The 96,740-nt window shown below is 68.9% G+C and carries 55 protein-coding genes and 1 pseudogene (1 of these 56 only partly in view); 37 read left to right on the top strand and 19 right to left on the bottom strand.

Annotated elements, in window-relative coordinates:
• Window positions 1–242 precede the first annotated feature (242 nt).
• The 4 genes from FMQ63_RS05560 to FMQ63_RS05545 all read left to right on the top strand — a co-directional run bounded on the left by FMQ63_RS05560 (window position 243) and on the right by FMQ63_RS05545 (window position 4,159).
• Window positions 243–1,352: a M50 family metallopeptidase gene (locus tag FMQ63_RS05560; RefSeq protein WP_225909349.1), complete on the top strand. Its 1,110-nt coding sequence runs from the start codon at window positions 243–245 to the stop codon at window positions 1,350–1,352.
• A gap of 124 nt (window positions 1,353–1,476) precedes the next feature.
• Window positions 1,477–2,487 (top strand): thiamine pyrophosphate-dependent dehydrogenase E1 component subunit alpha, encoded by a 1,011-nt coding sequence (locus FMQ63_RS05555; protein WP_011554559.1) that lies wholly within the window; start codon window positions 1,477–1,479, stop codon window positions 2,485–2,487.
• Between the two features lie 3 nt (window positions 2,488–2,490).
• Entirely contained in the window at window positions 2,491–3,549 is a 1,059-nt protein-coding gene (locus FMQ63_RS05550; RefSeq protein ID WP_011554560.1) for an alpha-ketoacid dehydrogenase subunit beta, read from the top strand.
• 208 nt (window positions 3,550–3,757) lie between these two features.
• On the top strand, window positions 3,758–4,159 hold the full coding sequence (locus FMQ63_RS05545) for a GNAT family N-acetyltransferase (RefSeq protein WP_225887811.1): 402 nt from the start codon (window positions 3,758–3,760) through the stop codon (window positions 4,157–4,159).
• 45 nt (window positions 4,160–4,204) lie between these two features.
• Here FMQ63_RS05545 and FMQ63_RS05540 read toward each other — a convergent pair whose 3' ends face one another.
• Window positions 4,205–4,570: a TIGR02266 family protein gene (locus FMQ63_RS05540; RefSeq protein WP_216608601.1), complete on the bottom strand. Its 366-nt coding sequence runs from the start codon at window positions 4,568–4,570 to the stop codon at window positions 4,205–4,207.
• Window positions 4,571–4,778: 208 nt separating this feature from the next.
• Between FMQ63_RS05540 and FMQ63_RS05535 the strand changes: the two genes are divergently transcribed.
• Window positions 4,779–5,654: a hypothetical protein gene (locus tag FMQ63_RS05535; RefSeq protein WP_011554563.1), complete on the top strand. Its 876-nt coding sequence runs from the start codon at window positions 4,779–4,781 to the stop codon at window positions 5,652–5,654.
• 123 nt (window positions 5,655–5,777) lie between these two features.
• A complete protein-coding gene (locus FMQ63_RS05530; protein ID WP_020477876.1) occupies window positions 5,778–7,052 on the top strand; it encodes a GDSL-type esterase/lipase family protein in 1,275 nt (424 codons plus the stop codon).
• A 14-nt stretch (window positions 7,053–7,066) separates the two neighbouring features.
• Here the strand turns inward: FMQ63_RS05530 and FMQ63_RS05525 are convergent, their stop codons facing one another.
• Both FMQ63_RS05525 and FMQ63_RS05520 read right to left on the bottom strand, forming a co-directional pair.
• The gene (locus tag FMQ63_RS05525) at window positions 7,067–7,780 is read right to left on the bottom strand and encodes a hypothetical protein (protein WP_171452215.1); all 714 of its coding nucleotides are present in this window, start codon (window positions 7,778–7,780) and stop codon (window positions 7,067–7,069) included.
• A gap of 33 nt (window positions 7,781–7,813) precedes the next feature.
• Window positions 7,814–10,483: a phosphoenolpyruvate carboxylase gene (locus tag FMQ63_RS05520; protein ID WP_011554566.1), complete on the bottom strand. Its 2,670-nt coding sequence runs from the start codon at window positions 10,481–10,483 to the stop codon at window positions 7,814–7,816.
• A 251-nt stretch (window positions 10,484–10,734) separates the two neighbouring features.
• On the opposite strand from FMQ63_RS05520, the gene FMQ63_RS05515 reads away from it, so the two are divergent.
• Complete coding sequence (locus FMQ63_RS05515; RefSeq protein ID WP_011554567.1) at window positions 10,735–11,229, top strand: hypothetical protein; 495 nt, start codon at window positions 10,735–10,737, stop codon at window positions 11,227–11,229.
• Between the two features lie 6 nt (window positions 11,230–11,235).
• Here the strand turns inward: FMQ63_RS05515 and FMQ63_RS05510 are convergent, their stop codons facing one another.
• Window positions 11,236–13,785 (bottom strand): RNA helicase, encoded by a 2,550-nt coding sequence (locus FMQ63_RS05510; protein WP_011554568.1) that lies wholly within the window; start codon window positions 13,783–13,785, stop codon window positions 11,236–11,238.
• Window positions 13,786–14,005: 220 nt separating this feature from the next.
• On the opposite strand from FMQ63_RS05510, the gene FMQ63_RS05505 reads away from it, so the two are divergent.
• From FMQ63_RS05505 to FMQ63_RS05495, 4 genes and pseudogenes are all read left to right on the top strand, one after another.
• Window positions 14,006–14,614, top strand: a complete 609-nt coding sequence (locus FMQ63_RS05505) for a hypothetical protein (RefSeq protein ID WP_141276562.1) — start codon at window positions 14,006–14,008, stop codon at window positions 14,612–14,614.
• A gap of 140 nt (window positions 14,615–14,754) precedes the next feature.
• Window positions 14,755–14,838 (top strand): annotated as a pseudogene (locus FMQ63_RS38540) (hypothetical protein); the annotation flags it as partial.
• Window positions 14,839–14,857: 19 nt separating this feature from the next.
• Window positions 14,858–15,076 (top strand): hypothetical protein, encoded by a 219-nt coding sequence (locus tag FMQ63_RS38535; RefSeq protein WP_011554569.1) that lies wholly within the window; start codon window positions 14,858–14,860, stop codon window positions 15,074–15,076.
• Between the two features lie 223 nt (window positions 15,077–15,299).
• The gene (locus FMQ63_RS05495; RefSeq protein ID WP_225909350.1) at window positions 15,300–15,893 is read left to right on the top strand and encodes a DUF4142 domain-containing protein; all 594 of its coding nucleotides are present in this window, start codon (window positions 15,300–15,302) and stop codon (window positions 15,891–15,893) included.
• Between the two features lie 130 nt (window positions 15,894–16,023).
• Here FMQ63_RS05495 and FMQ63_RS05490 read toward each other — a convergent pair whose 3' ends face one another.
• Complete coding sequence (locus FMQ63_RS05490; RefSeq protein WP_026113986.1) at window positions 16,024–18,762, bottom strand: bifunctional acetate--CoA ligase family protein/GNAT family N-acetyltransferase; 2,739 nt, start codon at window positions 18,760–18,762, stop codon at window positions 16,024–16,026.
• Window positions 18,763–19,044: 282 nt separating this feature from the next.
• Here FMQ63_RS05490 and FMQ63_RS05485 point away from each other — a divergent pair, with 282 nt between their 5' ends.
• The 6 genes from FMQ63_RS05485 (at window position 19,045) to FMQ63_RS05460 (ending at window position 25,833) form a co-directional block, all read left to right on the top strand.
• Window positions 19,045–19,662, top strand: a complete 618-nt coding sequence (locus FMQ63_RS05485) for a DUF2378 family protein (RefSeq protein WP_011554572.1) — start codon at window positions 19,045–19,047, stop codon at window positions 19,660–19,662.
• 193 nt (window positions 19,663–19,855) lie between these two features.
• A complete protein-coding gene (locus tag FMQ63_RS05480; RefSeq protein WP_225909351.1) occupies window positions 19,856–20,650 on the top strand; it encodes a DUF3014 domain-containing protein in 795 nt (264 codons plus the stop codon).
• A 254-nt stretch (window positions 20,651–20,904) separates the two neighbouring features.
• Entirely contained in the window at window positions 20,905–23,019 is a 2,115-nt protein-coding gene (locus FMQ63_RS05475) for a nitrogen regulation protein NR(II) (protein WP_026129731.1), read from the top strand.
• Entirely contained in the window at window positions 23,009–24,382 is a 1,374-nt protein-coding gene (locus FMQ63_RS05470) for a sigma-54 dependent transcriptional regulator (RefSeq protein ID WP_011554575.1), read from the top strand. The genes FMQ63_RS05475 and FMQ63_RS05470 overlap by 11 nt, the downstream gene beginning before the upstream one ends.
• An 89-nt stretch (window positions 24,383–24,471) precedes the next feature.
• Window positions 24,472–24,987 (top strand): OmpA family protein, encoded by a 516-nt coding sequence (locus tag FMQ63_RS05465; protein WP_011554576.1) that lies wholly within the window; start codon window positions 24,472–24,474, stop codon window positions 24,985–24,987.
• A gap of 114 nt (window positions 24,988–25,101) precedes the next feature.
• Complete coding sequence (locus tag FMQ63_RS05460; protein WP_011554577.1) at window positions 25,102–25,833, top strand: type IV toxin-antitoxin system AbiEi family antitoxin domain-containing protein; 732 nt, start codon at window positions 25,102–25,104, stop codon at window positions 25,831–25,833.
• A 250-nt stretch (window positions 25,834–26,083) separates the two neighbouring features.
• On the opposite strand, the gene FMQ63_RS05455 is transcribed toward FMQ63_RS05460, so the two are convergent.
• The 3 genes from FMQ63_RS05455 to tgt form a co-directional block, all read right to left on the bottom strand.
• Window positions 26,084–26,950, bottom strand: a complete 867-nt coding sequence (locus FMQ63_RS05455; protein ID WP_011554578.1) for an alpha/beta fold hydrolase — start codon at window positions 26,948–26,950, stop codon at window positions 26,084–26,086.
• Between the two features lie 153 nt (window positions 26,951–27,103).
• Window positions 27,104–27,955, bottom strand: a complete 852-nt coding sequence (locus FMQ63_RS05450) for a tRNA (5-methylaminomethyl-2-thiouridine)(34)-methyltransferase MnmD (RefSeq protein ID WP_011554579.1) — start codon at window positions 27,953–27,955, stop codon at window positions 27,104–27,106.
• Window positions 27,952–29,121 carry a tRNA guanosine(34) transglycosylase Tgt gene (tgt, locus tag FMQ63_RS05445; RefSeq protein WP_011554580.1) on the bottom strand — a complete coding sequence of 390 codons (1,170 nt, stop codon included), beginning with the start codon at window positions 29,119–29,121 and terminating at the stop codon, window positions 27,952–27,954. The genes FMQ63_RS05450 and tgt overlap by 4 nt, the downstream gene beginning before the upstream one ends.
• Window positions 29,122–29,436: 315 nt before the next feature.
• On the opposite strand from tgt, the gene FMQ63_RS05440 reads away from it, so the two are divergent.
• Window positions 29,437–31,035 (top strand): ABC-F family ATP-binding cassette domain-containing protein, encoded by a 1,599-nt coding sequence (locus tag FMQ63_RS05440; protein WP_011554581.1) that lies wholly within the window; start codon window positions 29,437–29,439, stop codon window positions 31,033–31,035.
• 94 nt (window positions 31,036–31,129) lie between these two features.
• Here the strand turns inward: FMQ63_RS05440 and FMQ63_RS05435 are convergent, their stop codons facing one another.
• Both FMQ63_RS05435 and FMQ63_RS05430 read right to left on the bottom strand, forming a co-directional pair.
• Window positions 31,130–34,159 (bottom strand): chitobiase/beta-hexosaminidase C-terminal domain-containing protein, encoded by a 3,030-nt coding sequence (locus tag FMQ63_RS05435; protein WP_216608602.1) that lies wholly within the window; start codon window positions 34,157–34,159, stop codon window positions 31,130–31,132.
• Window positions 34,160–34,411: 252 nt separating this feature from the next.
• Window positions 34,412–35,491, bottom strand: coding sequence for a YihY/virulence factor BrkB family protein (locus FMQ63_RS05430; RefSeq protein WP_011554583.1), 1,080 nt, complete (start codon window positions 35,489–35,491; stop codon window positions 34,412–34,414).
• 246 nt (window positions 35,492–35,737) lie between these two features.
• Between FMQ63_RS05430 and FMQ63_RS05425 the strand changes: the two genes are divergently transcribed.
• From FMQ63_RS05425 to FMQ63_RS05415, 3 genes are read left to right on the top strand one after another with little or no spacing between them, the layout of a single operon-like run.
• On the top strand, window positions 35,738–37,288 hold the full coding sequence (locus tag FMQ63_RS05425; protein WP_225909352.1) for a PEGA domain-containing protein: 1,551 nt from the start codon (window positions 35,738–35,740) through the stop codon (window positions 37,286–37,288).
• Window positions 37,278–38,270, top strand: coding sequence for a lipopolysaccharide assembly protein LapB (locus FMQ63_RS05420; RefSeq protein ID WP_020477879.1), 993 nt, complete (start codon window positions 37,278–37,280; stop codon window positions 38,268–38,270). Before FMQ63_RS05425 ends, FMQ63_RS05420 begins: the two co-directional genes overlap by 11 nt.
• Window positions 38,271–38,306: 36 nt before the next feature.
• The gene (locus FMQ63_RS05415) at window positions 38,307–40,076 is read left to right on the top strand and encodes a protein kinase (protein ID WP_020477880.1); all 1,770 of its coding nucleotides are present in this window, start codon (window positions 38,307–38,309) and stop codon (window positions 40,074–40,076) included.
• Here FMQ63_RS05415 and FMQ63_RS05410 read toward each other — a convergent pair.
• Complete coding sequence (locus FMQ63_RS05410; protein WP_011554587.1) at window positions 40,073–46,348, bottom strand: non-ribosomal peptide synthetase; 6,276 nt, start codon at window positions 46,346–46,348, stop codon at window positions 40,073–40,075. The two genes, FMQ63_RS05415 and FMQ63_RS05410, sit on opposite strands and share 4 nt — an antisense overlap.
• 274 nt (window positions 46,349–46,622) lie before the next feature.
• Here FMQ63_RS05410 and FMQ63_RS05405 point away from each other — a divergent pair, with 274 nt between their 5' ends.
• The 7 genes from FMQ63_RS05405 (at window position 46,623) to FMQ63_RS05375 (ending at window position 67,390) form a co-directional block, all read left to right on the top strand.
• Complete coding sequence (locus FMQ63_RS05405; protein ID WP_020477882.1) at window positions 46,623–47,933, top strand: hypothetical protein; 1,311 nt, start codon at window positions 46,623–46,625, stop codon at window positions 47,931–47,933.
• A gap of 61 nt (window positions 47,934–47,994) precedes the next feature.
• A complete protein-coding gene (locus tag FMQ63_RS05400; RefSeq protein ID WP_020477883.1) occupies window positions 47,995–49,005 on the top strand; it encodes a GNAT family N-acetyltransferase in 1,011 nt (336 codons plus the stop codon).
• A 107-nt stretch (window positions 49,006–49,112) separates the two neighbouring features.
• The gene (locus FMQ63_RS05395; protein ID WP_011554590.1) at window positions 49,113–52,400 is read left to right on the top strand and encodes a non-ribosomal peptide synthetase; all 3,288 of its coding nucleotides are present in this window, start codon (window positions 49,113–49,115) and stop codon (window positions 52,398–52,400) included.
• Window positions 52,397–58,543 carry a non-ribosomal peptide synthetase gene (locus FMQ63_RS05390; RefSeq protein WP_011554591.1) on the top strand — a complete coding sequence of 2,049 codons (6,147 nt, stop codon included), beginning with the start codon at window positions 52,397–52,399 and terminating at the stop codon, window positions 58,541–58,543. The genes FMQ63_RS05395 and FMQ63_RS05390 overlap by 4 nt, the downstream gene beginning before the upstream one ends.
• A 131-nt stretch (window positions 58,544–58,674) precedes the next feature.
• Complete coding sequence (locus FMQ63_RS05385; RefSeq protein ID WP_011554592.1) at window positions 58,675–60,354, top strand: PhpK family radical SAM P-methyltransferase; 1,680 nt, start codon at window positions 58,675–58,677, stop codon at window positions 60,352–60,354.
• 13 nt (window positions 60,355–60,367) lie between these two features.
• Entirely contained in the window at window positions 60,368–64,915 is a 4,548-nt protein-coding gene (locus FMQ63_RS05380; protein WP_011554593.1) for a non-ribosomal peptide synthetase, read from the top strand.
• Between the two features lie 93 nt (window positions 64,916–65,008).
• Window positions 65,009–67,390, top strand: a complete 2,382-nt coding sequence (locus tag FMQ63_RS05375; RefSeq protein WP_011554594.1) for a M28 family metallopeptidase — start codon at window positions 65,009–65,011, stop codon at window positions 67,388–67,390.
• 10 nt (window positions 67,391–67,400) lie between these two features.
• Here FMQ63_RS05375 and FMQ63_RS05370 read toward each other — a convergent pair whose 3' ends face one another.
• The gene (locus tag FMQ63_RS05370; protein ID WP_011554595.1) at window positions 67,401–69,428 is read right to left on the bottom strand and encodes a RiPP maturation radical SAM C-methyltransferase; all 2,028 of its coding nucleotides are present in this window, start codon (window positions 69,426–69,428) and stop codon (window positions 67,401–67,403) included.
• A gap of 140 nt (window positions 69,429–69,568) precedes the next feature.
• On the opposite strand from FMQ63_RS05370, the gene FMQ63_RS05365 reads away from it, so the two are divergent.
• The 5 genes from FMQ63_RS05365 (at window position 69,569) to FMQ63_RS05345 (ending at window position 84,584) form a co-directional block, all read left to right on the top strand.
• Entirely contained in the window at window positions 69,569–79,447 is a 9,879-nt protein-coding gene (locus tag FMQ63_RS05365; RefSeq protein ID WP_011554596.1) for a non-ribosomal peptide synthetase, read from the top strand.
• Between the two features lie 112 nt (window positions 79,448–79,559).
• A complete protein-coding gene (locus FMQ63_RS05360; protein ID WP_011554597.1) occupies window positions 79,560–80,534 on the top strand; it encodes a hypothetical protein in 975 nt (324 codons plus the stop codon).
• A 41-nt stretch (window positions 80,535–80,575) separates the two neighbouring features.
• Window positions 80,576–82,342 (top strand): radical SAM protein, encoded by a 1,767-nt coding sequence (locus FMQ63_RS05355; protein ID WP_011554598.1) that lies wholly within the window; start codon window positions 80,576–80,578, stop codon window positions 82,340–82,342.
• A gap of 23 nt (window positions 82,343–82,365) precedes the next feature.
• Entirely contained in the window at window positions 82,366–83,268 is a 903-nt protein-coding gene (locus tag FMQ63_RS05350; RefSeq protein WP_225909353.1) for a cupin-like domain-containing protein, read from the top strand.
• Complete coding sequence (locus tag FMQ63_RS05345; protein WP_020480717.1) at window positions 83,265–84,584, top strand: MFS transporter; 1,320 nt, start codon at window positions 83,265–83,267, stop codon at window positions 84,582–84,584. Before FMQ63_RS05350 ends, FMQ63_RS05345 begins: the two co-directional genes overlap by 4 nt.
• 6 nt (window positions 84,585–84,590) lie before the next feature.
• Here the strand turns inward: FMQ63_RS05345 and FMQ63_RS05340 are convergent, their stop codons facing one another.
• Complete coding sequence (locus FMQ63_RS05340) at window positions 84,591–86,552, bottom strand: DUF4185 domain-containing protein (protein ID WP_225909354.1); 1,962 nt, start codon at window positions 86,550–86,552, stop codon at window positions 84,591–84,593.
• 112 nt (window positions 86,553–86,664) lie between these two features.
• Window positions 86,665–87,114 (bottom strand): SRPBCC domain-containing protein, encoded by a 450-nt coding sequence (locus tag FMQ63_RS05335; protein WP_011554602.1) that lies wholly within the window; start codon window positions 87,112–87,114, stop codon window positions 86,665–86,667.
• A gap of 138 nt (window positions 87,115–87,252) precedes the next feature.
• On the opposite strand from FMQ63_RS05335, the gene FMQ63_RS05330 reads away from it, so the two are divergent.
• Window positions 87,253–88,323 (top strand): hypothetical protein, encoded by a 1,071-nt coding sequence (locus FMQ63_RS05330; protein WP_011554603.1) that lies wholly within the window; start codon window positions 87,253–87,255, stop codon window positions 88,321–88,323.
• A 10-nt stretch (window positions 88,324–88,333) separates the two neighbouring features.
• Here FMQ63_RS05330 and FMQ63_RS05325 read toward each other — a convergent pair whose 3' ends face one another.
• The 5 genes from FMQ63_RS05325 to rfbB are packed head-to-tail and all read right to left on the bottom strand — an operon-like array spanning window position 88,334 to window position 93,147.
• On the bottom strand, window positions 88,334–89,767 hold the full coding sequence (locus FMQ63_RS05325) for an MFS transporter (protein ID WP_011554604.1): 1,434 nt from the start codon (window positions 89,765–89,767) through the stop codon (window positions 88,334–88,336).
• Window positions 89,768–89,770: 3 nt separating this feature from the next.
• Window positions 89,771–90,322 carry a dTDP-4-dehydrorhamnose 3,5-epimerase gene (gene rfbC / locus FMQ63_RS05320; RefSeq protein ID WP_011554605.1) on the bottom strand — a complete coding sequence of 184 codons (552 nt, stop codon included), beginning with the start codon at window positions 90,320–90,322 and terminating at the stop codon, window positions 89,771–89,773.
• On the bottom strand, window positions 90,319–91,200 hold the full coding sequence (gene rfbA / locus FMQ63_RS05315) for a glucose-1-phosphate thymidylyltransferase RfbA (RefSeq protein ID WP_026113987.1): 882 nt from the start codon (window positions 91,198–91,200) through the stop codon (window positions 90,319–90,321). The genes rfbC and rfbA overlap by 4 nt, the downstream gene beginning before the upstream one ends.
• Before the next feature lie 15 nt (window positions 91,201–91,215).
• Window positions 91,216–92,118: an SDR family oxidoreductase gene (locus FMQ63_RS05310; RefSeq protein ID WP_011554607.1), complete on the bottom strand. Its 903-nt coding sequence runs from the start codon at window positions 92,116–92,118 to the stop codon at window positions 91,216–91,218.
• A 3-nt stretch (window positions 92,119–92,121) separates the two neighbouring features.
• Window positions 92,122–93,147: a dTDP-glucose 4,6-dehydratase gene (gene rfbB, locus FMQ63_RS05305; protein ID WP_011554608.1), complete on the bottom strand. Its 1,026-nt coding sequence runs from the start codon at window positions 93,145–93,147 to the stop codon at window positions 92,122–92,124.
• Between the two features lie 120 nt (window positions 93,148–93,267).
• Between rfbB and FMQ63_RS05300 the strand changes: the two genes are divergently transcribed.
• The 3 genes from FMQ63_RS05300 to FMQ63_RS05290 all read left to right on the top strand — a co-directional run.
• The gene (locus tag FMQ63_RS05300; RefSeq protein ID WP_011554609.1) at window positions 93,268–94,908 is read left to right on the top strand and encodes a glycosyltransferase; all 1,641 of its coding nucleotides are present in this window, start codon (window positions 93,268–93,270) and stop codon (window positions 94,906–94,908) included.
• Window positions 94,898–95,419 (top strand): hypothetical protein, encoded by a 522-nt coding sequence (locus FMQ63_RS05295; protein ID WP_011554610.1) that lies wholly within the window; start codon window positions 94,898–94,900, stop codon window positions 95,417–95,419. The genes FMQ63_RS05300 and FMQ63_RS05295 overlap by 11 nt, the downstream gene beginning before the upstream one ends.
• Before the next feature lie 133 nt (window positions 95,420–95,552).
• Window positions 95,553–96,740, top strand: partial view of a glycosyltransferase gene (locus FMQ63_RS05290; RefSeq protein WP_225909356.1) — the 5' portion only. 1,044 nt of this gene lie beyond the right edge of the window; 1,188 of the gene's 2,232 nt are visible here — the first part of the coding sequence; it begins with the start codon at window positions 95,553–95,555; its stop codon lies beyond the right edge, outside the window.

Here is a 96,740-nt window from a genome sequence, read left to right as displayed (position 1 = left end):
GCGCGGGGGAGCGCGGGGGGAAACAGGGGTGTTTCGAGACTCTATCTCACTTCTCGTGCTTCGCGAGGCCCTGTCCCCACATCCACGCCGCGCCGGGGAAGACGCCACGGCCGGCATGTCACTGAAGCCATGTCATGCCAATGTCATGGCCTGCTTGGAGCCCCGCGTCATTCACCCGGGTCCGCCGCGCCTCCCCCCTTCGCCGGGCGCGGTGCGGGTGCGCCCGTTACAGTCGGATGTCCATGCGGCCCCACTTCCACGTGGCCGGCTTTCCCGTCCGGCTCCATCCGCTCTTCTTCGTCGTCGCATTGATGACGGGCTGGACGCTCATCTCCGAGCCCGCGCGGCTCGCGTTGTGGGTGGGCATCGTCTTCGTGTCGGTGCTGCTCCATGAACTGGGGCATGCGCTGGCCTTCCGCCGCTACGGCTGTCCCGCTCGAATCGAGCTGCACGGAATGGGCGGCACCACCCAGACCCACGACGCCGCGCACCTCACTCACCAGCAGTCGGCCTTCGTGAGCTTCGCCGGGCCGGGCATCGGCTTCCTGGCGGGAGGGCTCATCTGGGGTCTGTCGCAGCTCGTTCCCCTGGGTGAGCCGGGCGGACTGGCGGACCAGGGCGTGCGGCAGTTCCTGTGGGTCAACATCGGCTGGGGGCTCTTCAACCTGCTGCCCATGCAGCCGCTGGACGGTGGACATCTGCTGGCGGACCTGGTGCGCGCCCGCAGCGGCTACCGCCACGAACGGGGGGTGCTCGGCGTGGGCATCGCCACGGCGGTGGTGGTGCTGGGGCTGGCCATCTGGTCGAAGCAGCTGTGGATGGGGATGCTGGCGATGGTGCTGGGGGTGATGAACCTCGAGCAGCTCCGCCGCACGCCGAAGCGGCGCCCCGCCGAGCGGCGGTTCGCCCTCCCCCGCCTGGTCCGCAAGCCCGAGGCGGCACCGGCGGGCGCCATCTCCATCGAGCAGTTGATGGACGAGCTGCGCGGAACGCCCCGCCCCCCAGGCGCGGCCGATGCAGATGATGACCTGGAGGGCCCTCATGATCCGGCCCTGGTGGGCGAGATGCTCCTGGACAACGGGCTGCCGGAGCTGGCCGTGGGCTCGCTCCAATCCGCCTTCACGCAGGCGCCCCTGGCGCGCACCGGCCATGCCCTGGTGCTGGCGCTGCTGCACACCGGGCGGCTCCAGGAACTGGCCTCGCTGCTGGACAGCTCGCACGCCCGGCAGCTGTCCGAGGACACGCTGGCCCTCATCTCCGAACACGCCGGGACGGCCAGTGAGGCCCCACTCACCGAGCGGATTACCGCGCTGCGGCACGGGCGGACTCCTGCCACGGATGAGCCCCGCTGATTGCCGCGCCGCGCCAGAAGGTGCTCTCCGCCTGACGTCCGGCAGGCGGCCCATCAACTGCCTTGAGCGGGAGGCACGTATCCGGGTTATAGGGGCGTCCCCTCCAGCCAGAGGAAGGTCGCGCGTGTCTCGTCCCCGACTCATCAAAGAATCCTCAGAAGCGTCCGCGCCGCTCGAGCGGGAGCTGCTGGTCCGCATCCATGACCTCATGGTGAAGACGCGCGTCCTCGAGGAGCGCCTCATCCAGATGTACAAGCAAGGCCACGGATACTTCTGGATTGGCGGCCCCGGCGAGGAGGCGTTCAACGTCTCCCTGGGCCTGCTCATGAAGAAGGGCCAGGGCCCCGACTTCGACTATCTGCATGCGCACTACCGGCAGTCCGGCACCCTGCTCGCGCTGGGTGAGGAGCCCATCGGCTCCCTGCGGCAGATGAAGAACACGGCCACGGACCCGTATTCGGGCGGCCGCAACTTCGCGGGCCACTACTCCGCCCGGAAGTACAACGTGGCGCCGGTGTCCTCGCCCATCGAGGTCCAGTACGCCATCGCCCCGGGCACGGCCATGGTGCAGAAGCGCCACGGCGGTGACGGCATCACCATCGTCACCGGTGGCGACGCCGGCACGGCCGAGGGCGATTTCGCCTCGTGCCTGGTGTGGAGCAGCCGCCCCGCCAACCCGCTGCCCATCCTCATCATCGTCACCAACAACAAGTGGGGCATCTCCACGGCGGCGGAGGGCCAGCACGGCGAGCAGCGCATCAGCGACCGCGGCAAGGCCTTTGGCATCCGCAGCAAGACCATCAACGGCAACGACGCCGTGGAGGCCTACACCGAGCTGCGCGAGGCCATGGCCTACGTGCGCACGGAGCGCAAGCCCTTCCTCCTGGAGGCCAACGTGTCGCGCCTGTACGGCCACTCGTCCGCCTCCGGAGCCAACTACGTGAGCAACGAAGTCGACTGCCTCACGGACTTCGAGGCGAAGCTGGAGAAGGACGGCGTCCTGACGCGAGAGCAGATGGACGCGCTGCGCAACAGCTACACCGAGGAGATGGCCGCCGCCGCCCGACAGGTGCGCGACGAGCCACAGCCCGACCCCGAATCCATCTGGAAGCACATCTACGCGGAGGACAAGTAACCCATGGCGAACATGGCACAGGCCATCCGCATGGCCCTGCACTACGCCGAGGAGCACCTGGGCGTCACCGACATCTTCGGCGAGGACGTGGGCGCCCCCCTGGGCGGCGTCTTCACCTGCACGCAGGGCCTGAAGACGACGTGGAACTCTCCCCTGGACGAGCGCGGCATCATCGGCGCGGCCATGGGCATCGCCATGGCCGGCGGACGGCCGGTGGCGGAGATCCAGTTCTGCGACTACGTCTACAACACCATCGACCTGCTGAAGCTGGCGGGCAACACCAGCTGGTCCACCTTCGGTGACTGGAACCTGCCCATGGTGGTGCGCACGCCGGTGGGCAGCGGCATCCGCGGGTCCATCTACCACTCGCACTCGTTCGACGCGACGATGACCCACATCGCCGGGTGGAAGGTGGTCATGCCCTCCACGCCGCTGGACGCGTACGGGCTGCTCATCACCGCGTGCCAGGAGAAGAACCCCGTCATGTTCCTGGAGCCCAAGGCGCTCCTGCGCGTGAAGGGCGAGGAGCGGATTCCGGGCGAGCCGGAGGATGACCGCGCGCTGTCGAAGCTCATCGACGCGCCGCTGGGAGACCGCTCCCAGTGGAAGCCGCAGTGGCCCACGGGCCTGGAGGCGTACGCGGTGCCCTTCGGCAAGGGCAAGATCGTGCGCGAGGGCACGCAGCTCACCGTGGTGAGCTACGGCCGCACCCTGCCCCTGTGCACGAAGGCCGCGGAGACGCTGGCCGCGGACGGAATCAGCGCGGAGGTCATCGACCTGCGCTCGCTGTGGCCGTACGACTGGGAGCTCATCAAGGCCTCCGTCCAGAAGACGGGCCGCGTCCTCTTCGTCAACGAGGACACCGAAGTGACGAACTTCGGCGAGCACCTGGTGCGCCGCACGGTGGAGGAGCTGTTCTACTCGCTGCTGGCCCCGCCGCGGCTGCTGGCCGGCAAGTTCCTGCCGGGCATCGGCCTGGCGGACGCGCTGGAGATGGCGTCGGTGCCGCAACTGGGTGACATCACCACCGCCATCCGGTCGCTCGCGGGCGAGCAGCCGTAAGAGCGGCACCCACAATCCCCTGCTCGTGAGCCCCTTGTCTCACGGGAGAAGCACCCCGGGCCGCCATTCCTCTTTGAAGGGATGGCGGCCCATTCGTTAGACTCCAAAAGCTTTGTCACAGCCAATCTTCCGGACAGCCACTCCCGTCGCTGGCGCTGATGCGCCGGCCTTCCGTATCCGCCGCGCCCGCCGGGGTGACGCCGAAGCCATGGCGTCGCTCCTCAAGGAGCTGGGCTACCCCCAGGGGACGGACCAGCAGACGGTCCACTGGGTCGTCAGCCATCCGGAGATTGAAATCTTCGTGGCCGGCGACCCGCAGGACCGGCCCGTGGGCATGGTGTCCTTCTCCCACCGTCCCCAGCTCCGGCTGCGCGGACGCGTGGGCACCATCGACGAATTGGTGGTGACGGAGACCTGGCGTCGTCGCGGCGTGGGCCGCGCGCTCATCCGGCAGATTCTGGAGCGCTGCAAGGTGCTGAGCGCGAAGCAGCTCCAGCTCGTCTCACCCATGACGACGACGCCGGAGACGCGCAACTTCTACACGGCGTGTGGCTTCACCGAAATCGACTCGGGCGTGTTCCGCCACGTCGATACGGAATCCCAGCGCTGACCGCGGCGAGGCGGCGGGCACCGTCATTCGAGGTGCCCCCGTCCGCTATCGCTTGAAGCTGTCCACCACGCGCTGAAGCCGGGCCCGGTCCTCGTCGCTCATGTCCGTGAAGCGCACGCCAATGGCCTCGGCCTCGTCGCGCACCCAGGCGATGACGCCGGTGAGGTGGAACTCCTCGCCTTCAATGGCCATGGACAGCCGGACGTGGGAGCCCACGTCGTAGGACTTCCGCGTCAGCAGGCACAGGCCGCCCGCGGAGATGTTGATGGAGTACGCACGCAGCGCCCGCGCCGCGTCCTGCGTCTGGTTGAAGCGAACCTCGAACCGCGCCGCCACACGCTCATCCGCCCGCCGGTTCGCGTATGCGGCTGGATCCCCGTTCTCCATGTCATCCGCCGCCTTGGTTGTCATACGCACCCGATAGCCCCCACGTTCGACGCTCCTGGCGAACACCACGCTGCTTCCCACACCCACAGTCCCACAGGGTGACGCGCCAGGCCAACCTCCAGGCCCCGGGCGCCAGCCAAGTGTCCGCTGCTTTCCACGCCTGATTCAAGAGGCCCCCTCTATCGAATTCGGGTGCCTATGTCCTCGGAGACTTCCCCGGGAGAGCTCTGGAATGCGTGTAGACCGCCGCTATGTGTTGACTGGAACCCTGGCTTTGGCCCTCTGGGCCGTGGCCTGCAACGGCGGCAACGGGCCGGGCCCCGGCGCCCCGCGGGACGCGGGCACCGATGGAGGCAGAACGCCCACCGTGGACGGTGGCGGGACGGACGCGGACGGCGGCGCGCGGGACTTCGCCTGCAACGTGGCACGGCAGGAAGGCTGTGCCGACGGCCAGGACTGCTACTTCGCGGACCTGGCGGACGGCGGCACCGGCAGCCGCTGCTTCGAAGCGGAGTGCGACGTGGTGGCCCAGGACTGCGCCCAGGGCCAGCGCTGCACGTATGCGATGGAGAATGACGTCACCCAGCGGCGCTGCGTGGCCCCGGGCACCGCGGACGAAGGCGCGCCCTGCACGCTGGCGCCCAGTGACGGGCGCCTGGCCTACGACACCTGCCGGCAAGGATTGTTCTGCCGCGAGGCGCCTGACGGCGCAGGAAGTGGATTTACTTGCCAGCGCCTGTGCCATGCCACGACCCAATGTGGGAACACGAGCGAGTGCAACACCGTGCTCCGCCTGGATGGCACCAAGGAGCTGCCGCTGGTCTGCGGCCCGCCGTCCACGGCGTGCACCCCCTTTGGCGATGACTGCGAGGCGCCACTGAGCTGCTACCCGTCCACGTCCGGTCCGCTGTGCGCGGGCAGCGGCAATCGGACGGAGGGGCAGTCGTGCGACTTCAGCAATCAATGCGCGCCGGGAAGCGCGTGTGTGAATGCAGGAGGCGGCCTCACCTGCCGCCCGCTCTGTCAGCCCGGTGGCACGCCCGCCTGCTCTACGGGCGGCTGCCGGGCATTGGATGGCAACCCAGGCGTGGGGGCTTGCGTCCCCTAGACAGCAGGCCGGTCGCTGTGGCGGGCGGCCAGGCAGACGAGGCTTCGGAGGCGGAGGGTTCCCAGACGGCCGGCTGGCAGGGCACGGTGTGGTGTGCATCCTGCAAAGCCGGGAGGAATGGGAATGGGAATGAAGCCGGGGTGGCGGAGCGTCGTCGTGTGCGCGAGCAGCGCGCTGCTGGCGTGTACTGGCAGCGTGGTGGAGCCACCCGACGGGGACCTGCCACCCGACGACGACAGCCGCGCTTCCACGATGGAACAGAACGCGCCGGACGCGTCACTGGAAGTCGCGCCCGTGTTGGTGCTGAACGACGGGCGGGAGGTGCAGGCCGTGCCGCCTTTCGCGCCGCCGGCGACTTCGTTCCAACCGGGCTTCCATCAAGCGCTCCGCGCGTCCCACTCAACGGGAAGCGTGACGACCTTCCGCATGCGCGTGCCGGTGGCGCGTGACGGCGGGCGCATCCGCGTGACGTTCCGCGCGGGCAACGGAAGCATGACGCTGGTGCGCGCCACCGTGGCCCAGGCGGGCGCCAATGGAGCGCTGGCGTCCACGCCGGTGAAGCTCTCCTTCGATGGCGCGGAGGGCTTCACCGTGGACGCGCGCTCGCGGAAGACGTCGGACCCGGTGGACTTCCCGGTGGCGTTCCGGGACGAACTGGCCATCACGTTCGAGGCCCGTGGCGCGCTGGCGGCCAGCACCATCAGCGCCTTCCCAGGCAGCTTCGCGCGCGTGGGGAACCATGCGCTGGTGACGGGCGCGCTGGGCGGCACCCTGTTCGACCGCGCCGTCGGAGTGGCCACCGTCGACGTGGAAGGTTCCACGGGCCGTGCCTTCGTGGCCATTGGCGACAGCATCACCGAGGGCTACGTCGACACGAAGAACGACACGCGCAACGCCTGGCCCGCCAAGGTGGAGGCCGCGCTGGGCGTGCCCGTGGTGAACGCGGGCGTGAGTGGCCAGGGCTTCTACGACGCGCTGGCGCACCTCGACGGCGAGGTGCTGGCGCTCCAGGGCATCACCGACTGCATCGTCCTGCTGGGCACCAACGACCTGGGCGACAAGGACTCCCTGTCCCTCATCCAGGCGCGGATGAACACGATGCTGGGCCGGCTCGCGCCTTTCTGCCGCACCTGGGTCAGCACCCTGCTGCCCAAGGAGAAGTCGAACTACGCGCCCTACGAAGTGGTGAAGAGCCAGCGGCCGGAGCTCAACACGTGGCTCCGCAGCGGCGCCGCCGGCCCGGACATCATCGACCTGGAGGCGGTGACGCGCCAGCCAGCGAACGTGCACTTGTTCCTCGACGGGCTGGATGTGGACGGCATCCACCCCAGCGTCGAAGGCCACCGGGTGATGGCGGACGAAGTCACGCGCGTGCTGCGCGAAGAGGGCGGCCTCTAGCCGCGCCCCCGCGCTCAGCCCTTGCGCGAGCCGAGCACGCCGTGGAGCACCAGCAGCTCCGCGAGCCCCGGCGGCGCCAGAATCCAGTCGTCCTCCGTGGGCACCCAGCGCACCGGGGCCCCGGCCCCCTCCAGCAGGCGGTTCACCTGGAGGAGCAGCGGCTCGAAGGTGGAGACGGGGGCCTCCCGGCTCCCCTCCGGCGCCGACACGTCGTGTCCACCGGGCTCCAGGCGGAAGGCGGCGCGGCCTGGCTGGGGCGTCACCTCGAAACCGGGCAGGTACGGCTGCATGGCGGCCTGGAGCCGCTCCAACAGCGCGCCGTCCTCGTAGGGGTGGGACAGCTCCCAATCGAAGAAGGTGGGCAGCTGCGCGAGCAGCTCCAGGTGCAGCGGGTTGGCGCGGCTCTGCCGCCAGTGGTGCTCGGCCAGGTCATAGGCCGTGGCGGGCACGCGCAGCTCGTACTTCTCCAACTTCGCGAGCAGCTCGCCCATCCGCTCCACCAGGTCCGCGGGCGGCTCGGCGCGGGACACCCAGCCCCAGTCCGCCACCGACTGCCCGCGCCGCTGGCCTTCCACCCGGTCCCCTTCACGCAGTTGGAGCTGCGGCTCCGGGGCCTCCTCTTCCGGGTACAGCCCCGCGTGCAGGAGCGGCCCGCCCGATTCGGGCCGCAGCCGCGCGAAGCGGTGCGCCGGGTTGACCTCCACCACGCTGAACGTCTCCCTGGCCATCACCGTCTCCTCGGATGTCCGACGTCGCGGAGCCTACCCGGTGTTGCGCATGCCGGCGGCGATGCCGTTGAGCGTGAGCAACAGTGGACGATCCACCTCCGCCTGGCCCTCGCGCTTGCGCTTGAGCAGCTCCACCTGGAGGAAGGACATGGGGTCCACATAGGGGTTGCGCAGGGAGATGCTGCGCTGGAGCTGCGGGTTGTTGTCGAGCAGCTTCGACTCGCCCGTCAGCCGCTTCACCTGCCTGCGCGTGCGCCGGTGCTCCTGCTGGATGCGCCGCCACAGCGAACGGGTGGCGGGAGGCGCCAGCGACGCGTAACGCCCGGCGATGGCCATGTCCGACTTCGCCAGCACCATGGTGACGTTGTCGATGACGGCGCGGAAGAAGGGCCACTCCTGGTACATGCGCTTGAGCTGCGCCGCCCCACCCTCCTCCTTCGAGAAGGCCTCCAGCGCCGAGCCCACGCCGTACCAGCCCGGGAGGATGGCCCGGTTTTGCGTCCAGGCGAAGACCCACGGAATCGCGCGCAGCGTGTCCAGGCCTCCCGCCCTGCGCTTGCTGGGGCGCGAGCCGATGGGCAGCGACGCAATCTCCTCCACCGGCGTCGCGGCGGTGAAGAACTCCAGGAACCGTGGGTCCTCCCACACCAGGGCGCGATACGCCTTGCGCCCCGTCTCCGCCAGCGTGTCGAACACGGTGCGGAAGGTGCGCTCGGCCTCGGGCTCCGGTCGCGGCTGCGCATCCAGCGTGTGCAGCAGCACGCCGCCCAGGATGAGCTCCACCGTGCGCCGCGCCAGCTCCGGGCGCGCGTACTTGTGGTCCAGCGCCTCGCCCTGCTCCGTCGCCTTGTAGCCACCCGCCACCGCGCCCGGCGGCAGCGCGAGAATCGCCTCCTGCGCGGGACCACCGCCACGCGCCACGGACTCGCCGCGGCCGTGGAAGAGTCGCAGCGGGACGCCCGCCTCACGAGACACCTCCGTGAGCGCCACCTGCGCGCGGTACAGCGCCGCGCTGGCCGCCAGGAGCCCCACCTCCTTGCCGGAGTCGCTGTAGCCCACCATCACTTCCTGGCCACCGCGCACGTCCAGGTGCTTGCGGTACTCCGCGTCCGCGAAGAGCGTGCGCAGCACGTCCGGGCCCGAGTCCAGCGCGCCCAACTGCTCGAACAGCGGCACCACATTCGCCGTGGCGCAGCCCCGCTTCTCGTCCCACAGGCCCGCGTGCTTCAAGCAGCGGAAGGCCGCGAGCACGTCCTCGGCGGTGCTGGCCATGCTGAGGATGAGCGTGCGGCACGCGGACTCACCCGACTCCGACTGGGCCTCCTTCAGCCGCGCCAGCACTTCCAGGAGCCGCGCCCCACCTTCCGTCGGCGCCGGGCCCCCGTTGAACGAGCCCGCCGCGCTCACCGCGTCCTCGGCCGGCGCGCGCACCTCCAGCTCCGCCAACGACAGTCCCAGCGCGAGCACCCGCTCCCGGACCTGCCGCACGTCGCGAAGTCCCGCGTGCGTGCCCTTCGACGCCTCCAGCGCGCGGCCCAGCACGTCCAGGTCCGCCAGCAAGGCCTCCGGCGTGCGGTAGGCGCCCTGCGGCATGGGGACGCTCGTCCCGGCGCGCTGCTGCGTCACGTAGTGGAGCGCACGGTGCAGCCGCTCCTCCATGAAGCGCAGCTTGTGCCGCAGCGGCTCGCCCGGGGTACGGGGACCGTAGCGGCGCTCGGTGTCGGGCAGCTCCTCCGCGTCCTTCGCCACCGAGCTCAGCAGCTCCTCGGACGGCTTCGCGTGACGCGCCGACTGGGACAGCCGCCCGCCCAACCGCTCCAGGTCAAGCAGCAACCGTCGCAGTCCTCGGGCCCGGTGCGCGCGCAGCGTGTCCGCGAACACGTCGGGCGTCACCAGCGGGTTGCCATCCATGTCCCCGCCCACCCATGAGTGGATGCGCACGGGCGTGTCCACCGGCCCCAGCGGCTCGCCGTAGGCGCGCTCGAAGGCCCAGTCCAGCAGCTCGGGGAGCAGGGACAGCTCGTCGGCGAGCACCTCCTCCACGTACCAGAGGACGTTCTTCACCTCGTCACCCACGGTGGGGCGCTCGCGGCGCAGCTCGTCCGTCTGCCACAGGAGGGTGATTTCCTCGCGCAGCAGCGCCAGGTTCACCGAGGACTCGCGCGGCGTCAGCTCGCAGCGGTCCCGCTCCTCCAGCAGGCCCGCCATGCGGTAGAGCTTCTCCAGCAGCGTGCGGCGCACGGCCTGCGTGGGGTGCGCGGTGAGCGTCAGCGTCACGCGCATGGTGCGCATGGCCTCGCGCACGCGCTCCGCGGGGATGCCCGCTTCCTTGAGCACTTGCAGCGTAGCCTCCAGCGAACCACGCTGGGGCTTGGCGGACGCGACCTCCGCGTGGGTGCGGGCGCGGCGGATGCGGTGGTGCTGCTCCGCCAGGTTCACCAACTGGAAGTAGACGGAGAAGGCGCGCAGCACCGGCTCGGCCCGTTCCAGCGGCAGGCGTTGGAGCACCTCCGCCAGCTCGGCCGCCACCGCGCGCCGGCCGGCCACGGGGCCTCGGCGGCGCTGGATGGCGAGGCGGCGCACTTCTTCTTCCAGGTCGAAGAGCGCCTGCCCTTCCTGTTCGACGAGGACTTCTCCCAGGAGCCGGCCAAGCAGGCGGACATCCCGGCGCAGCGGCTGATCCACGGCACGCAGTCGGGCCATATGGTGCGACGGTAGCCGCTGAGCAGCGAACTGGCCCGCATTTCCGCGCGAGAAAGTGACGTGCGCCCGCGAATCACGGCGAGGCGTCTGTCATTCCCGGCCGACTCGGCCCCGAAACGCGCCAGCACGCGCCACCGCCCGAAAGCCACCCGGCCCCGTGGCTCCTGAGCCACACACCCGCCCGGTCCAGGCCTTGCACAACAGGCCTCCCGTGGGCCGCGAACGACACCGCGGCCGAGGAGCTTGTCGCCATGTGGACGATGCGGGGGTGGAAGGTGACGTTGCTGTGTGGCTGGCTGGCCGCGCCGGTGGCCCTGGCCGAGACGGCGATGCTCGACGGGGTGCCGAGGGAGGCGAGGGCCGCGCGTGGCGCGGAGCTGCTCCCCTCCGAGTCGATGTTCCCCGACGCGGGCCCAGGCGAGGTGGACGGCCCCGTCCTTCGCTACGCGGAGCCGCTGTCCTGCCCCGCCGCGCCCGAGGGCCGGGTGTGGGTGGCGGAGACGCAGGCGTGCGACGACGCCGGCTGCGAGTCGCTCACGACGGTGTGGGCGGGCTCGTGGACCGTCGAGGACGCGGGGCTGGAAGTGCGCTGTGAGACGGACCGCGTGGTGCTGGCCGCGGGCGAATGGCGGATGGTGCTCACGCCAGGCGCGGGCGGCGGCCTGGAGGTGAGTGAGCTGACGCCGCCGGAGCCCGAGTCGCTGTCGGCGGCGCGACCCTCGGAGACACCGGCCTCCGAGGACTGAGCCGGGCTACACGCCGATGCGGCGGAGCATCAGGATGGGGCCCTCATCCAGGCGCCTGTCCCGCAGGTCGATCTCGCAGTCAATCATCCAGTCGCCGTGCCCTTCCGGGTCGATGATGCGCTGCTGGGTCTCCCACAGCCGCGTGCCGGACTCCTTCAGGAAGGTGTTGGCGGGCTTGCGCGCCTGGGGCGTGAGCACCACGACCTTGTGCTCCTCGAAGTACGGCGCCATGGCCTGCTCCAGCTTGGGGGCCGTCCATTCGCCCAGCGCGTTGTCCAGCATGGCCAGCGCGTCCATGTAGCGCTTCTGGCCCAGCGCCTTGAGCAGCCGGTGCAGCTCCTCGCGCACGCGCGCGGCGAAGGCCTTCGGGTCGTCGGTGAGCTCCTTCGGCTTGAGCTCCACCACCGGCTTCGCCTCGACGGCGGCGTCCGGGTTGCGCATGCGCTCCCACTCATCCAGCAGGCTGGAGTCCACCTGCCGGAGCGTGGCGCGCAGATGGTCGATGAAGTCCTCCACCTCCTCCGTGCGGAAGCGCTCCGGCACCGTCTGCACCAGCGTCTTGTACGTGTCATTCACGTACCGCAGCAGCACGCCCTCGCTGCGCTGCAGGCCGTACTCACGGATGTAGTCCGGGAAGGACATGAACCGCTCGAACATGTCCCGGACAATGGACTTGGGCCGGATGTTCTCCTCGCCCACCCACGGGTGCTTCTGCGCGAACTTGTTGAAGGTGCCGTAGATGAAGTCGCGGTTGGGCTTGGGCCACTCGAGCTTCTCGAGCTCCGCCATGCGATCGTCGTACTCCACGCCCTGCGCCTTCAGCTCGTTGATCTTCTCGCCCTTGAGCTGGTTGAGCTGCGCGTAGAGCACCACGTCCGGGTTCTCCAGGATGGCCTCCACCAGCGACACCACGTCGAGCGCGTACGTGTCCGTGGTCGGATCCAACAGCTCCAACGTGTCGAGCAGGTACAGCGACAGCGTGTGGTTGAGGCTGAAGTCGTGCTGCATCTCCCCCGCCACCTTCACCGTGGCACCCGAGCCGCCCTGCCCCTTCTCCACCTCGATGATTTCCGCCCCGCGCAGCGTGCGGAAGTCGCGCGCGGCCTCCTTGAGGTGCCGGCGCTTGAGGTAGTCCGAGTCGTGGCTGCGCTGCACCAGCGTCACCAGCCGCTTGTACCCGCCGTTGCCTTCCGTCTGGTGGTCGCTCTGGAGCAGGTTGAGAATCATGCCGTGCGACACCGCGAAGCGGGACTCCAGCGGCTCCGGCATGCCGTTCTGGAGCCGCTCGAAGGTGCTCCGGTCGTACTGCACGAAGTTCTTCTGCGGCGGCTTGGCCTTGGGCGTCTTCTTCTTGCCCGCGGCCTCCTTGGCGGCCAGCTTGATGTTCTCGATGACGTACTCGGGCGCCTGGGCCACCACGCTGCCCTGGGTGTCGAAGCCCTTGCGGCCCGCGCGGCCGGCAATCTGCTGGAAGTCGCGCACGCTCAGCGTGGTCAGCTTCTCGCCGTTGAACTTGAAGAGCTGCGTGAAGAGCACCGTGCGGATGGGGATGTTGACGCCCACGCCCAGCGTGTCAGTGCCGCTGATGACCTTGAGGTGTCCGTGCTGGGCCAGCTTCTCCACCAGCAGGCGGTACTTGGGCAGCAGGCCGGCGTGGTGCATGCCGATGCCGTGGCGCAGGAAGCGCTGGAACTCCTTGCCATAGGGCGTGTCGAAGGGCGCGTCCTGGAGCGCCAGCCGGATGGCCTCCTTCTCCTCCTTGGTGGAGAAGTCCACGCTCATCAGGTTCTGCGCCTGCTCGGCGGCGGTGCGCTGGGTGAAGTTCACCAGGTAGATGGGGTACTTCCCACGAGCAATCAGGTCTTCAATCGTCTCGTGCAGCGGCGACTCGCGGTAGTCGAAGTCCAGCGGCACGGGGCGCTCGGCGCTGCGCACGGTGGCCACTTCCCGGCCGGTGAGCTTCGTCAGGCTCTCCTCGATGACGTGCGTGGGGCCCAGCGTGGCGGACATCAGCAGGAAGGTGGTGTCCGGCAGCGCGATGAGCGGCAACTGCCAGGCCACGCCGCGCTCGCGGTCCGAGTAGTAGTGGAACTCGTCCATGACGACGTAGTCCACGCGGGCGCTCGCGTCGCGCAGGGCCAGGTTGGCGAGGATTTCGGCGGTGCAGCAGATGATGGGCGCGTCGCGGTTGATGCTCGCGTCGCCGGTGAGCATGCCCACGTTCTCCGCGCCGAAGGCGTCGCAGAGGGCGAAGAACTTCTCGTTCACCAGGGCCTTGATGGGGCAGGTGTAGAAGGAGACCTTCCCCTCCGCCATGGCCTTGAAGTGGAGCGCCGTCGCCACCAGCGACTTGCCGGAGCCCGTGGGCGTCTTGAGGAACAGGTGCTTGCCCGCCAGCAGCTCCAGGATGGCCTCTTCCTGGGCCGAATAGAGGCTCAAGCCATTGGCCGCCACGTAGCCGACGAAGCGGTTGAGGATTTCATCCGCGTCCAGGGGCGGTTCGCCCTTCTTGGGGAGCAGTGCGGCGAGCGGAGCTTGGATTTCAGGAGTGGCCATCACCCGTGGACAATAGGCGGCGCGCCCGGCCCCTACCGGGAAAATCGCAATCGGCGGCACGGGGCGTGACGGCAGGCGCCCCCTTCCCGCACGGAAGGGCCGGGGGGAGGCCCCCTGGAGGAGTGTCCGCGAGTCTCCGGGCGCAAGGGCCGGGGGCGCGATACCCGGGCCCCGGCCCGCTCCGTACCGTTGCCCATGGACTGAAGGTCAGGGGGTGGGGATGCGGAGAACCGTCAGACAGAAGATGACGCGCCTCAAGCGCGCGGCGCTGCTGGGAGGTCTGGTTTCCGCGCCCTGCCTCTGGAGCGGCTGTGAGCAGCGACGGGGCCCCACGGTGGACGCGGCCGATGTTGCCGAGGCCCCGGCTATCGCGGGGCTGGAAGGCGGTCCCTCCACCACCACGATTCCAACGGCTGACGGCGGGAATGCTGGCGCAGGGCCGGGCCCGGCACCAGGACACGCCGACACCGGCACGGGTGGCGCGGGAGCCCACGGCGGGACCGGCAGCCGGAGCGAGACTCCAGGCGCGAGCGCATACACACCCGGCAGCGGCCCGCGGGACAGCGGCAACCGGACCGGTGGTGGCAGCGGCCCGCGCGATAGCGGCAGCCGGACCGGTGGTGGCAGCGGCCCGCGGGACAGCGGCAGCCGGGCCGCGGGTGGCAGCGGCGCTGGCCGAGGTGGCTTCGGAGGCGGGGGCAGCCTCACGGGTGGCCACAGCGCCTCCGGTGGGGACAGCCTGTCGAGCGGCAACAGCGTGACGGGGGGCGGCAGCAGCACCGGCCAAGGCGGCAGTGGCTCGGGTGGAGCCACGGGCTTGCACAACTGAGGAAGCAGCGCGGGTGGTCCGGCCTCGGGAAGTAAAGGGCTGGACAGTGCCAATGGCGGCGACAGCGTGTCCGGCGACGGCAGCGGCTAGGGAGGCTCGCGGTCCGGTGGGATGATGGGGCTCTGACGCCGCTTCACGCGGTGCGCCTCACCGCCACACCGTTGCCGGACGCGCTGTCCCGCCGGGCCAGCAGTCCCTTCATCGCCGTCAACTGCGGCGCGCGACCACCAGAGTTGCTGGGGAGTGAGCTGTTCGGCCACGTCCGGGGCCGCATTCACCGGCGCCACGCAGACGCGCGAAGCCCTGTTCAGCGCGACGCGTGGCGCCCCCCTCTTCCTGCCCCGCATGTTCGACCCGCCCACCGCCGCGCGAGCGCTGTCGGATTCCGCGCGCGAAGAGGAGCCGGAGCTGCTGAGCGCCTCCGGTGAGCTGCCGACGCTGCGCGAGACGAGAAACCGCTGACCTGTGCGAGGCGCTGCGGCACTCCAAGGGCAACGTGGCCACCGCCGCGTGCATGGCCAGCCACAACCGCACGGACTTCTACGAACTGCTGCGCCGCCACGGCTGCCCCCCCGTCCACCGAAGCGTTGTCGCGTGCACATCTCGCTCGTTCTTCCCGTCCATGGCGGTGTGCTTTTCAACTGCCCAACCTTCAGCTGAACAGCAGTTGAGGGGGACGAGAGTCATGCGAATCACACGAGCGATGTTGGGTGTGGCGATGGTGGGGACGGCCGTGATGTTCGCCGGCTGTGGAGAGAGCAGCGCCAACGAGAACACGCTGGGGCCCCAGCAGGCGGCCGCGGGCCATCCAGTGACGCTCACGGACGGCCAGATTCTGGGTGTGCTCCTGGTGGCCAACGCGGGCGAGGTGATGCTGGGCCAGGTGGGCCAGGCGCAGGCCACCGACCCGACGGCACGTGACTTCAACGCACGCATGGTCACCATGCACTCAGAGGTCATCCAGCGCCTGGAGCAGCTGGCCACGGCCCAGGGTATCGCGCCCGCGGAGAGCCCGGTGTCGCAGCACCTCGAGCAGACGGTGCAGAAGACCGTCGACATGGTGAGCGCCACGCAGGCCCCTGCCTTCGACGTGTCGGTGATGGATGCGCAGGTCGCCGCCCACGCCGGTACCGCCCTGCTGGGGGATTCTCTGCTCGCGATGCAAGTGCAGAACCCGGCGCTCAAGGATGAACTGATGGCGATTCGGAAGACGGTCCAGGCCCACCTCCAGGAGGCCTCGAACATCCAGACCACCCTCTACAACGCGAAGCAGCCGTAGCCGCGACGCGCAGCCGTCCGCCCGGGAGTCGCAGCCCCGGGCGTGACGGCGCTTCGCGCGTGACGGCTTCCGGACAATGCCCCCAGTCCCTGGGGGCGATGGCATGGTGAACGCCCGACTCCAGCGAGCGTCACAGCACCTTCACGGCCTTGACCATGTCCGGCGACAGCTCCTCGTGCTGGAGGATGGAGAAGCCCAGCTTCCGGCTGATGGTCTGCATGGCGCGGTTGCCCGCGAGGATGTCCGCGACGATGCGCTCCATGCCCCAGTCCCGGCCGACGTCCACCAGCCGCTTCAGCATCTCCGCGCCCAGCCCCTGCCGCTGCACCGGGTCGCTGATGAGGATGGCGAATTCCGCGTCGCGCGTGCCTCGCAGCCGCGTGAGCCTGCCCACGCCGAGCAGCTCTCCGTCCTTGCGCTCCGCCACCAGCGCCATCTCCCGCGCGTAGTCGTTGAAGCAGATGCGGGACAGCCGCGCGTGCGCCACGCGCGTGCTCAACTGCATCAACCCCGCGTAGCGCAGGAACACCGTCTGCTCCGACAACGTGCGGTGGAACTCCGCCATCTTCGGCTCGTCCTCCGGGCGGATGGGCCGCAGCAGAATCTCCTCGCCGCTGCGCAACCGGTAGGGCGCCACGTACTGGTCCGGGTACGGCTCGATGGCCAGCTTCGGCAGCTCTGCCTCCGTCACCGAGGCCGGGTGCAGCACCACGCGCGCGTCCAAGGCCAGCAGCCGCTCGGGCGAGGCCAGCAGCGGGTTGATGTCCACCTCCTTCACGAAGCGCTGCTCCGCCACCAACTGGCTGAAGCGCACCATGAGTTGCTCCAGCGCCTTCAGGTCTACGGGTGGGCGGCCCCGGACGCCCTTCAATGCCTCGTAAATGCGCGTCTGCTCCATCATCCGCCGCGCCAGCGTGGTGTTCAGCGGCGGCAGGCCCAGCGCCCGGTCCCTGAACACCTCCACCAACGTCCCGCCCGCGCCGAAGAGCAGCACCGGACCGAACTGCGCGTCCACGCTGCTGCCCAGGATGAGTTCATAGCCATCCAGCCGCACCATGGGCTGCACGGTGACACCGTCGAACGCGCGCCCCTGCCCCAGCGCCTCCAGCCGCGTCCGGATGTCCCGGAAGGCGGCGCGCACGGACTCCGCATCCGGAAGGTTCAGCCGCACGCCGCCCACGTCGGTCTTGTGCGTCACCGTGAGCGAGTGGAGCTTCACCACCACCGGGAAGCCCAGGGCCGCGGCCTCCGCCACCGCGGCGTCCTCCGTCACCGCCAGCCGCGTCTCCACGGTGGGGATGCCATACGCGGCGAGCAGCTTCTTGGACTCGTACTCCGTCAGCAGCGTCCGCCCTTCCGCGCGCGCTGACTCCACCCACTGGCGCACCTCGTCCCGGGCGCTGCTCACCGCCTGCGCCAACGCGGGCGTCTCATACAGGCCCGCCAGGTTGTACGTGTAGCGCCACATGTAATTGAAGATGCGCGCCGCCGTGTCCGGATAGCCGAAGGTGGGGATGCCCGCATCGTTGAGGATGCGCTCCCCGGCCGCGACCTCCGAGCCGCCCATCCAACTGGCCAGCACCGGCTTGCCATGCAGCTTCGCGTAGGGCTTGAGACGGTCCGCCGTCTGCGTGGGCTCCGTCATGTCCTGCGGCGTGAGGATGACGAGCAGCCCGTCACTGCCTTCGTCCTGGCCGGTGACTTCCAGCGCCTTCGCGAAGCGCTCCGGGTCCGCGTCGCCCAGGATGTCCACCGGGTTGCTGTGGCTCCACTGCGTCGGCAGGAAGGCGTCCAGGGCCTGGAACGTGGACGCGCTGAGCGTGGCCAGCTCGCCGCCCCCCGACACCAGCGCGTCCGTGGCCAGCACCCCAGGGCCGCCCGCGTTGGTGAGCACCGTGAGGCGCCGGCCCGCGGGGCGCGGCTGCCGGGCCAGCGTCTCCGCCATGTAGAAGAGGTCGGCGATGGAATCCACGCGCAGCACGCCGGTGCGGCGGAAGGCGGCGCTGAGCACCTCGTCACTGCCCGTCAGCGAGCCCGTGTGAGACGCCGCCGCCTGCGCGGCCTGCGCCGTGCGGCCAGCCTTGATGACGATGATGGGCTTGGTGAGCGCCACCTCGCGCGCCGCGGAGAGGAAGGCCCGCGCGTCGCCAATGGACTCCATGTACAGCAGGATGGAGCGCGTCATCGGGTCGTCGGCCAGGAAGTCGATGAGGTCGCCCCAGCCCACGTCCAGCATCGAGCCCACCGACACGAAGGCGCTGAAGCCCACCGCCTCGCGCAGGCTCCAGTCCAGGATGGAGGTCAGCAGCGCGCCGCTCTGACTGATGAAGGCCACGTTGCCCGGCCGGGCCATGGCGCCGGCGAACGTCGCGTTGAAGCCGCTGGGCGGGCGCATCACCCCCAGGCAGTTGGGACCGATGATGCGCACCTGGGCCGCCTGCGCGAGGCGGAGGATCTCCTGCTCCAGGCGCTCCCCCTCCGCCCCAATCTCCTTGAAGCCCGCGGAGAGGATGATGGCGCCGCGGATGCCCAGCTCCGCGCACTCCTGGATGACGCCGGGCACCGCTCGCGCGGGCGTGACGACGATGGCCAGGTCCACCCGCTCCGGCAAGGCCCCCAGGGACGGCCATGCCTTGATGCCCAGCACGTTGGGCCGCTTCGGGTTGATGGGGTAGACGGTGCCGCCAAAGGGGTTGCTGATGAGGTTCCACAACACGGTGCGCCCCACGCTGCCCGGCCGCTCGGTGGCCCCGACGACGGCCACGCTGCGCGGCGCGAAGAGGACGTCCAGCGGCAGCCGCGTCCGCTGCTGGTGGAGCACGTTGTAGGACGGGTCCGTCTTCGAGGTACCAGGGGCGCGCGTGTCCATGGCCTCCGTCATTGCGGCCGAGCTCCCCAGGGCGCAATGGCCTTCTCGTGCCTGCCCGTGAACGCCCCCCTCCCAGGTCCTCGCATGGATGGGATAGAACTGGAATAACTGCACTCCCCGTCAAGGAACCAGGAGGTGCGCCCTGCGCGTGTCACCCACATGTCGCTCTGACAGCCAGTACGTGACGCAGGTCGTTCTGACACTCGCTGACAGTTTCACTGAACAAAACTTCACCGGTAGGCAAGCATCCCACGGCCCGCCCGGTGTATACGGGGCGCCTCTATGACTCCTTCCGAGAAGCTTGTTTTCAACCAGACCGTCGAGGCGCTCTTCGTGCGCGCCCTCGAGAACCGCCTCACTCCGGCGTGCCGTGAGCACCTGCGCCGGGCGGGGTTGGAGCTCGACCAGAAGTTGGAGCGGGCCTACACCCTGGAGCAGTGGAAGGAGTTCCTCCGAATCGCCGCCGGCCACGTCTACGGCGGCGTCCCCGCCGAGGCGGCCTACTACTCGCTGGGCGAGCGGTTCATGGACGCGTACTTCGGCACCTTCTTCGGCCGGGCCCTGCTGGGCGTCGTCCGGCTGGCCGGGCCCCGGCGGATGCTGCTTCGCGCGGGCATGGGTTTTCGCGCCGGCAACAACTTCAGTGTGGTCGAAATCGTCGAGCGGAGCCCCACTTCGGTGGAGCTGCGGATGAATGACGTGCTGGCGGACCTGCCCACCTTCTCCGCGGGCCTGCTGGCGCGCGCGGTGGAGCTGTGCGGTGGGGGGCGGGTGGTCAGCATCCCCGAGGAGTTCGACGGCACCGCAGCCACCTTCCACATCCGCTGGTCCGAGGCCCCAGCCGAGGCCGCCCTCACCGCCACGGATGACGACTCGGGCGCGTCCCGGCCTCGCGCGTAGCAATCCCCTGCGCGCCCCGTGGCGCTTCGCCACGGGATGCCGCGCAGCACGCCACGCTCGCAAGGCGGCCGAGCGTGGCCCCGGGGCCACACGGCGGCCCGCGTCTCAGAGGGAAACGCGCGGCTTCACGGCGGCGCGGTTCTGCTGGCATCGCGGCTGCAATCCCATGCGGCATCCCTCGGAGGATGGACGCATGAGCAACCCTGAAGTGGTGACGAAGACCCAGCGCCGGATGCACTGGGGCGTGGGCGTGGCGGCGCTGGTGATGCTGTTCGCGGGCGTGGGCACGTGGCTGGTGCTGCGCCAGTCGGCGACGGAGCTGCCGCATCCCTCCATGGCGGTCATCCCCAAGCCGTCCCACCCCGGATTGGCGCCGCGCGCGGAGCCGCCGCTGCCCTCCTCCGCGGAGATGGACGCGCTGCTGCGCACACGGCTCGCCCGGGCGTCGCTCATGCCGGAGTTCGCCACGTGGCTGAAGGAGCAGGACCTGCTGCGCCGCTTCGTCACCGTCGTGGGCAACGTGGCCCAGGGTGACAGCCCCCGCGAGGCGGTGAGCTTCCTCGCTCCGGCCGGCACCTTCGAGGCACGCCGCAAGGCCGGCAAGCTCGTCATCGAAAAGCAGAGCTACGCGCGCTACGACGTCATCGGCAAGGTGGTGGGCTCGCTCGACATGGGTGTGCTGGTGTCCACCTACCGCGAGGTGCGTCACCTGGCCGAGCGCCTCCACATGGAGACGGCTCGCCCCGGAAGCACCTTCGACGCCACGCTCCACCTCGCCTTCGAGCAGGTGCTCGCCGTCCCTGTCATCGACGGTGACATCGAGGTGGTCCCCAAGGGCGCGATGTTCGTCTACGCCGACCCGAAGCTCGAAGGGCTGACGGCCGCGCAGAAGCACCTGCTGCGGATGGGGCCGCAGAACCTCCGCCGCATCCAGGGCACGGTGCGCGAGGCGTCCCAGCAGCTCACCCAGCAGGCGTCCCGCCGCTGAAGCAGCCACTGGCCCCATCCACCTGCCTTCGCCATCGCGCGTCACCCGCGCTGGCCCTGGCAGGATGCAACGGGGGCCATGCAGATTGCGGCGCTTCGCCATGGGGCTTGTGCCTCCGCTCAGAGGCACAAGCCGGGGGGCACGGGCGTTGCTACCGGAGGAGCTTTCCTCCGGGACGAAGCGCTGCCAGGCGGCGTGGAGGCCCGGCAAGCACCGGAGCCCCCGCGCCGGTGTCGCCCCTGCGTCCCGTGTTCATGCGCCTGCCTGTCCTCCCCGTGCTGCTGCTGTGTCTGATGCTCTCTGGCGTCATCGCGGGCGTCCTGCACTTCATGCAGCGCGACCGGCAAGCGCTGGTGGACCAGATGGCCCGCGAGCGACAGGCGCAGCTCCTGGAGGCCGTGCGCGGCGTCTCCGCCGCCCTGGAGAGCGCGGAGGAGGACCTGCGCTTCGCGGGCGAGCTGCTGGCCCAGCCGGGCACCGCCGAGGAGCACCGGCGCGAGATGCGCGCCCTGCTGGAGGCGGTGGGTCAGTACAAGGCCATCCTCGTCTTCGGCACGGATGGACAGGAACGGCTCCGACTGGTGGACCGGCGCAGCGCGGCGGCGATGACGCACCAGTTCACCGCGGAGGACCTGGCCCTCACCGTGGCGCAGGCCCGCAGTCATCCGCCGGGCCACGTCATCTCATCCCCGCCCCTTCCCCGGGCCCAATCGGGCTGGCTGCGCGCCTTCGCCACCGCGTTGCCGGAGGACGCGCAGGACAGCGGCGGCGTCGTCGTGGTGCTGGTGGACGCCGAGCCGCGCTTCGCCCCGCTGAAGCTGCTCGCGTCGGACTCGGAGACGCAACTTCTGGTGCTGGGAGTCCATGGAACGCCGACGGCGTTGACCCACCCGAACCTGGCGGACAGGTACCGGCGGTTGGACACCGACGGCCACCAGACGCCCGGCCTCGCGGCGCTGGCGCGGGCGCTTCGCGCGGGTGAGTCGGGCACGCGCATCATCGAGCGCAAGGAGGCCGCCCGGCTCGGCCTGGGCGACTCGGAGGTGGTGGCCACCTTCAGCCCGGTGCGGTTCAAGAATGGCGCGGCATGGCCGGTGGCGACGCTCGCGTCGACGCGCGTGCTCCGGATCCATGAGCGCGGCCTGGTGCTGCGCCTGTCGCTGGCGGCGGTGCTCGTCTCCGGGTTCCTCATCGCCTTCGGAGTGTACGTGGTGCTCGCGCGCAGCCGGGCGGAAGCCCTGCGGGACAGCCAGCTCCATGCGCAGCGGCTGGCGCACCTGCACGACAAGACGCAGAAGATTCTCGACAACATCCCCACCGGGGTCCTGGCGCTCTCCTCCACCCGGCACATCTCCGCCGCCAACCGCGCGCTGAGCGCCCGCATGCCGGCGGACGTCGTGGGCCAGCCCCTGACGGCGGCCTTTCCCCAGGCCCAGGCCCCCGTCATCCAGCGACTGGAGGACCTGGTCCACGCGGCCACGAGCGACGGCCGGGTGCGCAGCCTCCACGGTGAACCGCTCTGCCTCTTCGAAGAGCCCGGCCAGTACAACGTCCACGCGGTGCCGCTGGAGCCGAACACGCCGGAGGTCCACACGCTGGTCGTCATCGAGGACCTGAGCAGCCTGCGCGCGCTGGAAGGACAACTGCTGCGCGCGGAGAAGCTGGCCACGGTGGGCGTGCTGGCGGCGGGCATCGCCCATGAGATTGGCACGCCGCTGGGCATCGTCCGCGGCCGGGCCGAGTACGTGCAGGAGAAGCTGGGACGCGAGCACCCGCAGGCGGCCGGCCTGGGCACCATCGTCGGGCAGATAGACAGGGTGAGCCGGACGCTGCGCCAGTTGCTCGACTTCTCCCGGCTCCGGCCAGCGGACGCGCAGACAGTCCCACTGGAGCCCCTGGTGCACAGCGTGCGGGAGTTGCTGTGGATGGAGGCCGAGCGGCGGCGCCTGAAGCTGGAGGTGACGGTCGCCTCGCCCGTGCCCGCGGTGGCGGCCGACCCCGACCAGTTCCAGCAGGTGCTCATCAACCTGGTGCTCAACGCGTGTGACGCGTGCGGGGCCGGCGGACGCGTCCGGCTGAGCGCGAGCATGGACACCGGAGACACACCGGGCGCCTGGGGCATGGTGCGCGTGGACGTCGAGGACAACGGCTGCGGTATCGCCCCCCGCCACGTCCACCAGGTCTTCGACCCTTTCTTCACCACCAAGAAGCGCGGCCAGGGCACCGGACTGGGCCTGACGATGGTGGCGCACATCGTGCGCAACCACGGAGGCCGTATCGAACTGGACAGCGCGCCAGAGCGAGGCACCCGCGTCACCGTGCGCTGGCCCGCCGCGGCACCCGCCGGAGAGGAGCGACATGTCGTCTAGAGCCAGGGTCCTCGTCGTCGACGACCACGTCGAGATGGGGCAGATGTTGAAGGAACCGCTGACGGACGACGGCTACAAGGTCGACATCGCCACCGGCGGCGCGGATGCCATCGCCCAACTGCGCGCGCGCGTCTACGACGCGGTGCTGTGCGACCTGCGCATGCAGGACGTGGACGGCTTCGACGTGCTCGACGCCGCGCGCAAGCTGGACCCGGACCTGCCCGTGGTGATGATGACGGCCTTCGGCGGCGTGGAGAGCGCCGTGGAGGCGATGAAGCGCGGCGCGTTCCACTACTTCACCAAGCCCTTCCGGCTGGACGAGGTGCGCCTGTCACTTGAGCGCGCGCTGGAGCAGCGCCGCCTGCGCACCGAGCACCGCACGCTCAAGCAGCAGGCCGCGGACCGTGGGGGCCTGGGCGCCCTGGTGGGCAGCAGCACCGCGATGCGCGACCTCTACGCGTTGATTGAGCGGGTGGCCTGGTCCGGCGCCCCGGTGCTGGTGCGCGGCGAGAGCGGCAGTGGCAAGGAGCTGGTCGCCAGGGCTTTGCACTTCGAGGGCACCCGGCGCGCGGGGCCCTTCGTGGCCGTCAACTGCACCGCGCTGCCACACGCGCTTCTGGAGAGTGAGCTGTTCGGCCACGTCAAAGGCGCCTTCACCGGCGCCACCACGGCCCGGCGTGGCCTCTTCGTGGAGGCGGACGGCGGCACGCTGTTCCTGGACGAGATTGGCGACATGGCCCCCGAACTCCAGGCCCGGCTGCTCCGCGTGCTGGAGGACGGCGAGGTGCGGGCCGTGGGCGCGGACGGCTCGCGCACGGTGGATGTGCGGGTGGTGGCCGCGACGCACCAGGACCTGGAGACGCGCGTCAAGGAAGGCCGCTTCCGCGCGGACGTCTTCTACCGGCTCAACGTCGTCACGCTGCGGCTGCCGCCCCTGCGCGAGCGCCGCGAGGACATCCCCGCGCTCATCGAGCACTTCCTCCAGCAAGCCAAGGCGCGCAATCCGCGCTCCGTCGTGCAGCGGTTCTCCCCGGAGACGCTGGCAGCGCTGGGGGCCCTGCCCTGGGCGGGCAACGTGCGCGAGCTGGAGAACCTGGTGCAGCGGCTGGTCGTGCTCGGCTCGACGGAGGTGGTGGATCTGCCGCAACTGCGCCCCCATTTGCCTTCGGACACCAGCCAGGAGAATCACCCGCTGGCCGCTGCACAGCGCACCATCGTTCCCCTGCGGCAGTTGGAGACGGAGTACATCGCCTGGGCCGTGGCCCGCTGCGGGGGAAACAAGACGAAGGCGGCCGAGCTGCTCGGCATCGACGTCTCCACCATCCACCGGCGCGAGCGCGCGGAAGGCAATCCGCAACGCTGACCTGGGCACGCTGCAACGGTGAGCGGGCCACAGTTGGGGTGTCTCAGAGGGATGGGGGCGCGGCACGGGGCTTGAAAATGACAGGAGGCATGAACCGAACCCTCTTGTCTCTCATTGCCGCGGTCAGTCTGGTTGGTTGCGCCTCCAAGCAGAAGCCGTCCTCCCTGACGGACAATCTTCCGGACCAGCACCGGAGCCCCACCGCCACGGCGGCGACGTCAACCCGCAACGCCGATGAGGATGAAGAAGCAGCCCGCCGGGCAATGGGCTCGTTGTCGGCGGACCCGGTGTACTTCGAGCTCGACTCGGCCACGCTGCGGCCCGAGTCGCGCGACATGCTCGCGCAGCTCGCCACGGGCCTGCGGGAGCGCCCCCTGACGCGGGTGACGGTGTCGGGCCACACCTGCGAACTGGGCACCACGGAGTACAACATCGCGCTGGGCCACCGCCGCGCGGCCGTGGTGCGCGACTACCTGCGCAACCTGGGCGTGGAGTCCTCGCAGCTCTCCATCGTCTCCTTCGGCGAGGAGCGCCCGCTGTCGGACGCGCACACGGAAGATGCGCTCCGTAGGAACCGCCGCGCGGAGTTCACCTTCTCCTCGTAGGAGCAGGCCACGCGCTGAGGCGCAGAAAGTCTGTCGGGCCTCCCCGGTACGCTGCTCTCGGAATGCGCTCCGGGAACGCCGAGCGCTGGGGAGGGATGGGGAATGGGAAGCAGAATGCGCCGGAGGCCTGGCTACAAGAGCCGGCCTTCCGTGGCCGCGCTGGCGGAGTCATTGGGGTTGCTGCGATCTCGAGACCTGGAGGCACATGGCGCTGCACGCAGCCAGCTCAACCTGCTGTGCAATGTCGGAGCCCTGCGAGAAGTCGCGCCCGGCGTCTGGGCTCGCTCGAGCGCGATGGTGACAGCCGCGGCCATTGCCGTGAAGCGCGTCCCCCGGGGCGTGCTCTGCTTGAAGTCCGCGCTGTGGTTCCACGGCTTGCTGCCTGAATCCCCCACCGAGGTCTGGATGGCCATTGGAGCGCATGCGCGTAAACCGCGCTGGGACCAGCCACCGCTCCAGGTGGTTCGCTTCTCGGGGCGAGCACAGACGGAGGGCATCGAGCACCGCCTGCTCTGGGGGTTGCCCATCACCGTCTACGGCGTCGCGAAGACGGTCGCGGACCTATTCAAGTATCGAAACAAGCTGGGATTCCCCATCGCCGTGCGTGCACTCCACGACGCCCTCCTCTCAGGGCTCACCACCTCGGATGAGGTTCGACACTTCGCGGAAATCTGCCGCGTCAGGAAGAGTGTCGGCCCCTATCTCGAGGTCCTCGAAGCACGGCGAGGCCAGGACATCCTGCGCGCGAGGCAGGCCTTCCTCGCGCGCGAGGCTGCACGGGCGAGGAGCCTGGAAGCGCCCCTGCTCCACCAGCTCCCCGGGCATCCGGAGAGCGAAAGCCGCTGAGCCGAATCCAAGGAGTGCCGAGCCCAACGGATGGGTGTTCGAACGCTGGGTGCCCGCCCCCGAAGTGGCCTCAGCAGGTGGGGGGCCCGGTCGCGGACACGGAGCTCGCTGTTCGGAAATGTCGGGACTTTTGTCGCGCCAAAACTCCCGACATTTCCGAACAGCGACCTCGCAAGGTCACTTCGGAGGGGTCCGGTCAGCGCCCCTGGAGGCCGTGGGGGCCGGACATGTCAGCACCCGCTCCTGTGGTTCAACGCACGGCCCTGGCAGCCGCGCGGGCCGACTCCAGGCCATCGAGGAACTCGACGATGCGCTGGGCGCATCGCTCCGGCTGCTCCAGCGGGAAGAGGTGCCCCGTGCCGGGAAGCTCCTCCGTCTGGGGATCATTCAAGGTGAGGCGGGCCCGCTCCAGTGCGTCGCGCGTCAGCGTGTCGGACTCACCGCCGCGAATCACCAGAGACGGGACGTTCACGGTGCCCAGCTCGCGCCAGACATCCTTCGGAGACGTCTCGAAGACACGCGCCTCCCAGGCCTTGGGGATGGTCAGCCGGAAGCCACCGCTCGGGGCCTCGGTGAGGCCGTGGGTGATGTAGTCCTGGAAGCACTCCGGGTCGAAGCGCGCGAACAGCGGCTTCTTGCCGTAGCTTCGCGCGGCCTCTTCACGAGCGCCCCATGACTCACGCCGCCGCCGCGCCAGACTCGCGGGCGGCACGCGGCTTCGCAGCCCGAGCAGCGTCAAGGCACGGAGCGCCCATTCCCGCGCCCCCGTGAACAATACCGGGTCCAACGCCACCACGGCCCGGAAGAGCGCGGGCGCCTTCGCGGAGGCCAGCAGCGTCGCCACGCCGCCCATGCTGTGCCCCACGCCCACGACCCCCTGCACGCCGTGAGCACGCAGGGCGTGAATCAGGTCATCCGCCATGTCATCCCAGGTCCGCAGCTCGCGCGGGTCGGAGCCCGGCACGAGGCACCGCGTACGAAGCGTGAAGACGTGGTAGCGCGGCTTCAGGTGCTCGATGAGTTTGCGGTAGCACCCCGGAGGAAAGCCGTTGGCGTGGGCCAGGTGCAGCACCGGACCGGTGCCGCCCCAGTCCTCCATCTGAAGGGCGTCGTGCATGTCCCGTCGATTACCCCGGACCGCGGCGAATGTCTTCCGTCACTCGGAGTCCGCACGCAGAGGCGGAAGCAGCACCCGCCCCGGAAACCCGACCCAACGCCGTGCCGAGCCACACATCGTGGCGTGCCAAAGGGCACCCTGCGGCCCGGCCCGTCACCGCCACTGCGGGTGCGCCAGCACGCGCGCCTCGATGTCGGGCGTGAGCTGCCCACCATGCGGCGCCCGGGATGACGAGCGCTTCCATCGCTCCAGCCACCGCTCACCGAGCGGCGCCTCCAGCGACTCACGCCGCGTGGCGCCCACCGTCGTCTCGCCCTTCGTCCCCGTCGACACACCCGCGCCCACGAAGAACCCGGCCAGCAGCAACGTCACCCGCGTGGGCGTGGCCGCGCTGTACGTGAGCAGCAGCGTCCCCTCCCCGTCCTCGCGGCAGTGCCGGCGCACGCGGGCCAGCACCGCTTCGGTCCACATCTCCGGATTGGACGCCGGAGAGAACGGGTCGAAGTAGACGAGGTCCGCCACGGGCAGCGTGCCGTCCAGGTGCGGCACCGCGTCCCCCAGCAGCAGCCGCCAGCGGAGCCCCTCCGCCTCCCACACCCCGTCGCGCATCAGCGTCTCCGCCGCGTCACGGAACGGCTGGAGGAAGGGAAAGCCCTCGGCGTCCGCCAGTGCGAGCCGCAGCGGCGCCAGGTCCACCTCGAAGCTGACCACCTCCAGCAGCCGGCGCTGCTCCGCGCCCAGACTCCTGGCACAGGTGAGCGCGGCCACCGCGTTGGTGGCGGCGCCCAGCCCCACGTCATGAATCACCAGCGGCGGCCCGGGCTGGCGCAGCCGGTCCGCCAGCCGTGCCTGCTCCACATAGAGGCGCAGCGCTTCCTGCCACGGCCCCACGGAGGGGTGCATCACCTCGCCATGGCCCAGGTGCCGCACGGCGCGAGCGCCATTGCGCAGGGTGATGAGCTCGAAGTCGCCGTCGCGCGGGTTGGCGTCGGGTGCGGTGCTCACCCGACCTCCTTCAACGTCACCTCGCGCGCGTTGGCCTCGTCCTTCAAGTCCTTGGGCGTGGCGATGGCCGCCTTCAGCTCGCGGTACACCTGCGCGTACGTACCACTCAGGATGCCCTCGCGGATGCGCCCCATCAGCTTCTGGTAGTGCCGGACGTTATGCACGGACAGGAAGCGCGAGCCCAGGTGGTGCTTGCCCCGCATCAGGTGCTGCAGGTAGCCGCGCGTGTAGCGCTTGCACACGTAGCAGTCGCACTCCGCGTCCAGCGGCTCGTCGGAGAGGCGGAACACGCTGCGGGAGATGCGGATGAGCCCGCTGAACGTGTACGCATACCCCTGCTGGGCCATCTTGGTGGGGATGATGCAGTCGAACATGTCCACACCGCGCAACACGGCTTCCACCAGGTCCGTGGGCGTGCCCACGCCCATCAGGTAGCGCGGCTTGTCGGCGGGCAGGGACGCGGTGGCGCGCAACGTCATGGACTCGCGCTCCACCTTCGTCTCGCCCACGGCCAGACCGCCAATGGCGAAGCCGTCGAAGGGCAGCTTCGTCAGGAAGGCCGCGCTCTCGTCACGCAGGTGAGGGAAGACGCCGCCCTGGACGATGCCGAACATCGCCTGCCCGGTGTCCCGCGCCGCCTTCGCCTCCAGGCTTCGCACCGCCCAGCGGTGGGTGCGCTCCATGGCCTCGCGCGTGCCGGCCTCGTCGGTCCGCGAGTCGATGCACACGTCCAGCACCATCATGATTTCCGAGTTGATGGCCTGCTGCATGGCGATGCTCGACTCGGGGCTGAGGAGCTGCCGGCTGTTGTCGTAGAAGCTGCGGAAGTGGGCGCCCTTCTCCGTGATGAGCCGGTCCTCCGGCAGGGAGAAGATCTGGAAGCCGCCCGAATCGGTGAGCACGCCCCCGTCCCACTGCATGAAGGGGTGGATGCCGCCGAAGCGCTTGAAGACCTCGGCGCCCGGCCGGAGCATCAGATGGTAGGTGTTGGCCAGCAGGATGCTGGCGCCCGCCTCCTTCACCTCCTCCATGGCCAGGTGCCGGAAGCCCGCGTGGGTGGCCACCGGCATGAACATGGGGGTTTTGAAGGAACCCCGGCGTGTGTGCAGGATGCCTGCACGGGCGCCCGTGGGGTCGGTGGTGAGGAGCTCGAAACGAACGGCCATGGGCCGGCCCTTATACCCGTCATGCCCGGCAGGCACCGCATCCATCTGCCCTGCCCGCTCCCCACCCGTCATCCGGGGCCACCTACCCTCCTGGACAGCCGTACAGGCGTCCTGGCATTCCGTCCGAGGCGGAACGCCGCCGGCCTCCCGGCATCTCACGTCCTCCGCCGCCGCTTCCGGCGGCCTGAAGTCGACACCGGGGCGGCATTCTCCCGCCTTCCCAGCGGTTACATGGAGTCCTCGCGGTCTCCTGCAGAACGCGAAACACGTCGCCGCTTTGGCCCACCGCACCATTTCCGCTACAACGCCGCCGCCATGTTCAACGTCATCAACGTCTCCAAGGCCTACGGGCCCAAGAAGCTTTTCGAGGACGTCAACGTCACGTTCTCGCCGGGCCGCCGCTACGGCCTGACCGGTCCGAACGGGGCCGGGAAGTCCACGTTCATGAAGATCCTCGCCGGGGACGAGGAAGCGGACATGGGCAACATCGTCCGGCCTCGCAAGCTGGGAATCCTGCGCCAGGACCACTTCCGCTACGAGGACAACCGCGTCCTCGACGTGGTGCTCATGGGCAACCGCGCCCTGTGGGCGGCCATGTCCGAGAAGAACGAGCTGCTGGCCAAGTCCGACATCACCGAGGAGGACGGCAACCGGCTGGGCGACCTGGAGGGCGTCATCGCCGAGGAGGACGGCTACTCGGCGGAGAGCGACGCGGCCACCCTGCTGGCGGGCCTTGGCATCGACCAGGCCTCCCACGAAGAGCCCATGAAGCAGCTCACCGGCGGCCTCAAGCTCCGCGTGCTGCTCGCGCAGGCGCTGTTCGGCAAGCCGGAAGGCCTGCTCCTCGACGAGCCCACGAACAACCTGGACATCGACTCCATCCGCTGGCTGGAGAGCTTCCTCCACGACTACGAGGGCGTGCTCATCACCATCAGCCACGACCGGCACTTCCTCAACGCCATCTGCACGCACATCGCGGACATCGACTACGAGACCATCATCCACTACCCCGGTGGGTATGACGACATGGTCCGGCAGAAGGCGCAGGTGCGCAGCCGCGTCGAGTCCGAGACGGAGGAGAAGAAGAAGAAGATTGCCCAGCTCCAGGACTTCGTCGCGCGCTTCCACGCCGGCACCCGCGCCTCGCAGGTGCAGAGCCGCATCAAGCAGATCGACAAGCTGAAGTCGGACGACCTCAAGCGCTCCAACATCGCGCGCCCGTTCATCCGCTTCGACCAGAAGGTGGTCAGCGGCAAGCAGACGCTGATGGTCGAAGGCATCCACAAGTCCTTCGAGGGCCAGGAGGTCATCAAGCCCTTCAACGCCCTGGTCTGCAAGGGCGAGAAGGTCTGCGTCATCGGCCGCAACGGCGTGGGCAAGTCCACGCTGGTGAAGATGATTGCCGGCCAGTTGGAGCCGGACGGCGGGAAGATTGGCTGGGGCCACCAGGCCTCCGTGGGCTACCTGCCGCAGGACCACCACGGCGTCGTGCGCAAGGGCACCACCTGCTTCGGCTGGCTGCGTGACCTGCACGACAAGCTCACCAACGAGGAGATCTCCGGCGTGCTGGGCCGGATGCTCTTCTCCGGTGAGGAGCGGATGAAGAACACCGACACCCTCTCCGGTGGTGAGACGGTGCGGCTGCTCCTGTCCAAGCTGATGATCATGCAGGACAACGTGCTGGTGCTCGACGAGCCCACCAACCACCTGGACCTCGAGTCCATCGCCGCGCTGGCCGAAGGCCTCCAGAAGTACGAGGGCACGGTCATCGTCGTCACGCACGACCAGGAGCTCATCTCCGAGGTGGCCACCCGCATCTGGTCGCTCCAGGCGGGCAAGGAAGTGCTCGACTTCAACGGGCCCTACTCGGAGTTCGTGGAGAAGCACTCCGACGTCGCCGCGCGCCGCCGGTAGGGACAGGCACGACGCGGAAACACGAATCGCCGCCCGGCCCGGGGATACGCTCCCGGGACGAGGCGGCGATTGTCGTTGCGCCGTCTGGCGCGAGCTACGGCAACGGGTTGGCGTAGCCGAACGAGGACATGCTCACCGACCAGTCACTCGCCGAGTCCGTGTCCCCCTGCCCGTTTCGCCCCAACGACGTGGCCAGCCCCGGCGTGCCGAAGGCCTGGGTCCAGTCCACCGAGACGTCCCACGCATCCGGATAGTCGCAGGGCACACCGGAGCAGTCCGCCGGCCACCACTGGCCCTCTGCCTGGAGCGACTGGAGCATCGTGGGGTAGTTCGCGAAGGCGTCGTTGGTCTCGATGACCGCCAGGGCGTCCTGGGTGGTGCCGAACGTGTCCCGGATGCGAAGGACCCGGTTGCCCGGAAAGATACCCGTCGTACCCCCTTGGAAGTCCCAGGCCGTGTCATGGTTCGCGGCGTACTGGCTCCGCGGGTATTCGGCCCGGCTGGTCGTCTCCGACGCGGGTGCGTCCCACCCGAGCGTGACGCGGTCCGGGTTGAGGTGGATGACGATGATGTCGCCCGTCGACACCTGCACATCGGGGAGCGTGGCCAGCACCGTGTTCCCATCCGTCAGCGTCGCGCCCTGGACGGAGCCACTCGCGAGGACGACGAGTTCCACCAGGTCGCGGTTCTGGGGAACGGCGGGCGCCACCTCGGAGAGGCGGAGCCGCGCCGTCTGCACGTAGCCCGGGAAGCTCGTCTGCGTGGCCGAAGGATCCAGCGCGACGCCGCGCGCGTCACGCACGGTGGTCGCCACCGTCACGGTGTACTGCTGGCGCGGCGTCTGGTTGCTGGTCGTCAGCGCGACCTCGGTGCGGCTCTGCAACTGGGCCTGGGTGACGCTCAGCCCGGGGATGGAGAACTGACTGCCGTTGGCCACCAGGCTCGCCGCGTCGAGCGGGCGGCCGAAACGCACCATCACCGTGTTGCGGGTCGTGGCCCATGCGTTGATGACCCGGGGCGCCGGGCACGAGTGCACGGTGGCCTGGCTCGCCGTCCACACGGTGGGCTGGATGGTGGGCGTCATCCGCGTGCCGGACATGAAGATCCAGAGCGGAGACGTCACCGTCAGCGAGCAGCCCGACGTCAACGCCAAGCTGTCGCGAAGGGGCTCCACCACGCGCAGGCGCAGCACGGCCGCGGCCACGGAGCCCGCCGGCACGCCCACCGTCGTCAGCGGCGCCTGCAGATGCCCCAGCCCCGCGGCGGAGAACCCAGGTGCGCCGATGGTGCCGGTGATGGAGATGTACTCGGACTCATACTCGGGCTGCGTCCCACCGATGGTGACGTCCACGTCGCTGACGTCCTGGAGAAGCTCCGACACCGAGTGCCCCGAGCTGAGCACGTTGAAGCCAGAGAGGCTCGCGCGCGTCTGGCCGTTGACGACGCTCTTCGCATTCACGGTGACACGCACCCGGTCTCCCACCCGCGGAACGGGGGATAGTGTCGCTGGGTCCACCGGAACGAAGACGGCGGGCCCGGTCCGCTCCGCCTGGAGGAAGAAACCCGCCGCGTCGTTCACCGCGTTGCCCACGGCGTCCTTGATGAAGGTGATGCGGGCTCCGTTGATGATGAGGTTCACCGGGCCATTCGCCGCGTTGCGCACGGCCTGGATCTGCTCGGACGCCGTCCGGTCCAGGTCGGGCAGCACGTAGGACTCCTGCTTCGCCTGCTCCACGTTGCCCGCCGCATCCGTGGAGGCGAAGCGCAGCATCGTGTTCCGAGTGATCGTGATGGGCCGCTCGTACAGCAACGCGCTCGACACCGGCGCGGAGCCATCCAGCGTGTAGCGCGTCGCGGCGCAGCCCGAACCACCGTCGTTGCACACCAGCGTCACGGTGACGGCGTCCTGGTAGACGCCGCCCACGGGCGTGGCGGTCGTCACCGGCGGCACCGTGTCCATCGTGTACTGCTCGGACTTCACCGGTTCGACGTTGCCCGCGATGTCCATGGAGAAGAAACGCAGCGTGGTGGAGGAGGCCACGGTGATGGGGCCCGTGTAGCGGATGCTGGATGTCGTCGGCGCGCTGCCGTCGACCGTGTAGTACGTCCCCGCGCAGCCACTTCCCTCGGCGTCATCCGCGCAGCCCAGGACGACGGACTGCGCACTCCAGTAGACACCGCCAGCGGGCGTCGCCGTCGTCGTGGGGGCCACGCGGTCCTCGCCGGAGGTCTCCCGCGTGTAGAGCTCCGACACCACCTCGGAGACATTGCCCACCCAGTCCACCGCGATGAAGCGCACGCGAGTGGTGGCCGTCAGCACCAGGGGCTCCTCATAGACGGAGGAGTCCAGGGAGGGAATGGCGCCATTGTTGGTGTAGTGGATGGCCGCGCAGCCGCTGCCCTCACCGTCGTCACACGCCAGCGTCACCGCGCGCGTCCCGGTGAACGTGCTCCCCCGTGGCGTCGCGGCCACCTGAGGCGCCTCCGTGTCCACGACGTAACGCGCCTGCCGCACCGCCTCGACGTTGCCCACCCGGTCCACGGAGAAGAAGCGCAGCGTGGTGGACGTGGCGATGGACAGGGGCGCCGTGTAGCGCGGCGAGGCTTGCGTAGGAACGCTGCCATCCAGCGTGTAGTGCGTGGCCGCGCAGCCGCTGCCCGCGCCGTCGTCACACGTCAGCGCCACGCTCCGGGGACTGCTGAACGCGCCGCTCGCGGGGTTGGCCACCGTGCTGGGCGGCTCCGTGTCCGCCGCACCCACCAGGGTCAATGTCGCGGTCCCCGGCGCCTCCGCGTTGCCTGCCGCGTCCACGGAGTAGAAGCGCACCGTGGTGGTGCTCCCCAGTGTGAAGGGCTCGCGATACTGCGTGGAGCCCGTGCCGGGCGTGGAGCCATCCAGCGTGTAGTACGTGGCCGCGCAGCCACTGCCGCCGCCGTCGTCACAAGCCAGCGTCACCACCACGGCGGTGGTGAAGTCGCCTCCCGCGGGCGTGGCGCGTGTCGTGGGCGGCGTGAGGTCGGTGGGAGGTGGAGGCTTCGGCTCCCCGCCACCACACGCAAGGACGAGTTGAGCCGTGAGAAGCACCGCGCCGCAGCGCAGGGGCCAGGAGGGGGTCTGAGACATCGGAACTCCAGGGCGTACGTCGTCCATGCGCCGGGGCACTCAGGGTGCGGGGGATTGTCCGAGGGGGGCGGTCAGTGGATGACGGCAGCCACTGTCGTCCAGCCAACAACGCGCGCACGCTCGCACTGGGGGTAGGCGTTCGGCAAGCCCCCCCTGCGATGACAACCCTTCACACCGGAGTGGCGCCGCGAGTCAAAAGCCACCCGTCGTCACGCGCGAACGCCCCGGCGGCACTGGGAAGCGAAGGACGGTCTACCGGGAGTCCGACTTGCGCAGCAGGAACAACCCCAGGCCCATGCCCACGGTCCACTTGAAGGCCGCCGCGAGCGGCGTGTCACGCAGCCTGGGTGGAGCGGACGGTGGGTCATCCAGGGGCCGGCCCGTCACCGGGTCCACCACGGGCTGGAAGCCCGGAGCGCCCGGAAGCGACGCACCTCCCGCCTCCAGTTCCGTCTTGGTGGCGGTCAGCGCCTTGCCCTGCTCCGGGACCTTCTGGCCCGGCGCCTTTCCGTCCGGGGAACGGTGCTCGAGGATGGCGTTGATTTCCGCGCCCAGCAGGATGACCTGCGCGGAGATCCACATCCACAGCAGCATGACGATGACACCGCCGATGGCGCCGTAGTTGACGTCGTACTTGCCGAAGTTGGCCACATACTGGGAGAAGCCCCACGACGCGAACACCCAGATGAGCACGCCCACCACCGAGCCCGGGGTGATGAAACGGAACTTCTGATTCACGTCCGGCAGCACGTAGTACAGCACCGCCCACAGAAACATCATCAGCAGGCCCGCTACCGGGAGCCGCAGCCACATGAGCACGGTGCCCAACCCGCCGGGAAGCTTGCCAGCGATGACGGGCGTGACGATGACCGCGAACGCCGCGAGGATGGCCACCGCCGCTCCGCCCAGTGTCACCAGCAGCGCGATGCCGCGCAGCTTCCAGATGGGACGCGACTCCGTCACACCGTAGACCTTGTTGAGCGCCGTCATCAGCGCCACCACGCCCGCGGAGGCCGCCCAGACGGCACCGACACCGCCCACCGTCAGCAGCCCCACCGGCCGGCTGTTCGCCAGCGCCTCGATGCGCTCGCTCAGGATGGACGTCACTTCCCGGGGCGCCACCCGCGCCAGTTCCTGGATGAGCACCTGGGCCTGGGCGGGCTCGATGAGGAGACCCGCCAGCGACACCAGGAACAGCAGGAATGGGAACAGCGCCAGAATCATCCGGAAGGTGAGCGCGCCAGCGACGTCCCCCACCTCGTCGCGCGTCCACTCGTCCTTCAGCGCCAGAAAGAACGTCTTCCAGCCCATTCCCTTGCCAGGGAGAACCATTCCGCCTCCTCGGAGGTGCTGCGACCGGGGGAACGATGCGCATTCCCCACACCCCAGGCGACCTCCAGCCCCCAGCTTCCCTGCATGCGGCCGGAAGGCAGGCGAGCAGGAAGGCGCTGGAAGGCAGCTTCCCGGAAATCCCTCCGTTCTCGGACCTCCCCCCTAGGCAGGAGAGCGTTCATTGGCGTACACCTTGGACGGGGGCCGCCGGTCGGTTCCGCCGCGGCCCCCTCCCCCGAGGACGCCATGTTCGTCTCCTGTCTCCTGAGTGTCAGCCTGGCGCTGAGCGCCGGCGCCGCACCCGGAATGCCCCCGGACACCCAGGCACCCACCCCTTCGCACACGCTGTGGCTCGTCCAGGCCCTGTACCCAGGACAGGACGCGTTGCTGCAACGCACCGAGGAAGGGATTGCCGCGCTGATACCGCAAGACGTGCAGGCGGAGCAGCTCATCGGCCGGGGCGCCCTGGCCATGCACCTGAAGGGCCAGGGCGGCGACCTGCGCTGCGTGTCCGGCGAGGCGCGCTGCCGGGAGCCGCTGGAGGCGTACCTGGAATCACTGGGTCTGGAGCGCGTGGTGCTGGTGCAGGTGGGCCAGGACGACGCCGGCTACCGCTTCCGCGCCGTCAGCGTCCGGCCCGGCACGGGCGCCCGGGGTCAGGCGGAGACGGCGAACCCGGCGTTCGAGAAGGCCCTGGCCGGCGTGCTGGTGAAGTTCCTGTCGCTCAATGCCACGGTGGTGGCGGAGACGACGCCCGCGGGGGCCACCGTCTTCATCGACGGCGTGAAGGTGGGCTCCACGCCCTTCACCACGGAGGTGCTGCCGGGTGAGCACACCTTCCGCTTCGAACTGGCTTCGCACCTTCCGAAGGAAGAGACGCGCGTGATGAGCTCGCGCCAGCAGGTCAAGCTGGACGCCACGCTGGAGAAGGTGCCCGCGCGGCTGGTGGTGAAGGCGCAGCCGGAGGGCGCGGAGATTCGCGTGGACGGCCAGCCGGTGGGGACCACCGCGGTGGACCAGGGCATCCAGCCGGGCACGCGCAGGGTGTCGCTGACGTTGGACGGCTACGAGCCCCACGAGGTGACGGCGGAGATCGCGCCCGGCGGGACCTACACGCTGGAGCACGCGCTGACGCCCACCTCCATGCAGTCCTTCAAGCTGGCCATGCGCCGCCGCAAGGAAGCCACCATGGCGCGGCAAAGCTACCTGGAGGCCTCGTTCGAGATGCAGCGCCTCACGGGCACGTCGCTGGCGTCCCAGCCGCTGAGCACCTCGGAGGAGCTGGAGAGCCTGCGCACTCGGGACGTGCGCGCGCCGGGCTCGCGCAACCTGCGCGGCGTGGGCGTCGAGTACGGCCGCTATGGGCAGTTCTTCGGCGTCATGCTGGTGGGCGCCACCTACGCCTCCACCGGCGACACATGGACGCTGGGCATCGACGTACCGCCTGGCGTGGGCGGCGTGGGGCCGGACGGCGTGTCGTCGCTGGACACGCGGGTGCAGGCGGTGTCGCTGCGCGCGCTCCAGCCGCAACTGCGCTACGTGCTCGGGCCCGTGTCCTTCGCCATCCAGGTGGGACTGGAGGGCCGAGGGCTGCTGGTGAAGGAACGCGCGGGTGACGCGGCCATCTTCAAGGACGGCCTCTACGCGCTGGACCTGCACGCGTCCGGACAGGCCACCGCGCGCATCTTCGTGTACGAGGGCCTGTACGCCTCCGTCGCGTACCAGCACAGCTTCACGCTGCTGAAGAAGATTGCCGGAACGAGCAACATTCGCGGAGGGCTGGGCTATGCGTTCTGACCTGCGGCGCCTGACGTGGGCCTGTGTGCTGCTGACGTGTGGCCTGTCCCTGGCCGAGCCCCTGGTGGGGCCCTCCGTCGGCCGTGGCGATGCGCTGCTGGCCGAGGGCACCCGCCTCTACAACAAGCGCAAGCACAAGGACGCGGCGGAGGTGTTGCTCCAGGCCACGCGCGCCAACCCGTCCCTGCTGCCCGCCTACCTGGGCCTGGCCCGCGCGCGCATGGGGGCGAAGGACGTCCCCGGGGCCTGCGCCGCCTACCGCGCCTACGTGCGCAGCGCGCCGGACATCCAGGACCGCACCAAGGCGCAGCGCGAGCTGGCCCTGTGCGAGCGCAAGCTGAAGGCCGCGCGCCGCAAGAAGCGCAACAAGGTGCCGCCCGACATGACGGCCCGGCACGTGGAGCTGAAGGCCGGCTTCTTCGCCGCGCTGGAGGAAGGCCGGCTGGTGGGCCCCGGCGCGGCGGGCGAGACGCTGCGCACGCTGGTGTCCGAGGGCTACCTGGGCACGGACCTGGGAGACATGGCCGCGCGGCTGAGCGCGGCCTCCCAGGCCACCACCAACGAACTGCACCAGCGGGCCCTGGCCGGTGAAGCGCTCCCCACGGCGCGCCTGCGGGAGTCCGGCGCGCTCTTCGACCTGGCTCGAGACACGGGGGAGCCGTCCGCCAAGGCCGCTGCCCAGGCGCCTTTCCTGGAAGGGCTCGCGGCGCTCCAGAGTGGAGACTCCACCGGGGCGCAGCGCCTGTTCGCGAAGGCCGCATCAGCGGCGCCCGAGCGCACCGAGTACCGCGTGTGGCGCGCCGCCGCGCTCCAGCGCGCCGGAGATTTGGACGGCGCGCTGACGGTGCTGGAGACGGACCTGCCGCAAGATGCGCGCACGGACGTGCTCCGCGCGGCCTCCGCCCAGCGAAAGTCCCCCGAGGCGGGGGCTCGCGAGTTGGAGCGCATCCTCTTCCAGCGCTACGCCCCGGCCACGCGCTGACCGCGGTCCCCTCCCCTCCGGCCCAGCAAGGACACCATGTCGCTCTTCATCTGCCAGCGATGCGAGGCCCAGCATGAGAAGTGGGACGGCGCCTGTCCGGCCTGTGGTGGCACCGAGCTGCTGACGGTGGCGCCGGCCGTGGACCGGATGCTCGGCCGTGTCGTGGCGAGCCGCTTCCGCATCCTCCGGCGGCTGGGCCAGGGCGGCATGGGTTCGGTGTACCTGGCCGAACAGGTGGGCATCGGCCAGCAGGTGGCGATGAAGTTCCTCAACAGCGGCCTGTCCATGGACCCGGACGTGGCCCGCCGCTTCCTCAACGAAGCCAAGAGCTACGCGCGAGTGGCCCACCCCAACGCAGTGACGCTGCACGACTTCGGGCAGGACGAGGAAGGCAGCCTCTACATCTCCATGGAGTACGTGGAGGGGGATGACCTCAAGAGCCTGCTCGCCGCGTGTGGCCGGCTCGCGCTCGACGAAGCCGTGGACATCGTCCTCCAGGTGGCGGACGTGCTCGCCTATGCCCACGCGCGCCAGGTCATCCACCGCGACCTCAAGCCGGAGAACATCATGGTCCGGCAGGGCATGCGCGGCTGGCACGTGAAGGTCCTGGACTTCGGCATCGCCCGAATCACCGACGGCGCGACACGGCTCACCGTCCAGGGCGCGGTGGCCGGCACGCCGCGTTACATGTCCCCCGAGCAGGCCATGGGCCTGGACGTGGACGCCCGCGCGGACGTGTACGCGGTGGGCATCGTCCTCTTCGAGCTGCTCACCGGTCAGCAGCCCTTCGACGGCAACAGCGTCTCCGAAATCATGCAGAAGCAGGTCCACCAGCCCATGCCACGACTGGCGCAGGTGGCGGCGGACCTCCAATATCCAACCGTCGACGCCGTCATCCAGAAGGCCACCGCGAAGCGCCGCGAGGAGCGCTACGCCACCATGGAGGCCTTCGCGTCGGACCTGGTCAACGCGTTGCCTACCCTCACCAGCCGGCGCGCCGTCAGCGGCATCAACCCCGCCATCACCGGCGGTGGCCTCGAACCGGCGCGACCGGCCACGCTCCTCTTTGGCACGGAGGGCTCCGAGGCCACCCTGGTGCGCGCCGCCCCGGCGGAGGCCGCGCCGGTGACGGGCTCCGCGCCCATTCCGCTGACCCAGCCCGCCGCGCCCTCCGGGCTCCGGGTGGGCTCAGAGGGCTTCAACAAGACGGCGCACGCGGCCTCCCCCTACGCGGCGCCGAAGCGCTCGAAGTCCAGCGCGGTGGTGGGGCTGGGCATCGCGGGCGTCCTGCTCCTGGGCGGCGTGGGCCTCGTGGCCCTCCGGGGCGGCAGCCGCGACGACGTCAAGGAGGGAACCCTGGTTCCAGTCGGTTCCCCGGCGCAACCGGCGTCTCCCGTGGCGCCCCCCGCCAAAGAGGCCGGCGCGTCACCTCACGCCACCAGCGGGACGGTGGAGACGGCGCCCGACGATGTCGCGACCCGGCAGCTCAAGGTGCTCGCGGCGGGACAGGCCATCGACATCGGCAATGACTTCAACGAAGGCCGGCTGGACAGCGCGATGAAACGGCTGGCCCAGGCACGGAGCCTGGGATTGGACGCCGTCGAGCCCGAGCTGGCGGCGCTCGCGGGCAAGGTGGAGGACGCCTCGAAGCGCATGGCCCGCGCCCGAGCCCTGGAGAACGACGGCAACTGCGAGACGGCCATCACCCTCTATCGCGCCCTGAAGCGCGACCATCCGCAGCTCGTGGAGGCCCAGCGGGGCATCCGGCGCTGCCAGGATATGCTGCCTCCGGAGGTGTCCGACTAGGCGGTAAAGCCCCGGCCGGCGTGGGCCGGGGCTTGTGCTCCAGGCGCGCGGAGGAAGCCGCTCTCGACGAAGTACTTGAAGTAGGTGCGGAAAAGGGACTCGTCCACCCGCGGGCATTCGATGCCACTGCCCTCCAATCCCGCGCGCGTGTTCCGGTGATCCACGCGCCCCCAGGATGAAAACAGTTGCAGGGGCCCCGCGCCGCCCGGCGCCTCCCGCGCTCCAATCAGCGGAGCGAGCGCGAAGAGCGCGTTGTGGTCCCGGCGCTCGGTCTCCCGCCGCAACTCATCGAGCCACTCGGTCTGCGACAAACTCCGCAGCGAATAGCCCAACGTCTCCAGCCACCCCCGCAGCAACCCGGCCGACACCGGGAGTGGGTGGCTCAGATGGAACGTCCTCCCGAAGGACTGGGGCTCTCGCGAGAGGTGCACGATCGCCTTCGCCACGAAATCCACCGGTAGCAGATCCAGCGTGCCATCCAACACCGGCATGCTGCCGAGCTGGATGAAGCTCTTCAGGCTCCGGGTGACGAAGTCGGTGGTATTCCAGACGCCCGTCTGGCTGTGGCCAGTCACGTTGCCCAAACGGTAGATGGCGACCTGCATGCCCCGGCTACGGGCCTGCGCCACCAACCGCTCCGCCACCCATTTGCTCTGGGCATAACCGGTGCGGAAACCCGTCGCCCCCTCGATGGCATCATCCTCCGCGAGCAGGCCCCCTCCCTGGCGAAGATGCGGCGGGAAGACGGACAGCGTGGACACGTGGTGGAACACCTTCGGGCGGCCCCGGCACGCAAGCTCCAGAAGCGCCTGCGTCGCTTGCACGTTGGGCGCCCTCATCTCCCGGTACGGGTAGAGGAAGCTCACCACCGCGCCGCAGTGGTAGATGGCGTCGACCCGCCCGGCAAGTGCTTCGAGCTGCGCGGACGAGAGCCCCAGCCCGGGCTCCGCCAGATCTCCCGGGACAGGTTCAATCCGCTCCCGAAAGCGCTCCTCCCAGAGCCCATAGGCGCGGAGCTTTCGTTCCAGCCTGGCCCCCGCCTCCTCGCGCCCAGCCGCGCGGATGAGGCAGTGGATGCGCGCGGGCAGCCGATCCAGCAGCTCCTTCAACAGGAAGGCCCCCACGAAGCCGGTCGCGCCAGTCAGCAGGAGGTGCCGAGGGGGGCGAGGCCGCGCGGGCAACGTGCCACGAGGTTCGAGCCCGGGTGGCAGCACGGCGTCGGCCATCGGATCCACCTCCGCCTCCCCCCTCGGAACTGGCGAGCGCTCCAACGCCGCGTCGATGACCGCTGCCATCCCCGCGATGGTCGGCTGTTCGAGCAGCGCCTGAAGCGACAGCTCGACCCTGAAGGTCGTGCGCGCCCGCATGGCGAACCGGACCGCCAGCAACGAGTGTCCGCCCACCGTGAAGAAACTGTCGAACACGCCGGAGACCGCACTCCCTCCCAGCAGCTCGCGCCAGAGCTCCGCCACGGCGCGCTCGGTGGCGCTCCGCGGCGGGACGAACGCCCCCGCTCCCCGTGGCGCGGCCCCCCAATCCGGAGCTGGCAATGCGCGGCGATCAACCTTGCCGTTCGGCGTCAACGGGAAGCAGGCCAGCGGGACGAACACGGTCGGCACCATGGGCCCAGGCAACCGCTCCGAGAGCCACTGGCGCAGCGCCTGCACATTCCTCCCGTCCTGACCCGTCCGCGGGATGAAGTAGGCCACCAGCCGCACATCCTCTGCCGCGTGCACCCGGGCAACGACCACCGCCTGCTCCACCGCCGGATGCCCTGCGAGCGTCGTCTCGATCTCCGCCAGCTCGATGCGGTGACCACGCACCTTCACCTGATGGTCGATGCGCCCAAGGAACTCGAGCCCCCCGCCCTCCCGCCAGCGGACGAGATCGCCAGTGCGGTACAGGCGCGCCCCCAGCCTGGCCGAGAAGGGATCCGGAACGAAGCGCTCCGCCGTGAGCGCTGGCTGGCCAAGGTAGCCCCGGGCCACGCCCTCTCCGCCAATGAACAGCTCGCCGGCGACGCCCACCGGCACCGGGCGTCCGCCCGTATCGAGGACGTACAACTCCGTGTTGTCGATGGCGTGTCCGAGTGACGGGTCGGCCTCCTCGTCCTGGAGGCGCTCCACCGCGGACCAGATGGTCGTCTCGGTGGGGCCGTACAGGTTCCAGACGCTCCCGGCCACTTCTCCGAGCGCGCGGGCGAGCGGGCGGGACATGGCCTCTCCGCCGCAGAAGGCCCGCAGCCCCAGGCCCGCCGGGAGCCCGGCCTGCAACAGCATCTGCCAGGTGGCGGGGGTGGCCTGCAACACGCTCGCGCCGCACCGAGTCAACCCCGCGGCCAGCAGTGCCCCATCGCGTTGCCACGCCTGTGGCGCAATCACCACGCGGGCCCCCACCGCCAGCGGCAGAAAGAGCTCCAGCCCCGCGATGTCGAAGGAGAGTGAGGTCAGCGCGAGCACCACGTCCTCCGGCCGCAGCCCCGGCTCGCGCCGCATCGACTGGAGGAAGTTGAGCACGTTCTGGTGCGTCACCATCACGCCCTTGGGACGCCCGGTGGAGCCGGAGGTGTAGAGGACGTATGCCAACCGGGTGGAGAGCACCGGCCGCGGCGGCGGCGTGGAGGGCAACGCGGCCAGTTCGGCGCGCACCTCATCGAACAGGATTGACCGCACCTGCCCCGCGGGAAGCCGGCCGCGCACCGAGGACTGCGTCAACAGCACGGCCACGCCCGCGTCCGCCATCACGTAGGCCGTCCGCTCGGCCGGGTAGTCTGGATCCAACGGGACATAAGCCCCGCCCGTTTTGAGCACCCCCAGCACCGCGACCAGCAGCTCCAACGAGCGCGGGAGGCAGAGCCCCACCCGCACCTCTGGACCGACGCCATGGCCTCGCAGCATGTGGGCAAGCTGGTTCGCGCGCGCGTCCAGTTCGCGGTACGTCACCCGCTCATCGTGGAACATCGCCGCGACCGTCTCCGGGGTGCGCGCGGCTTGGGCTTCGAACAGGGCGGGGAGCTCGGCCTCGTCCGGTAGTGCCACCCGTGGTCCTCGGCCTCGCGCCAGCAGCGCCGACAGTTCGTCCGCCGGCAGCAACTCCAGCGACGCCAACACCTTGGAGCTTCCCTCCGCCAGCGCCCAGAGTGACTGCTCCAGGTGCCGCAACAACCGGTGGATCACCTCGTCGCTGAACCGGTCACGCTCGTAGGAGGCCCAGAGTTCGAGCGCCTCGCCCGGACGCGCGGTGAGCGTGAGCGCATAAGGAGCACGCGCCGCGCCGAAGCGGCGCTCGACAACGAGTCCGGCCCCCGGCGGGCTCCAGCACGCCGCCTCCGCGGGGTAGTTCTCGAAGACGAGCAGGCTCTCGAAGAGCGCCTCACCGGGCTTGCCAGCGCACCACCGCTGGACATCGGCCAGGGGTGTCTGCTCGTGCGCAAGGAGCTCGGTGAGCCGAGCCTGGAGCGTGTGCAGCCAGCCGTCGGCAGTGGCCTGGGAGGGCACCTCCACCCGCACGGCCAACGTGTTGAGCAGCAACCCGGCAATGCCTTCCACTCCGTCCAGTTCGATGGAACGCCCGGACACCGCCAGCCCAAACGTGACCTCGCGCTGGCCACTGTAGCGACCCAGGAGCACGGCCCACGCTCCCGCCAGAAGCGTGTTCAGCGTGATGCGGTGACGCACCGCCAGGGCCTTGAGCCGGGCGGTCCGTCCGGCGTTGAGCCGCAGCCGCAGCGCCGCGTCCGGCTCCGGCACGCGGCGGGTGGGCCGGCGGTCCGCAAACAATGGCGTTGGAGAGACGCCAGGACCCAGCGCTTCCCTCCAGAACGGAGCCTCCGCGGAGAAGTCGCGCGAGCGAATCCAGCGCACGAAATCCCGGTACGGTCGGGCCGGGGGCAGCTCACGACGGGTCCCAGCCCGGAGCGCCGCGTACGTGGCGAAGAGTTCGCCCAGAACGAGCGCCGCGCTCCAGCCATCAAAGACGAGGTGGTGCAGGCTCCAGACGGCCCAATACCGCCCGTCCTCCAACTGGACCACCGACAGGCGCACCGGCGGCGCATCCGTGAGCGCGAAACCGCGCGCTCGATCCTCGGCGAGAAAACGCTCGCGCCGTTCCTCGAACGCGAGCGACTCCTGCGAGCGCCAGTCCCACCACTCGATCGGCGGCAACTCCCGCGCCTCGACCTGGCGTGGAGCGGAGAGCCCCTCCCACTGGAAGCGCATCCGCAGCCCCGGATGACGGGCGCCCACCTCGCACCAGGCGCGCTCGATGAGCTCCGGAACGAGCGGACCGCGAAGTTCGAACTCCAGTTGCTCGTGGTACACGCGCGAACCGGGCGCGAGCAGCGTGTGGAACAGCATTCCCTCCTGCATGGGCGTGAGCGGATACGGCTCTGACGCGGCAGAAGAGGGCCACTCGTCCTCCGGGACAGCGGAGGCTTTCCCTCCGTCCGGGAGTTCCTGCAAGGCCGCGCGCAGCCCCCCGGCCAGTTCCGCGATGGTGGGATGGCTGAAGAGCTGGGAGGGGCGGCACCGGTAACCCGCCTCGCGGAGACGGGCAGCGATCCGGACAGCGAGGATGGAGTCTCCCCCCAGCTCCAGGAAGTGCGCGTGGCGCCCCGGGAGCGCGACGCGCAGCACCTCTCCCCAGAGCCGAGACAACCTTTCCTCCAGCGCACCTCGCGGCGCCTCATGAAGGCCCGATGGCACGAGGCGGTTGAACTCCGATGGCTCGGGCAGCGCGCCGCGGTCCACCTTGCCTGTCGGGGTGAGCGGCAGTCCGTCCAACGGGATGAAGACCGCCGGAACCATGTAATCCGGCAAGGACCGCTCCAGGAACGCCCGAAGCGCCGTGAGTTCGAGCGGCTCCACGGCATTCCGCGCCGGGACAACATAGGCCACCAGTCTGTGCTCGTCCTCCCCTTCGCCACGGACCACCACCACCGCCTCGCGGAGCCCGGGGTGGCCCAAGAGGGCCGCCTCGATCTCGCCCAACTCGACACGGTAGCCACGCACCTTGACCTGATGATCGCGGCGGCCAAGGAACTGGAGCGTCCCATCCGGCATCCGTCGGACGAGATCTCCCGTGCGATACAGCCGCGCGCCCGGCTCCTCGCTGAACGGATCCGGGACGAAGGCAGCGGCGGTGAGGTCCGGGCGCCGGAGGTACCCCCGCGCCAGCCCCACGCCCCCGATGAGGAGTTCTCCCACCTCACCCGGCGCGGCGAGGTGACCGCGCGCGTCCAGGACATGGAGCCGCGTATTCGCCACCGGCGCTCCCATCGGGACATAGGAGCGCGTCTCCCCCGGGACACAGTCCCAGCAGGAGGCATCGATGGTCGCCTCGGTCGGCCCATATTGGTGGTGAAGCCGCGCCGGCACCCGCGCCAGCAACCGCTCACACAAGGAGACCGGGACCACCTCGCCACCACAGAAGACGTGCCGCAGCGAGGTGCAGCGCTCCAGCTCCGGCGCATCCAGCACCAGCCGAAGCAGCGTGGGGCCGAAGTGCGCGATGGACACGCCCTGCCGCGCGATCAGGCCGGCCAGGTAGCCTCCATCTCGCTGCCCACCCGGCCGGGCCAGCACCAGACGCGCGCCAGCGATCAACGGCGCGAAGATCTCCCAGACCGAGATGTCAAAGCTCAGCGAGGCCTTTTGCAGGAACGCGTCTGCCGCGCCAAGAGGGTACGTCGCCTGACGCCAGCGCAAGTGGTTGGCCACCGCCCGGTGCGTCACCATCACGCCCTTCGGGCTCCCGGTAGAGCCCGACGTGTAGATGACGTAGGCCAGGTGCTCGGCGGTGAGTCCGTTGTCGGACGGGGAATCGGGCTCGGAAGCGATCCGGGCCGCATCCCGCCGGAGATCGACGACACGATGGCCGCCCCACTCCCACCACGCGTCCACGGCGCCGGAGGTCACCAGCACGTCCGCGCGCGCGTCAGCCAGGGAGAGCCGCAGGCGCTCGGCGGGGTACTCCGGATCGAGCGGAAGATAGGCACCCGCCGCCTTCCAGATCCCAAGCACACAGACCACCATGTCGATGGAGCGCGGGACGTGCAGCCCCACGATGGACTCGGGCCCCACCCCGAGCCGCCTCAGGTGGTGGGCGAGCCGGTTGGCACGAGCCTCCAACTCCCCATAGGACACCTCCCCCTCTTCGGACCAGATTGCGATGGCGTCCGGCGTGCGCCGAGCCTGCTCCGCGACCTGCTCATGCAGCAGGAAGGATGAAGCGGCCCCAAGAGAGAGTCCCACCTGTGGTGTCGACCTCGTCATTCCTCACCGCCTCGAACGCTTCCCCACCCAGCCCGCGCGCCCGCCTGGGAATGGCTGAAGCGCACTGCCGTCTGGACGGAATGTTCACGCGACGTGGGTCTGCGCATCCGGACGTTGATCCGGAAAACTCCTGCGAGAGTCCAGGATTGTGCCCATCATGGGAAAGTCATGCAAGTGCCGCTCGCAGCCCCACAAGCGAACCCGCGCCTGACACATGTCGTTAGGATTGCGCAGTGGAGGCCGGTCTCGCGGGCCACTGCCTCAAGGAGCGTCCGTGGACCTGGAACAGATCTCAGAGATCCTGACCCGCCTCGAACAGCATGAGACACGCGCCGCGCGCACCCTGAACATGGTGCCGAGCGAGAACAGCATGTCGGCGCTGGCCAAGCTGCCGATGCTGCTCGATCTACACCACCGCTATTTTTTCAATGATGGGGCAGAAGAGGAGCCCTGGGAGTTCCGGGGCGTACAAGAGCTGTCCTCGCTGGAGACCGAGCTGGCGAGGCCGCTGCTGCGCGAGTTGGCCGGCGCCGAGTTCGTCAACGTGCGCGCGCTGTCCGGGCTGAACCTGATGACCCTGACGCTGTCCGCGCTCGGAGGCCCGCCTGGCTCCACGGTGATGCTGCTATCCCGCGCCCAGGGCGGGCACTATGCGACCGCGAGCGTCGCCGCCCGGCTGGGATTGAAGGTCTGCTACGCCACGGGCCCCGACGCGCACACCGTGGACGAGACACAGTTCGCAGAGACGCTGCGGGCCCACCAGCCGGGGCTCGTCTACATCGATCAATCCAATGCGCTGTTTCCCCTGGGCGTCGAACGGCTGGCGCGGGCCGTCCAGCGAGATGCCCCGAACACCCTGCTCCACATCGACGCAAGTCATTGGATGGGTCTGGTGCTCGGCCGTCAGCTTCCCAATCCGCTCACGGAGGGGGCCCACTCCTTCGGCGGCTCCACCCACAAGACCTTCCCGGGTCCGCAGAAGGCCATCTTCGCCACCAACCGGAGGGAGCTCTTCGAGCGCTTCCGAGCAACCCAGCAGTACATGGTGAGCAGCCACCACTTCGGGGCGACGGTGAGCCTGGCGTTGGCGCTGCTCGAGTTCAAGCACTGCCGGGGTGAGCAGTACGCCGCCCAGGTGGTGTTGAATACCCGGCGCTTCGGCGCCGCGCTCGATCGTCTCGGGTTGGCGCTTGACGGCAAGGAACGTGGCTTCTCGGCCGGCCATCAGCTCTGGATCCGGACGCGGGCCTCCGGCGTGGACGCGTTCACCGCGAGCCAGCGGCTGTTCGACGCGGGCATCCGCACCAATGCCTATCCATCGCTGCCCGGCATCCCTGAACCGGTCCTCCGGGTCGGCCTGAACGAGCCCACGTACCACGGACTCATGGCCGACGACATGGAGGAGCTCGCCGGGCTCTTCGTCGCGGCAATCTTCCAGACGCAGCCGACGGAGCAGATCGCCGGGCGTGTGGCGGCGCTGCGCGCGCGCTACCGGTTCCCCTACCGCTTCCCATCCGACGACCCAAAGCTGCTCGAACAAGCGATGCGACTGGTGCGTCTGGCGTTGACACAGCCCGTGGAGTGAGGCCGCGGCATGGCTTCCAGGGAACATGGACTGTCCGCGGAAGACGGGACAAGCTCGGACCATGAACCTGGTCCCCTTCGCGAACGAGCACCTGGAAGCGGCCGCCTCGCTGCTCGCCCTGCGGCACCGCGCCCATCGGGCCACGCTCCCGCTGTTGCCGGGTGAGCCCGAGTCAGCCACCGAAGCGCGGCGGATCCTGGAAGCGCTCCGGCAGCGACCTCGCACGAGCGGCTTCGCCGCGCTCCAGAATGGGCGACTCATCGGCTTCGCCCTCGGGACACTGCGGATCGACACCACGTGGGGGCGCTCGGCCTGGCTGTTCGCGCCCGGCCACGCCCTCGCCCCAGGAACGAGCCCCGAGGTGTACCGCGACCTGTATGCGGCCCTGGCCGCGCAGTGGGTCCAGGAAGGCTGCTTCGTTCACGCCGCGCTCGTCCCAGCCCATGATCGTCCCGCACTCGAGGCCTGGTACGGCGCCGGCTTCGGGCATGAGCAAGTCCACTCGCTCCGTTCCCTGGACCCGGTGGACCTCCGGCCTGGCGTCCTGGACAGCCCCCTCCGGCTCCGCCGCGCGGGCATGGACGATTTGGATCGGCTCCTGGAAATGGCGGGGCTCATCTCCGAGCACCAGCGCGCGTCACCGGTGTTCGCGCCGTACCTGCCCGAGTTTTCCAAAGACTGGCCGCAGGACTACACGGAGTTGATTGAGGGCGAAGCCGATCGCATCTGGCTCGCTGAGCAGGACGGACGGCTGCTCGGGTTCGCCATCTTCAGCCCTGCCGAACAGCCCCCCGACGAAGTGCTGACGCCTCCGAAGAGCGTCACCTTCACGGTAGGGGTCACACGGGAGGACGTTCGCTGCCGCGGCGTTGGCCGTGCGCTGTTCGCGCGTGGCGTGGAGGAGGCCGGGCGAATGGGATTCCGCGCCTGTGTCACCGATTGGCGCGCGACCAATCTGACCGCCTCCCGCGCCTGGCCCCGCATGGGCTTCAGTCCAGCCCTCTACCGGTTGACCCGCCGCATCGACGAACGCGTGGCGTGGGCGCGCGGCGCACGCTCCACCCATACATAGGCGTGGAACGTGTCCCCTGGATTGAACTGCCATTGAAAGAACGGTACCTCTCACATTGCCGCCCTGCTCGCGGCGTCTCCCTCTCAACGAACCGGACGGGCTGACTGATGTCACACCACGCCATCGAAGACATCTACCCGCTCTCGCCCCTGCAACAGGGGATGCTCTTCCACACCCTGTACGCTCCCGAGGCAGGACAGTATTTCCTCCAGATTACGTGCACACTGGAGGGGCACGTGGAGCCGGCGCACTTCGAGGCAGCGTGGCAGCACGTCCTCGATCAGCACCCAGCGCTGCGCACCTCGTTCACCTGGGAGGAGTTGGAGGAGCCCCTCCAGGTCGTCCACCGCGCCGTCTCCGTGCAGCTCACCCGGCGGGATTGGGGCCACCTCGCACCGAAGGCACAGCGTCGTGAGCTGACGGCCCTCCTCGATGCGGATCGCCAGCGCGGGTTCGCGCTCGATCAGGCGCCGCTCATGCGGCTGCTCCTCATACGCACCGGCCCTCGGACCCACACGTTCGTCTGGAGCTGTCATCACCTGCTGCTGGATGGCTGGTCACTCGGGCTGCTCCTCGAGGAGTGCCTCGACGCGTACCACGCGCTCGTCCGGGGCGAGCGCCCTTCGCGCGGCGTCACGCGCCCCTATCGCGACTACATTGCCTGGCTCCAACAGCAATCATCCGGGCAGGCGGAGCACTTCTGGCGCGAGCGGCTGGCAGGCTTCTCCTCACCCACGCCCCTGCCGGTGGCGCGGGCCACGAAGGCCGAAGGCTCCTGGCATGGGCGCTCCTCACTCATTCTTTCCGAAGAGACCTCGGAGCAGCTCCGCGCCCTCGCCCGGACGCACGCGCTGACGCCGAACACCTTCTTCCAAGGCATCTGGGCGCTGCTGCTCAGCCGCTATAGCGGCCAGTCCGACGTCGTTTTTGGCACCACGGTGTCCGGACGGCCCGCCGACCTGCCTGGCGCGCAATCCATGGTGGGGATGTTCATCAACACCCAGCCCGTGCGGACGCGGGTCGATCCAGACGGCCTCGTCCTGCCATACCTCCAACAACTCCAGCGCGAGCAGGCCGAGGCGCGCCAGTACGAGTACAGCTCGCTCGTGCAGATTCACGGCTGGAGCGAGGTGCCGCGCGGCCAGAACCTCTTCGAGACGCTGCTCGTCTTCGAGAGCTTCCCCTTCTCCCACGCCGAGACCTCGCCGGGCGGTGGCGCGACCGTCACGGACGTCGAGACCTACGACTTCACCAGCTACATCCTTCACATCGACGTTGTCCCCGGTCCTGCCTTCACCCTCCTGGCGAGCTACGATCGCCGGCAGCTCGACGACGCGACGCTCGCGCGGCTGCTGACGCACTACGCGCGGCTGCTCGAGGAGCTGGCCCATCACCCCGAGCGGCGCCTGGACGAACTCTCGATGCTGCCGGACGCCGAGCGCCGGCAGGTCCTGCTCGATTGGAACCAGCAGCGGGCGGACTACCCGTTCAACAGCTCCATCCCCCAGCTCATCCAGGAGCAGGCCGCACGGACCCCGGACGCAATCGCCGTGACCCACCGCGACGCCCAGCTCACCTACCGCGAGCTCAACGCCCGGTCCAACCAGCTGGCGCATCCGCTCATCGCGGAAGGCGTGGGGTCAGACATCGTCGTCGCGCTGCTCGGCGATCGAGGGGTGGACTTCCTCGCCTCCATCGTCGGGATTCTCAAGGCGGGAGGCGCCTACCTCCCGTTGGATCCGGACCACCCTGCCGAGCGGTTGGCGCAGATCCTCGGGCAGAGCCAGACCCCCATGGTGGTGGTGTCCCGAGAACGCCGCGCGCTGCTCGACGCGGCGCTGGCGCTCCTGCCCGCCGGTGCCCGGCCACGCGCGTTGGAGATCCCGGAGTTGCTGGAGCGCCAGGCCCCAGCGGACGATCCGCCTTGCCGCAGCCACGGGCGGAACCTGGCGTATGTCATCTACACGTCCGGCTCCACGGGCGCCCCCAAGGGCGCCATGCTGGAGCACGCTGGGAAGATCAACCACATCCGCGGCATGATTGATTTCCTGCGGCTGGGGCCAGCGGACGTGATGGCTCAAACGGCCTCACAGTGCTTTGACATCTCGGTCTGGCAGTTCCTCGCCCCGTTGATGCTGGGAGCACGAGTCCAGATCCTCGACACCGAACTGACGCGGGATCCCGCCAGCTTCCTGGCGGAGTTGGACCGGACAGGCATCACCGTCCTCGAGGTGGTTCCCGCGTTGCTGACGGCGATGCTTGAGCAGCTCGAGCGGATGGACCCCGCGCGGTTGCCGATGCAGTCGCTCCACTGCCTCATTCCCACCGGCGAGGTGCTCCCGCCCGCGCTTTGCAGACGGTGGCTGAAACTGTACCCGCGCGTGCCGCTGCTCAATGCCTACGGCCCGACGGAGACCTCGGACGACACGAACCTCTACACGGTGTCCCAGCCACCACCGGACGACGAGGAGCGCGTGCCGGTCGGCTACGCGCTGCCGAACCTGACGATGTACATCCTGGATCCGCGGCTGCGTCCCGTGCCTGTTGGGCTCGCTGGGGAGCTGTACATTGGCGGCATCGGGGTGGGCCGCGGCTACCTGAACAACCCCGCGCGCACGGCCGCATCGTTCCTACCGGATCCGTTCTCCGCCCTCAGCGGAGCGCGCTTCTACAAGACGGGCGACATCTGCCGCTATCGCCCCGACGGAAGCATCGAGTTCCTCGACCGGGCGGACTTCCAGGTGAAGATCCGTGGCTTCCGGGTGGAGCCAGGTGAGGTGGAGTCGGTGCTCGCCCGGCACCCAACGGTCAGGCAAGCCGTGGTGGTGGCTCGCGAGTTGCCAACCCGCGGCAAACAACTGGTCGCCTATGTGGTACCGTACGAGGGGACCTGGCCCGGTGCTGCCGGGGGCGGCCCCCGCGACGGCCACGAGGGCATCACAGTCCTCCGTGAGTTCCTCCAGGGACATCTGCCGCACTACATGATGCCCTCGGTCTTCGTCGTGTTGCCCGCGTTGCCGCTGAACGCCAACGGGAAGGTGGACCGCAAGGCGTTGCCCATGCCGGACGCCGCCGCTGCCCAGGAAGAGCGTGCGCCCTCGCCCCCCCGCTCCGATGTGGAGGAGCGGCTCGTGGCGCTCTGGCAAGAGGTGCTGTCGCGCCAGTCCATTGGCGTCGAGGATGACTTCTTCGAGCTCGGCGGTCACTCGCTGCTCGCTGTCCGCGCGCACTCCCGGCTGCGGGAACTCTTCGGCATCGACCTGCCGCTGCGGACCCTGTTCGAGCTGACCACCGTGGCCCGGCTGGCCGAGAAGATCGAGGCCCTCCGCTGGGCGACCTCGGGCCCTCCCAAGGACGAGCCGGAGGACGTCGAGCGCGAAGAGGTGGAGTTGTGACAGTCCTCGAACTGGTCACAGAGCTGCGCCAGCGCGGCGTGAGGCTGTGGCTGGAGCAAGAGCAGCTCCGTTGCAGCGCGCCCAAGGGCGTGCTCACCGAGGAGCTGCGCGCGTCCTTGCGCGCCCACAAATCGGAGCTGATCGATTTCCTTCGAGAAGCCCACGCGGCCACCCCCACCCACGCCATCATCCCGAGCGCACCCCGGCCCCCGCGGATTCCGCTGTCGTTCGCGCAGCAGCGGCTGTGGTTCCTCGACCGGCTCGAGCCGGACAGCCCCCTGTACAACATGGCGGTGCCGCTCAGATTGCGCGGTCCGCTTAACGTGGAGGCATTCCGGCGCGCCTGCTCCGAGGTCGTGCGGCGTCACGAGTCGCTGCGCACCACCTTCCAGATGGCCGAGGACCAGCCATTCCAGCACATCACCCCGCCAGCACCCCATCCCGTCCCGTTGGTGTCGCTCGAGGCACATCCGCCTGATGGCCGAGAGGCGATTGCCTCGAGGATGGCTCGGGAAGAGTCCTCGCGGCCATTCGACCTGACCCAGGGGCCGCTCGTGCGGACCACCCTGCTGCGGCTCGCTCCGGACGATCACGTGCTGCTGCTCACCCTCCACCACATTGTCTCGGACGGTTGGTCTGAGACCGTGCTCGTGCGGGAGGTGGCCGCGCATTACACCGCGGCCCCCGGCACCGGGCCCGCGCTACCGGAGTTGCCCATCCAGTACGCGGACTTCGCGCTCTGGCAACGAAGCTGGCTCCAGGGGGAGGTGCTCGAACGCCAGCTCTCGTATTGGCGGCGGCAGCTCGCGGGCGCGCCGCAGGTGCTCGCGTTGCCAACGGACCGGCTGCGTCCGGCGGCGTGGAGTGGCGCGGGCGCCAGCCTGGCGTCCCTCATTCCCACGGAGCTGGCGGAGGCGCTCCGGGCAGCGGCCCGGCGCGAAGGCGCGACCCTGTTCATGATGCTGATGGCGGCGTTCCAAGCGCTCCTTCATCGCTACACCGGACAGGATGACATCGTCGTGGGCACGGACGTGGCCAATCGCAGCCGCGCCGAGACACAGGGGCTGATCGGCTTCTTCGTCAACCAGCTCGCGCTGCGCACCCGCTTCGAAGGAGATCCCCCATTCCGGGAGCTGCTCGGGCAGGTGCGCGCCACGGCGCTGGACGCGTACGCGCATCAGGACCTGCCTTTCGAGGAGCTGGTCAAGGTGCTCAATCCCGAGCGGAGCCGGGGCCATGCGTCCATCTTTCAAGTCAAACTCCTGCTCCAGGACGTGGCGCTCTCGGAGCTGTCGCTGCCCGGGCTCACGATTCAGCCGGTGGAGGTGGAACAGGCCTCCGCGAAATTGGACCTCACCGTCTTCGTGGCGGAGACGCCGCGGGGGCTGGAGTGCAAGTGGGAGTACAGCACGGAGCTGTTCGATGCAGGCACCATTCGCCGGATGGTGGCGCACTACCAGCGGCTCCTGGCGGGCGCGGTGGCATCCCCTGGCTGCCGCATCTCCGCGCTCCCGCTCCTGTCCGCGGACGAGGAGCAGCAATTACTCGCCGTCTGGAACGACACCCGGACGGAGTACCCCCACGCAGCCTGCGTTCATACGCTCTTCGAGGAACAGGTCCGCCGGACGCCCGAGTCCCTCGCGGTCCTTCACGAAGGCTTCACGCTCCGCTACCGCGAGCTGAACGAGCGGGCGAACCAGCTCGCCAGGCGCCTACAGGCGATGGGCGTTGGCCCCGAGACGGTGGTCGGCCTGTGCCTCGAGCGCGGTCCGGAGTTGGTGGTGGGCCTGTTCGGTATCCTCAAGGCGGGCGGTGCGTACCTCCCGCTCGACCCCACCTACCCCTCCGAGCGGCTCGGTTTCATGCTCCGGGACGCCCGCGTTCCAGTGCTGGTCACCCTCGAACGAATCGCCGATAGGCTCCCCTCGCAGGGAGAGCAACTGCTGTGCCTGGACGCGGACCAAGAGCCGCTGGCGCGCGAGGCGACGTCGAATCTGGAGGTCCCTGTCACCGCCGGAAACCTGGCGTATGTCCTCTACACCTCGGGCTCTACCGGCACGCCGAAGGGGGCGATGATTGAACACCGGGGGGTGGTGAACTACCTGAGCTGGAGCACCGGCGCGTACCGCGTGGCGGAGGGCTCGGGGGCTCCGGTGCATTCCTCCATCTCCTTCGACCTGACGGTGACGAGCCTCCTCGCGCCGCTGGTGGCAGGAAAGACGGTGACGCTGGTCCCAGAGGACGACCGGCTGGAGGGACTGGCCAAGGCACTCCGCTCGAAGCCAGATTTCAGCCTGGTCAAGCTGACGCCGACACACCTGAGGCTGCTCGCGCGGCAGCTCGACGCGGCGGCGCTGGCCGGACAGGCGCGAGCGCTCGTCATTGGCGGGGAGACCTTGAGTGCCGAAGCGCTGGAGCCCTGGAGGAGCCACGCACCAGGGACACGGCTCATCAATGAGTACGGGCCGACCGAGACGGTGGTGGGCTGCTGCGTCCACGAGGCAACGCCAGATGACGCCCGCACGGGGTCAGTAGCGATCGGCCGGCCGATCGCGAACACGCGGCTCTACGTGCTCGACGAGCACCTGCGCCTCGTACCGGTGGGAGTGCATGGGGAGCTCTATATCGGCGGGGACGGCGTGGCCCGCGGCTACCTCGACCGGCCGGAGCTGACCGCGGAGCGCTTCGTGCCGGATCCGTTCGGCGACGTCCCTGGCGCCAGGCTGTACCGGACTGGGGATCGGGTGCGCCGCTTCCCGGATGGAGTGCTGGACTTCCTCGGCCGCAGGGACGAGCAGGTCAAGGTGCGAGGATATCGCATCGAGCTGGGCGAGATTGAGGGGGTGCTCGGCCAGGCCCCCGGCGTCCGCGAAGTGGTGGTGGTCGCGCGCGAGGACATCGAGGGCAGCAAGCGGCTGGTGGCCTACGTGGTACCGAACGAAGGCGCGGACGTGGAGCCAGAGGTGCTGCGCCAGCTCGCTCGCGCGAAGCTCCCCGAGCACCTGGTCCCCTCGGTGGTGGTGCCACTGGACGCACTGCCCCTGTCGCCGAACGGCAAGGTGGACCGCAGGGCGCTCCCCGCGCCTGAGGCGATCGCACGCGAGTCCCACGACGGGTACGTCGCGCCTCGGACCCGTGCGCAAGCCCTGCTGTGCTCCCTCGGAGCCGAGCTCCTGCGCCTGGAACGGGTCGGCATCCGCGACAACTTCTTCGACCTCGGCGGCGACTCCATCCTGGGCGTGCAGCTTATCGGCCGGGCGAACCGGGCTGGCCTGCACCTGACCCCGAAGCAACTCTTCGATCACCAGACGTTCGATGAACTCGCTGCGGCGTCGGGTACCGGTGGGTCCATCATCGCGGAGCAGGGACTGGTCAATGGCGACGTCCCACTCACCCCGATCCAGTGCTGGTTCTTCCGGCAGCCCCAACCCGCCCCCCACCACTTCAACCAGGCTGTGCTGCTGGAAACCCACGCGTCCTTCCGCTCGGACCTCCTCAAGCCGGCGCTCCTGGCGCTCCTGGCCCATCACGACGCGCTCCGGCTGCGCTTTGAAGAAACCGGGCATGGCTGGCTCCAGCGCTGCGCCGAGCTGGAGCGCGCGCCAGTCGTGAGCACGTTCAATCTCTCTGGCTTGTCCCCGGAACATCAGCGCCGCGAGCTGGAGGCCACTGCGGCAAGCCTGCAAGAGCGCCTGGATCTCCAACAGGGCCCATTGCTGCGGGCCGTGTGGTTCGACCTCGGCCAAGGGAAGCCGGGGCGCCTGCTGCTCCTCGCCCATCACCTGGCCGTGGACGGCTTCTCCTGGCGCGTCCTGCTGGAGGATCTTCAAGCGGCGCACCAGTCCCTCCTTCAGGGACGCGAAATCCATCTCCCCGCGAAGACCACCTCGTACCAGCACTGGTCCAAACGGCTGCGCGAGTACGCAGCCTCCGCCGCCCCCGCCTTCGACTACTGGCGGCGGATGGATTGCTCCAACGTGGCAAGACTCCCGGAGGACCTGCCCGGAGCATCGGCCGCCAGCGACACCGCCGCGGACGCCCGGACGTACACCGTGGAACTCGGCGAGGAGGAGACGTCCGCGCTCCTCCGCGAGGTGCCTGAAGCGTTCCGCTGCGGGATGAACGATGTCCTGCTCACCGCGCTCACCTCCGTGCTGGCGAACTGGACGGGGGGCCGAAGGTGGCTCGTGGACCTGGAGGGCCATGGCCGGGAGCCGCTGTTCGATGACGTGGACCTCTCTCGCACGGTGGGGTGGTTCACCTCCATCTTCCCTGTCCTGCTCGAAGCCCCCGCGGGTGACGGCCTCCTGGAGCTGCTGGAGTCCGTGAAGGCCCAGCTCCAGCGCATCCCGAACCAGGGCATCGACTTCGGCGTCTTGCGCTACCTGCGCCAGGATGACGCCGGTGGCCCCCCCGCGGACAAAGCGCAGGTGCTGTTCAACTACCTGGGGCAATTCGATCAGGTGTTCGCGGGCGACGGCCTCTTTCAACCCGCGGAAGAGTCCCCTGGCCCGACCGTCAGCCCTTTGGCGCCGCGCACCCACGCGCTCGAAGTCAACGGACTCATCCACGCCGGTCGGTTGAGGATCGGCTGGGCTTACAGCGAGGCCCGCCACCACGCCTCGACAATCGCCCGACTCGCGGAGCGCTTCCTCCAGGTCCTCCGGGAGCTCGTCGCGCTCGCGCGCGCGGGCGGGCACCGGGAGCGCGTGGCCCGATTCCCGCTTGCACGGCTGGCACCGGTGTCTCTTGAGCGCCTGCTGGCGGAGGCGCCTGGCACGGAAGACGTGTATCCACTCGTGCTTGGCCAGCGCGAGATGTTCGAACACACGCGAGCCCACCCCGGGGCGTGGGCTTACTTCACCCAGCTCTCGTGCCAGGTGGTGGGCACCTTCTCGCCAGAAGCCTTCGTCGCGGCCTGCCAGCGTGTGATGGAGCGGCACCCGGCGCTCCGTGGCTCGGTGGCGATGGAGTCGATGGCGGAGCCCCACCAGCTCGTCCACCGCGCCCCCTCGCTCCCCGTCGAGCGGCTCGACTGGACGAAGCGAACGGACAGTGAGGCGCACATCCTGCTGGAGCAATTCCTCGAGGCGGACCGCGAGGCCGGCTTCAGCACAGACCGGCCGCCACTGCTACGGTTCACGTTCATCCAGCTCGCGCCTCAGGCGTGCCACCTCGTGTGGAGCAGCCACCACGGCATGCTCGACGGTTGGAGCATGTCCCTGCTGCTAGAAGAGGTGTTCACGGTCTACGGAAGCCTCTCGCGCGGTGTCCCCGTGGAGCTGCCACCGCGCCCCCCCTTCCGGGAACTCGTCGCCTGGTTGCAGCGCCAGCAGCCCTGGCGCGCCGAGGAATACTGGCGGCGCGAGTTGGCGGGTTTGGCCGGACCACCGGCGACCTCCCTCGCCCCAGCCGGCGGGCAGCGACCGCTGGAGCATGCGCGGTATGCGGAACGAACGCTCGAGATGGCGCCGGCCACCACAATGGCGCTCCAGGAACTGGCGAGGACACACCGGCTCACGCTGAACACCCTGGTCCAAGGTGCGTGGGCACTGGTCCTGGCCAATGGCCCCCGCACCGAGGAGGTTGTCTTCGGGGTGACCGCGGCCGTGCGCCCCGTGGACCTCCCGGGTGTGGAGGACATGGTCGGGCACCTGATCAACACGCTTCCCACGCGCGTCCGGCTCGTACCGGGCACTCCCGTCCTCGAGTGGCTGGTCCAGTTGCAAGCGCAACAGGCCGAGCAGCGCCAGTTCGGCCACGTTCCACTCTCGACGTTGAGGCGTTGGACCGGGCTGCCGGACGACAGCCCCTTGTTCGACAGTGTCCTCCGCTTCGAGAACTACCCCATCCGCTTCGTCCTCGAGCGCACGGCGCCGGGGTTCACGGTAGAGGCCATGCGAATCATCGATCGCTGGCCCTACCCGCTGTCACTCGTGGCAGTCCCGGGCCCACCACTGAGGCTCGAACTCGGCTGGCAGCGCGATCGGATTGACGAAGACACGGCCACCCGTGCGCTGGCGCAAATGCAGTACGTGCTCGAGCGTCTCCTCGGGGACCCCGGACAGAGACTCTGTGCGTTGATGGAGGGACTCCAGGAGTGGGCGCCCCCGGCGCGGGTTGAATCAGGTAGCGGCGTCTGAGAGAATTCCGCAAAATCCGCAATTCACAGGTAGCGGTAGAGGGGAGCGCTCCCGGCCCACCCCGGAAGCAGCCCCAGCTCACCGTGGCGAGGCGGATCCGGCGGCAGCGGCCGAAGCACAGGGGAGCGGTCATGGCGGAGTCGACACGTCGCGATTGCATCGTCATCGGGTACAACGAGACCCCGTTCGACGAGTACGAAGCCGGAATCAGGCGCTTTGGCGAGGACTCCGAAGCGTATCGGGATCTGAAGTTCAGCTTCATCGAGCTCGAAGGCAAGCGGCTCAACTACGTGGACTTGCTGAACCACGTGTACTGCAGAGCCCTCCCCTCGGGGACGCCACACGCGGCGTTCCGCTCTGGAGGCATCCCTAGCCTCGCTGCCGTCTATCTCTGCAGCTTCCTGGGCCGCCGTGGCCACGACGTGACGTACCTCAACCTGTTCCAGCACGAGAAGGAGCGCCTGGCCGAGCTGCTCGCTCAAAACCCTCGCACGGTGGCCATCACCACCACCTTCTACGTCCTCAATGATCCCGTCATCGAGATGGTGCAGTTCATCCGCCAGCACAACCCCGACGTCCGGATCATCGTCGGCGGTCCGCTGGTTTCCAACCATCACCGGCGCTACGAGGGGAATGAGCTCGCGGTGGTGCTCGACGACCTCGGCGCGGACATCTACGTCGTCGAGAGCCAGGGCGAACTCACGCTCTCGCGGGTACTCGACCGGCTGAAGGCGGGCCAGGAGCTGAGCGACGTCCCCAACCTCATCTACCCCGCCGAGGGAGGGCCCGTCCGCGCCGGGCGCTACCGCATCAACCCACCGCAGGCGGAAAGCAACTCCCTCGATGAGAACATCATCGACTGGCGCGGCATGGCGGAGAGCCCCCTGGGCCCCACGCTCCAGACCCGCACCGCCCGGAGCTGTGCATACAGTTGCTCGTTCTGTGCCTATCCCATGCGTGCTGGCAGCCTGACCTTGGCGGGCATGGATGCGGTGGCACGCGAACTGGACGCGATGGCCGAGCTGGGCACCCAGAACGTCGTCTTCATTGACGATACGTTCAACGTGCCGCTGAAGCGCTTCAAGGAACTGTGCCGGTTGCTGATCGAGCGCCGCTACGGCTTCAACTGGTTCTCCTATTTCCGGTGCAGCAACTCGGACGACGAGGCCGTGGACCTGGCGGCGCAGAGCGGGTGCCGCGGCGTCTTCCTTGGGATTGAATCCGGCTCGCCGCGAATCCTTGCCAACATGAACAAGGCCGCGACGGTCGAGAAATACGTGAGCGGCATGAAGCGGCTGCATGCCCACGGCATCCTCACCTTCGCGTCATTCATCCTGGGCTTCCCCGGCGAGACGGAAGAGACGGTCGAGGAGACCCTCGCGTTCATCCAGGAGACGCGGCCGGACTACTACCGCACACAGCTTTGGTACTGCGAACCCGGTACTGCCGTGGATGCAAAGCGGCAGCAGTATGGGATTACCGGCCAGGGGTTCATCTGGCGGCACGACACCATGGAGAGCCTGGAGGCGATGGATCACATCGACCGGATGTTCCTCACGGTGAAGGACTCCGTTTGGTTGCCGCAGTGGTCATTCGACTTCTGGATCATCCCCTACCTGCTCGGGAGGGGGCTCCAGACGGAGCAGTTCAAGGCGCTGATGCGGCTTGCCCACCAGCTCCTTGCGCTGGAGATCGCCTCCGTCTCTTCGGAGACGAAGCGCGCCCAGCAGCGGAACTACGTGGGGCAGATGGAAGCGCTGGTGCGTCAATGGAACGGCGCATCCTCCCAAGCGGTGCTGGCCGGAAGATGATGGGAGTTCGCAATTGAGCATCGAAGCGTATCGGCTCTCTCCTCAGCAGCTCCGTCTGTGGCGGTTGCACGGCAAGCACCAGACGCTCCGGGTCCAGGCATTGATGCGGCTCGAGGGCTCCCCTCAACCCGGTGCCCTCGAGCACGCGGTGGCGCGGCTTGTCGCGCGACATGAGCCGCTCCGAACCCGCTTCCCGAGCCTGCCGGGACTGGACGCCCCCGTGCAGGAGGTGACGGCGAGCGGAGAGGTGGAGTGGGACCGGGTGGATTTCCGCGCGTTCCCCGCCACCACGCGCGAGGAACGCGCCCTCGCCCACTTCCAACAGGTGAGCCAGCGCCCTTTCGAGCTCGGCACCGGCCCCGTCCTCCGCGTGAGCCTGATGACGTTGGACACCGGGCAGCACCTGCTGGGGCTGGTGGCGCCAGCCCTGTGCGCCGACGCCGCCACCCTGCGGCGCTTCTGCTCGGAGCTGCAACGAGACCTTGCAGGGCAAGCCCAGGAACAGGATCAGGACGGAGAGCCTGCCTCTCACCTCTCTTTCTCTGAATGGCAGAACGAGCTGCGCGAGGAGCTGACGGAGCGAGACCACCCCGCGGCCACCTTTTGGGAGAAGCACGGGACCACCGCGGGCGCGGCGGTGACACTGCCCTTTGAAAGGCCCGCGAACGCGGCGCAGGTGTTCGACCCGGCGTCGCTCGAGTTGACGCTGAGAGGCGAGCGGCTGTCGCGGCTCGACGCGGCGGCGCGCGAGCTGGGGTGCTCCCTCGATGCACTGCTGATCGCCACCTGGAGCGCGGAGCTCTGGAAGCTGACCGGCCAGACGGACCTCGTGCTGGGCCTTCAGTGCGACGGACGCGAGCACGAGGAACTGTCGGAAGTGGTCGGCCCCCTCTCCCGCTGGGTACCGCTCCGCGTCCGCCTCGACGCGGACCAGCCGCTGGGGGAGCTGGCCCTCCAGCTCCAGCAGGAGCAGCGCGAGGCGCTGGAGTGGCAACGGTACTACGTCTGGCCTGCCGCGGATGGCGAGCGCGTCCCCGGCCGGGACTTCCCCGCCATCGGCTTCCGCTGGGAGGACTTGCCGGAGACGCCGCACGAGGGCGCGGGTGTGCTCCGACTCGAATCGGCGCGCGCCTACGCTGATCAATCCAAGCTGTGCCTCTGCTGCATGCGGACGCGGTCCGCGCTCACGCTCGAACTTCAGTACGATCGAAGCCTCTTCCCACTCGCTGCTGCTGAACAAGTGCTTGGGCAGCTCGAGGCGCTCCTGGAGCAGATCGCCGGCTCACCGCGGGCGCGGTTGGATGGCTTGGATGCGGTGAGCCCACGCGAGCGGGCACGGTTGCTGGTGGACTTCAACGCCACGGACCGGGAGCACCCGGCGCGCTGCGTCCACACTTGGATGGAAGAACAGGCCTCACGCCATCCGGACCGGGTGGCACTCGTCTACGAGGAGTGCACGCTCACCTACGCGCAGCTCGACGCGAGGGCCAACCGGGTGGCGCACGCACTCCGCCGCCGGGGCGTGGGTCCGGAGATGCGTGTGGGGCTGTACCTCAACCGCTCGCTCGAAATCATGGTGGGAATCCTGGCCGTCCTGAAGTCTGGCGCGGCCTACGTCCCGCTCGATCCGGGCCAACCCAGGCAACGGCTCGCCGGGTTGCTCGACGACATCCAGGCGAAGGTCCTCCTCACCCAGAGACGGTTGCGCGAAACCGTCCCCGAGGCCGAGGACCGCGAGGTGCTGTGCCTCGACGAAGAGTCCACGTTCGCCGGAGAACCCACCAGTGCCCCGCACTGCGGAGCCCTTCCGGAGCACCCCGCGTACGTCCTCTTCACCTCCGGCTCCACCGGCCGGCCCAAGGGCGTCGTCGTCGAGCACCGGCAACTCCACAACTATGTTGCGAGCGTGATGGAGCGGCTGGACCTGCCCGAAGGCGCTGCCTACGCCACCGTCTCCACCTTCTCGGCGGACCTCGGCAATACCGTCATCTTCCCCGCGCTCTGTCTCGGCGGAACCCTGCACGTCATCTCCGCCGAGCGCGTGTCGGATCCGGCGGCCTTCGTGGAGTACCTCCAGCGCAACCCGATTGACGTGCTCAAGATTGTGCCCAGCCACCTGCGCGCGCTCGCGAGCGCTGGCACGGCCGGGGCGCTTCTCCCGCGGCAGCGGCTCATCCTTGGCGGCGAGGCGACGCCCCTCGCGTGGGCCGAAGAACTGCAAGCCCAGGCGCCCGGGTGCCGTATCTACAACCACTACGGGCCCACGGAGACGACGGTGGGCGTGATGACGTTCCGGCTGGAGCCGTCGCGGCCCTTCGCCGCGAACAACACCCTCCCGCTCGAGCGCCCCATCGACAACACCCAGGTCTACGTGCTCGACGCAAGGCTGCGGCCAGTGGCGGTGGGCATGACCGGCGAACTCTACGTCGGTGGTGCCGCGCTCGCCCGAGGGTACCTGAACCGTCCAGACCTGACCGCGCAGTCCTTCCTCCCCAATCCCTTCAGCACCACGCCTGGCGCGAGGATGTACCGAACAGGGGATCTCGCCCGCCACCTGCCCGACGGCACCCTGGAGCACCTCGGCCGGGCGGACAACCAGGTGAAGTACCACGGCTACCGCATCGAGCTGAACGAGCTGCGCCACGCGCTCAATCAGCACCCTCAGGTGCGCGACAGCGTGATGATGCTGAAACGGGACACGAACGGTAACGAGGTGCTCGTCGCCTACTACGTCTCGCGCCAGGAGCAGGAGCACGCTCAACTCCGAGCCTTCCTCGCGGAGCGGCTCATCGAGGAGGTGCTCCCGAACGTCTACGTCCATCTGAAGAAGCTGCCGCTCACCCTGAATGGGAAGGTCAACCACGAGGCCCTCCCTTCCCTGGACGAGGCGCGGCGGAGGCAACGCAGCCAACTCGTCGCCCCCCGGACGCCCGTGGAAGCCACCCTGGCGGACATCTGGTGCCAGGTCCTGAACCTGAAGGAGGTGTCGGTCACCGACAACTTCTTCAGCGTCGGCGGGGACTCGATCCTGGGGATCCTCGTCGTTTCGAAAGCCGACCAGGCGGGGCTCAAGCTGACCCCGCGGCAGCTCTTCAAGCACCAGACAATCGCCGAGCTGGCCAGCGTCGCGGCCCAGGCACCTGCCTCTCCCGACGCCGAGGGGCCGGTGACCGGCCCCCTGCCGCTGACCCAGATCCAGCGCTGGTTCCTGGAGCAGGAAGTGCCGGACCTGGATGGCTGGGGCATTGTCGTACCACTCGAAGCGCGGCAACCCCTGGACCCGTCCAGGCTCCAGCAGGCATTGACCGCGCTGCTGAATCACCACGACGTGCTCAGGCTCCGGGTGACGCGCAATGGCTCCGGCTGGGAAGCCCTCGTGGCCCCGCCTGGCGCACCGATGCCGTTCACTCGGATTGACCTCGCATCGGTCCCTGACGCCTTGCTCAAGGAGCGATTCCAAGCGCTCGGGCATGAACTCCAGGCGAAGCTCCGGTTGGACGGGGGCCCCGTGGTGACGACCGCCCTGCTCGAACTGGGCCCCCACCGCCCAAGCCGGCTGATGATCGCCGCGCACCGGCTCGTGGTGGACGGCGTTTCCTGGCGCGTCCTCTTCGAACAGCTCCAGCTCGCCTATGAGCAGCTCGGAGGAGGCGGCGAATGCAAGCTGCCGCCCAGGACCACCTCGGTCCGCGCATGGCTCGAGCGCCTCCAGGGCTACGCGGAATCGCCCCGGCTGCGGGAGGAACTCGCGCACTGGACCGCTCAGGGAAAAGAGCAACCCCGGCCGCTTCCAGTGGAGCGCCCGGGGCCCCTGGTTCCCACGAGCCTGGAGCGAGAACTCACACACGCCCTGTCGTCTGAAGAGAGTCGGCTCCTGCTCAACGAGCTGCCCGAGGCGTACCGGTGTGAAATTGGTGAGCTGCTGATCGCCACCCTGGCCTGGACCCTGCACGAGTGGACGGGTCATCCGGAAGTGCTGCTCGACATCGAAGGGCACGGGCGCGAGGACGTCTTCGAGGACGTCGATCTCTCCCGGACGGTGGGCTGGCTCACCTCGCTGTACCCGGTACGGCTCACGCCGGAACGGGTGGGGCCCAGCGCCACCGTGCGGACGGTGAAGGAGCAGCTCCGGTCCGTGCCGAACCGGGGCCTGGGCTACGGGGTGCTGCGCTACCTCTCACCCGACGCGGAGCTTCGCGCCCGGTTGGCGCGAGCGCCCCAGGCCGAGGTGCTCTTCCGGTACGTGGGGCAGTACCACCTCGCGGGTCCGTGGTTCACCGTGCTGGACCACCCGGAGCAACGGGCGCCCACGCGCCAGCACAAGCTGGCGGTGATTGCCCGCGTGGCGGACGGTCAGCTCCATGTCACCTGGTACTTCAGCAGCGACATGCATGAGACCGCCACCGTGGATCGGCTCTCTGCTCGGTACCTGGACACGCTCCGGACGTTGCTCGCGGAGCGAGGGGTTCCCGAGCGGCAGGTCCTCGCGCCTTCAGACTTCCCACTGGCCGGGTTGGACCAGTCGAAGTTGGACAAGCTCCTGGGCAAGCTCAAGAAGTAGCGCCGGGTGGTGTACCTCTTCCGGAGGACTCGCCCTCCGGAACGCGTTGCCGGAAGCATCCTTTCCGGTGGCGCGGTGAACTCTTAAACTCGCGTGGGCACGGCCGCCGCGGCGGTGGCGCCTCTCGCACGGTACGACGTGGCCCCTCCATCCCCCTCCTCGTGGTACCGCGCGCTTCGGCCCTGGCTGCTCGGATTGGGGCTCACCCTGGTGGTCGTCGCGATCCAGGCCGAAGCGAGCCGGACACCCAGTCCCCGCACCGCGGACGCGCCTTCCACCGAGTTCTCCGAAGAGCGTGCCCAGCGCGTCATGCGGCACCTGGCAGATGGCATCGGTCGGCGCATCCCCGGCACCCCCGCCCACCGGGAGGCCGCCACCTACCTGGCCAGCGTGCTGCGCGAGCTTCCGCGCCTCGAGGTCGAGATTCAGGAGGCGGAGGGGCACTATCTCGATGACGACACCCTCGTCGCCTACACCGTCCGGAACGTGGTGGCCCGCTTGCCGGGACGCAGGCCGGACGCGGTGCTCCTCTCGGCCCATTACGACACCTCTCCTGAGGGCGCCGGAGCGGCGGACGACGCGCTCGGAATCGCCGCGATGGTTGAGGTCGCGCGCGCACTCGCGAACGGACCGGAGCTCGAGAACACGGTCCTCTTCAACCTCAATGGGGCCGAGGAGTATGGCCTGCTCGGCGCGGCCGGTTTCATGCAGCACCGGTGGGCGAGCCAGGTCCGCACCTTCCTGAACCTCGAAGCCACTGGGCTGGGCGGCCGGGCCATCCTCTTCCAGGCCGGGCCGGACGCATCCTGGCTCCTGGAGGCCTATGCCCGGGCCGTGCCCCAACCGTTCGGCGACGTGCTGGGCCAGGACCTCTTCCAGTATCGACTGGTTCCGGCGGGCACCGACGGCCACGTGTACCGCAGCGCGGGCATCTCCGGATTGGATCTCGCCCTCTTCCGGGACGGCTATGCGGTGCACTCCCCGTTGGATCGACCCGAGCGGGTAGAACCCGGAAGCCTTCAGCACATGGGCGAGAGCGCGCTGGCAGTGACACGCGAGCTCGCCACACGGCCATTCCCGGACGGGAAAGGCTCGGGCCCGTCCATCTACTACGACGTGCTGGGGCGCTGGATGCTCCAGTACGGCGCCCACGCGGCGTGGGCATGGGCCGCGGCCGCCGCGCTGCTGGTGGCCGGCGCCACCGTCCTCGCCACACGGCGGAAACTCGTCCGCCTGTCCGTGGCCGCCGAGGGGCTCGGCTTCTGTACGCTTTCGCTCGCGGTGGCGCTGGTGGTGCCGGTTGCCTTCGGCTTCCTGCCCCACTACGCATTCGAACGCCCACATGGCTGGTACGCCTCGCCGTGGCTGGCCGTCGCGACCTTCGGCACGCTCGCTGTGACGGGGGCGCTGCTCCCCCGCGCGCTGTGGGCGCAAAGGCTGGCTGCCCGGGGCGTGGCTCCCCAGGAGCGAGTGTTCACGGCCTGGCTCGGAGGGCTCTGGCTGTGGGTGCTGACACTTGGCGCGTTGCAGCTCCTGGGGCTTGGCACCGCCTACCTGGCGCTGTGGTGGACCGTGGGCGGCGCGCTCGGGCTCATCGCCGCCACCTTCCTCGCCTCGCCTCGCGCTCGGATGATGGCCCTGTATGCGAGCTGGGTGCCGGGCTTGCTGCTGACCGTGCAGATGGGGCGCTCCCTGCTGGAGCTCTTCGTCCCGGTGGCGGGCCACCTTCGGCTGGGGGTACCACTCGATCCACTCGTGGCCCTGCTGGCGGCGCTGCCGGTGGCCATGGCGTCCGTGCTCGGCCTTGCCCCCGTCCAGGAGCAGTCTCGCTTCGGCCCATCGGCCGCGGCCTTCGCCACGGCGAGCGTGGCCTTCCTGGCCGCGCTGCTCCTGCGCTTCCCGTACACACACGAACGGCCCAAGCGGCTCTGGCTGGAGCACCGCCTTCAAGAGGGCCGCAGTGAGCTGCAGTACTCGAGCTGGGACTTTCCCGATCCGCGCGCCGCGCTCTCCGGGCAGCCCGGGCCCCTCCAGACGGCCGCGCGGATGCCGGGCTTTCGCGGTGGTTACACCGCGCCAGTGCCGCCCGCGAACCTGCCTGCACCCCAGGTCGACGTGCTCGAATCACAGGACGACGAAACCACCGCGCTCCGAACCGTGCGGCTGCGCCTCCAATTGGGCGCGGCATACCTCGGCCGGGTGCGGATTCCGCGGGCTGCCCTCGTGGGATGGTCGCTCCCGGCCCCCCTCCCGCCGCTGGCGCCCGAGGACTCGGTCTATGTCCTCGACGTGCTCGCACCGCCAGGAGGGCACTACGAGGTCTCGCTGCGTCTGAGAGGCCAGGAGGAGGTGCCGGTGGACGTACAAGCCTTCTTCGCGGAATGGACGCCGCCGCTCGAAGAGGCGCGTTCGCGGCTCCCCGCGTGGACGACAGCGAACCTGCGCGTCTCCACCTACGCCACCATCCGGCTCTGACCCGCCCGGCTTACGCCTTCACCTGGACGGGCGGCGGGGCCTTGTCACCCGCCCGAGGAGGCATGGGATGGGGCTTCGGCGCATCAGCCCTGGCGCCGCGCCGCTGCAATTCCGCCGCGTGGGCCGCACGGATGCGCCGCGACGCCAACTCAGGCGTGAAGGCGGGGGCCAGTGAGAGGAACCGGCCCCCCTCCAAGCGCTCCCCTTCCCGGTACAACAAGCCCTGCTGGTTCCACCCCTCGATGAGCTCCGCAATCTGCTGCGCGGTGGCCCTGCCCGGCTCGATGAACTCCTGGTTGAGATCGTCCCAGCGGCGTATCTCCGCGCAGTACATGTAGACATCGCGCGCGAGGCCCTTGAACACGCTGGTCCGGAGCACGCCGGTCCGCGCATCGAAGATGCGCATGGACTGCCCGCTATCGAGGTACGTCAGCAGGTGCCGGTACTCGCTGGCGCGGGCGGCGGAGTAAGCGGCCCCCCACTGCTTGCAGAGCGCGCGGACGTGGCTCCAGTCAGCCACGGGTCCGTCCTGGTCGTACGACAGATCGAGCAGGTCCAGCCGCTCGTAGAGCGCCTCGGGCAACCCGGCCCGGTAGAAGTCGGCATTGCGCAGGTTGCGAACCCCATACTCCTGGCTCAACACCTGGACGGTGGCTCCGCGTCCGAGCCAGAAACGGTTGGCCGAGAGTGGCTCGTAGCCAAGCGCGTACCGCTGGATGGTCTCGCAGGTCTCCGCCACTTCCTCTGGCCGCCCGCCAGGGAAGTCGGTGAGGAGATTCGCGCCGTTCGAGATTCCCAGCTCATGGCAAATCTTCATCACCTGCAGGTTGGTGATGACCGACGTCCCCTTGCCGATCCGCTTCAAATACGACTCGGAGAGACTCTCGATGCCGAACTGGACGAACCGGACACCGGCCTGCCACAACATCAACAGCTCGTGGGGACGGATGTTGGCACGCATCTCATAGAAGATGACCCAGTCCTTGCCGGTATCGATGAGCCGTTGCGCGAACTCATCCACGCCCTTGAGCCGGATGATGTTGTCTAGGAAGAAAAGAACGTTGTTGTGGTAGCGCTCGTTGAGGGCCACCACCTCCGAGACGAGCCGCTCGGCCCCCTTCTCGCGGTAGCCACTCCATTGCACGTTCAGGTTGCAGAAGTGACACGTCGCCTTGGGGTTGCCGGTCCGCTTCGCCCGATCCCACCAACAGCCCCGGGAGCCTTCCACCGTCATCAGCCAGAGGAAGTTGAGCGCCTCCGCCCGGGTCGCGTACTCGCTGTAATCAGGGATGGGCAGGTTGTTGACGTCGGATACCTCCCAGAAGGGCGCGCCGCGAGGCAGGACGCTGGCGGTCTCTCGCGTGATGAGCCCCTTCAGGCCGCTGACGTCCTCTGCCGCGGCCAGTCCGCGCGCCAATGCCAGCAGCGGCTGCTCGCCCTCGCCTTGGATGACGTAGTCGAAGCAGTCGAGCTCCTTCAAGAGTGAGGGACCGACGCGCTCGGAGACCGTCGAACCTCCGAGCACAATCCTCGTTCCGGTGGAGCGCCGCTTGATCCGCATGCTGAGCGCCAGGTTCGCGAAGAGCTGTCCGAAGCAAGTCGTCAAACCGACGAGTTGGTAGCGTCCGGCCACCTCTTCCGCCACGCGGTCCAGGTGCGCCTCCAAGCGGGCCTGGATGACGTCGAACGCGCTCGACCAGGTAGGGCGCTCGCCGTGGATCTCCGGGTCGAGGAAGCTGCCCGCTCCCGTGAGCGGCGCACCTGACTCCTCCATCCGCGAGATGAAGAAGGTGCGCACCTGCTCCTTCCTCTCCGGAAAACACAGCGCTGCGTACAACATTTCGCCGACGTCGTAAGAGGCCTGCGAGATCCGGTCGTAACAGCCGAAGCCGAGCGCGGCCGCCGCGTCGAGAAAGTCAGACCGGCACACCACCTCGAGAGTGGGCTCCTCCTGCTTCAGGTAGGCGCACAGCGCGCCCAGGGCAGCCGATGGATGGCGGTACAGAGACCAGGGAAGCGCGATGAGACAGATCCTCAAAAGGCACCCACGCGGAGACGGGAGAGCAAAGACTTTACCGCAGCGCGAAACTCCTCTCCAGACGCTCTGTGGCAAACCCACCGCCCGCTCCGCTCCAGGATGCGGCGGGCTCCAAACTGGGCATAGAATGCCCACGCCAAATGAGCCATCACAGCGATCATCCTGCCCACGCGCTCACGCTGGTGGAGCTTCTGCGCGAGCGAGCTCAACAAGCGCCGGACTTCGGCCTCTACACCTTCCTGGTTGATGGCGAGACGCAGGAAGACCGGCAGACATACGCCGCGCTGGATCGTCGCGCCCGGGCCATCGCGGCCCGGTTGGCGGAGCTGCCGCCGGGCACCCGCATCCTGCTCCTCTATGTGCCAGGGGTGGAGTACATCGCCGCGTTCTTCGGCTGTCTCTACGCTGGGATGGTGGCGGTCCCCGTGTACCCGCCACGGCACGACCGCTCGCTCCTACGGCTCCAGGCGATCGCCACCGACGCCCAGGCCACCGCCGGCCTCATCCGGAGCGAACACCTGGAGCTGCTCCGCCAGTTCTATCCAATCGCCCCCGAGCTGGCTCAACTGCGCTGGATCGTCACGGATGAAGTCGACGATCGCGCCTCGGATGCGTGGACTCCGCCGCCGCTCTCCGGCGACTCACTCGCCTTCCTCCAGTACACCTCCGGCTCGACCAGCCTGCCCAAGGGAGTAACGCTCACCCACCGCAATCTCTTGCACAACCTGGAGGCGATCCGGCGGTGCTTCCGGCAGGACCAGACAAGCCGGGCCATCATCTGGCTGCCGCCCTACCATGACATGGGGCTCATCGGCGGAATCCTCCAGCCGCTCTACACGGGCTACCCGGCCGTGCTCATGTCACCGATGGACTTCCTCCAGCAGCCCCTGCGCTGGCTGCAAGCCATCTCCCGGTACCGCGGCACCACCAGCGGAGGACCCGACTTCGCGTATACGCTGTGCGCACGAAAGATCCGTCCGGAGCAGCGCGAGGGTCTGGATTTGAGCAGTTGGCGCGTGGCCTTCAACGGTGCCGAGCCCATCCGTCCCGAGACCCTCGATCGCTTCACCCATGCGTTCGGCCCGGTCGGGTTCCGCCGCGAGATGTTCTATCCCTGCTACGGGCTCGCTGAGGCGACACTGATCGTCTCGGGCTCCGAGGTGGGGCAAGCCCCCCACGTCGCGTCCTTCGACGGACAGGCGCTCCAGCGGGGCCAGGCCATCCCGGTGGAGGCCGGGCACGCCGCGGCACACCCGTTGGTGGGCTCCGGGCGGAATGTGATCGACGGCAGGTTGGCTGTCGTGGATCCGGAGACCTTCGAGCTCCGGCGCGATGGGGAGATTGGCGAAATCTGGGTCTCGGGTTCGAGCGTGGCCGGTGGCTATTGGGGCCAACCCGAGGCCACCACGCGGACCTTCCAGGCCCGGCTGCGCGGCACGGGCGAGGGCCCGTTTCTCCGCACGGGTGACCTTGGGTTCCTCCGCGACGGTGAGCTCTTCGTCACCGGGCGCGCAAAGGACCTCATCATCATCCGCGGGCTCAACCACTTCCCCCAAGACATCGAGTTCACGGTCGAGAAATGCCACCCGGCGGTGCGCCCCGGCTCTGGCGCGGCATTCTCCGTGGAAGCGGATGGCACCGAGCAGCTCGTGGTCGTTTACGAGGCCAACGCGCAGCGCGCGGAAAGCGGCCTCGACGAAGTCATCAGCGCGATTCGCAGAACGGTGGCCGAGCAGCACGAGCTGATGGCCTCCTCGGTGGTCCTGATCGAACCCGGCTCGGTACCCAAGACGTCGAGCGGGAAGATTCAACGACATGCGTGCCGCGCGGCGTTCCTCGCGGGCGAGTTGCAGGTCCTGGCACACGCCACACTGGACACGGCAAGGACAGGGCCCCTCACCGCGGCAGAGAACGCGCCGCCCGGCATCGAGGACTCGCCGCTGTGGCGCGAAGTCGCGGAGGAGGTCTCCCAGGTTCTGTCGTTGCCAGTTGCCGCCACGGCGGGCCTGGAGGAACTGGTCCTGGACTCGCTGTCGAGCGTGGAGCTCCAGCACCGGCTCCAGCTCCGATGGGGCGTCATCGTGCCGTTGCCGCGCCTGCTGGGCAGCCGCAACCTGGCGGAGATCGCCGCTGGGGTCGAAGCGGCGCGCGCAGCCGGTGCGCGCTGGCAGCCCGAGCGCCCGGCCAGCGCGGAGGTAGGTGACTTCCCTCTGTCACACGGCCAGCGCGCGCTGTGGTTCATGCACCAGCTCGCGCCCGACAGCGCCGCCTACCACATCGCCGCGGCGCTCCGCGTCTTGGAGCCGCTCGACGAGGGACTGCTCCGGCGCGCGGTGCACCGGCTCGTCGAGCGCCACCCCAGCCTGCGCACCACGTTCCATGCGCATGAAGGGACGCCCTTCCAGCGGGTCCACCCGGAAGGAGAAGCCGGCTTCCGCTACGAGGACGCCTCCGCCTGGAGTGACGACACGCTGCGCGCCCGGCTCCGCGAAGAGGCCGCGCTCCCGTTCGAGCTCCAGCAGGGTCCCCTGCTTCGGCTCCGGCTGTACCGACGAAGCGAGACCGAGCAGGTGCTGCTGGTGGTGGCGCATCATCTGATCGCGGACTTCTGGTCGCTCGGACAGCTTGCCCGGGAACTCTCCGCGCTCTACCCCGCGGAGCGGGACGGTGTCGCGGCGGTCCTCCCCGCCCCTGCGGCCTCCTACGCGGACGGCGTGCGCTGGGAGCAGGAACGGATTGAGGGTGAGCACGGACAGCGCCTCTGGGAGTACTGGCGGCGCCGGCTGTCGGGCTCCCCTCCGGTCCTCGAGCACCTGGCGGATCACCCCCGCCCGCCGGTGCAGACGTACCGCGGCGGCAGGAGGGAGCGCGTGCTGGACGCGGCGCTCACGGCGCGGTTGAAGGAGCTCTTTCGCCGCGAGATGGCAACTCCCTTTGCGCCCTTGCTCGCGGCGTATGCCGCGCTGTTGTACCGGCACAATGGCCAGCGGGAGCTCTGGGTGGGAGCGCCGACCGTGGGCCGCGAGGGCGCCGAGCTGGCGGAGACGATCGGGTACTTCGTCAACCCGTTGGTGCTGCGGCTGGAACTGGATGGTGGGCTCTCGTTCCGCGCGTTGATGGCGCAAGCGAGCCGGACCGTCCATGAGGCGCTCGAGCACGCGGCCATGCCGTTCAGCCTCCTCGTCGAGCGTCTGGCCCCCCTGCGCCAGGCGAGCCGCTCCCCGCTGTTCCAGACGATTTTCTCCTTCCAGCAATCTCCGCCGCGGAGCGAGAAAGGACTGGCGGCCCTGGCCCAGGGCACGGGCGGCGCGAGGCTCTCGCTCGCGGGCGTGGCCATGGAGTCCCTGGAGTTGGAGCTCGGAACGGCCCAGCTCGACCTCGCCCTCTCCATCGCTGAACTCGACGGGCGCTTCCACGTGGCGCTCGAATACAACGTGGACCTCTTCGAGCCCGGGACGGCCGAGCGGCTGTTGCGGAGATACGAGTCGCTGCTGCGCAGCGCCGTGGACCAGCCCGATGCGCCGCTGGCCGTGCTGCAACTCGACCCCGCAGAAGACCGGGCGCGGTTGCTCGCCTGGGGGCGGGCCCTGGAGACGCCGCCGCCCGCCTGCATCCACACCTGGTTCGAGGCGAGCGCGCGGCACTCGCCGGAGACGGCCGCCATCCTGTCCGGAGAGGGCTCGCTGACGTATGGGCAGTTGGACGCCCGGGCCAACGCGCTGGCCTGGCGGTTGCGCGAGCTGGGCGTAGGACCCGACACCCGCGTAGTGCTCTACCTCGAACGCTCGATCGAGCAGCTCATCGCGGTGCTCGGGATTCTCAAGGCGGGAGGGGCCTACGTACCGCTGGACCCCGAGTTCAGCAACGCGCGGCGCGCGGACGTCCTTGTGGATTCGGAGGCGCGGATCGCCGTCACCCGTGCATCCCACGCGGCCTTCTTCGCCAGCCTGGGTGTCACCGTGGTGACGGTGGAGGCCCAGGAGACACGCCATGAGCCGCCCCCCTCCGCCGTGACGCCGGAGAACCTCGCCTACGTCATCTATACGTCCGGCTCCACCGGGCGGCCCAAGGGCGTCATGGTGTCCCATCGCGCCCTCGCGAGCCTCGTCCAAGCGGAGCGGGTGCGCTTTGGCGTCGTCCCCGAGGATCGCATCCTCCAGTTCAACTCCCTCAGTTTCGACTCCAGCGTGGAGGAGATCTTCCTCGCGCTCTGCACTGGCGCCACGCTCGTCCTCCGTGACGCGGCGATGCTCGATACCGTGGAGGGCTTCCTCGCCGGGTGTGAACGGTGGGCGGTGACGCTGCTGGACCTGCCGACCGCCTTCTTCCACACGGTGGTCGCCGCGATGGCCGAGAGGGGACTCACGCTTCCCGCGTCGCTTCGTTTCGTGATCGTCGCAGGGGAACGTGTGCGCGCCGACCGGGTGACGCAGTGGCACCGCCACGCGCCACCATCCATTCACCTGATCAACGTCTACGGGCCGACCGAAGCAACGGTGTCCGCCACCTGCCACGACCTGTCGGCTGCGACGACAACGGGGCTGGACGACGTCCCCATCGGACAACCGCTGCGGACGATGGGAGCCTACGTCCTCGATGGGCGGCTTGAACCCGTACCGGCGGGCGGCGTGGGGGAGCTGTGGTTGACGGGTGAGGGACTGGCCCGAGGCTACTTCCGCGATCCCGCGCTGACCGCCGAGCGATTCATGGCGGACCCGCACGCCACCACGCCGGGCAGCCGCATCTACCGCACCGGCGATCTGGCCCGCATGCGTGCGGACGGCGTGCTGGAGTACCTGGGACGCGCCGACGACCAGGTGAAGGTCCGGGGCTTCCGCGTGGAGCTGGGTGAAATTGAAACCGCGCTCCGCGCCTGTGAGGGCGTCCGCGACGCCATCGTCCTGCTCCATGGGGAGAACGCGGGGAAGGAGGCGCGGCTCATCGCGTACGCGGTTGCCGCACCGGAAGTGGCGCCGTCGGCCCTGCGCGCTCAGCTCGCCGCGCGGCTGCCCCCCTACATGGTTCCGGCCGCGATCGTCCGGCTCGCCGCGTTCCCGTATGGCTCCTCCGGAAAGGTGGACCGGCGCGCCCTGCCTCCCCCGCCCTCCTCGACCGAGGGAGAGGCGCCGCGAACGAAGACCGAGGCGATGCTCGCCGGAATCTGGGCGGATGTCCTGCAGCTCGACCGCGTGGGCATCGACCAGGGCTTCTTCGAGTTGGGAGGCCACTCATTGCTGGCCATGCAGGTCCTCGCCCGGCTCCGGAGCACGTTCGGGGTGGAACTGCCACTCAGGGCCTTGTTCGAGGAGGGCACCATCGCGGCGCTGGCGGCGCGTATCGAGCAGGCCGGAAACACCCCCGCCCCCCGCGCCACTCCGCCGCTCGTCCGCGCCAGCCGCAGCGCACCACCGCCACTGTCCTTCGCGCAGCAACGGCTGTGGCTGCTGGCCCAGATGGAGCCCGGCAGCGCCGCCTACAACATGCCCGGGACGCTCCACCTCGTTGGAAGGCTCGACGCCGCCGCGCTCGAGTTCTCCCTGAGCGAGCTGACGCGGCGGCACGAAATCCTGCGGACCCGCTTGCTCGAGCGGGATGGTGAACCGGTCCAACTCATCGAGCCCGCCGTGAAACTGCCTTTCGAGGTGGATGACCTGCGCGCGCTGCCGCCCGGGCAACGGGAGGCTCGCGCGGCGGAGCTGGTCCGCGCAGAGGCCGCCCTCCCCTTCGATCTCTCACGAGCGCCGCTGATGCGCGCGCGGCTGCTCCAACTGGGCGAAGAGGAGCACCGCCTGGTGGTGGTACTCCACCACGTGGTGTGCGACGCGTGGTCGCTAGACCTCCTCTTCCGGGATCTGGCGGAGTTCTATGGCGCCCGGAGCGCCGGACGTGAGGCGGCACTGCCAGCGCTGGAGGTGCAGTACGCCGACTTCGCGGTGTGGCAGCGCGGGTGGCTCAATGACGAAGTGCAAGCGGGGCAGCTCGCGCATTGGCGGAGGGTACTGGAGGGCGCGCCGGCGGAGCTTGAGCTGCCCCTGTCCCGCCGGGCGCGCTCCAGCGTCCCCGGTCCGGCCGGCGTCGTCCGGCGCCCCCTGCCCGCGCCGCTGATGGCCTCGTTGCACGCGCTCTGCCACGCAGAGGGCGCTACGCCCTTCATGGCGATGCTCGCCGCATTCGAGGCGCTGCTGTACCGACACACCGGCCAACGAGATCTCGTGGTCGGCACGCCGGTGGCGCACCGGACCCATCGGGCACTTGAAGGGGTGGCCGGGTTCTTCGTGAACACGCTGGTCCTCAGAAACCACCTTCCCGAGCACGTCACTTTCCAGCAGCTCGTGGCACGGGTACGCGAGGTGGCCCTCACCGCCCTCGCGCACCAGGATCTGCCATTCGAAAAGCTGGTGGAGGCGGTCCGGCCAGTCCGCACGTCCAGTCGGCCGCCCTTCCTGCAGCTCATGTTCCTCCTGCGAGACACGCCCGGCGGGGGCCCCACGTTGCCGGGCCTGAAGACCTCCTTCGAGGAGGTGCTGCCCGAGCAGGCGAAGTTCGATCTCCTGCTTGAGATTGAGCAAAGGGGCGATGGCTGGGTGGCGAGCTGGCAGTTCGACACCACCTGGCTCACCACCGAGGCGGTGTCCCGCATGGCCGAGCACTTCGAGCGGCTGCTCCGGGGAGCGCTGGAGCACCCCGGCGCGCCGATTGCGCGGCTCCCGCTGCTCACCGAGCCGGAGGTGGCGGTGATGACCCGGGCCAACAGCACCGGACGTGGGTACCCGCGCGACGCGACCATCCACCAGCGCTTCGAGGAGCAGGCCACCCGGACCCCACACGCCGTCGCCGTCGAGTTGGACGACCAGCGATTGACGTACGGGGAACTCGCTCGACGCAGCAACCAGCTTGCGCATCACCTCCGGCGCCGCGGCGTTGGACCCGACACCCGGGTGGGACTGTATGTGCGCCGCTCATTCGAGAGGGTGATCGGCATGCTGGGCATCCTGAAGGCAGGGGGGGCATACCTGCCTCTTGAGCCGGGCCACCCACGGGAGCGCCTCACGCGGATGCTGACGGACGCGGACGCGAGGCTGGTCCTCACCGAGGAGGCCTTGGAGCCGACGCTCGAGGGCATCCTCGCGGACCGGCTCTGCCTCGACGCCGGATGGTCGTCCATCGCCGGTGAGTCCGCGGGAGGCGTGCCGGACGCGGCGGGAGCCGAGAACCTCGCCTACGTCATGTACACGTCGGGCTCCACCGGCCAGCCGAAGGGCGTCTGCATCCCCCACCGGGCCGTGGTCCGCCTCGTCACCGCCCCCAACTACGTGACGCTGTCCGCGGAGGATGCCTTCCTCCACCTCGCGCCATTCTCGTTCGATGCCGCGACGCTGGAGCTCTGGGGGCCGCTGTTGAACGGTGGCCGCCTGGTCCTGTTCCCCGGCGACGGGACATCACTCGAGCGCCTCGAGGACACGCTGGCCAGGCACCGGGTCACCACGCTGTGGCTGACCGCCGGGCTCTTTCACAACGTGGTGGAGCACCACCTGGAAGCACTCTCGGGGGTGCGGCAGCTCCTCGCGGGCGGAGACGTGCTCTCCCCCACCCACGTGCGCCGCGTGCTCGAGCGTCCCCCCGGGCTCCGGCTCATCAACGGCTATGGCCCCACGGAGAACACCACGTTCACCTGCTGCCACCCCATGGAGGCGCTGGACGAGGCCACGGCACCGGTCCCCATCGGCGCGCCTGTCACGGGCACTCGGGTCCATCTCCTCGACGCAGGACTCGAGCCCGTACCGCTCGGAGCGCCAGGCGAGCTGTACTGCGCGGGCGACGGGCTCGCGCGTGGGTACATGGGGCATGCCGACTTGACCGCGGAGCGGTTCCTGCCGGACCCGTTCAGCCGCAAGCCGGGCAGCCGGATGTACCGGACGGGAGACCTCGCCTGCTGGAGGGCTGATGGGTCCATCGAGTTCCTGGGCCGGGTCGACAACCAGGTGAAGGTCCGCGGCTTCCGGATTGAGCCCGGTGAGGTGGAGGCCACCTTGCTCAGGCATCCGGCGGTGCGCGACGCCGCCGTGGTGGCGGCCGGTGAGCGCGCGGACACCAAGCGGTTGGTGGCGCATGTCGTCCTCCGGGACGCCTCCGCCATCACCTCCGGCGACCTGCGGGACTACCTGGAGCCTCAGCTCCCCGAGCACATGATTCCATCCGCCGTGGTGTTCCACCACGCACTGCCCCTGTCCCCGAACGGCAAGGTCGATCGGCGGGTGCTTGCCCAGGCGCCTCTGGACAGCCCAGAGGCTGGAGGCCCCCTGAGCGCACCTCGCACCGCGGCCGAGCTGACCCTCGTGTCGCTCTGGCGCGAGTTGCTCGGAAGGACCCACGTCGGGATTCACGAGAACTTCTTCGAGTTGGGTGGGCACTCGCTGCTGGCGACACGGCTCCTGTCGAGGGTGCGTGAAACCACCGGCATCGAGCTGCCGTTGAAGTCGTTGTTCGAGGGCGGCACCGTGGCCACGCTGGCGGAGCGAATCGAGGCGGCAAGCCGCTCCCGGCAGGCCGCCGCGCGGCCGCTCTCCCCAGTGGACAGGGGCGCCCCCCTGCCACTGTCCTACTCGCAGCAACGGCTCTGGTTCCTCGCCCAGCTCGAGCCGCACGCCTCGACGTACAACATCCCGGGAGCGCTGCGGCTCACCGGCGCGCTCGACGTGGCGGTGCTCGAGCGATGCGTGGAGACGCTGCTGGAGCGCCACGAGGTGCTCCGCACCGCGTTCGAGTCCCAGGAGGGGCGCCCGGTCCAGCGCATCGTGCCGTCGCTGACGCTGAAGATGCCGGTCGAGGACCTCCGCGCGTTGCCCGCGGGCGAGCGCGAGGCGCGTGCCCGGGAGATCGAGAAGACGGAGGCGGAGCGGCCGTTCGAACTCGCCGAGCCCCCGCTGCTGCGCGTCCGCCTGCTGCGGCTGGACGAACAGGAGCACGCCTTGCTGGTGACGCTCCACCACATCGTCTCGGACGGCTGGTCACTGGGAGTGCTCTTCCGCGAGATGACAGCGCTCTACGAGGCGTTCAGCGCAGGCAAGCAGAACCCGCTGCCGCCCCTGCCAATCCAATATGCCGACTTCGCGTACTGGCAACGGCACTGGCTCCAGGGCGAGCTCCTCGACCGCCAGCTCCAGTACTGGCGCCAGCGGCTGGCAGGAGCCCCCGCGCGGCTCGCGTTACCCTCCGCGCTCCCACGGCCCGAAGTTCCGAGCCACCGCGGCAAGCTCGTTGTTGGACGGCTCAGCCCCCAGGACACCGAAGCGCTCCAGAAGCTCGGAAGACAGGAGGGGACGACGCTCTTCATGACCGCGCTGGCGGCCTTCTACACGCTGCTTCACCGGCTGACGGGCAGCGAGGACGTCGTGGTGGGGGTTCCCCTGGCCAACCGGGCCCACCCGCTCACCGAGGATTTGATCGGGTTCTTCGTCAACACCCTCGCGCTCCGGTGCCAGGTTCAAGGCGCCCTCTCCTTCCAGGAACTCCTTCAGCGCGTCAGGACGCTGACGCTCGAGGCCTACGAGCACCAGGACGTGCCCTTCGAGCGCGTCGTGGACGAGCTCGGGATTGAGCGTTCACTGAGCTACAACCCGCTCTTCCAGATTCTCTTCGTGTTGCAGAACACGCCGCTGCCACCGCTCCGGCTCGGGAACCTGAGCTTGAGCCAGGTGACTCCCAACTTCGACGCGGTGAAGTTCGACCTCGTCGTCATCCTCACGGAGCACGACGGCGGGCTCGAGGCATCGTGGAGCTACGACGCCGACATCTTCGACGAGGCGACCATTGCGCGGATGCACCGGCAATACGAGCTGCTCTTACGGCAGCTTGCCAGCGGGGCGGACAGGAGCCTGGCCCGTCTGGAGCTCCAGACGGAGACCGAGCGTAAGCAAGAGGGCGTCCTCAAAGACACACGCCGCGCCTCGGACTTCGATCGGCTGCGCCGTATCAAACCCAAACCCGTCACCCCGCAGCGCACCGGAGAAGAGGGATAGGCCCGGCGCCGACGCAGCGCAGCGCGAATGGCCCCGGGTAGCGTTGGCGCCCGCCGACCGTTATAATTCATGTGAATCGTGAACAGCCCGCCATCTGTAAGGTGGAGGAAGATTGCGTAAGCGAATCGTCGAGTATGTCCTCCCTGTCCAGGATGAGCAGAGCCTCCTCGCGCGGATAGAGCAGGAGCTGCGCTGGTACCACAACACGCACTACGCGCACCTGACAGCATTCCTCGGGGTGCCCCACGACAACGCGCAGGTACGCGCACAGCTTGAGCAGATCATTGGCGTGTTCCGGGATCGCAAGGACTCGCAGAAGCCGGACCCGAACTTCAAAATCTTGAGCCCGGTGCAACCGGATGCGTCGTTCGTCGATCTCCTCACCCGCCTGGACTGCCGGCTGCCGAAGCTCATGCTGCTGCCGCACCTGACGGACCATGACAACTTCTCCGGCCTGGCGGACAGTCTCCGGTCCACGGCCGCCCTCCTGCGGCGCTACATCATCGACTTCCGGTTCTGTATCACCGCCGAGCGGCTGCCCCAGACACTCCCGGCGCTGCTCTCCGAGCTGCGGAAGCTCTCCGAGAGCCCGGAGGATCGCGCCCTCCTGTCTCGCTTCCCGGTGATCGAAGTCCCCTTCACGGCCGGTGGCGACGACTCGGCGCAACTGGCGAACGCCCTCGCCGAACTCTGGTCCCGCTGGCCGCAGTTGAACGACTCGGTGAACCTGAGCCGGGGCGGCTTCGTGAAGCACTTCTACGCGCTGAAGGAGCTGTGGCACCTCGCGCGGATCATGAACCAGGAGCAGTCCGTCGAAGCCGATATCGCGAAGCTGCGCACAGGCTATGGGGTGGAGGCCGCGGTGGAGGCCCGAATCGCCGCGTTCGACCAGGCCTTCCTCGAGCGGTATGCCTCGCTGGGCCAGTACAATGAGTGGCGGCACAGCAGCAACAGCGTGGTGCTGGAGTTTGATCTGGATTCGATCGCCGACACCTACGAGTGCCAGTCCCCCGTCTTCGTGGACAACAGGTGGATCCTGGAGCGCAACTCGTTGGAGCTCGCGACCGACAAGGGTCGCAAGAGCTGAACCAATCACACGGGGGTACACCGATGGCAAGCAATCCGTCCATGGCCGACGACAACGCCGCCCAGCCTGGGAAGGACAACGCCGATACGCCGGCCGCCCGCGAGCGCCGCACCGACGCGGTCCTCCTCAAGATGCCAAACCACAACATGGACTATCCGCATCTGGCGGTGCCCACGTTGACGGCGGCACTGAGGAAGAACTTCTTCAAGGTGAAGCAGCAGGACGTCAACGTGCTGCTCCGGGATTTCCTCCTCACGGAGGAGATGCTGAAGGATCTGGCCTACCGGTTCCTCCCTGAACTGGCCAAGGCACACATCGACATCCCGGCGGACTTCGATCGCATTCGCAATGCGCTCGTCTACCTGCACTACATCGACAACCAGATTGGCTTCGCCAGGGTCGAACAGGTGAAGCAGAAGCTCCAGGCCCGCAAGTACGAAGAGGTCTTCTGCGACGAGCAGGAGAGCAGCCTCGCCTCGCTCATCTTCGTGCTGACCGGGATGCTGCACATCGTCATCGATCTGGCGCTGACCTATGACGAGGCCGGCGGAGAGATCGACAACCCGGTGACGAACTTCCTGCACCAGAAGGTACGGGAGGTGGCGGCCCTCAACCCGCGCGTGGTGGGCTTCTCCGTCATCCAGATTCAGCGCAAGGCCACCCTCTGGTTCGCCCGGCGCCTCAAGCCGCTCATCCAGGGAAAAATCGCCGTCGGGGGACCGGACGCCTCCACCTTCAAGGAAGAGTACCTCAAGAACAACGACTGCATCGACTACGCCTTCCTCAAGGAAGCGGAGACCACCTTCCTGGAGCTCCTGCGCGGCAAGCCCGTGGAGCAGCTCGACGGCGTCGTCTTCCGGGATGCGGAAGGAAACATCCAGGTCAACGAGCCGCGCCACGACATCCAGCTTTCGATCTTCCGGCCGGACTTCGATGGCTACGACCTCGACAAGTTCTTGCTGCCGACGTTGCCCTTGTCCACCTCGCGCGGATGCGCGTTCGCCAAGTGCACGTTCTGCAACCACTACAAGACGTACTCCGGCTACTACAGCAACGATGCCGTGAAGACGGTGGACATCATCGAGCTCCTGGCGAAGCGCTACAACACGCGCTTCTTCCACTTCGTGGATGACATGCTGGAGGTGAAGGAGGGCACGGCCATCGCCGAGGAGCTGATCCGGCGCGACCTTGACGTGAACATCCTCACCTATGCCCGCTTCGAGCCCCAGTTCACCGACGAGAAGATCCTGGAGCTCTGGCACAAGGCCGGCATCCGCGTCATCGAATGGGGCCTGGAGTCCGCCTCGCAGGAAGTCCTCAAGAAGATGATCAAGGGGGTCTCCATCCGGCAGGTGCAGAACATCCTCGACATCAGCAGCCAGAAGGGGATCGTGAACAAGCTGATGCTGTTCCACAACTATCCCGGCGAGACAGTGGATCAGCTCAAGATGACCGTGGACTTCCTGCGAAAGAACGTGCTGGAGAAGAAGGTCCGCCCCTTCTTCACGGTCCGAGGGAGGCTCGAGCTGCGCCTCTTCACCCCGCTCGAAATCACCTCGCGCGACTACTCCAAGTCCCCCTTCCGCAAGCGCTACGAGCGGTCCAGCTCGTTCGACTCGTTGCTGGGCTACGCGGACGAGGACGACTACCCGCGGAAGGTCGAGTACATCGAGAGCTTCATCAATGAGATGTCGCAGTACCTCAATGAGAACAAGATTTTCTCGACGAACGACGAGAACATGTCGCTCGACTTGCTGATCCTGGACCTGAAACGGCGCGGACTCGAGACGGCGGTGGCCGTGCAGTAGCCCGGAGGATGGAGGAGCACGCCATGAAGCCGCAGGCCATCCCCCGGGTTCCGCTCGTCTCCCGCGAGCACTTCATCGCGTCGTGGGAGAAGGCGGGACAACCGGTCATCTTCACCGGCGCCGTCCAGGCCTGGCCCGCCTTCTCGAAGTGGACGTTCGAGTGGTTCCGCGCCATGCACGGAGACATCGAGATCACCGTCAGGTCGGCGCTCTACACGCGGGGCGCCCTGCCAGGCACCTCGGCCCCTCTGGGTGGCGCACGGCGGATGAAGCTGTCCACCTATCTGGACGAGGTGGGGGCCTCCTCGTCGCTTCCGCTCGAAAGCGACCTGGATGAACTCGCGGACACGATGCTGGGGAAGCGGCCAGAGGACATCAACCATCTGGTGGGTCCATCGCTGCTTCGGGCCGTCCCCTCCCTGCGAGAGGACGTCCGCTTCCCGGACTACGCCCCCCGGTGGTTGAACCGCCTCACCGAATCCTCTGTCTGGATCGCCCCGCGCGGCACCTTCGCTCAGCTTCACAGGGATCGCGCCCACAACCTCTATGCCCAGCTCTCCGGCCAGAAGCGCTGGCAACTCTATGCGCCCCACCAGGCCCGGCGACTCCAACCAGCACCGCTCGACTGGGCCGCGGACCTGAGCGGAGTGGACCTCGAGGTGGGAGCGGCCAGGCGGATGACCGCGAGCGGGCTCCGGCCGGATTACGACTTCATCCTCGAACCGGGCGACCTGCTCTTCCTGCCGGTGAACTGGTGGCATCGCGTCCACACCGTTTCCCCCTCCATCGCGTTCAACCTCTGGTGGTGGGACATCCCGTCAGCGGTTCGCGTCGGTCCGGTGGCGGCACGCATTGCCCTGGGGATGAAGCTGCAAGAGGCCTATTCCTCCCTGCACCGCAGGTCCCCCGCGTCTGAGCAGCGATGAGCGAGTCAGGGACCGGCGTGCTGCGCTTCGCCATCATCTGGGGCAGCCAGACGGTGTCGAAGCTCGGCAGCGCCCTGACCAGCTTCGCCCTGGGGCTCTGGGTGTATGGCCTCACCAGCTCGGTCACGGATTTCGCGCTGATCTCCGTGCTGACCATCCTGCCCGGGGTGCTCGTGGCACCCATCGTGGGGGTGCTGGTGGATCGCTGGGATCTCCGGAACGCGATGCGTCTGGGAGATTGCGGCGCGGGGTTGGTCACCCTCGTCTATGCCATTCTGATCTCGTTCGATCAGCTCGCGCCCTGGCACGTCTACGTAGGCACCGCCCTCGCGTCGGTGAGCGGTGCGCTTCAACGGACGTCGTACACCGCCCTGACGCCAGCACTCGTCCCCGCGAAGCACCTGGGCCGCGCCAACGGCCTCGTCCAGGCGAGCGATGCCGCCGTGCCCCTGATCGCCCCTCCCTTGGCGGGGTTCCTGATGAGCGCCACCAGCCTGGGCACGGTGGTCTTGATCGACTTCATCAGCTGCCTGGCCGCCATCACCACGTTGTCGCTCATTCGGAGCCTGCCCACGGGGAGCGGGGCCTCCTCGGATGCGAGCACATCCGCGCTGCAACAAGCCCTCGAAGGGTGGAACTACCTCAAGGCACGCCGGGGTCTGCTCGGTTTGCTCGCGTTCTCCGTCACCACCAACTGCTCGCTCTCCGCCATGCAGGTGCTGCTTCCTCCGCTGGTGCTGGACATCGCCAACCCGGCCGTTCTCGGGGGACTCCTGTCCACGGGGGGTCTGGGGCTCCTGATGGGGAGCGTCGTGATGACCGCGTGGGGCGGGCCGAAGAACCGCATCCATGGGGTGCTCGGAGTCGGGGTGGGCCTGGGGACGGTCATGGTGCTCGCAGGGCTGTTCCCCACCCTGAGGATGCTCGGGTATTGCACCTTCATGGCGGGATTCTGCATCCCCATCATGGATGCAAGCAGCCAGGCCATCTGGCAGGGGCAGGTCCCCGCCGCACTCCGGGGACGCGTCTTCGCCATGCGCGGGATGATTGCCTGGTCCGTCCAGCCGCTGGCGTACCTTGCGGCGGGCGTCATCGCGGACCACCTGGACGGCGTCTCCTTCTCCATCCCCGCGCTCTTCGGGCCGCTGGAACAACTCGACGCGCGCAGCCGGGGCATCGCCCTGTGCTTCATCGCCGCCGGCCTCTTGGCGCTCATCGCGGCGGTGCGGGGCTATACCGCCCGCCACGTCCGCGAAGTCGAGGAGATGCCACCAGGCCCCCCCTTCACCGGGGCCGTGTCCCCGCCTTCGCGGTAAGGGGCCTCAGTTCCGCGTCAGCGTCAGGTCATCCACCTGAATCCAGGTGTCGCCGGTGTTCGCCCACATTCCCGCGAACACCTCCACGCTGTGCTGGGCGCCGGAGTTGAACGACACCGACAACTGCGTGTAGTTGCCCAGCGGCTGGGCGAAACGCACCTCGTTGAGGATGGGCCCGCTCCGGAGCAGCCGCGCGCCGAAGTAGCCATCCGCGTGGTTCGTGGACGTCTTCACCCAGCCCGTCAGCGTGTACTGGGTGTTCGGCGTCACCGCGACCTCCTGCTTCACGGCATTCCACCCCGTGTCGTTCCGCGCCCAGGCGTTGTTGGCGCCCGTGCGCGCATAGCCGAGTCCCCGGTCAATGCCCGCCCTGCCTTCGGTGTACCAGGGCGACGTGGCGTTGTTCGTGGACTGCTGCTCGAAGCCCGCCTGGTGGATGAGATTGCTCCCACGCGTCAGGCTGACGTCATCGAGCTGCATCCAGGTATCAACGTTGTCGGCCCAGAGGCCGCCATACACCTCGATGAGCGCGTTCGGCCCGGAGTTGAAGTGGACCACCCGCTCCGTGTAGGCCCCCAGCGCGCCGAAGGGCACCTCGCCCAGGATGGGGCCATTGCCCGGCCCGCGAGCCCCGAAGTAGCCCGCGGTGTTGTTGGCGGAGCTGCGGACCCAGCCGCGCAGCGTGTAGTCCGTGTAAGGCTGGACGACGACGCTCTGCTTGAGCGCATTCCACCCGCTGCTCGCGTTCACGAAGCCGTTGTCCTGCCCACTGCGCGCGTTGCCGAGCGCCCGGTCCACGCCGCCCGAGCCTTGCAGATACCAGGGCGCCATCACCGGCGTGGCCGCCTGTGTCTCGAAGCCAGGCTCGGAGAGCAGGTTGTCGCTGTGCGCGTCGTGGGCCAGCGTGGCCCGCATGAGGAAGGTGTTGTACGGCGTCCACTGGGACATGACGAAGTACAGCGAGTTTCCGGTGTTGCCCCAGGGGTGGATGAACGCGTTGTAGAGGCCCGGGTACACGGCTCCACTGGCGAGCACCTTCTCTCCGCTCCAGGGCCCCGTGGGCGTGGCGGCGTCACGCATCACCACCGCCTGCCGGTGCTCGTTCAGGTACGTCATCAGGAAGCGCCCGAGCGGCGCGTGATACGAGACGGACAACTCACCCGCGATACCAATGGCGACGGGCCGCGCCGCCGCCTGCGACACGCTCCATCCGTTTCCATCCCAGTAGCGGTAGCCGTTGATGTCCAGCAGCGCCGTCTCCGGCACGCGGGCCAGGTGGACGTTGCCGAAGCGGCCGTTCGGCGTCGCGTACATGTAGACGAACCCGCCGTTCCTGACGAAGGCCGCCATCTGGAAGTTGTTCGTCCAGGCCGGCGTGTTCTGCCAACGCGCCGTCGGGTGCTTCACCCAGTTCTGCCCCTGGTCATCCGAGTACGCGATGCCCGCGTGGTTCGTGAACCACATGCCCGCCTCCCCCCAGTGGTGGATGGACATGTAGTGGATGTAGTGCCGCGAGCCGATGGTGACGCCCGCGGTGGGGATGACGGTGATTTCGTCGAAGTTGACCTTCCGGGACGCGAGGATCTCCTTCGCATGCCGAGGCCCGTCCTGAATCATGGAGGAGAAGGACAAGCCGTTGGCCAGGTTCGTATCGGACGAACGCGCCAAGACGTTGCTGCGCCAGCCGCCCCCACAGCCACCATTGCCACACCAGCCCGCGCCGAAGGTGTCCCCGAACAGGACGAACACCTCGCCACCGCCCTTGTCCCAGACGATGCCCAGGTCCGTCCCATGGACGTCGTGGTTCGTGTGCGTCTGGTTCGGGTTCGGCAGCAGCTCACCGGCGGGCGTCGCGCCCGTCACCCGGGAGACCTTCGTCACGTTCGACGGCGTTACGGCCGCCGCCGGGGTGCCCCACAGGAGCGCCCACGTGGCGTGCAGCAGAAACGTCCGCTTCCATGTCGTCATGCGCTTCATGGCCACCTCTCTGGTTGTCACGGTGCAACCCGGACGGGAGAGGCGACTCTAGTCGCATAACGCGATTAACCTTTAAATCAAGGCGCGACGGACGACCGGAGTGTCAGCCCTGCGCCAGCACGCGGACGAGCACGTCAATCATGGTGGCCCAGCCCTGCTCCGTCCGGCTCGCGTAGTCGGCCCACTTCGCGTCCATCTCGTGGGTGAGCGTCAGCTCGCAGCCGGTGTCGCGCGGTGTGATTTCCACCGTCACCCGGCTGAGCTCGTCCCCCTCCTTGTCGATGTGCCAGGTGAAGACGAGCCGGCGCGGCCGGTCGATCTCCAGGTACGTGCCCACGTGGTCGATTTCTTCTCCGGCCCGCCGCACGAAGAAGGAGAACTTGCCGCCCACGCGCGGGTCGATGGCGAGCCGCAGCACCTCCTCGTCCCGGACCGTCGGCCCAGTCATCCACTGGCCGACCATCTCCGGATTGAGCCAGGCGTCGAACACCCGCTCAGGCGACGCGCTGAAACGCCGTGTGACGCGAACCTGGACGCTCTGTGCTGAAGACATGGCTTTTCCTTTCAATCCGAGGGTTGGCGCCCTTGCTAAACCACATGGTTCAACATATTCCCGGCCGAGGCAATGAACAACCACTTGGTTGACCTTCGTCACGGGTGAGCCCGAGGCGTTTCTGGTAGAGCCGGGGGAATGCCTCAGCGCCCCACCGTGGCGGAAGTGGAATCCATTCTCCGCGCGCCAGTCCGCCAGAACTGGGAGCAGTTCACCAAGACGCTCAAGACGCTGCCAGCGGATGTCGACCCCGACATTGCGTCACACGCCGCGTTGAGCCTCATTCACGGACAGCCCGCGTCCCTCTGGTCATTCGGGCGTACCTGCCAGCAGCTCCCGGCCCCTGTCATCCGCGCGCTCCTGGGTCGGCTCGAAGCCGACTCCCGGCCCCACGCCTACTTCCTGCGCGAAGCGGTCCCCCAAGAAGCCTCCGATGAAGAGCTCCGAGCAGCCTGGAAGGCAGCACTCCAGGGCCTGCTCGACCTGGAGACGACCTATGCGTGGGGCTCGAAGCAGCGCAAAGCAAAGTTCCAGGTGCTGGCGAGCACCCCACCCTTGCTCCAGGCCATCCAGACCGCTGTCGTGGCCTGTGAGCAGGTGTCGCTGGACATGCTGGCCGTGCTGACGGTGGATGCATCGGACGCCTCGGTCGATGCGCTCATTCCCCATGTGGAGCGGGCCGTGCAGAGCCAGGGCTGGGAGTTGGACCGTCTGGAGGACTTGCGCAAGCACGCGCGCTCCACCCCCGTGATGGACGACCTGTTCGCGCGAATGGAGGCCCTGCTCCAAGGGCGTCGCGCGCGCTCGCCCGCGCTCGACCTGGCGCGGCACCTGGGCTTCGGTGAGCTGGATGCCATCTGGTTCAGAACCTACCTTCTTGCTGGGGACACCCATGCGACGAACTCCCTCGTCCATCATTGCAACATCAACGTGGATAGCCGCACCCCTCGCTGGTTCAGTGTCTGGCAGAGATCCCGAATGGATGGCCACGATAGAAACGCCTGGAGCGACACCCGCTTCGACAACGAAAAGCTGCACAAGGACATCCGGGGACTTGGCGCATGCGAGTTGATGCAACTTCCTGATTGGGTTGCGCGCACGGCCAGGCGCCTCGGCACAGCGTGGAACATCAGCGACAGCACGTTGTTTACGAACCTTCGCGGGAAGAAACGCGCAAGACTCGCGGAGTGGCTTCGCTCGGGCACATGAGCCGCTCGGCTCACCCCACCCTGCGGCCCCCGATGTGCGCCCCGGCATTGGGCGACAACCGGCGATAGAGCGGTCCGGCCAGCGACGACATGATGCCCACCGCGATGAACGGCAGCACGAAGCGGTCCGGCGTCAACGGCGCCTCGCCAGCGCCGCGCGCCAGGTGCAGCATCAACCCGCCGAAGCTGATGCCCAACCCCAGCGCCATCTGCATCGTCACCACGGACAGCGTGGACGCGTTGCTCACCGTGTCTGGGGGGATGTCCGCATACGCCACGGTATTGATCGCGGTGAACTGCATCGAGCGCATGAATCCGCTGACCATGAGCACGCCAACGATGAGCGGAATCGGCGTGCTGTTCCGGAAGAAGGCCGGCATCGCGGTCAGGACAGCGGACGTCAGGTTGGCGAAGATGAGCGTTTGCCGGAAGCCGAACCGCCGGATGATGTAGGGCGCCACCGACTTGCAGGCGAGCGCGCCCACGCCGCCGCCAATGGTCACCAGCCCTGCCTCGACGGGCGTCCAGCCCAAGCCGACCTGAAACAGCAGCGGCAGGAGGAAGGGCGACGCCCCCAGGCCCATGCGCGTCAGGGTTCCGCCAATCATGCTGGCCCGGAAGGTGTCGATGCGCAGCAACCGGAGATTCAACACGGGCCGCTCCACGCGCAGCGCGTGCCACACGTAGGCCCCCAGCGACAAGAACGCGACGGCCGCGAGCCCCAGTTGCAACGACAGCGGCATCAGCCCGATGCCCACCGTCTCCGCCGCGCCAATCAGCGTAGTGATGGCGACGGCCACGAGCACGAAGCCCCGCGTGTCGAAGGGCCCCGGGTCCGGCTGGTGCAGCGGCGGAACGAAGCGCGCCACCGCGAGCATGCCCAGGATGCCCACGGGCACGTTGATGAAGAAAATCCACGGCCAGTCCGCGACGCCCAGGATGAGGCCCGCCAACGGAGGCCCCACCAGCGGGCCCACCAGCGCGGGCATGGTGAACCAGCTCAAGGCGGCCACCAGGCGCTCTCGCGGCGCCGAGCTCACCACGATGATGCGCCCCACGGGCGTCATCAACGCGCCGCCCAGCCCCTGGAGGGTGCGGAAGATGACCAACTGGGTCAGCGACTGAGAGAAGCCGCAGAGCACCGAGCCCAGCAGGAACACGCTCATCGCAAGCATGAAGACGCGACGGGGCCCGAACCGGTCCGCCACCCAGCCGCTCGCGGGCGCGAGCACCGCCAACGCCAGGATGTACGACGTCAGCGCCAGCTTCAGATGGATGGGGTCGGTGCCGAACGCCAACGACAACCGGGGCAACGCGGTCGACAGCGCGGTGGAGTCCACGAACTCCATGAACAGCGCGCTGGCCACAGCAATCGAGGCCAGCCGCGAGCCCCTTGGAGCATCTCCACCTGCCTCAGCGCTGCTGGAAGCCGGATGCCCAGGCACGGTTCAGCCCACGTACTCCGGAAGCAAGGGTGCGTCGCGGAGTCTCGGGGCCTGGGCATCCTTGGGCGACAACAACGGCTCGCTCACCGGCCAGGGAATCGCCAGGTCCGGATCATTCCACACGACGCTCCGCTCCGTCTCCGGCGCGTAGAGCGCGGTGCACTTGTAGTGGAAGTCCGCGGAGTCACTCACCACGCAGAAGCCGTGGGCGAAACCCGGCGGAATCCAGAGCTGACGGCGGTTGTCCGAGGACAGCTCCACCGCCACCCACTGGCCGAAGGTGGGCGAGCCGCGCCGTACGTCCACCGCGACGTCGTACACGGCGCCCGCCAGCACCTGCACCAGCTTCCCCTGGGCCTGCGGCTCCTGGAAGTGCACGCCCCGCAGCGTCCCCTTCGCCGAGCGCGAGTAGTTGTCCTGCACGAAGGGCCCGGGGATGCCCACGGCCGCGTACCGCGCCGCATGGAACATCTCCATGAAGAAGCCGCGGTCATCACCGAAGACCTTGGGCTCCAGCAGCAGCACGTCCGGAATCTCCAGCGGCGTCACCTTCACGAAACGGCCCCCCGGTTCTCCGCGAGCGCCCGCAGGTACTGGCCGTAGTCGTTCTTGAGCATGGGCTCGGCCAGCGTCAGCAGTTGCTGCGCGCCGATGTATCCCATGCGGAACGCAATCTCCTCCGGGCACGACACCTTGAGGCCCTGGCGGCGCTCGATGATTTCGATGAAGTTCGACGCCTGCATCAGCGACTCGTGCGTGCCGGTGTCCAGCCACGCGTAGCCACGCCCCATGAGCTCCACGTCGAGCTGGCCGCGTCGCAGGTACTCCGCGTTGACGTCGGTAATCTCCAACTCACCCCGCTTGCTCGGCTTGAGGCCCGCGGCGATGTCCAGCACCTGGTTGTCGTAGAAGTACAGCCCGGTGACGGCGTAGTTGGACTTCGGCTTCAGCGGCTTCTCCTCCAGGCTCACCGCTCGGTTCTTCGCGTCCAGCTCCACCACGCCGTAACGCTCCGGGTCCTTCACGTAGTACCCGAACACCGTCGCTCCCGAGGTACGCGACGCCGCGCGCTTCACCAGCTCGCTCAGGCCGTGGCCGTAGAAGATGTTGTCGCCCAGCACCAGCGACACGCTGTCAGCGCCCACGAAGTCCCGGCCGATGACGAAGGCCTGGGCCAGGCCGTCCGGCTTGGGCTGCTCCGCATAGCTGAAACGCATGCCCCACTGGTCGCCGCTGCCCAGCAGTTCTTGGAAGCGCGGCAGGTCCTGCGGCGTGGAGATGACCAGCACGTCCCGGATACCCGCGAGCATCAGTGTGCTCAGGGGGTAGTAGATCATCGGCTTGTCATGCACGGGCAGCAACTGCTTGCTGACCACGCGCGTCAGTGGGTACAGCCGCGTCCCCGAGCCACCGGCGAGGATGATGCCCTTCATGTCCACCTCGGCACGTCAGTGTCCCCGAGCCGCGAGCCAGGTCGCATGGAAGCGCGACAAGGACTCCGCGAGCGCCAAGGGAGGAACGGAAAGTTCGGCACGCACCTTGTCGGTGCGCAGACCACTCTTGAGCGGGCGGGGGCTGGCGAGCTTCAGCTCCGCCATGCGGGTGGGGACGATGAGCTTCGCATCGAACCCGAACACCTCGCACAGCGCGCGGCCAAAGCCCACCCGGTCGATGACCGTTCCGCCGCAAGTGTTCCACACGCCACCCAGCCGCCGCGTCCCCAGCTCCACCAGCATGGCGGCCACGTTGTCCGCGAAGCTGGGCGACACAATCTGGTCCTCGAAGAGGCGCACCTGCTGCCCCTTCTCCAGCGCGGTCACCAGCCAGGCACCGAAGTTGAGCCGGCCCTCCACCGGAGGCCAGCCATACACCACGGCGGTGCGAGCAATGGCGCAGCCGGGCGCGAGCATGCGCGCGGCTTGCTCCCCCATGTGCTTCGTCACTGAGTACACGCCGCGAGGATTCGGAATCGCGTCCTCGGAATAGGGCCCGGCCTCGCCGTCGAAGACGTAGTCCGTGGACACGTGCACCAGGTGCGCACCGGCCTTGCGAGCGCTCCGCGCCACGGCGGCGGCCGCGGTGACATTCCCCGCGTACGCGGCCTCCGGGTCCTTCTCGCAGGCATCCACCTCCGTCATGGAGGCGCAGTGGATGACCACCTCGGGCGCGGCGGTCTCCACGGCGGCGGCGACGTCCGCCTCGCGCGTGAGGTCCACGCTCGCGTAGCCATACGCTCCGCCCGTACGCCGGGCACCGCGGCCCAGGCCCACCACCTGGTGCCCGCCCTGGTGGAGCAAGGAACACACGCGGCTGCCCACCAACCCGTTGGACCCCGTGACGAGGAAGCGCATGGCTCAGGCCCTCCCCTGCAGGCGCGTTCGGTACTGCGTTTCGAAGTACTGGCGATAGGCGCCACTCGTGACGCGCTGCCACCACGCAGGGTGGTCCACGAACCAGCGCACCGTCTCCGCCAGGCCTTGCTCGAAGGTGTGCGCGGGCGTCCAGCCCAGCTCCGCGCGAATCTTCGACGGGTCGATGGCGTAGCGCCGGTCATGCCCCGGCCGGTCCTTCACGTACTGGATGAGCGACTCCGGCTTGCCCACGAGGCCCAGAATCGCCTTCACGATGTCGATGTTCCGCCGCTCCGCCCCGCCGCCGATGTTGTAGACCTCGCCGGCCCGGCCCTTCTCCAGCGCCAATAGCAGCGCATGGCAGTGGTCCTCCACGTGGAGCCAGTCGCGCACGTTGCCGCCGTCGCCGTACACCGGCAGCGGCTTGTCGTGCAGCGCGTTCACCACCATCAACGGAATCAACTTCTCCGGGAACTGGTAGCGGCCGTAGTTGTTCGAGCAGCGCGTGACGACGACGTCCAGGTTGAACGTGTGGTGATACGCGAGCGCCACCAGGTCGGAGCTCGTCTTGCTGGCCGAGTACGGGCTGGAGGGCTGCAACGGCGAGGACTCGGTGAAGGCGCCCGTGGGCCCCAGCGAGCCGTAGACCTCGTCGGTGGACACCATGAGGAAGCGCCTCACGCCGCGGGCGCGGCTGGCCTCCAGGAGCTGCTGGGTGCCCAGCACGTTGGTGGTGACGAACACCTCCGGCCCGAGGATGGAGCGGTCGACGTGGCTCTCCGCCGCCAGGTGCATCACCGCGTCGATGGCGTGCACGGACATCAGGTGCTCCACCAGCTCGCGATTGCCGATGTCGCCCCGGATGAAGACGTGCTGGGGGTCGCCCTCCAGCTCGGACAGGCTCTCCAGGTTGCCGGCGTACGTGAGCTTGTCGAGGTTGACCACCGTCCAGGCAGGCCGCTCACGGCGCAGATACTTCACGAGGTTGGACCCGATGAAGCCACAGCCACCTGTCACCAGTACGTTCATTGTCCCGTGGACCTCATGCGCTCGGAGCGAGCGCCTGCGTATCGAAGGGGTCCACGACCGTCAAGGCGCGAGGGAAGCCAGGCTTGTGGGCGGCCCAGCACGGGGGTAAGGGAGCCGGTCGTGAGCATACCGCGCCCCCCTCCCCGCCGGACCGGGCTTCCCGCCATCCACCAGGTGCTCCCTCGGCTCGCCTGGGGCGACGCCGTGGGCAATCAGGTGCGCTATCTCCAGGGCCTGCTGCGCCGCTGGGGCCATGCCTCCGAAATCTACGCCGACGCCTGGGACGACGCATGCAAGGACCAGGTCCGCCCGATGCGCGACTCCGCGCGAGAAGCGGACCGCGACGCCGTCCTGCTGGTGCATCACAGCTTCGAGTCGCGGATGGTGCCACGCATCGCGAAGAGCCCAGGCCGCAAGGTGCTCGTCTACCACAACGTGACGCCCGCGAGGCTGTTCGAGGGCTTCGAGCGGAAAGTCGCCGCCGCATGTGACGCCGCTCGGGATGAACTGCTGGCGCTGCGTCCCCACGTCGAAGCGGCCTTCGCCTACTCGCGATTCAGCGCCGAGGAACTGGTCGCCGCGGGCTACCCGAACGTCGCGGTGCTGCCCTTCGCCATCGACTGGGCGGCGTTCGACACGGCGCCGGACCCGGCGCTCCAGGCCGAGTTGGACGACGGCATGTCCAACATCCTTTTCGTGGGCCGCGCGGTGCCCAGCAAGAAGGTAGATGACGTGCTGCGCGTCTTCACCGCGTACCAGCGGCTCTACCAGCCCCGCAGCCGGCTCGTCGTCGCGGGCTACCTGCACCGGGATGGGGCCTACGGCGCCTATCTGCACGGGTTGAAGGACGTGCTGGGCGCCGAGCAGGTCCGCTTCCTGGGACGCGTCAGCGCCGCGCAGCTCTCCGCCTGCTTCGCCACGGCGTCCGCATACCTCTCCATGAGCCGCCACGAGGGCTTCGGCGTGCCGCTGCTGGAAGCCATGTACCGGGGCGTTCCCGTGGTGGCCTATGGCGCCGCCGCCCTGCCGGAGACGATGGGCGGCGCGGGGCTCGCCACGCGCTCGGACGAGCCTCGGGAGGTCGCGAAGCTGCTCGCCGTGCTGGACCGCAACGCCGGGCTGCGCGCGCAGGTCATCACCGCGCAACGTGAACGCATCGCCGAGCTGTCGCAGGAGGCCGTAGCCGAACAGGTCCGCGTGGCCTTCGAAGACATCTGCTCCAGTACGGCGCCGCGGCCCCCGGTGGCCACGACGACGACGGCCACCGTGGAACTCGTCTGCCCAGGCTTCACCGTACGGCCCGAGGAGCCGGCCTCGCGTCTGGCCCGCCGGGTGGCGGAGCGCCTGCCAGGTGCCCGGGTGCTTGCCCTGCGCCCGTGGGGTGAGGACGCGTCCCTGACGCTGGAGCCCATCAGCGACGATGGAGTCGCGGTGACGCACTTCACGCCGGACCAACCGGTGGACTCGAACCCCAGGACGGCCCTACCGGGGTCCTCCGCGATGGAGACGGCGGTGCGGGCTTCGAGCGCGCCTGTGGTGCTGTTGAGCGCGGACACGGTGTCTGCGCAGACACTGCTACCCCATGTCTCCGCGCGAGCCTGGGGCGTCTGTGCACCTGCCAGCCAGTCGGCCCTGCTCGCATCCGCCCAGGAGCACCTGGGTGACAGGTTGGTGGTGGAGGAGCCGGCTCAGGTCGAGACGGCATTGCAGGCACTGCTCACGACGCTGGCTTCAACGGGAGTCCTCCCACGTGCGACCTGAAGACCTCATCACGCGCAGCCCCACGGCCGAAGCCGTGGCACGCGAAACACAGCAACTGCCCACGCCCCCCGATGAAGCCCAGGAAGCGCTTCGCCAGACGCTGGAGGCGGCGGCCCGCCCACCCACGCCCGCGCCCTGGCCCGCGCTGCTCCAGGAGGCGCGTGGGAAGATGGACAGCCGCTACGCGGAACCGGCGACCTCCCACCGGGGAGGCTTCACAGGCACGGCGCTCGTCCTGGCCAAGCGCGCCTTCCGCCTCACCTTCCAGCCCTTCATCAACGAAGTGCTGCGCAAGCAGGTGGAGTTCAACGAGTCCATCCTCGACGCGCTGGCCACCCTGCACGACGTTCAGCGTGAGCAGGCCCGTGCCCAGGCCGCATGGCGCAAGGAGTTGGAGCGCAGGCTGGCGAAGCTCGAAGCCACGGGCACCCGCACCGAACCCGTCAAGACAGAGCAGCAAGTGCCCACGCCTGCCGCGTCATCCAAGCGGACACGCAAGCGCGGCCGGTGACGACCAGGGCACGGGACCTCGGCACGTCATCCTCGTGAACCCGGGTCCCGCAGGAGGATGCGCGAACGCCTCCGGCCTCGACCTGCGATGAGCATGTGACTCAGGGGCAGCGTTGAGGCAGGCGGCCGTTCGGGTGTATTCCCCAGCCGTTCGACGCTTTCCTCTGTCCAGGGTCCGGTCCTTGCGCATCTGCCTCGTCTCCAAAGAACTCGCCCCCTTCGACAGGGGCGACATCGCGACCTACGTGGCAACCATGAGCCGGGCGCTTGCGGAGGCCGGACATGAGGTCCATGTCTTGACGGCGGCGCATGCCGACTGGCAGCGGGCCGTGTCCTACCTCCCCGGCGTGCACCTGCACGCGGTGGATGAGCGAGAGGTGGACTTCAAGGGTGCGTTTCCACACGCCCCCCTTCGGCATGCGTGGGCGGCGTACAGAAGCCTGCTGGAACTCAACGCGCGTCATCCCTTCGACGTCATCGAGTTCCCCGACGACGCAGGCGAGGGCTATTTCGCGATGCGCGCCCGGCGGACGCTGGGGCACTTCGAGCCAGCGGTCCTCGCGGTGCGCTTGCACGACTCCACCCACGACCGCCTGCTGCTCAACAGAGTGGCCACGCTCGACATGGACATCGCCCAGCGCGAGCACATGGAGGACACGTCCATCCGTGAAGCGGACCTCGTGCTGTCTCCCTCCGGACCAGCCATGGAGCGAGTCCGCATCAGGCTGGAGCTGAAGCGCACCGGCGTCGTGATTCCACCTCCGTTCGCGTCACGCCGGGAGCACCGCTCATCCCCGCGTTCCCACGAAGGACTGCCCCAGGTGCTGTACGTCGGAGACCTGGAGTACCGAAAGGGCGTGCATCTTCTCGTCGAAGCCATGCAGGTGCTCTTCGAGCAAGGCGTCGTCGCGGAGGTCCGGCTCATCGGGGCTGACACGCGCACCGGCCCGTTCGGCCGCTCCCTGCGACAGTGGCTGGACCAGCGCATCGCCCCCGCCTGGCGAAACAGGTTCCACTTCGCACCTCCGCTCGAGGGGGCAGACCTCGCGTCGGCGCTCGCCGAAGCAACCGTGTGCTGCATCCCCTCTCGCTGGGAGCACTTCTCCCACGTGTGCATGGAAGCCATGTCCGCAGGAGCGCTCGTGGTGGGCAGCGATGGAGGGGGCAACGCCGAACTCATCGAGGACGGCCAGAGCGGCTTGCTGTTCCGGAGCGACGATGCTTCGCGGCTTGCCCGCGCGCTCGAGCGAGCCCTGTCCACACCGGCGCTCCAAGAAGCCGTCCGGCAGACAGCGCCAGCGCGCATCGCTGCCTATTGCGCT

The sequence above is a fragment of the Myxococcus sp. CA005 genome (assembly GCF_006518205.1).
Taxonomy (GTDB): domain Bacteria; phylum Myxococcota; class Myxococcia; order Myxococcales; family Myxococcaceae; genus Myxococcus; species Myxococcus xanthus.
The sequence above is the reverse complement of the archived record's forward strand: the minus strand, read 5'-3'. Positions and strand labels throughout refer to the sequence as shown.

What these genes read in the sequence shown, in the direction of transcription:
- FMQ63_RS05455 (WP_011554578.1), bottom strand. Translation starts at nt 26,950, where the DNA reads ATGCACGACGCCCTTCAGATGGAGGACTGGGGCGGCACCGGTCCGGTG.
- FMQ63_RS05525 (WP_171452215.1), bottom strand. Translation starts at nt 7,780, where the DNA reads ATGGCCAGGGAGACGTTCAGCGTGGTGGAGGTCAACCCGGCGCACCGC.
- FMQ63_RS05475 (WP_026129731.1), top strand. Translation starts at nt 20,905, where the DNA reads ATGCGCCTGCCTGTCCTCCCCGTGCTGCTGCTGTGTCTGATGCTCTCT.
- FMQ63_RS05545 (WP_225887811.1), top strand. Translation starts at nt 3,758, where the DNA reads ATGGCGTCGCTCCTCAAGGAGCTGGGCTACCCCCAGGGGACGGACCAG.
- FMQ63_RS05470 (WP_011554575.1), top strand. Translation starts at nt 23,009, where the DNA reads ATGTCGTCTAGAGCCAGGGTCCTCGTCGTCGACGACCACGTCGAGATG.
- FMQ63_RS05505 (WP_141276562.1), top strand. Translation starts at nt 14,006, where the DNA reads ATGCGGAGAACCGTCAGACAGAAGATGACGCGCCTCAAGCGCGCGGCG.
- FMQ63_RS05340 (WP_225909354.1), bottom strand. Translation starts at nt 86,552, where the DNA reads ATGACGACATGGAAGCGGACGTTTCTGCTGCACGCCACGTGGGCGCTC.
- FMQ63_RS05465 (WP_011554576.1), top strand. Translation starts at nt 24,472, where the DNA reads ATGAACCGAACCCTCTTGTCTCTCATTGCCGCGGTCAGTCTGGTTGGT.
- FMQ63_RS05440 (WP_011554581.1), top strand. Translation starts at nt 29,437, where the DNA reads ATGTTCAACGTCATCAACGTCTCCAAGGCCTACGGGCCCAAGAAGCTT.
- FMQ63_RS05350 (WP_225909353.1), top strand. Translation starts at nt 82,366, where the DNA reads ATGAAGCCGCAGGCCATCCCCCGGGTTCCGCTCGTCTCCCGCGAGCAC.
- FMQ63_RS05355 (WP_011554598.1), top strand. Translation starts at nt 80,576, where the DNA reads ATGGCCGACGACAACGCCGCCCAGCCTGGGAAGGACAACGCCGATACG.
- FMQ63_RS05415 (WP_020477880.1), top strand. Translation starts at nt 38,307, where the DNA reads ATGTCGCTCTTCATCTGCCAGCGATGCGAGGCCCAGCATGAGAAGTGG.
- FMQ63_RS05530 (WP_020477876.1), top strand. Translation starts at nt 5,778, where the DNA reads ATGGGAATGAAGCCGGGGTGGCGGAGCGTCGTCGTGTGCGCGAGCAGC.
- tgt (WP_011554580.1), bottom strand. Translation starts at nt 29,121, where the DNA reads ATGGCCGTTCGTTTCGAGCTCCTCACCACCGACCCCACGGGCGCCCGT.
- FMQ63_RS05435 (WP_216608602.1), bottom strand. Translation starts at nt 34,159, where the DNA reads ATGTCTCAGACCCCCTCCTGGCCCCTGCGCTGCGGCGCGGTGCTTCTC.
- FMQ63_RS05400 (WP_020477883.1), top strand. Translation starts at nt 47,995, where the DNA reads ATGAACCTGGTCCCCTTCGCGAACGAGCACCTGGAAGCGGCCGCCTCG.
- FMQ63_RS05425 (WP_225909352.1), top strand. Translation starts at nt 35,738, where the DNA reads ATGTTCGTCTCCTGTCTCCTGAGTGTCAGCCTGGCGCTGAGCGCCGGC.
- FMQ63_RS05560 (WP_225909349.1), top strand. Translation starts at nt 243, where the DNA reads ATGCGGCCCCACTTCCACGTGGCCGGCTTTCCCGTCCGGCTCCATCCG.
- FMQ63_RS05485 (WP_011554572.1), top strand. Translation starts at nt 19,045, where the DNA reads ATGACTCCTTCCGAGAAGCTTGTTTTCAACCAGACCGTCGAGGCGCTC.
- FMQ63_RS05520 (WP_011554566.1), bottom strand. Translation starts at nt 10,483, where the DNA reads ATGGCCCGACTGCGTGCCGTGGATCAGCCGCTGCGCCGGGATGTCCGC.
- FMQ63_RS05540 (WP_216608601.1), bottom strand. Translation starts at nt 4,570, where the DNA reads ATGACAACCAAGGCGGCGGATGACATGGAGAACGGGGATCCAGCCGCA.
- FMQ63_RS05480 (WP_225909351.1), top strand. Translation starts at nt 19,856, where the DNA reads ATGAGCAACCCTGAAGTGGTGACGAAGACCCAGCGCCGGATGCACTGG.
- FMQ63_RS05365 (WP_011554596.1), top strand. Translation starts at nt 69,569, where the DNA reads ATGAGCCATCACAGCGATCATCCTGCCCACGCGCTCACGCTGGTGGAG.
- FMQ63_RS05460 (WP_011554577.1), top strand. Translation starts at nt 25,102, where the DNA reads ATGCGCCGGAGGCCTGGCTACAAGAGCCGGCCTTCCGTGGCCGCGCTG.
- FMQ63_RS05330 (WP_011554603.1), top strand. Translation starts at nt 87,253, where the DNA reads ATGCCTCAGCGCCCCACCGTGGCGGAAGTGGAATCCATTCTCCGCGCG.
- FMQ63_RS05395 (WP_011554590.1), top strand. Translation starts at nt 49,113, where the DNA reads ATGTCACACCACGCCATCGAAGACATCTACCCGCTCTCGCCCCTGCAA.
- FMQ63_RS05515 (WP_011554567.1), top strand. Translation starts at nt 10,735, where the DNA reads ATGTGGACGATGCGGGGGTGGAAGGTGACGTTGCTGTGTGGCTGGCTG.
- FMQ63_RS05310 (WP_011554607.1), bottom strand. Translation starts at nt 92,118, where the DNA reads ATGCGCTTCCTCGTCACGGGGTCCAACGGGTTGGTGGGCAGCCGCGTG.
- FMQ63_RS05490 (WP_026113986.1), bottom strand. Translation starts at nt 18,762, where the DNA reads ATGGACACGCGCGCCCCTGGTACCTCGAAGACGGACCCGTCCTACAAC.
- FMQ63_RS05420 (WP_020477879.1), top strand. Translation starts at nt 37,278, where the DNA reads ATGCGTTCTGACCTGCGGCGCCTGACGTGGGCCTGTGTGCTGCTGACG.
- FMQ63_RS05410 (WP_011554587.1), bottom strand. Translation starts at nt 46,348, where the DNA reads ATGACGAGGTCGACACCACAGGTGGGACTCTCTCTTGGGGCCGCTTCA.
- FMQ63_RS05510 (WP_011554568.1), bottom strand. Translation starts at nt 13,785, where the DNA reads ATGGCCACTCCTGAAATCCAAGCTCCGCTCGCCGCACTGCTCCCCAAG.
- FMQ63_RS05345 (WP_020480717.1), top strand. Translation starts at nt 83,265, where the DNA reads ATGAGCGAGTCAGGGACCGGCGTGCTGCGCTTCGCCATCATCTGGGGC.
- FMQ63_RS05335 (WP_011554602.1), bottom strand. Translation starts at nt 87,114, where the DNA reads ATGTCTTCAGCACAGAGCGTCCAGGTTCGCGTCACACGGCGTTTCAGC.
- FMQ63_RS05385 (WP_011554592.1), top strand. Translation starts at nt 58,675, where the DNA reads ATGGCGGAGTCGACACGTCGCGATTGCATCGTCATCGGGTACAACGAG.
- rfbA (WP_026113987.1), bottom strand. Translation starts at nt 91,200, where the DNA reads ATGAAGGGCATCATCCTCGCCGGTGGCTCGGGGACGCGGCTGTACCCA.
- rfbB (WP_011554608.1), bottom strand. Translation starts at nt 93,147, where the DNA reads ATGAACGTACTGGTGACAGGTGGCTGTGGCTTCATCGGGTCCAACCTC.
- FMQ63_RS05495 (WP_225909350.1), top strand. Translation starts at nt 15,300, where the DNA reads ATGCGAATCACACGAGCGATGTTGGGTGTGGCGATGGTGGGGACGGCC.
- FMQ63_RS05430 (WP_011554583.1), bottom strand. Translation starts at nt 35,491, where the DNA reads ATGGTTCTCCCTGGCAAGGGAATGGGCTGGAAGACGTTCTTTCTGGCG.
- FMQ63_RS05550 (WP_011554560.1), top strand. Translation starts at nt 2,491, where the DNA reads ATGGCGAACATGGCACAGGCCATCCGCATGGCCCTGCACTACGCCGAG.
- FMQ63_RS05535 (WP_011554563.1), top strand. Translation starts at nt 4,779, where the DNA reads ATGCGTGTAGACCGCCGCTATGTGTTGACTGGAACCCTGGCTTTGGCC.